Origin of the sequence: Streptomyces sp. NPDC051064, from assembly GCF_044455985.1 — a bacterium.
Taxonomy (GTDB): Bacteria; Actinomycetota; Actinomycetes; order Streptomycetales; family Streptomycetaceae; genus Streptomyces.
In genome coordinates this window covers 113074-224610 of sequence record NZ_JBITFK010000004.1, presented here as the reverse complement: position 1 = coordinate 224610, position 111537 = coordinate 113074, and the positions used below count along the sequence as shown (strand labels likewise).

General features: G+C 70.3%; 102 protein-coding genes, 2 tRNA genes and 2 pseudogenes (2 of these 106 cut by a window edge). 67 read left to right on the top strand and 39 right to left on the bottom strand.

The genetic code is table 11. The features are described from left to right. Both ACIBCU_RS15945 and ACIBCU_RS15940 read right to left on the bottom strand, forming a co-directional pair. On the bottom strand, positions 1-1662 hold the 5' portion of the coding sequence (locus ACIBCU_RS15945; RefSeq protein ID WP_399231879.1) for a hypothetical protein. 39 nt of this gene lie to the left of the window's left edge; the window shows 1662 of its 1701 coding nt (coding positions 1-1662); its start codon is at positions 1660-1662; the stop codon falls past the left edge of the window. Positions 1663-2217: 555 nt separating this feature from the next. Further along, positions 2218-2288: transfer RNA gene (locus ACIBCU_RS15940), tRNA-Gly, on the bottom strand. Positions 2289-2765: 477 nt separating this feature from the next. On the opposite strand from ACIBCU_RS15940, the gene dcd reads away from it, so the two are divergent. After that, positions 2766-3341 carry a dCTP deaminase gene (gene dcd, locus ACIBCU_RS15935; RefSeq protein WP_099173424.1) on the top strand — a complete coding sequence of 192 codons (576 nt, stop codon included), beginning with the start codon at positions 2766-2768 and terminating at the stop codon, positions 3339-3341. Positions 3342-3347: 6 nt separating this feature from the next. Next, a complete protein-coding gene (locus tag ACIBCU_RS15930; RefSeq protein WP_356709419.1) occupies positions 3348-3848 on the top strand; it encodes a phosphoribosyltransferase in 501 nt (166 codons plus the stop codon). 70 nt (positions 3849-3918) lie between these two features. On the opposite strand, the gene ACIBCU_RS15925 is transcribed toward ACIBCU_RS15930, so the two are convergent. The 3 genes from ACIBCU_RS15925 to ACIBCU_RS15915 all read right to left on the bottom strand — a co-directional run bounded on the left by ACIBCU_RS15925 (position 3919) and on the right by ACIBCU_RS15915 (position 8156). After that, a complete protein-coding gene (locus ACIBCU_RS15925; protein WP_362943419.1) occupies positions 3919-4851 on the bottom strand; it encodes a Yip1 family protein in 933 nt (310 codons plus the stop codon). 201 nt (positions 4852-5052) lie between these two features. Next, the gene (locus tag ACIBCU_RS15920; RefSeq protein ID WP_399231876.1) at positions 5053-7320 is read right to left on the bottom strand and encodes a heterodisulfide reductase-related iron-sulfur binding cluster; all 2268 of its coding nucleotides are present in this window, start codon (positions 7318-7320) and stop codon (positions 5053-5055) included. A gap of 92 nt (positions 7321-7412) precedes the next feature. Continuing rightward, positions 7413-8156 carry a sugar transferase gene (locus ACIBCU_RS15915; RefSeq protein ID WP_399231874.1) on the bottom strand — a complete coding sequence of 248 codons (744 nt, stop codon included), beginning with the start codon at positions 8154-8156 and terminating at the stop codon, positions 7413-7415. Between the two features lie 294 nt (positions 8157-8450). Between ACIBCU_RS15915 and dnaK the strand changes: the two genes are divergently transcribed. The 4 genes from dnaK (at position 8451) to ACIBCU_RS15895 (ending at position 12680) form a co-directional block, all read left to right on the top strand. Continuing rightward, positions 8451-10307: a molecular chaperone DnaK gene (gene dnaK, locus ACIBCU_RS15910; RefSeq protein WP_362943499.1), complete on the top strand. Its 1857-nt coding sequence runs from the start codon at positions 8451-8453 to the stop codon at positions 10305-10307. Next, positions 10304-10954, top strand: coding sequence for a nucleotide exchange factor GrpE (gene grpE / locus ACIBCU_RS15905; RefSeq protein WP_362943502.1), 651 nt, complete (start codon positions 10304-10306; stop codon positions 10952-10954). The genes dnaK and grpE overlap by 4 nt, the downstream gene beginning before the upstream one ends. 93 nt (positions 10955-11047) lie before the next feature. Beyond that, positions 11048-12232, top strand: a complete 1185-nt coding sequence (gene dnaJ, locus ACIBCU_RS15900; protein WP_399231871.1) for a molecular chaperone DnaJ — start codon at positions 11048-11050, stop codon at positions 12230-12232. Position 12233: 1 nt separating this feature from the next. Next, the gene (locus ACIBCU_RS15895) at positions 12234-12680 is read left to right on the top strand and encodes a heat shock protein transcriptional repressor HspR (protein WP_362943508.1); all 447 of its coding nucleotides are present in this window, start codon (positions 12234-12236) and stop codon (positions 12678-12680) included. 29 nt (positions 12681-12709) lie between these two features. Here the strand turns inward: ACIBCU_RS15895 and ACIBCU_RS15890 are convergent, their stop codons facing one another. Continuing rightward, entirely contained in the window at positions 12710-13732 is a 1023-nt protein-coding gene (locus ACIBCU_RS15890; protein WP_362943511.1) for a helix-turn-helix transcriptional regulator, read from the bottom strand. A gap of 187 nt (positions 13733-13919) precedes the next feature. Then, positions 13920-14903, bottom strand: a complete 984-nt coding sequence (locus tag ACIBCU_RS15885; protein ID WP_362943514.1) for a helix-turn-helix transcriptional regulator — start codon at positions 14901-14903, stop codon at positions 13920-13922. Positions 14904-15031: 128 nt separating this feature from the next. Here ACIBCU_RS15885 and ACIBCU_RS15880 point away from each other — a divergent pair, with 128 nt between their 5' ends. Both ACIBCU_RS15880 and ACIBCU_RS15875 read left to right on the top strand, forming a co-directional pair. Further along, the gene (locus ACIBCU_RS15880; RefSeq protein WP_362943517.1) at positions 15032-15319 is read left to right on the top strand and encodes a hypothetical protein; all 288 of its coding nucleotides are present in this window, start codon (positions 15032-15034) and stop codon (positions 15317-15319) included. Then, entirely contained in the window at positions 15316-15636 is a 321-nt protein-coding gene (locus ACIBCU_RS15875; protein ID WP_033296620.1) for a (2Fe-2S)-binding protein, read from the top strand. Before ACIBCU_RS15880 ends, ACIBCU_RS15875 begins: the two co-directional genes overlap by 4 nt. Positions 15637-15796: 160 nt before the next feature. On the opposite strand, the gene ACIBCU_RS15870 is transcribed toward ACIBCU_RS15875, so the two are convergent. Further along, positions 15797-16198: a TIGR03618 family F420-dependent PPOX class oxidoreductase gene (locus ACIBCU_RS15870; RefSeq protein ID WP_362927371.1), complete on the bottom strand. Its 402-nt coding sequence runs from the start codon at positions 16196-16198 to the stop codon at positions 15797-15799. A 137-nt stretch (positions 16199-16335) separates the two neighbouring features. Here ACIBCU_RS15870 and clpB point away from each other — a divergent pair, with 137 nt between their 5' ends. The 3 genes from clpB (at position 16336) to ACIBCU_RS15855 (ending at position 21175) form a co-directional block, all read left to right on the top strand. Then, complete coding sequence (gene clpB, locus ACIBCU_RS15865) at positions 16336-18942, top strand: ATP-dependent chaperone ClpB (protein WP_399232316.1); 2607 nt, start codon at positions 16336-16338, stop codon at positions 18940-18942. A 348-nt stretch (positions 18943-19290) separates the two neighbouring features. Continuing rightward, complete coding sequence (locus tag ACIBCU_RS15860; protein WP_393756164.1) at positions 19291-20559, top strand: MFS transporter; 1269 nt, start codon at positions 19291-19293, stop codon at positions 20557-20559. Between the two features lie 70 nt (positions 20560-20629). Further along, the gene (locus ACIBCU_RS15855; protein WP_104787131.1) at positions 20630-21175 is read left to right on the top strand and encodes a YbjN domain-containing protein; all 546 of its coding nucleotides are present in this window, start codon (positions 20630-20632) and stop codon (positions 21173-21175) included. Positions 21176-21253: 78 nt separating this feature from the next. Here the strand turns inward: ACIBCU_RS15855 and ACIBCU_RS15850 are convergent, their stop codons facing one another. Next, a complete protein-coding gene (locus ACIBCU_RS15850; RefSeq protein ID WP_399231866.1) occupies positions 21254-22435 on the bottom strand; it encodes a pyridoxal phosphate-dependent aminotransferase in 1182 nt (393 codons plus the stop codon). Positions 22436-22561: 126 nt separating this feature from the next. On the opposite strand from ACIBCU_RS15850, the gene ACIBCU_RS15845 reads away from it, so the two are divergent. The 15 genes from ACIBCU_RS15845 to ACIBCU_RS15775 all read left to right on the top strand — a co-directional run bounded on the left by ACIBCU_RS15845 (position 22562) and on the right by ACIBCU_RS15775 (position 37596). Further along, complete coding sequence (locus ACIBCU_RS15845) at positions 22562-22846, top strand: hypothetical protein (RefSeq protein WP_399231864.1); 285 nt, start codon at positions 22562-22564, stop codon at positions 22844-22846. Between the two features lie 327 nt (positions 22847-23173). After that, complete coding sequence (locus ACIBCU_RS15840; protein WP_362927367.1) at positions 23174-23695, top strand: DUF2617 family protein; 522 nt, start codon at positions 23174-23176, stop codon at positions 23693-23695. A gap of 119 nt (positions 23696-23814) precedes the next feature. Next, a complete protein-coding gene (locus ACIBCU_RS15835) occupies positions 23815-25416 on the top strand; it encodes a polyamine aminopropyltransferase (protein WP_399231862.1) in 1602 nt (533 codons plus the stop codon). 82 nt (positions 25417-25498) lie between these two features. After that, positions 25499-26377 (top strand): SRPBCC domain-containing protein, encoded by an 879-nt coding sequence (locus tag ACIBCU_RS15830; RefSeq protein WP_399231860.1) that lies wholly within the window; start codon positions 25499-25501, stop codon positions 26375-26377. Positions 26378-26407: 30 nt separating this feature from the next. Further along, positions 26408-27202: an aldose 1-epimerase gene (locus tag ACIBCU_RS15825; protein ID WP_362927364.1), complete on the top strand. Its 795-nt coding sequence runs from the start codon at positions 26408-26410 to the stop codon at positions 27200-27202. Positions 27203-27232: 30 nt separating this feature from the next. Beyond that, a complete protein-coding gene (gene pyrE, locus ACIBCU_RS15820; protein ID WP_356717009.1) occupies positions 27233-27772 on the top strand; it encodes an orotate phosphoribosyltransferase in 540 nt (179 codons plus the stop codon). 167 nt (positions 27773-27939) lie between these two features. Further along, entirely contained in the window at positions 27940-28971 is a 1032-nt protein-coding gene (fbaA, locus tag ACIBCU_RS15815) for a class II fructose-bisphosphate aldolase (protein ID WP_104787119.1), read from the top strand. Between the two features lie 251 nt (positions 28972-29222). Continuing rightward, complete coding sequence (locus ACIBCU_RS15810; RefSeq protein ID WP_399231857.1) at positions 29223-30722, top strand: MFS transporter; 1500 nt, start codon at positions 29223-29225, stop codon at positions 30720-30722. 3 nt (positions 30723-30725) lie between these two features. Beyond that, complete coding sequence (locus ACIBCU_RS15805; RefSeq protein ID WP_033296606.1) at positions 30726-31139, top strand: DUF3151 domain-containing protein; 414 nt, start codon at positions 30726-30728, stop codon at positions 31137-31139. 156 nt (positions 31140-31295) lie between these two features. Beyond that, positions 31296-32144 carry a tryptophan 2,3-dioxygenase family protein gene (locus ACIBCU_RS15800; protein WP_356713915.1) on the top strand — a complete coding sequence of 283 codons (849 nt, stop codon included), beginning with the start codon at positions 31296-31298 and terminating at the stop codon, positions 32142-32144. Next, positions 32137-33333, top strand: coding sequence for a kynureninase (gene kynU, locus ACIBCU_RS15795; protein ID WP_399231854.1), 1197 nt, complete (start codon positions 32137-32139; stop codon positions 33331-33333). Before ACIBCU_RS15800 ends, kynU begins: the two co-directional genes overlap by 8 nt. Before the next feature lie 116 nt (positions 33334-33449). Then, positions 33450-34325: an alpha/beta hydrolase gene (locus ACIBCU_RS15790; protein WP_362927360.1), complete on the top strand. Its 876-nt coding sequence runs from the start codon at positions 33450-33452 to the stop codon at positions 34323-34325. A 74-nt stretch (positions 34326-34399) separates the two neighbouring features. Continuing rightward, entirely contained in the window at positions 34400-35716 is a 1317-nt protein-coding gene (locus ACIBCU_RS15785) for a sensor histidine kinase (RefSeq protein WP_399231852.1), read from the top strand. Then, entirely contained in the window at positions 35713-36381 is a 669-nt protein-coding gene (locus tag ACIBCU_RS15780; protein WP_356713911.1) for a response regulator transcription factor, read from the top strand. The genes ACIBCU_RS15785 and ACIBCU_RS15780 overlap by 4 nt, the downstream gene beginning before the upstream one ends. Positions 36382-36390: 9 nt before the next feature. Next, the gene (locus ACIBCU_RS15775; RefSeq protein ID WP_362927358.1) at positions 36391-37596 is read left to right on the top strand and encodes a cytochrome P450; all 1206 of its coding nucleotides are present in this window, start codon (positions 36391-36393) and stop codon (positions 37594-37596) included. Positions 37597-37818: 222 nt separating this feature from the next. On the opposite strand, the gene ACIBCU_RS15770 is transcribed toward ACIBCU_RS15775, so the two are convergent. Together ACIBCU_RS15770 and ACIBCU_RS15765 are read right to left on the bottom strand one after the other, a co-directional pair. After that, positions 37819-39477, bottom strand: coding sequence for an ABC transporter permease (locus ACIBCU_RS15770; protein WP_399231849.1), 1659 nt, complete (start codon positions 39475-39477; stop codon positions 37819-37821). Beyond that, positions 39474-40406 carry an ABC transporter ATP-binding protein gene (locus ACIBCU_RS15765; protein WP_362927356.1) on the bottom strand — a complete coding sequence of 311 codons (933 nt, stop codon included), beginning with the start codon at positions 40404-40406 and terminating at the stop codon, positions 39474-39476. Before ACIBCU_RS15765 ends, ACIBCU_RS15770 begins: the two co-directional genes overlap by 4 nt. Before the next feature lie 92 nt (positions 40407-40498). Between ACIBCU_RS15765 and ACIBCU_RS15760 the strand changes: the two genes are divergently transcribed. Then, on the top strand, positions 40499-41017 hold the full coding sequence (locus tag ACIBCU_RS15760) for a MarR family transcriptional regulator (RefSeq protein ID WP_362927389.1): 519 nt from the start codon (positions 40499-40501) through the stop codon (positions 41015-41017). 17 nt (positions 41018-41034) lie between these two features. On the opposite strand, the gene ACIBCU_RS15755 is transcribed toward ACIBCU_RS15760, so the two are convergent. Beyond that, a complete protein-coding gene (locus tag ACIBCU_RS15755; protein WP_362927355.1) occupies positions 41035-41871 on the bottom strand; it encodes a diacylglycerol kinase in 837 nt (278 codons plus the stop codon). Positions 41872-42057: 186 nt separating this feature from the next. Here ACIBCU_RS15755 and ACIBCU_RS15750 point away from each other — a divergent pair, with 186 nt between their 5' ends. Further along, on the top strand, positions 42058-43341 hold the full coding sequence (locus ACIBCU_RS15750) for an adenylosuccinate synthase (protein ID WP_356713905.1): 1284 nt from the start codon (positions 42058-42060) through the stop codon (positions 43339-43341). 81 nt (positions 43342-43422) lie between these two features. Here the strand turns inward: ACIBCU_RS15750 and ACIBCU_RS15745 are convergent, their stop codons facing one another. Both ACIBCU_RS15745 and ACIBCU_RS15740 read right to left on the bottom strand, forming a co-directional pair. Further along, on the bottom strand, positions 43423-43959 hold the full coding sequence (locus ACIBCU_RS15745; protein ID WP_399231847.1) for a hypothetical protein: 537 nt from the start codon (positions 43957-43959) through the stop codon (positions 43423-43425). 78 nt (positions 43960-44037) lie between these two features. Next, complete coding sequence (locus ACIBCU_RS15740; RefSeq protein WP_399231845.1) at positions 44038-45576, bottom strand: substrate-binding domain-containing protein; 1539 nt, start codon at positions 45574-45576, stop codon at positions 44038-44040. Positions 45577-45842: 266 nt separating this feature from the next. On the opposite strand from ACIBCU_RS15740, the gene ACIBCU_RS15735 reads away from it, so the two are divergent. Beyond that, positions 45843-46727: a glycoside hydrolase family 19 protein gene (locus ACIBCU_RS15735; RefSeq protein ID WP_362927352.1), complete on the top strand. Its 885-nt coding sequence runs from the start codon at positions 45843-45845 to the stop codon at positions 46725-46727. A gap of 97 nt (positions 46728-46824) precedes the next feature. After that, positions 46825-47319, top strand: coding sequence for a hypothetical protein (locus tag ACIBCU_RS15730; RefSeq protein WP_399231842.1), 495 nt, complete (start codon positions 46825-46827; stop codon positions 47317-47319). A gap of 36 nt (positions 47320-47355) precedes the next feature. Here ACIBCU_RS15730 and dnaN read toward each other — a convergent pair whose 3' ends face one another. Continuing rightward, positions 47356-48474 carry a DNA polymerase III subunit beta gene (gene dnaN, locus ACIBCU_RS15725; RefSeq protein ID WP_399231840.1) on the bottom strand — a complete coding sequence of 373 codons (1119 nt, stop codon included), beginning with the start codon at positions 48472-48474 and terminating at the stop codon, positions 47356-47358. A 365-nt stretch (positions 48475-48839) separates the two neighbouring features. On the opposite strand from dnaN, the gene ACIBCU_RS15720 reads away from it, so the two are divergent. Further along, positions 48840-50297 (top strand): helix-turn-helix domain-containing protein, encoded by a 1458-nt coding sequence (locus tag ACIBCU_RS15720; RefSeq protein WP_399232314.1) that lies wholly within the window; start codon positions 48840-48842, stop codon positions 50295-50297. A 47-nt stretch (positions 50298-50344) separates the two neighbouring features. Here ACIBCU_RS15720 and ACIBCU_RS15715 read toward each other — a convergent pair whose 3' ends face one another. The 3 genes from ACIBCU_RS15715 to ACIBCU_RS15705 all read right to left on the bottom strand — a co-directional run bounded on the left by ACIBCU_RS15715 (position 50345) and on the right by ACIBCU_RS15705 (position 53314). Next, the gene (locus ACIBCU_RS15715; RefSeq protein WP_399231838.1) at positions 50345-52141 is read right to left on the bottom strand and encodes a serine/threonine-protein kinase; all 1797 of its coding nucleotides are present in this window, start codon (positions 52139-52141) and stop codon (positions 50345-50347) included. 76 nt (positions 52142-52217) lie between these two features. Continuing rightward, complete coding sequence (locus tag ACIBCU_RS15710) at positions 52218-52706, bottom strand: MarR family winged helix-turn-helix transcriptional regulator (protein WP_362927347.1); 489 nt, start codon at positions 52704-52706, stop codon at positions 52218-52220. Continuing rightward, positions 52703-53314 carry a DJ-1/PfpI family protein gene (locus ACIBCU_RS15705; protein WP_399231836.1) on the bottom strand — a complete coding sequence of 204 codons (612 nt, stop codon included), beginning with the start codon at positions 53312-53314 and terminating at the stop codon, positions 52703-52705. The genes ACIBCU_RS15710 and ACIBCU_RS15705 overlap by 4 nt, the downstream gene beginning before the upstream one ends. A 193-nt stretch (positions 53315-53507) precedes the next feature. Between ACIBCU_RS15705 and ACIBCU_RS15700 the strand changes: the two genes are divergently transcribed. From ACIBCU_RS15700 to ACIBCU_RS15690, 3 genes are all read left to right on the top strand, one after another. Next, positions 53508-54881: an aspartate aminotransferase family protein gene (locus tag ACIBCU_RS15700; RefSeq protein ID WP_399231834.1), complete on the top strand. Its 1374-nt coding sequence runs from the start codon at positions 53508-53510 to the stop codon at positions 54879-54881. Between the two features lie 98 nt (positions 54882-54979). Next, the gene (locus tag ACIBCU_RS15695; RefSeq protein WP_362927344.1) at positions 54980-55693 is read left to right on the top strand and encodes a GntR family transcriptional regulator; all 714 of its coding nucleotides are present in this window, start codon (positions 54980-54982) and stop codon (positions 55691-55693) included. Positions 55694-55803: 110 nt separating this feature from the next. Beyond that, positions 55804-56454, top strand: coding sequence for a hypothetical protein (locus ACIBCU_RS15690; RefSeq protein ID WP_362927342.1), 651 nt, complete (start codon positions 55804-55806; stop codon positions 56452-56454). A 43-nt stretch (positions 56455-56497) separates the two neighbouring features. Here ACIBCU_RS15690 and ACIBCU_RS15685 read toward each other — a convergent pair whose 3' ends face one another. Further along, the gene (locus tag ACIBCU_RS15685) at positions 56498-57274 is read right to left on the bottom strand and encodes an SLATT domain-containing protein (RefSeq protein WP_362927341.1); all 777 of its coding nucleotides are present in this window, start codon (positions 57272-57274) and stop codon (positions 56498-56500) included. Positions 57275-57635: 361 nt separating this feature from the next. Here ACIBCU_RS15685 and ACIBCU_RS15680 point away from each other — a divergent pair, with 361 nt between their 5' ends. The 7 genes from ACIBCU_RS15680 to ACIBCU_RS15650 all read left to right on the top strand — a co-directional run bounded on the left by ACIBCU_RS15680 (position 57636) and on the right by ACIBCU_RS15650 (position 64240). Continuing rightward, positions 57636-57971, top strand: coding sequence for a YbaB/EbfC family nucleoid-associated protein (locus ACIBCU_RS15680; protein ID WP_356713924.1), 336 nt, complete (start codon positions 57636-57638; stop codon positions 57969-57971). A gap of 60 nt (positions 57972-58031) precedes the next feature. Then, positions 58032-58631: a recombination mediator RecR gene (gene recR, locus ACIBCU_RS15675; RefSeq protein WP_099173476.1), complete on the top strand. Its 600-nt coding sequence runs from the start codon at positions 58032-58034 to the stop codon at positions 58629-58631. 83 nt (positions 58632-58714) lie between these two features. After that, the gene (locus ACIBCU_RS15670) at positions 58715-59374 is read left to right on the top strand and encodes a DUF5063 domain-containing protein (protein WP_362927340.1); all 660 of its coding nucleotides are present in this window, start codon (positions 58715-58717) and stop codon (positions 59372-59374) included. Between the two features lie 219 nt (positions 59375-59593). Continuing rightward, on the top strand, positions 59594-60865 hold the full coding sequence (locus ACIBCU_RS15665; RefSeq protein WP_362927339.1) for an aspartate kinase: 1272 nt from the start codon (positions 59594-59596) through the stop codon (positions 60863-60865). Continuing rightward, the gene (locus tag ACIBCU_RS15660) at positions 60862-61926 is read left to right on the top strand and encodes an aspartate-semialdehyde dehydrogenase (RefSeq protein ID WP_362927338.1); all 1065 of its coding nucleotides are present in this window, start codon (positions 60862-60864) and stop codon (positions 61924-61926) included. The genes ACIBCU_RS15665 and ACIBCU_RS15660 overlap by 4 nt, the downstream gene beginning before the upstream one ends. Positions 61927-62285: 359 nt before the next feature. Beyond that, positions 62286-62861, top strand: coding sequence for a SigE family RNA polymerase sigma factor (locus tag ACIBCU_RS15655; protein WP_362927387.1), 576 nt, complete (start codon positions 62286-62288; stop codon positions 62859-62861). After that, positions 62858-64240, top strand: coding sequence for a hypothetical protein (locus ACIBCU_RS15650; RefSeq protein ID WP_399231828.1), 1383 nt, complete (start codon positions 62858-62860; stop codon positions 64238-64240). Before ACIBCU_RS15655 ends, ACIBCU_RS15650 begins: the two co-directional genes overlap by 4 nt. Before the next feature lie 104 nt (positions 64241-64344). On the opposite strand, the gene ACIBCU_RS15645 is transcribed toward ACIBCU_RS15650, so the two are convergent. Together ACIBCU_RS15645 and ACIBCU_RS15640 are read right to left on the bottom strand one after the other, a co-directional pair. After that, entirely contained in the window at positions 64345-65127 is a 783-nt protein-coding gene (locus ACIBCU_RS15645; RefSeq protein ID WP_399231827.1) for an SURF1 family protein, read from the bottom strand. 62 nt (positions 65128-65189) lie between these two features. Beyond that, on the bottom strand, positions 65190-67031 hold the full coding sequence (locus ACIBCU_RS15640) for a S9 family peptidase (protein ID WP_399231825.1): 1842 nt from the start codon (positions 67029-67031) through the stop codon (positions 65190-65192). 90 nt (positions 67032-67121) lie between these two features. Here ACIBCU_RS15640 and ACIBCU_RS15635 point away from each other — a divergent pair, with 90 nt between their 5' ends. Further along, positions 67122-67958 carry a class I SAM-dependent methyltransferase gene (locus tag ACIBCU_RS15635; protein ID WP_399231822.1) on the top strand — a complete coding sequence of 279 codons (837 nt, stop codon included), beginning with the start codon at positions 67122-67124 and terminating at the stop codon, positions 67956-67958. 51 nt (positions 67959-68009) lie between these two features. Beyond that, a complete protein-coding gene (locus ACIBCU_RS15630) occupies positions 68010-68429 on the top strand; it encodes a nuclear transport factor 2 family protein (RefSeq protein ID WP_399231820.1) in 420 nt (139 codons plus the stop codon). Between the two features lie 97 nt (positions 68430-68526). Here the strand turns inward: ACIBCU_RS15630 and ACIBCU_RS15625 are convergent, their stop codons facing one another. Continuing rightward, the gene (locus ACIBCU_RS15625; protein WP_399231818.1) at positions 68527-69321 is read right to left on the bottom strand and encodes an SGNH/GDSL hydrolase family protein; all 795 of its coding nucleotides are present in this window, start codon (positions 69319-69321) and stop codon (positions 68527-68529) included. Between the two features lie 381 nt (positions 69322-69702). Next, on the bottom strand, positions 69703-71616 hold the full coding sequence (gene htpG / locus ACIBCU_RS15620) for a molecular chaperone HtpG (protein WP_362927331.1): 1914 nt from the start codon (positions 71614-71616) through the stop codon (positions 69703-69705). A gap of 178 nt (positions 71617-71794) precedes the next feature. Here htpG and ACIBCU_RS15615 point away from each other — a divergent pair, with 178 nt between their 5' ends. Continuing rightward, positions 71795-73042: a damage-control phosphatase ARMT1 family protein gene (locus ACIBCU_RS15615; protein WP_399231815.1), complete on the top strand. Its 1248-nt coding sequence runs from the start codon at positions 71795-71797 to the stop codon at positions 73040-73042. Here the strand turns inward: ACIBCU_RS15615 and ACIBCU_RS15610 are convergent. Beyond that, on the bottom strand, positions 73017-73670 hold the full coding sequence (locus ACIBCU_RS15610) for a TetR/AcrR family transcriptional regulator (RefSeq protein WP_399231813.1): 654 nt from the start codon (positions 73668-73670) through the stop codon (positions 73017-73019). The two genes, ACIBCU_RS15615 and ACIBCU_RS15610, sit on opposite strands and share 26 nt — an antisense overlap. A 116-nt stretch (positions 73671-73786) precedes the next feature. On the opposite strand from ACIBCU_RS15610, the gene ACIBCU_RS15605 reads away from it, so the two are divergent. The 3 genes and pseudogenes from ACIBCU_RS15605 to ACIBCU_RS15595 all read left to right on the top strand — a co-directional run bounded on the left by ACIBCU_RS15605 (position 73787) and on the right by ACIBCU_RS15595 (position 75418). Continuing rightward, on the top strand, positions 73787-74347 hold the full coding sequence (locus ACIBCU_RS15605) for an NAD(P)H-dependent oxidoreductase (RefSeq protein WP_362927329.1): 561 nt from the start codon (positions 73787-73789) through the stop codon (positions 74345-74347). A gap of 159 nt (positions 74348-74506) precedes the next feature. Further along, positions 74507-74824: pseudogene (locus ACIBCU_RS15600) on the top strand (4-carboxy-4-hydroxy-2-oxoadipate aldolase/oxaloacetate decarboxylase); the annotation flags it as partial. Between the two features lie 90 nt (positions 74825-74914). Next, positions 74915-75418 carry an MFS transporter gene (locus ACIBCU_RS15595; RefSeq protein ID WP_399232311.1) on the top strand — a complete coding sequence of 168 codons (504 nt, stop codon included), beginning with the start codon at positions 74915-74917 and terminating at the stop codon, positions 75416-75418. An 84-nt stretch (positions 75419-75502) separates the two neighbouring features. Here ACIBCU_RS15595 and ACIBCU_RS15590 read toward each other — a convergent pair. Together ACIBCU_RS15590 and ACIBCU_RS15585 are read right to left on the bottom strand one after the other, a co-directional pair. Beyond that, positions 75503-75576 (bottom strand) — tRNA-Pro (locus tag ACIBCU_RS15590). Positions 75577-75665: 89 nt separating this feature from the next. Continuing rightward, a complete protein-coding gene (locus tag ACIBCU_RS15585) occupies positions 75666-76604 on the bottom strand; it encodes a metallophosphoesterase (protein ID WP_362927279.1) in 939 nt (312 codons plus the stop codon). Positions 76605-76683: 79 nt separating this feature from the next. Between ACIBCU_RS15585 and ACIBCU_RS15580 the strand changes: the two genes are divergently transcribed. Beyond that, the gene (locus tag ACIBCU_RS15580; protein WP_362927278.1) at positions 76684-77148 is read left to right on the top strand and encodes a GatB/YqeY domain-containing protein; all 465 of its coding nucleotides are present in this window, start codon (positions 76684-76686) and stop codon (positions 77146-77148) included. An 82-nt stretch (positions 77149-77230) separates the two neighbouring features. Here ACIBCU_RS15580 and ACIBCU_RS15575 read toward each other — a convergent pair whose 3' ends face one another. Then, positions 77231-79477, bottom strand: coding sequence for a transglycosylase domain-containing protein (locus ACIBCU_RS15575; RefSeq protein WP_399231811.1), 2247 nt, complete (start codon positions 79475-79477; stop codon positions 77231-77233). Positions 79478-79875: 398 nt separating this feature from the next. On the opposite strand from ACIBCU_RS15575, the gene ACIBCU_RS15570 reads away from it, so the two are divergent. Then, positions 79876-80253, top strand: coding sequence for a WhiB family transcriptional regulator (locus ACIBCU_RS15570; protein WP_362927276.1), 378 nt, complete (start codon positions 79876-79878; stop codon positions 80251-80253). 50 nt (positions 80254-80303) lie between these two features. On the opposite strand, the gene ACIBCU_RS15565 is transcribed toward ACIBCU_RS15570, so the two are convergent. Together ACIBCU_RS15565 and ACIBCU_RS15560 are read right to left on the bottom strand one after the other, a co-directional pair. After that, positions 80304-81749, bottom strand: coding sequence for an ArsA-related P-loop ATPase (locus ACIBCU_RS15565; protein ID WP_362927275.1), 1446 nt, complete (start codon positions 81747-81749; stop codon positions 80304-80306). Next, positions 81746-82774: an ArsA family ATPase gene (locus ACIBCU_RS15560; RefSeq protein WP_399231808.1), complete on the bottom strand. Its 1029-nt coding sequence runs from the start codon at positions 82772-82774 to the stop codon at positions 81746-81748. The genes ACIBCU_RS15565 and ACIBCU_RS15560 overlap by 4 nt, the downstream gene beginning before the upstream one ends. Before the next feature lie 71 nt (positions 82775-82845). Between ACIBCU_RS15560 and ACIBCU_RS15555 the strand changes: the two genes are divergently transcribed. From ACIBCU_RS15555 to ACIBCU_RS15540, 4 genes are all read left to right on the top strand, one after another. Further along, positions 82846-83004, top strand: coding sequence for a DUF4177 domain-containing protein (locus tag ACIBCU_RS15555; protein ID WP_019992579.1), 159 nt, complete (start codon positions 82846-82848; stop codon positions 83002-83004). Continuing rightward, positions 83004-83474 (top strand): RidA family protein, encoded by a 471-nt coding sequence (locus ACIBCU_RS15550; protein ID WP_362927273.1) that lies wholly within the window; start codon positions 83004-83006, stop codon positions 83472-83474. Before ACIBCU_RS15555 ends, ACIBCU_RS15550 begins: the two co-directional genes overlap by 1 nt. 117 nt (positions 83475-83591) lie before the next feature. After that, the gene (locus tag ACIBCU_RS15545) at positions 83592-84539 is read left to right on the top strand and encodes an NUDIX hydrolase (protein ID WP_362927272.1); all 948 of its coding nucleotides are present in this window, start codon (positions 83592-83594) and stop codon (positions 84537-84539) included. After that, complete coding sequence (locus ACIBCU_RS15540; protein WP_362927271.1) at positions 84536-85366, top strand: MBL fold metallo-hydrolase; 831 nt, start codon at positions 84536-84538, stop codon at positions 85364-85366. The genes ACIBCU_RS15545 and ACIBCU_RS15540 overlap by 4 nt, the downstream gene beginning before the upstream one ends. Before the next feature lie 76 nt (positions 85367-85442). Here ACIBCU_RS15540 and ACIBCU_RS15535 read toward each other — a convergent pair whose 3' ends face one another. Further along, positions 85443-86117 (bottom strand): Crp/Fnr family transcriptional regulator, encoded by a 675-nt coding sequence (locus ACIBCU_RS15535; RefSeq protein WP_031090867.1) that lies wholly within the window; start codon positions 86115-86117, stop codon positions 85443-85445. 253 nt (positions 86118-86370) lie between these two features. Between ACIBCU_RS15535 and nth the strand changes: the two genes are divergently transcribed. From nth to ACIBCU_RS15520, 3 genes are all read left to right on the top strand, one after another. Beyond that, the gene (gene nth / locus ACIBCU_RS15530; RefSeq protein ID WP_399231804.1) at positions 86371-87213 is read left to right on the top strand and encodes an endonuclease III; all 843 of its coding nucleotides are present in this window, start codon (positions 86371-86373) and stop codon (positions 87211-87213) included. A gap of 74 nt (positions 87214-87287) precedes the next feature. Beyond that, complete coding sequence (locus ACIBCU_RS15525) at positions 87288-88025, top strand: CoA pyrophosphatase (protein ID WP_362927268.1); 738 nt, start codon at positions 87288-87290, stop codon at positions 88023-88025. A gap of 91 nt (positions 88026-88116) precedes the next feature. Then, positions 88117-89322 (top strand): MarP family serine protease, encoded by a 1206-nt coding sequence (locus ACIBCU_RS15520; RefSeq protein WP_362927267.1) that lies wholly within the window; start codon positions 88117-88119, stop codon positions 89320-89322. Between the two features lie 123 nt (positions 89323-89445). Here ACIBCU_RS15520 and ACIBCU_RS15515 read toward each other — a convergent pair whose 3' ends face one another. From ACIBCU_RS15515 to ACIBCU_RS15490, 6 genes are all read right to left on the bottom strand, one after another. Then, positions 89446-89649, bottom strand: coding sequence for a hypothetical protein (locus tag ACIBCU_RS15515; RefSeq protein ID WP_362927266.1), 204 nt, complete (start codon positions 89647-89649; stop codon positions 89446-89448). Between the two features lie 105 nt (positions 89650-89754). Continuing rightward, positions 89755-90732 (bottom strand): alpha/beta hydrolase, encoded by a 978-nt coding sequence (locus ACIBCU_RS15510; protein ID WP_362927265.1) that lies wholly within the window; start codon positions 90730-90732, stop codon positions 89755-89757. Then, positions 90729-91259, bottom strand: a complete 531-nt coding sequence (locus ACIBCU_RS15505; protein WP_362927264.1) for a phage holin family protein — start codon at positions 91257-91259, stop codon at positions 90729-90731. The genes ACIBCU_RS15510 and ACIBCU_RS15505 overlap by 4 nt, the downstream gene beginning before the upstream one ends. Before the next feature lie 39 nt (positions 91260-91298). Beyond that, complete coding sequence (gene nhaA, locus ACIBCU_RS15500; protein ID WP_399231801.1) at positions 91299-92699, bottom strand: Na+/H+ antiporter NhaA; 1401 nt, start codon at positions 92697-92699, stop codon at positions 91299-91301. A gap of 399 nt (positions 92700-93098) precedes the next feature. Continuing rightward, a complete protein-coding gene (acs, locus tag ACIBCU_RS15495) occupies positions 93099-95066 on the bottom strand; it encodes an acetate--CoA ligase (RefSeq protein WP_399231799.1) in 1968 nt (655 codons plus the stop codon). Between the two features lie 185 nt (positions 95067-95251). Then, the gene (locus ACIBCU_RS15490; RefSeq protein WP_399231797.1) at positions 95252-97762 is read right to left on the bottom strand and encodes a SulP family inorganic anion transporter; all 2511 of its coding nucleotides are present in this window, start codon (positions 97760-97762) and stop codon (positions 95252-95254) included. Between the two features lie 299 nt (positions 97763-98061). Between ACIBCU_RS15490 and ACIBCU_RS15485 the strand changes: the two genes are divergently transcribed. Further along, positions 98062-99435: a hypothetical protein gene (locus tag ACIBCU_RS15485; RefSeq protein ID WP_399231795.1), complete on the top strand. Its 1374-nt coding sequence runs from the start codon at positions 98062-98064 to the stop codon at positions 99433-99435. Here the strand turns inward: ACIBCU_RS15485 and ACIBCU_RS15480 are convergent. Next, positions 99423-100418, bottom strand: a complete 996-nt coding sequence (locus ACIBCU_RS15480) for an ATP-binding protein (RefSeq protein ID WP_362927183.1) — start codon at positions 100416-100418, stop codon at positions 99423-99425. The two genes, ACIBCU_RS15485 and ACIBCU_RS15480, sit on opposite strands and share 13 nt — an antisense overlap. Positions 100419-100520: 102 nt before the next feature. Here ACIBCU_RS15480 and ACIBCU_RS15475 point away from each other — a divergent pair, with 102 nt between their 5' ends. Further along, positions 100521-101345 (top strand): oxidoreductase, encoded by an 825-nt coding sequence (locus ACIBCU_RS15475; RefSeq protein ID WP_362927182.1) that lies wholly within the window; start codon positions 100521-100523, stop codon positions 101343-101345. 435 nt (positions 101346-101780) lie between these two features. On the opposite strand, the gene ACIBCU_RS15470 is transcribed toward ACIBCU_RS15475, so the two are convergent. Then, entirely contained in the window at positions 101781-102620 is an 840-nt protein-coding gene (locus ACIBCU_RS15470; protein WP_362927181.1) for an HAD-IB family hydrolase, read from the bottom strand. 499 nt (positions 102621-103119) lie between these two features. Here ACIBCU_RS15470 and ssd point away from each other — a divergent pair, with 499 nt between their 5' ends. The 7 genes and pseudogenes from ssd to ACIBCU_RS15435 form a co-directional block, all read left to right on the top strand. Beyond that, positions 103120-104259 carry a septum site-determining protein Ssd gene (gene ssd, locus ACIBCU_RS15465; RefSeq protein WP_399231792.1) on the top strand — a complete coding sequence of 380 codons (1140 nt, stop codon included), beginning with the start codon at positions 103120-103122 and terminating at the stop codon, positions 104257-104259. Next, positions 104256-105404, top strand: coding sequence for a TadA family conjugal transfer-associated ATPase (locus ACIBCU_RS15460; protein ID WP_362927179.1), 1149 nt, complete (start codon positions 104256-104258; stop codon positions 105402-105404). The genes ssd and ACIBCU_RS15460 overlap by 4 nt, the downstream gene beginning before the upstream one ends. Further along, on the top strand, positions 105401-106267 hold the full coding sequence (locus tag ACIBCU_RS15455) for a type II secretion system F family protein (RefSeq protein ID WP_362927177.1): 867 nt from the start codon (positions 105401-105403) through the stop codon (positions 106265-106267). Before ACIBCU_RS15460 ends, ACIBCU_RS15455 begins: the two co-directional genes overlap by 4 nt. Before the next feature lie 5 nt (positions 106268-106272). Next, the gene (locus ACIBCU_RS15450) at positions 106273-107076 is read left to right on the top strand and encodes a type II secretion system F family protein (protein ID WP_399232309.1); all 804 of its coding nucleotides are present in this window, start codon (positions 106273-106275) and stop codon (positions 107074-107076) included. Between the two features lie 109 nt (positions 107077-107185). Next, positions 107186-107434 carry a DUF4244 domain-containing protein gene (locus ACIBCU_RS15445; RefSeq protein ID WP_399231789.1) on the top strand — a complete coding sequence of 83 codons (249 nt, stop codon included), beginning with the start codon at positions 107186-107188 and terminating at the stop codon, positions 107432-107434. Further along, on the top strand, positions 107421-107801 hold the full coding sequence (locus tag ACIBCU_RS15440; protein ID WP_399231787.1) for a TadE family type IV pilus minor pilin: 381 nt from the start codon (positions 107421-107423) through the stop codon (positions 107799-107801). The genes ACIBCU_RS15445 and ACIBCU_RS15440 overlap by 14 nt, the downstream gene beginning before the upstream one ends. A gap of 65 nt (positions 107802-107866) precedes the next feature. Beyond that, a pseudogene (locus ACIBCU_RS15435) lies at positions 107867-108082 on the top strand (Rv3654c family TadE-like protein); the annotation flags it as partial. 122 nt (positions 108083-108204) lie between these two features. Here the strand turns inward: ACIBCU_RS15435 and ACIBCU_RS15430 are convergent. Beyond that, positions 108205-110718, bottom strand: coding sequence for a DEAD/DEAH box helicase (locus ACIBCU_RS15430; RefSeq protein ID WP_399231785.1), 2514 nt, complete (start codon positions 110716-110718; stop codon positions 108205-108207). 79 nt (positions 110719-110797) lie between these two features. On the opposite strand from ACIBCU_RS15430, the gene ACIBCU_RS15425 reads away from it, so the two are divergent. Both ACIBCU_RS15425 and ACIBCU_RS15420 read left to right on the top strand, forming a co-directional pair. Next, positions 110798-111151, top strand: coding sequence for an STAS domain-containing protein (locus ACIBCU_RS15425; protein ID WP_003967428.1), 354 nt, complete (start codon positions 110798-110800; stop codon positions 111149-111151). A gap of 205 nt (positions 111152-111356) precedes the next feature. Beyond that, positions 111357-111537, top strand: partial view of an ATP-binding protein gene (locus ACIBCU_RS15420; protein ID WP_362927173.1) — the 5' portion only. 269 nt of this gene lie beyond the right edge of the window; the window shows 181 of its 450 coding nt (coding positions 1-181); it begins with the start codon at positions 111357-111359; its stop codon lies off the right edge, out of view.

The window sequence follows — 111537 nt, the reverse complement described above, 5'->3', positions numbered from 1 at the left end:
CACGGGGCCTTGTTGCATGCCGCCGCCCATATTGCCGGTGTTGACCTGGTTGTTGTCGCCGCTGATGAAGTTCTGGGTAATGGCGATGGCCTGACGTTTGAACTCGCCGGTCGCCAGGCCGTGGTCGGCGAGAAAAGCGCTCACCGTGCTGAACATCCGCGATTGCAGGATCGACACGTAGCGCTGCACGTCCTCGGTCTGGTGCATGTCCTCAGTTGTCTCCCGACCGCAGTGCTCTCTCAGACTCACCGGCCGGCCGTCGTCTTTCTCGCGGACAGCGGCAGCGGCCATGGTCACAGCAGTCAGCAGCCCGAGTCCGCGCCCGATGGTCGTGTACACCCGGGACGCGAGCGCCACGGTATCTCCGCATGCATGAAGTGGTGTTTCTGCCAGTTTCCTGGCGAGATCCCAGCCCCTGGCGGGCGTTACGTTGGCCGAGGGAAGCAACGGTGCCAGGACGTGGGGGCGGGTGACGAAGTGCAGCGTGTTGCCTTCCAGGGCTGCATGCGCGAAGACCGTGACGACGATTTGACCGTCCCAGGCGACGACTTGCGCGGCGAGGTATCTCCGGGAGAAGTGACCGGTGGGCGCATCCCGGGCTTCGGTGCACATCTCAGTGGCCTCCGGCCACTCCGACTTATCGCCGACGCCTCCACTGCCCAGGCCCAAGCTCTTCCACCGGCCCTCGGGGATGCCGAGGAACTCGGCCACATCACAATTGGGTAGGGCATGGGTTTCGACGAGAGCTCCTCGAAGCTCCTCCAGTTCGTCGCGCACCTTGTCGAGCAACTCATCCGCCTCGAATTTCTGACTCGCGTCAAGGTCGGACAAGTCGGCTGTAGCCAGGGGCGGGCCGTTTTCTTCGTCCTCACTGGTGCGGGCTGACGTGAGCTGGATACGGGTAGCCCCTTTCGGCCACGAGTCGAGGCCGGCTCCGACGAAGCGATCCACCCTGCCTTCCCTGCGGTACGCGATGCTTTGCCACTGCTCAGTAACCTCGTGCGCCGTGATTCTCTTGCCGGCGAACGGTGCGAAGAAGGGACGCGTGGCGATGCGTTCGCGGCCAAGGCGTAGCGACTGCAGGTAAGCGTGACACGCCCAGCGGTCAAGTAAGTGAAGCGCAGTGACGGCGATCAGCAGACGCGGCGCGACCAGTAACCCTTCCAGGGCGGCCTCGCGCAGCAGCGGGAGATGCGGTTTGGCGAAAGTCCAGAGGGCGAACAGCGCCGCAGCGAAAAGGACGGCCGGTACGAGTGCGTTGAATCCCCAGCGCAGAATCGCCTGGCCCGCCCGCCCGGTGAAGAACTGCCACAGCAACACGGCGGCGACAATCGCTGCCAGTCCTCGTGGATGGGAGCTCCCCAGGTAGACCAGCGTTGCCAACAACAGTGCGCCCCGGAGCCGACGCTGCCGTCGTGCTGCAACGCTGTGCGTGAGCACTGGCGCCAGCCCGAATCCGAAGGACGGTGCCGGCCGCTTGCGCGCGTACAGCACGTTCGTCAGGGCCCACTGCGCGAGGGATTCGCCGGAGCATTCGTCCAGTTCCCGAATTGGCCGTTGGGGCCTCCCCTGCATCTTGTCTTGCCATCGCCCGAGCCAGTCCCGTGCTTGTCCGATCCGATTGACCCGCTCATGTACGGAGCCAGCGATTCCTCGGATCACGGAGTTCGTACTCGGCACCGGATCTCGCTCCGCGTACGTGGTCCGGGCGGGACCCTGCCCCGGTACGTAGGCGATTGGCTTCCCGGTCCCGCTGTCCACTGGGACTCCGGGGACAGCGGCCGGCTCCTGCGGACCTGTGCAGTGCGGGCTTCCGGTGGGTGCCACCGTCCTCCATGACAGCAGCGGCATCTGCCACCTCCCCCCCCGGACGCTTTTTGTGAGGGCCCCACCCTGTGCCACGTGGCATCAGCTTCGCTGGTGAATGACCGCGTCTGGCTCAGAAGCACCTCAGCGTCGGCCGACACGCTACGAATCCTCATCGTCTTGAAAGGCGGGCCGTGGACGTGCTGGCACGCTCAGTCAACACGTACGGCGGGCGGCGTGACTCAAGTCACCGCGCAGCGGGTGTCGGCGACCCTCCTGGTGCAGCTCTCACGCGTCGAGGGCGCTGCTGAAGTACCGGTCTCGTCGGGAGTTGGGGCACGCGGAGGGCACTCGACAAGAGGTCTAGACAACAAGAAAGGCCCCGGTCACTGACCAGGGCCTTCATAAAAGAGCGGGTGACGAGAATCGAACTCGCGCTCTGAGCTTGGGAAGCTCATGTTCTACCATTAAACTACACCCGCGAAGCGCACCGATGATCGGCTGTGCATCGTCCCACACTGTACCCCATCGCAGGCCCCCGGCGTGTTCGCCGTGGGGCCTGCGTGTCGTTCCGGACAGTGGATGCGGGTGCGGGCGGGGGGAGTTGAGGGCGTAGCGTGGGTGGGCGGAGTGCCGCCTGGAGCGGCGTCCCGTTCATCCCCTAATGTGGCGGTCTCGTCCATGGCTGGTTGGGGAAGGGACTTGATGGAGTCGATGGAGCGCACCGTCGTCCGCTGTGCCGAAGGGCACGTTTTTGCTACCTCGTCGTTCCCGATGCAGCAGCTCGGGTCCGGGCGGATCGGGCCCGGGCGGCTCATCCGCTGCCCGCGCTGCGCGCGGTTGCGGCAGGCGGTTCCCGTGGTGTTCGAGGAGCGTTAGCGGGCGGAAGAGGTCTGAGGCAGGCACGCGCGGGGCGGTCCGGTTGGGGTCGGCTCGCGCGTTCTGCGTATCCTCGGTGCGTGCTTCTCTCAGATAAGGACCTCCGGGCCGAGATCGATGCCGGGCGGGTTCGCATTGACCCGTTCGACGCTTCGATGGTGCAGCCCTCGAGCATCGATGTGCGGCTGGACCGCTACTTCCGGGTGTTCGAGAACCACCGCTATCCGCATATCGATCCCGCCGTCGAGCAGGTGGACCTGACCCGTCAGGTCGAGCCGGACGGTGACGAGGCGTTCATCCTGCACCCCGGGGAGTTCGTCCTGGCGTCGACCTACGAGGTCATCTCGCTCCCCGACGACCTGGCGTCGCGGCTGGAGGGGAAGAGTTCGCTGGGCCGGCTGGGGCTGGTGACGCATTCCACGGCCGGCTTCATCGACCCCGGTTTCTCGGGTCATGTGACCCTGGAGCTGTCGAATCTGGCGACGTTGCCGATAAAGCTCTGGCCGGGAATGAAGATCGGACAGCTGTGTATGTTCCGGCTGACGTCGTCCTCTGAATTCCCGTACGGTTCCGAGCGTTACGGATCGCGTTACCAGGGCCAGCGAGGGCCGACCGCCTCGCGTTCTTTCATGAACTTCCATCGGACTCAGGTGTGATACGGCATGGCTGGTGAAGTGCGGGAGAATCTGACGTACGAGGTCTTCGGACACGCCGTACGTGAGCTGGCCCAGGCGGTGGCCGACGACGGCTACGAGCCCGATGTCGTGCTGAGCATCGCGCGGGGCGGGGTCTTCGTCGCGGGTGGTCTGGCGTATGCCCTGGACTGCAAGAACATTCATCTGGTGAACGTCGAGTTCTACACCGGGGTCGGGACCACCCTGGAAATGCCGGTGATGCTGGCGCCCGTGCCGAATGCCATCGACTTCACGCAGAAGAAGGTGCTCATCGCCGACGACGTCGCCGACACCGGAAAGACGCTGAAGCTGGTCCGCGACTTCTGCATCGATCATGTGGCCGAGGTGCGCAGCGCCGTCATCTACGAGAAGCCGCATTCGCTCGTGAAATGCGAGTACGTGTGGAAGAAGACCGATCAGTGGATCAACTTCCCGTGGAGCGTCGAGAAGCCCGTCGTGCGTCGTGAGGGCCAGGTCCTCGACTCCTAGGACCTCCGCCACAGGACAGACACGGGAAGGGCCCCGGTGCATCGCACCGGGGCCCTTCCCGCGCGTCGGATCAGATCGTTCCGAGCTTGATGATCGAGAGCAGCGCGATCAGCTGGATCGCGGAGGCGCCCAGCGCCTTCGGCCACGGCAGGTCGTGCGACTTGCTCACCATCGAGGTGAACAGCGCTCCGGCGGCCAGCCAGGTGATCCACCCGAGGATCTGGACCAGGGAGTTCTCGCCGCCGAGGAACAGGGCGAAGACCAGGCGCGGTGCGTCCGTGATCGACATGATGAGCATCGAGAGGCCCACGGTCGGCTGCCAGGAGCCCGTGCCGCCCAGCTGGCGGGCCAGGGTGTGCGTGACCGCGCCGAGGACCAGTCCGCCGATGACGAAGCCGACGCCCGTGAAGATCACGTACGGGGCGGCCGTGGAGACCTCCGCATGGATCGCCTCGTCGCGGGCCTGGTCGAAGCCGAAGAGCGCGAGCAGGCCGTAGATGAACGTGACGACGATCGCGGTGCCCCAGACGGGGTAGTCGCGCATCTGCCAGAAGGTCGGTCCCGGCCGCATCACGATGCCGCTCAGCAGCTGCTTCCAGTGGAGCCTGGGCCCCGAGGGGTGCGCGGGGGCCTGGCCGGCCTGGTAGGTGTTGCCGTCGCCGTACGGGTCCTCGTTGATGCTGAACGCCTGGGTGTGCCCCGGGGCGTTGGCATACGGGTCCTGCTGCGAGGGCTGCTGGTGCGGGTCGCCGAAGTACTCCGGCTCGCCGTGCCCGCCTGCGTGCCCGTGCCCGTGCCCACCCCCGTGTCCGTTGCCGCCGTGCCCGCCGCCGTACGGGGCGCCCTGGGGGCCTCCGTACGGTGCGCCGTTGCCTCCTGCCGGGGGCCACGACTGCCCGCCGTACGGCGGCGGTGATGCCTGCGCGCCGTACGGCTGTTGCTGCTGCGGGTGTTGTTGCGGTGTGCGGTTGTCCCGGCCGCGTCCGATCCTGAATCCAGCCACACATCGAACGTACCTGGTCCGTGTGGGTGCGGTGTGAGGGCCGGGGGAACACGGGGCCCATTGCGGCCTAGCTGTGACATCCCCTAGGGGAACCCCGGGGGGCCCGCGCCACCCGTGGGCGGGCCGGCAGCACCCCTGGAACGCCGGAGCGGCCGGTCCTGCCCCCGAGGCAGGTCCGGCCGCTTCCGTGGAGGGAGACAGCTACTGGACGGGTTCCGGTTCCGGCTGGTCGGCAGTCTCCGCGTCGCCCGCCGGGTCGGCGGGTGTCTTCACCGATTCGAGGAGCAGCTGGGAGACGTCGACGACCTGGATCGACTCCTTGGCCTTGCCGTCGTTCTTCTTGCCGTTGACCGAGTCGGTCAGCATGACGAGGCAGAACGGGCAGGCGGTGGAGACGATGTCCGGGTTGAGGGAGAGGGCTTCGTCGACACGCTCGTTGTTGATGCGCTTGCCGATCCGCTCCTCCATCCACATCCGGGCACCACCGGCGCCGCAGCAGAAGCCGCGCTCCTTGTGGCGGTGCATCTCCTCGTTCCGCAGGCCCGGCACCTTCGCGATGATCTCGCGCGGGGGCGTGTAGATCTTGTTGTGGCGGCCCAGGTAGCAGGGGTCGTGGTACGTGATCAGACCCTCGACCGGCGTCACCGGGATCAGCTTGCCCTCGTCCACCAGGTGCTGGAGCAGCTGCGTGTGGTGGATGACCTCGTACTCGCCGCCGAGCTGCGGGTACTCGTTCGCGATGGTGTTGAAGCAGTGCGGGCAGGTCGCGACGATCTTCTTCGCCGACTTCGCCTTCTTGGTGGAGTCGTCCTCGTCGTCCTCGCCGAACGCCATGTTCAGCATCGCGACGTTCTCCTGGCCGAGCTGCTGGAACAGCGGCTCGTTGCCCAGGCGGCGGGCGGAGTCACCGGTGCACTTCTCGTCGCCGCCCATGATCGCGAACTTGACGCCCGCGATGTGCAGGAGCTCCGCGAAGGCCTTCGTCGTCTTCTTGGCCCGGTCCTCCAGGGCGCCCGCGCAGCCGACCCAGTACAGGTAGTCGATCTCGCTGAGGTCCTCGACGTCCTTGCCGACGATCGGGACCTCGAAGTCGACCTCCTTGGTCCACTCGACGCGCTGCTTCTTGGCGAGCCCCCAGGGGTTGCCCTTCTTCTCCAGGTTCTTGAGCATCGTGCCCGCCTCGGACGGGAACGCGGACTCGATCATCACCTGGTAGCGGCGCATGTCGACGATGTGGTCGATGTGCTCGATGTCGACCGGGCACTGCTCGACGCAGGCACCGCAGGTGGTGCAGGACCACAGCACGTCGGGGTCGATGACGCCGTTCTCCTCGGCGGTGCCGATGAGGGGGCGCTCGGCCTCCGCGAGTGCGGCGGCGGGGACGTCCTTGAGCTGCTCCTCGGAGGCCTTCTCGTTGCCCTCCATGTCCTTGCCGCCGCCGGCCAGCAGATACGGGGCCTTGGCGTGCGCGTGGTCGCGCAGGGACATGATCAGGAGCTTCGGGGAGAGCGGCTTGCCGGTGTTCCAGGCGGGGCACTGCGACTGGCAGCGACCGCACTCGGTGCACGTGGAGAAGTCGAGGATGCCCTTCCAGGAGAACTGCTCGACCTGGGAGACACCGAAGGTGTCGTCCTCGCCCGGGTCCTCCCAGTCGATCTCCTTGCCGCCGCTGGTCATGGGCTGCAGCGCGCCGAGCGCGACCTCGCCGTCGGCGTTCCGCTTGAACCAGATGTTCGGGAAGCCGAGGAAGCGGTGCCAGGCGACACCCATGTTGGTGTTGAGCGAGACCGTGATCATCCAGATCAGGGAGACGCCGATCTTCACCATCGCGGTGAAGTAGATGAGGTTCTGGAGGGTGCCGAGCGCGAGGCCCTTGAAGGCGAGCACGAGCGGGTACGAGACGAAGTACGCGGCCTCGTAGCCCTCGACGTGGTGGATCGCGCCTTCGAGACCGCGCAGGGTCAGGATCGCCAGGCCGATGACGAGGATGACGTACTCGACGAAGTACGCCTGCCAGGCCTTGGAACCGGCGAAGCGGGACTTGCGGCCGGCCCGCGAGGGCAGGTTCAGCAGTCGGATGGCCATCAGCGTCACGATGCCGAGCACGGTCATGATGCCGATGAACTCGATGTACAGCTCGAACGGCAGCCAGCTGCCGACGATCGGCAGCACCCAGTCGGCCTGGAAGAGCTGTCCGTACGCCTGGAGCAGCGTCGGCGGCAGTGTCAGGAAGCCGATCGCGACGAACCAGTGGGCGAAGCCCACGATCCCCCACCGGTTCATCCGGGTGTGGCCGAGGAATTCCTTGACCAGGGTGATCGTGCGCTGCTTGGGGTTGTCGGTGCGGCTGCCTGCCGGCACCGGCTGTCCGAGACGGACGAACCGGTAGATCTGCGCGACGGCTCGGGCGATGAGCGCAACGCCGACGACAGTCAGCACCAGCGACACGATGATCGCGGCGAGTTGCATTTGGGGGCTCCTCGGGCCTGCGAGGGTGGGATCCAGCGCGTACAAGCGATTACTAAGCAGTAACTTAATCAGTCTGTGCTGACACTATCCACTTATTCCGCCCCGCTGTAGCCGGGAAGGCGGTGATCTGTGTCGCTCAGGTGGGCCTTCCCCGGACGTCGCAGTCCGCGGAGCGCCGCACGCAGGGGGATGCGTACGGATTGCGCCAGGATCGCCAGGTCGAGCCCTGTCCCATGATGCTCTGCGTAGTGCGCGTCCAGGAGGGCGGGTTCGTCCCAGGGCATCCCTGAGCGGGCGCGTACCTGGGCCAGCCCGGTCAGGCCGGGCCGGACGCTCTGCCGCCAGTGACCGGCGGCGGGCCCCAGGAGGGCGGCCTCGTCCGGGGTGAGGGGTGCCGGGCCGACCAGGGAGAGCTCTCCCCTTACGACGTGGGGCAGCCGGGACAGCAGGTCGAGCCGGAGCCGTCGGGTGCGCAGCGAGCGCAGCTCGAACGGGTGGCCGCCCAGGCCCACCCGGGTCTCGCGCTCCAGTACGCCTCCCCCGTCGCGGGGTGGCCGGACGGCCAGGGCCAGCGCGGTGAGGGCGAGTGCGGGAGCCGTCAGGAGCAGCAGCGCCGAGCCGAGTGTCAGGTCCAGGGACCGTTTGGCCGTCATGGCCGACAGGGAGCCGGTGATCCGCCTGGCGGCCCTGGACGTCAGGGCCCCGGTGGCGCGCCGGGCCGTCACGGTTGCGACGGCGATCCCGGGGAAGGGGCCGGTGGCGGGCCGGGGCACCCTGGCCGCAGACGGGGCAGGGTGCCGTCTCCTTCGTTCCGCAGTCTGCTTCGCGTTCCGCATGGCACCTGCCCGGAGTCGATGACGGGACGGTATGACCGTCTCGATGCATTTTGTGACAGAACGATCCCACGGTGCGATGGTGGGTGGGGTGTGTGTGGCGTGCCGCGCATCGCGGTGTCGCGGATCGAGGCGACGGCGGCGGGCTTCTTTCACCACCCGAACGCGGAAAATACCTGCTCAGGGCGGGCCCGAGCACATAAGTTGAGTGTAAGTGGCTCAGGTCCTTTGACTCCGGGGTGGCTGTCATGCATCCTTGAGTCAGATCCACTCAAGTAGTCAGTTGGAGGAATTGAAATGGCACGTGCGGTCGGCATCGACCTGGGCACGACTAACTCCGTCGTCAGCGTTCTCGAAGGCGGCGAGCCCACCGTCATCACCAACGCCGAAGGCGCCAGGACCACGCCGTCCGTCGTCGCCTTCGCGAAGAACGGCGAGGTGCTTGTCGGCGAGGTGGCCAAGCGCCAGGCGGTCACCAACGTCGACAGGACGATCCGTTCGGTCAAGCGCCACATGGGCACTGACTGGAAGATCGAGCTCGACGGCAAGAACTTCAACCCGCAGCAGATGAGCGCCTTCATCCTGCAGAAGCTGAAGCGCGACGCCGAGTCGTACCTGGGCGAGAAGGTCACCGACGCGGTGATCACCGTCCCGGCGTACTTCAACGACTCGGAGCGCCAGGCGACCAAGGAGGCCGGCGAGATCGCGGGCCTGAACGTCCTGCGTATCGTCAACGAGCCGACCGCCGCCGCCCTGGCGTACGGGCTCGACAAGGACGACCAGACGATCCTCGTCTTCGACCTCGGTGGCGGCACCTTCGACGTGTCCCTCCTGGAGATCGGCGACGGCGTCGTCGAGGTGAAGGCCACCAACGGTGACAACCACCTCGGCGGTGACGACTGGGACCAGCGGGTCGTCGACTACCTGGTGAAGCAGTTCGCCAACGGGCACGGCGTGGACCTGTCCAAGGACAAGATGGCTCTCCAGCGTCTCCGCGAGGCCGCGGAGAAGGCGAAGATCGAGCTCTCGTCCTCGACCGAGACCACGATCAACCTGCCCTACATCACGGCGTCCGCCGAGGGCCCGCTGCACCTGGACGAGAAGCTCACGCGCTCGCAGTTCCAGCAGCTGACCGCGGACCTCCTGGACCGCTGCAAGAACCCGTTCCACAACGTCATCAAGGACGCGGGCATCCAGCTCTCCGAGATCGACCACGTCGTTCTCGTCGGTGGCTCGACCCGTATGCCGGCCGTCGCCGAGCTCGTCAAGGAGCTCACGGGCGGCCAGGACGCCAACAAGGGTGTGAACCCGGACGAGGTCGTCGCCATCGGCGCCTCGCTCCAGGCCGGTGTCCTCAAGGGCGAGGTCAAGGACGTCCTGCTCCTCGACGTGACCCCGCTGTCCCTCGGCATCGAGACCAAGGGAGGGATCATGACGAAGCTCATCGAGCGCAACACCACGATCCCGACCAAGCGTTCCGAGATCTTCACGACGGCCGAGGACAACCAGCCGTCCGTGCAGATCCAGGTCTACCAGGGCGAGCGCGAGATCGCGGCGTACAACAAGAAGCTCGGGATGTTCGAGCTCACCGGTCTGCCGCCGGCCCCGCGTGGTGTGCCGCAGATCGAGGTCGCTTTCGACATCGACGCCAACGGCATCATGCACGTCGCTGCCAAGGACCTCGGCACCGGAAAGGAGCAGAAGATGACCGTCACCGGTGGCTCCTCGCTGCCGAAGGACGAGGTCAACCGGATGCGCGAAGAGGCCGAGCAGTACGCCGACGAGGACCACCGCCGTCGCGAGGCCGCCGAGTCGCGCAACCAGGGCGAGCAGCTCGTCTACCAGACGGAGAAGTTCCTCAAGGACAACGAGGACAAGGTCCCCGGCGATGTGAAGACGGAGGTGGAGACCGCGCTCACCGAGCTGAAGGAGAAGCTCAAGGGCGAGGACACCGCCGAGATCCGCACCGCCACCGAGAAGGTCGCGGCCGTCTCCCAGAAGCTGGGCCAGGCGATGTACGCCAACACCCAGTCCGAGGGTGCGACGCCGGGTGCCGAGGCGCCGGGCGACGACCAGGCCAAGGCCGCTGACGACGACGTCGTCGACGCCGAGATCGTGGACGACGAGAAGGACACGAAGGGCGGTGCGGCGTGACCGAGGAGACTCCGGGCTTCGACGAGAAGCCTGACGTCCCCTCCGGCGCCGATGCCGACGACGCCGAGCCGAAGGCCGCCACCCCCTCCGAGGAGGAGGCGGCGGCCCCGGCCGGGGACGTACAGCAGACAGTGGCCCTGACGGCCCAGCTGGACCAGGTCCGTACGGCGCTCAACGAGCGCACGGGCGACCTCCAGCGGCTCCAGGCCGAGTACCAGAACTACCGTCGTCGGGTCGAGCGCGACCGGGTCACGGTCAAGGAGGTCGCTGCGGCGGGTCTCCTGACCGACCTCCTGCCCGTGCTCGACGACATCGGCCGGGCGCGGGAGCACGGCGAGCTCGTCGGCGGCTTCAAGGCCGTGGCCGAGTCGGTGGAGACGGTCGTCGCGAAGATCGGCCTCCAGCAGTTCGGCAAGGAGGGCGAGCCCTTCGACCCGACGATCCACGAGGCCCTGATGCACTCGTACGCGCCGGACGTCACCGAGACGACCTGCGTGGCGATCCTGCAGCCTGGGTACCGCATCGGGGAGCGCACCATCCGCCCCGCGCGGGTGGCCGTGGCCGAGCCGCAGCCGGGCGCCACGCCCGCGGCGGCGAAGGAAGAGAAGGCAGACGACGAGGAGAGCGGTGGCACCGAAGAGGTCTGACATTCCGTCCGACCACAGCGGTGAACACCGACGGGGCGTGCGGTCGGCCACAGGGCCGGCCGCACGGCCGATCGTCCGGAAGGAGGGACGTCGATGAGCACGAAGGACTTCGTCGAGAAGGACTACTACAAGGTTCTCGGCGTCCCCAAGGACGCCACCGACGCCGAGGTCAAGAAGGCGTACCGGAAGCTCGCCCGCGAGTACCACCCGGACGCCAACAAGGGTGACGCCAAGGCCGAGGAGCGCTTCAAGGAGATCTCCGAGGCGAACGACATCCTCGGCGACCCCAAGAAGCGCAAGGAGTACGACGAGGCGCGCGCCCTCTTCGGCAACGGAGGCTTCCGGGCGGGTCCCGGCGGTGCGGGCGGCAACTTCAACTTCGACCTGGGCGACCTCTTCGGGGGCGCCCCGGGCGGTGGCCAGGGCGCCGGCGCCGGCGGTTTCGGCGGTGGCGGACTGGGCGATGTCTTCGGCGGACTGTTCAACCGCGGTGGCGCGGGCACCCGCGTCCAGCCGCGCCGTGGCCAGGACATCGAGTCCGAGGTGACGCTCAGCTTCACCGAGGCGGTCGACGGGGCCACGGTCCCGCTGCGGATGTCCAGCCAGGCCCCCTGCAAGGCGTGTTCGGGCACCGGTGACAAGAACGGCACCCCGAGGGTCTGTCCGACCTGTGTCGGCACCGGGCAGGTGTCGCGAGGCACCGGCGGCGGATTCTCGCTCACCGATCCCTGTGTGGACTGCAAGGGCCGCGGCCTCATCGCCCAGGACCCCTGCGAGGTCTGCAAGGGCAGCGGCCGGGCGAAGTCCGCCCGCACCATGCAGGTCAGGATTCCCGCCGGCGTCCTGGACAACCAGCGGATCCGGCTGCGCGGGAAGGGCAGCCCGGGAGAGCGCGGCGGCCCGGCCGGCGACCTGTACGTCGTCGTCCACGTCGACGCCCACCCGGTGTTCGGCCGCAAGGGCGACAACCTCACGGTCACCGTGCCCGTCACCTTCCCGGAGGCGGCGCTCGGCGGCGAGGTGAAGGTGCCCACCCTCGGCGGGCCTCCCGTCACCCTGAAGCTTCCGGCCGGAACGCCCAACGGACGTACGATGCGGGCCCGGGGCAAGGGCGCGGTCCGCAAGGACGGCACCCGGGGCGACCTCCTGGTCACCGTCGAGGTGTCCGTGCCCACGGACCTCGGCGCGGACGCTCAGGACGCGCTGGAGGCCTACCGGAAGTCGACCGCGGGGGAGGACCCGCGGGCGGAGCTGTTCCAGGCTGCGAAGGGAGCTTGAGATGGACGGCCGTCGACGCAATCCGTACCAGCTGACCGACGAATCACCGGTCTACGTGATCTCGATCGCGGCCCAGCTCTCGGGCCTGCACCCGCAGACACTGCGCCAGTACGACCGCCTCGGCCTGGTCTCGCCCGACCGCACGGCCGGGCGCGGCCGGCGCTACTCGGCCCGTGACATCGAACTGCTGCGTACGGTTCAGCAGCTGTCACAGGACGAGGGCATCAACCTCGCGGGCATCAAGCGCATCATCGAGCTGGAGAACCAGGTCGCCGCGCTCCAGCAGCGCGTCGCCGAGCTCTCGGCGGCGGTGGACGGCGCGGCGGTCGCCATGCAGCAGCGTGAGGCCCAGGTACACGCCTCCTACCGGCGTGATCTGGTGCCGTACCAGGATGTGCAGCAGACGAGCGCCCTGGTGGTCTGGCGGCCGAAGAGGCCGAAGAACTGATCCGGCCGGGAAGGGCCCGCCCCTGAGTCTCACGACTCGGAGGCGGGCCCTTCCCGCGTGGCCGTGGCGTCGTCCACGGCACCGGACCGCACGATGCCGGACCGCACGATGAGGACCCCGAGATGGGTCCGGCTGGTGGCGCCCAGGGTCTGCATCAGCCTGGCGATGTGGGAGCGGCAGGTGCGGACGCTGATGCCCAGCTTGCGGGCCACCGCGTCGTCGACGTGGCCCTCGCTGAGGAGCCGGGCGATGCTCTGCTGCACGGCCGTGACCTGGATCCCAGGGGTGGTCGTGGGGAGCTGCCGGGTGAGCGGGACGGCCTGGGCCCAGAGGACCTCGTAGACCTGGACGAGGTAGCGGACGAGGGCGGGGTGCCGGATCTCCAGCGCCACGTCGTGCTCGGGGCCGGCCGGTATGTAGGCGATGCTGCGGTCGAAGATGATGAGCCGTTCGACGCTCTGCTCCACGGTACGGATCTGGAGGCAGTCGGGCGGTACCTGTGCCACGTACTCCTTGACCCGTGAGTTGTAGCGCGCCGGATGCTGGTAGATGTGCCGCAGGCGGGCTCCTCCCGCGATGGCCGCACGGGCGTTGTCCAGGCCCTGCCGCATGTTGTGCTCCAGCCGATTGCCCCCGGGCTGCGCCGTGAGTACCTCTTCTCGCGCACGGAGGGAGGCTTCCTGGAGAGCGGACACGATCAGCGGTCTCCCCTCGAGCACGGTGATCGCCAGATTGGGGTCCTCGTCCGCGACGGAGGCCAGCGGGGTGAGCGCCCGGCTCAGCGCGGTGCTCAGCTGTATCCGCTCGTCGATCTCGCGGGCGATGGGCTGCAGCAGGTGGGCCAGCGCGGCGGACGGCGGGACGGGGCGCAGCCAGGCGTCGTCGCCCGTGTCGGGGTGTACGAGGGCCATGTCGATCAGGCACGGCGCCGGTGCCAGGGCTGCGCGGGAGACGCCGCCCGCGCGGAGCGCCTCCTCGTACAGCTGGATCGCCGGGGCGCACAGCTCTCTGGGGCCGTGCGAATGTGCCGGGTTTGTCTCAGCAGACTCCATTTGATGACCCCTCACTTCGTGCAGTGCAGAAAGATGACGGTGGCGGAAGCGGCGCCGGCGGGGGAGTGTGGGCAGGCCGGGCCAGGGGGGAACTCGCCCGGCTCGACACGGGCGTGGCTGTGCTCTCTCCTCGGGCGCGGACAGGTCCTCCGGGTTCCGGGGCGGGGGTGGCGTGGGCCTCGCAGGCTCAGGAGTCCTGGTCCAGGATTCCCGAACGTGCGATCAGGTAGCCGAGTTGGGCGCGGCTGGTGCTTCCCAGGGTGGCCGACAGCTTGGCGACGTGGGCACGGCAGGTGCGGACGTTCATGCCGAGACGGCGGGCGATGGAGTCGTCCACGTGGCCTTCGACAAGGAGTTGCGCGATGGAGCGCTGGACCCCGCTGATCCCCTCGGGGGTCGGCTCGTACTTGATCTCCTCCAGAAGCGGTGCGGCCCTGGTCCAGAGCTGCTCGAAGACCTTGGCCAGGTACTCGACCAGGCCGGGGTGCCGTAGCTCCAGGGCGACCATGCGGTCGTCCTGGGCGGGAATGAAGGCGACGGTGCGGTCGAAGACGATCAGACGTTCGATGAGCTCTTCGAGGGTGCGGATCTCCACGTGGTCGCCGGCCATGCGTTCGGCGTAGGCCAGCGTGCTCTGGCTGTGGCGCGCGGTGTGCTGGTACAGGGTGCGGATCCTGATGCCGCGGTCCACGACGGACAGACCGCGCTCCAGCGACCTGCTGAGGATGTCCTCGGGCCTCCCTCCCCCCGGCTGGACGGTGAGGACTTCGGAACGGCACTCCGCGGTCGCGAGATCGAGGGACGCGTTGATCCGGTTGACGCCCTCCAGCACGGTGATGGCGTGGTTGGCGGACGGGCCCTGTGCGCTGATGTCCATGAAGGGCTCGAAGCACTCGGCCAGCGCCAGCGAATGCCTGCGGCGTTCCTGGATTTCGCGTTCTATGGGATGCAGGTGCTGCGCCAGGGCCGCCGACGGTGCGACGGGCCGGAGCCAGTCGGCGGCGTCGGGATCGGGGTGCAGCAGTGCGAACTCGATCAGGCAGGGCGCCGGCTCCACTTCGGCGCGGGCGATGCGTCCGGTGCGCAGCGCTATGGCGTAAAGGCGTGCTCCGTCGTCACATAGTTCGGCAATCCCGTGAGGATGTGTCGGTTTTGTGGTACTTGCGGCCATATCTCCACCCCCCAGGTTCCTGAACTTGCAGGAACATGATGCATCGACGCAGTGGTGTTCGAGTGCCCAGGTGAGACATCGTCTTCAGTGCGGGGGAGAAGAATCCACAAGTGAGGACGAAGCCGACTATGTACAAGCGAATGCTTCGCTCGGCGCTTGCCGCCTCGTTCGTCGCGGCCATGGGTTTGGGGCTGTCGAGCGCAGGCGACATCGGCTGGAGCGGCGAGGCGGCTGCTGCGCCGAGCGACATCGGCTGGAACGTGCAGGCAGCCGCACCGGAGGACATCGGGTGGGTCGCTCCCGCGAGCGGCCAGGGGGACATCGGCTGGGTAGCACCCGCACGTGGGCAGGGGGACATCGGCTGGACCGCCCCGGCCGACATCGGCTGGACCGCTCCGACCGGCACCGCGGCATGACCACTCCACCGGACGACCGCACCTTCCGGCGGGAGATGGCCACGGCATATCGCTCAGGGTGGCATTTCATCGATCTGCTCACGGCACTTACCCGCCAGGGCGATTCGTTGATGGTCACCCTGTTCGGAGAGCCGATTGTCGTCGTGATGGAAACGGATGACGATATCCGCGCCTATCGCTGTCTTCGCCGGCCACGCGGAGCGCCGCAACCGGTTCGCTGTGCCGTGAGGTACGGCATGATTTTCGTAAATCTCGATCAGCGCGACCATGAACTGTTCGAGCAAGAAGCCATTTCCGCCACCCCCCGCAGTGCCTGAACGATTCCCCCGTCGTTCCATATCGTTCCGGCACTTCCCCCACACAGCGGCGCCATCGTGACCTGAACACGATGGCGCCGTTGTGCTGCCCGGAATCAATTCGGCATTTCTAAGAGCTGTCCCGTCATCCCTGGCGGGCGCACGGATTACGGGACAGCCCTCAGGCGTTTCCGAGCGCCCTGTCGACGGCGATCTCGATGACGACCCGCTCCGGGTTGTGCCGCGGGGTGCGCTCGTAGCGTTCCGCGTAGCGGCGTACCGCGTCCTGGACCTCCTCGGGCTCCGTCCGGACCACCGCCCGGCCCTCCAGGGTCGCCCAGCGGCGCCCCTCCATCTGGCAGACCGCGACCCGCGCGCCCCCAGGGCCCGCCGCCCGGACGTGGGCGGCCTTTCTGGTGTTCCCGCCGGTGATGACGCGGGCGAGCCGCGTCTCCGGGTCGTAGGTCACCCCCACGGGCACCACATGCGGTGTGCCGTCCGGGCGGAGCGTGGTCAGGGTGCACACATGGCGTTCCCGCCAGAAGGCGAGGTATCCGGGGCCGGGATTGCGTACGTCAGGCATGGGGTCAGCCTAGAGAGGGGGCATACGGACGAGGAGGGAAGGCGCCGTACCGGCCTTGAGTGGAATAGACTCAACTTTGTACCCGTTGTTCGAGTCATAGTTCCGTGAAGCACCAGCACGAGGAGGAGACAGCGCCCGTGGACGCCGAGCTGACCAACAAGAGCCGGGACGCCCTGAACACGGCCACCACCAGGGCCGTCAAGGACGGTCATCCCGATCTGACCCCCGGGCACCTGCTGCTTGCGCTGCTCGCGGGCGAGGACAACGCGAACATCACCGACCTGCTGGCCGCCGTCGAGGCCGATCAGGTGGCCGTACGCGAGGAAACCGAGCGGCTCCTGGGCTCGCTGCCCAGCGTGACCGGCTCGACCGTCGCCCCGCCGCAGCCGAGCCGCGACATGCTCGCCGTCATCGCCGACGCCGACCAGCGCGCCAAGGAGCTCGGCGACGACTATCTCTCCACCGAGCACCTGCTGATCGCCCTCGCGGCGAAGGGCGGCCGAGCCGGTGAGATCCTCGACAATCAGGGAGCCAGTGCGAAGAAGCTGCTGGACGCATTCGAGAAGAGCAGGGGAGGGCGCCGGGTGACCACTCCCGACCCCGAGGGCCAGTACAAGGCGCTGGAGAAGTTCGGTACGGACTTCACGGCCGCCGCCCGCGAGGGCAAGCTCGACCCGGTCATCGGCCGCGACCAGGAGATCCGCCGCGTCGTGCAGGTGCTGTCGCGCCGTACGAAGAACAACCCGGTGCTCATCGGCGAGCCCGGCGTCGGCAAGACGGCGGTCGTCGAGGGCCTCGCCCAGCGCATCGTCAAGGGCGACGTACCCGAGTCCCTGCGGAACAAGCGGCTCGTCTCCCTGGACCTCGGAGCGATGGTCGCGGGCGCCAAGTACCGCGGCGAGTTCGAGGAACGCCTCAAGACCGTCCTCTCCGAGATCAAGGAGAGCGACGGGCAGATCATCACCTTCATCGACGAGCTGCACACCGTCGTCGGCGCGGGCGCCGGCGGCGACTCCGCGATGGACGCGGGCAACATGCTCAAGCCGATGCTCGCCCGTGGTGAGCTCCGCATGGTCGGCGCCACCACGCTGGACGAATACCGCGAGCGCATCGAGAAGGACCCCGCCCTGGAGCGCCGCTTCCAGCAGGTCATGGTCGCCGAGCCGTCCGTCGAGGACACCATCGCCATCCTGCGTGGCCTCAAGGGCCGCTACGAGGCGCACCACAAGGTCCAGATCGCCGACTCCTCGCTGGTGGCCGCCGCGACGCTCTCGGACCGCTACATCACCTCCCGGTTCCTCCCCGACAAGGCCATCGACCTCGTCGACGAGGCGGCCTCCCGGCTCCGCATGGAGATCGACTCCTCCCCCCTGGAGATCGACGAGCTCCAGCGGTCCGTCGACCGTCTGCACATGGAGGAGCTGGCGCTCAAGAACGAGAGCGACGAGGGCTCCAAGCAGCGTCTGGAGAAGATCCGCCGCGACCTCGCCGACAAGGAGGAGGAGCTGCGCGGCCTCACCGCCCGCTGGGAGAAGGAGAAGCAGGGCCTGAACCGCGTCGGTGAGCTCAAGGAGCGCCTCGACGAGCTGCGCGGCCAGGCCGAACGCGCCCAGCGCGACGGCGACTTCGACACCGCCTCCAAGCTGTTGTACGGAGAGATCCCCGGCCTGGAGCGGGAGCTGGCCGAGGCCGACGAGGCCGAGCAGGAGGCCGCCCAGGACAAGGACACCATGGTCAAGGAGGAGGTCGGCCCGGACGACATCGCCGACGTCGTCGGAGCCTGGACCGGGATCCCGGCCGGACGCCTCCTGGAGGGCGAGACCCAGAAGCTGCTGCGGATGGAGTCGGAGCTGGGCAGGCGGCTGATCGGCCAGACCGAGGCCGTGCGCTCCGTGTCGGACGCCGTACGGCGCACCCGCGCGGGGATCGCCGACCCCGACCGCCCCACCGGCTCGTTCCTCTTCCTCGGCCCGACCGGGGTCGGCAAGACGGAGCTGGCCAAGGCGCTCGCGGACTTCCTGTTCGACGACGAGCGGGCCATGATCCGCATCGACATGAGCGAGTACGGCGAGAAGCACAGCGTCGCCCGTCTCGTCGGGGCCCCGCCCGGCTACGTCGGCTACGAGGAGGGCGGCCAGCTCACGGAGGCGGTCCGCCGCCGCCCGTACAGCGTCGTGCTGCTGGACGAGGTCGAGAAGGCCCACCCCGAGGTCTTCGACATCCTGCTCCAGGTGCTCGACGACGGCCGGCTCACCGACGGCCAGGGCCGGACGGTGGACTTCCGCAACACCATCCTGATCCTCACGTCGAACCTCGGCAGCCAGTTCCTGGTCGATCCCCTGATCGAGCCCGAGGCGAAGAAGGAGCGGGTCCTGGGCGTCGTACGGGCCTCGTTCAAGCCGGAGTTCCTCAACCGGCTCGACGACCTGGTCGTCTTCTCCGCCCTGTCCGGAGACGAGCTGGCTCACATCGCGGGGCTCCAGGTGGCCCGTCTCGCCGGCCGGCTGGCCGACCGGCGGATCCAGCTCGACGTCACCCCGGACGCCCTGGCCTGGCTGGCCGAGGAGGGCAACGACCCGGCGTACGGCGCCCGGCCGCTGCGCCGGCTCATCCAGACCGCGATCGGCGACCGGCTCGCGAAGGAGATTCTGGCGGGCGAGGTCAAGGACGGCGACACGGTCCGGGTGGACCGGGCCGGCGACGGACTGATCGTGGGCACCGCGACCGCGGTGAAGACGCTGTAGGCGGTAGCCGGTGACCTGTGTCCCCGGCCGGAGGACCTCTCGTCCCCGGCCGGGGACACACGTGTGTACGGCCCGTGTCCGCATTGATGTGTGCATCCGGCACGCATCATCGGTGGAACCGCCCACTAAATTGAGCCGAAAATTTCCGTTCCGTGGCTGATTGGGGGGACGCGATACGGGCCGGAACTCGCTTTTTGTACCGCGGCGATACATATCTGTGTGCTCGGGCGGAACCGCCGGGTCGGCTGTTCGGGTGATCGTGTTCCGCGCAATATCAGGACACTTTGGGCCCATTTCCTTTGCGGCGGCGGTGGCCGGTCCGAATTCCGAAGCCGGTAAGGTACGCGCATGACGGAGCGGATACCCGGTGAGCAGAGTGCGGAGCCGAAGGATTGCAAAAGTGACAGCCTCATTCGCCTGAGCGAATTTCGTACGCTGTGGGCGGCTTTTGCTCAGTCGGTGCTGGGTGACCAGCTGGCGCGGGTGGCGCTGTCGCTGCTGGTGTTCGAACGCACCGAGTCGGCCGGCTGGACCGCGGCGACCTACGCCCTGACGAGTCTGCCCGCGCTGCTGTCCGGGGTGCTCCTCACCGGTCTCGCCGACCGCTTCCCCCGGCGCACGGTCATGATCAGCTGCGATCTGGTGCGCGCCGTCCTCGTCGGACTCATGGCCCTGCCCGGTACGCCCTTGCCGCTGCTCGCAGGGCTCCTGGTGCTGGCCCAGCTCGCCGAGGCGCCTTTCGGGGCGTCGCAGGGTGCCCTCATGCCGGCCGTCCTGGGCGAGCGCCTGTACGAGCGGGGCCAGCGGGTCATGCTGATCACCCATCAGGCCGGACAGCTGGTCGGCTTCGCCGTCGGAGGGGTGCTCGTCGTCTGGCTGGGCAGCCATGTCTCCCTCGGGCTGAACGCGGTGACGTTCCTGATCTCCGCGGCCCTGATCAGACTGGGTGTGAAGGCGAGGCCGGTGGACAAGGAAGCCGACGCCCCGCCGAAGCGGATGCACACCCAGGTGGGGAAGGCCGCCGCACTGATCTGGTCGGACCCCCGGCTGCGGTCGCTGGTCGCGCTCGGCTGGCTGGCCGGGTTCATCGTGCTGCCGGAGGGCCTGGCCGCCCCCTTCGCCGAGGAGGCCGGCGCCGGCGCCGCGTCGGTGGGGCTCCTGCTCGCCGCGCATCCCACCGGCATGGTCCTGGGCGCGGCGTTCCTGGGGCGCGCGGGTTTCGACGTGGAGCGGCGCCGCCGACTGCTCGGGCCGCTGGCGGTGGGTGCGAACCTTCCGCTGGTCGTCTACTGGGCGGGCCCCGGTGTGGGCGTGGCCTTGCTGGTCCTGCTGGTGTCGGGTCTCTGTTCCGCCTACCAGATCACCGCGGGTGCGACCTTCGTGCTGCTCACCCCGGCCGATCAGCGCGGTCAGGCACTGGGGCTGGCCAGGTCGGGACTGACCGCCATGCAGGGGATCGGCGTCGCGGCGGGCGGCCTGGCCGCGGAGCTGTCCGGGTCCTCGGCGCAGACGATCGGAGGGGCGGGCCTCGTCGGCACGCTCTGCGCGGTCCTCGTGGCGGTTTCCTGGTCGCGTGCCAGGGGAACGAGCGCGGGGACGATTCCCCTGAGCGCATAGGACCACCGGCCGCGATGGCGGCTAGGGTCGAAGCCAGGAAACCACGTGCGATCCACAGGAGTACCCAGCGATGTCTATCGACCCGTCCTCGATCCCTAACTTCGGGGGCCAGCCCGAACCGCAGACGTCAGGCCCCGAGGGCCCCGTGGTCCCCGACCAGGACCTCGTCAAGCAGCTCCTCGAGCAGATGGAGCTGAAGTTCGTCGTCGACGACGAGGGCGACCTCGCCGCGCCGTGGGAAGACTTCCGGACGTACTTCATGTTCCGCGGGGAGGAGGAGCAGCAGGTCTTCTCCGTCCGGACCTTCTACGACCGCCCCCACGCCCTGGACCAGCGGCCCGTTCTGCTCGACGCGATCGACGACTGGAACCGCCGCACCCTGTGGCCCAAGGTCTACACGCACGCCCACGAGGGCGAGGAGGGCACCGCGGCCTCCGTACGGCTGGTCGGTGAGGCGCAGATGCTCATCGGCACCGGTGTCAGCCTGGAGCACTTCGTGTCGTCGACGGTCAGCTGGGTGCGGGCCTCGATCGAGTTCGACAAGTGGCTCGTGGAGCGTCTCGGCCTGGAGCCCGCCGAGAAGAAGGACGAGGGCGAGGAGCCCACGGAGGCCTGATCCGGCCGGACCGCGGAGGCCCGGTCCGGAGCGCGGCCCACACGGCCGGCGCCCGGACCGGGCCTCTGTCATGGGCGGTCAGGAGGCCCGGAGGCTCTTCAGCCGGGTGACCGCCTCGGTGAGCACGTCCGTGCGCTTGCAGAACGCGAAGCGTACGAAGGGGGCGCCCTGCTCGCGGTGGTCGTAGAAGACCGCGTTCGGCACGGCCACGACCCCGCAGCGTCCCGGGAGCGCCCGGCAGAAGGCGAAGCCGTCGCTCCCGTCGCCGAGCGGGCGGATGTCGGCGGTGACGAAGTACGTTCCGGCGGGCTTGTAGACCTCGAACCCGGCCTCGGCGAGGCCCGTGACGAACAGGTCGCGCTTGGCCCGCAGGCCGGTGCGGAGCCCGTCGAAGTAGCTGTCGGGCAGCCGCAGGGCCTCGGCGACGGCGTACTGGAAGGGGCCGCCGGAGACGTACGTCAGGAACTGCTTGGCGGAGCGGACCGCGGTGACCAGCTCCGGGCTCGCGGTGATCCAGCCGATCTTCCAGCCCGTCAGCGAGAACGTCTTGGCCGCGCTGCTGATGCTGACCGTGCGCTCCCGCATGCCGGGGAAGGACGCGAGGGGGATGTGCTCGCCCTCGAAGACGAGGTGCTCGTAGACCTCGTCGGTGACGACCAGCAGGTCCCGCTCGCACGCGAGTGCGGCGACGGCCGCGAGCTCGTCACGGGTCAGGACGGTGCCGGTCGGGTTGTGCGGGGTGTTGAGCAGGATCAGCCGGGTGCGGGGCGTGACGGCCGCGCGCAGCTCGTCGAGGTCGAGCCGGTAGGCGCCCTCGTGGGGCCTGAGCGTGACGGGGACGCGGGTACCGCCTGCCATGGCGATGCAGGCGGCGTACGAGTCGTAGTACGGCTCCAGCGCGATGACCTCGTCGCCGGGCTCCAGGAGGGCCAGCAGGGAGGCGGCCACCGCTTCCGTGGCGCCCGTGGTGACCAGGACCTCGGCATCGGGGTCGTACTCCAGTCCGTACTGCCGCAGCTGGTGCTCCGCGACCGCGGAGCGCAGCTCGGGGATGCCGGGGCCCGGTGGGTACTGGTTGCCGTGGCCGGCGCGCAGGGCGCGGACGGCGGCCTCGCGGATCTCCTCGGGGCCGTCGGTGTCGGGGAAGCCCTGACCGAGGTTGATCGCCCCGGTCTGTACGGCCAGCGCCGACATCTCCGCGAAGATCGTCGTGCCGAACTCGGTGAGGCGGCGGTTGAGCAGCGGTCGTCCCTGTGTCATGGGCGCCATCCTGTGCCGAAGCTCTGGAGTTGCTCAAGTCTGCTTTGGCCGCGGCGGGGCGCGGGAATCCAACGGTCAGTCGAGAAGCGGGGACCTCGCTTCGGGGGACAGAAGGATGTGAGGTCGATGGAGTTGTTCTTCTTCATCGTGTTCCTGGTGATCGTGGTGGTGGGCATCGCCGCCCTCGCCTCGGGATCAGGTGGCCGCGGGAAGGCGCCGTCGTCGCGCGCCGGGCGCAGTGGGCGCCGCAGCTCGGACAGCGGCTCGGGAGGGGGCTCCGGAGGGAGCTCGGGCAGCTGGTGGGCCGGGGACAGCGGCGGTGGTGACTCCGGCGGGCATTCCTGCGGGGGCAGCAGCAGCTGCGGCGGCGGTGGCGGAGGCTGTGGCGGTGGCGGTGGCGGCGGCGACTGAGACGGGTTCGCCCGTCCCGTACGGGGGGCGGCATGGGTGCGCCTGAGGTGTCCGGTGGGACCGAACTCCCGCCGGACATCTTTTCGTTGGGCACGCGGGAACAGGTGAACCGTCCTGCCCCCTGAGGGATGGAAACCACGGCAAGTTGGGTAAAAACGCTGTGAGTGCGACGTACTTCGTGATTGCATCGATGTAGAGAACATTCAGCCCCCGGACCCCGGTTGGGCGTACCCCAGTTGGGCCGGATCGGGCTCCTCCTCCCCCGCGTGCGCCGGCACGGGGGTGCCTCCTGTCCATGTGTCCCTGTGCGTTTTGCGGAGCCGATCCATGCTCACAACCCTCCAGACCGCCTACTCCGATACCCGAGCCGCCGATCTGGCATGGACGCTCGGGCGGGAACCGCTGCCCGCCCTCGCCGTACTCGACCTCGAACTAGCGGGCGCGAAGGTGCAGTTGAGGTTGCTCGGGGCCTCTCATCAGGTGCTGCTGGAGGAGGAGCGCCGTACGTGCTCCGAGACCGTGGCCTGTCTGCCGGGCAGCAGCACGCCGCTGCCGCTGGGTGTCGCCGAGAGCCTGGGTGACTGGGACTACGAATTCGCGGCGCGCGTCGAGACGCTCTCGGAGGGCTCGTTCGCGGGGCGCGCGCAGGAGTTGCTCGCGCTGGTGACCGACCATCCGCACGGACTGGCGGGGACGTTTCCCGGGAGCCCGTACGCCTTCACCGCGATGCTCGCGCAGCGGACGGAGGGCCAGGTGCGCTGGCGGACCTGGCACGCGTATCCGCAGGAGGGGCAGCTGGTGGTCACCCGGTCGCGGGTGGGGGCGCGGGTGCCGGCAGCGGTGTCGTGAAGGGAGTGCGCGGGCCCGGCCGGTGCGGTGTGCGGCGGGCTCGGCGCGCGTCCGGCGCACGACACTTACACCCGTGTGGGTGACAAACGGCGACCTTCCCGTCACGTAGCGTTCATTTCATGATCGACCAGCAGATGTCGCTGCGAGGGGGCGTGGCGGGGCTTCCCGTGCGGCCGAGGACCGGCCGGTTCCTCGTGCTGGCCGTGGTCTTCATCTGTGCCGCGTGCGGTCTGGTGTACGAGCTGGAACTGGTCGCGCTGGCCTCGTACCTGATCGGTGACTCGGTCACGCAGGCGTCGGTCGTGCTCTCCGTGATGGTGTTCGCGATGGGCATCGGCTCACTGCTCGCGAAACGTTTACGCGGCCGCGCCGCCGTGGGGTTCGGGCTGATCGAGGCCGCGCTGGCGCTCGTCGGCGGCACATCGGCGCTGATCCTGTACGCCTCCTTCGCCTGGTTCGGGGAGTCGCGCTACGCGCTGGTCGGTTTCTCGCTCTCGATCGGGGTCCTGATCGGCGCGGAGATCCCGCTGCTGATGACGCTGATCCAGCGGGTCGACCGGCAGGACGCGGGCGGGGCGGTCGCGGACCTCTTCGCCGCCGACTACGTGGGCGCGCTGGTCGGCGGGCTGGCCTTCCCGTTCCTGCTGCTGCCGATGATGGGCCAGCTGACCGGGGCGCTGTTCACCGGCGCGGTCAACGCGGCGGCGGGCGGGGCGCTGGTGCTGTGGGTGTTCCGGCGGGATCTGGGCACCAGGTCTCGTTGGCTGCTGATCCTGGTCAACTGCGCGGTGATCGCCCTGCTGGCCACGGCCTCCGTCCTGGTCGACGACTTCGAGCGCGCGGCACGGCGCGCGGTGTACGGGGACGAGGTGCGGGTCGCCGTGCAGACCGGCGTACAGGAGATCGTCCTCACGGGGCCGGGGCGGGGCGCCCTCGACCTCTATCTGGACGGCCGGCTCCGGGTCAGCTCCCGGGACGAGCACCGCTACCACGAGGCGCTCGTGCACCCCGCGATGAAGGGCGCCCACCGGCGGGTGCTGATCCTGGGCGGCGGCGACGGGCTGGCAGCCCGCGAGGTGTTGCGCTACCCGGATGTCGCCTCTGTCGTGGTGGTCGAGCTCGATCCGGCCGTCACCCGGTTGGCCCGTACGGACCCGGCGCTCTCCCGGCTGAACGGGCACGCGTACGACGATCCCCGGCTGACGGCGGTCGCCGGGGACGCCTTCACGTGGCTGCGCACCGCACGCGAGCGCTACGACGTGGTGATCTCGGACCTCCCCGACCCGGGGATCACGGCGAGCACGAAGCTCTACGCGGCCGAGTTCTACGGGCTGGTCGCCGGGGCGCTGGAGCCCGGCGGCCGGCTGGTGGTGCACGCGGGACCGCCGGGCAGCAGACCGACGACGTTCTGGACGGTGGAGGCGTCGGTACGGGCGGGCGGGCTCACGACCCGGCCCTACCGCGTCGACGGGCGCCTCACCGGGTTCGCGGCGGGGCCGGACCGGGCCGCGGCGTCCGGGGCGGAGGCACCGCGGGACTGGGGATTCGTGCTGGCCGCCCGGCAGGAGGTGGGCCGGCTCGGGCTGGACCCGGGGGCGCCCGCCCTGCGGACGCTGGGGGAGCGGGAGCTGCTGGCCGGCCGGCACTCGGCGGAGCGGGTGCGGCAGCACGGGGTGCTGCCGTCGACGCTGGTCCACCCGCGGTACTGGGAGGAACCGTGAGCACGGCGGTGCGGTGCGGTCCGCACGGTGTCCGGGGTGGAAGCGCTGACGGGACGGCCGGGGCTGAGTAGGCTCGGTCGGTATGGAGCATGAGGTGTTCGTTCCGGTTCCGGTTCCGGCCTTGCGGCGGACGCTGGGCGATCCCGCCCGCGTCGCGCGCTGCGTGCCGGGACTCCAGCAGGATGCCGACGCGTCGGCGGGGCCGCTGGCGGGCCGGCTGAAATTCCGGGCCGACGGCCACACGATCACGTACCGCGGGGCGCTGACGCTGCGGCCTTCGGACGGGGGTGACTCCTTCTCCGTGACCGGGGAGGGCGCGGAGGCCCGGGGCACGGGCTCGGCGAAGCTCGCACTGACCGTCGGCCTCACGGAGACGGACGGTGGCACGACGATCGGATTCACCGGCACGGTGAGCGGTGACGGCCGCATCGTGGACCTGGACGCGGCCGCGGCGCTCGCCGCGGCCGAGCGGCTGCTGGACCGCTTCACACAGCAGCTGGTGACGGAGACCCTGGCGACGCGGGGCGGGGCGGGGGAGTCCGACGCGCCGTCCGGGGAGCCCGGAGCGGCGTCTGCCGAGGCGACCTCTCCCGAGCCGTCTGCCGAGTCGCCGTCTGCCGAATCGCCGTCTCCCGAGCAGCCGTCTCCCGAGCCGCCTTCCGCGGACAAGGAGTCCGTGTTCGACGCGCCCGTGCCGCCGCCGTCGCTCGACCCGTCCGCGGAGATCGAGTTCACCGTGCCGGACGAGCCGCCCGCCGAGGCCGCGCACGCCCGCCGCACGATGATCGGCCGCAGCACGGAGGAGGTCGACCACGCCCCGCCGCGTGGCCGGTACGCCCCCGTCCCGGCGCCCGAGGCGGGTGCAGCGGGCATCACGCTCCGCTGGGCCGCCCCGGCAGCCGCCCTGGCGATCGCCTCGGCCGTGGTGGTGGGCAGGGCACTGCGGCGCAGGCGGCCGTAGGGAACCGCCCCGCGCCAGTAGTGTCGGGGGGTGAGCAGAGTTGCGAAGAACGCCCGGCTGACCGCCGGCGACGTCGAATTGACCGTTGACCCCGTGAACGGCTGCCGGATCAGCAGCCTGCGGATCGGGGACACCGAACTGCTGCGCCAGGGCGAGCGGTACGGCTGCTTTCCCATGGTGCCGTGGTGCGGCCGCACCGAGAACGGCCTGTTCCGCAACGGTGGTGAGCCGCACCAGTTGCCGCTCAACTCCCCACCGCACGCCATCCACGGAACCGGCCGCGACACCTCCTGGCGGCCGGCCCGGGAGGGCGACACGGAAGCCGCCTTCTTCTACGACCTGGCCGACCCATGGCCGTACGAGGGCCGGGTGACTCAGTCCTTCGAGCTGACCGAGGAATCGCTGACGCTGAGCCTCGGCATCGAGACGTACGGGGACTCCTTCCCGGCGCAGGCCGGGTGGCACCCCTGGTTCCTCCGGAACCTCGGCGGCCAGGACGTGCGGATCGACTTCGACGCTGCCTGGCAGGAGGAGCGCGGCGACAACCACCTGCCGACCGGCCGCCGCATCGATCCTCTCCCCGGGCCGTGGGACGACTGCTTCGGGATGCCCGCGGGCGTCGACGTGAAGCTCACCTGGCCCGAGCAGCTGGAGCTGACGGTCAAGAGCCGGGACGAGTGGGTGGTGATCTACGACGAGCAGGCGGAGGCGGTCTGCGTGGAACCGCAGTCCGGGCCGCCGAACGGGCTCAACACGGCCCCCCGGCTGGTCACCCCGATCGAGCCCCTGGAGATCACGACGACCTGGAGCTGGGCGCGGCTCTGACCCTCCGCGGCAGCGCTTACCCTCGTTGACATGACTGACGTACGCGCTGAGCTGCTCCAGCAGATCAAGGACAAGGCCGTGGTGCACGGCAAAGTGACCCTCTCCTCGGGTCTGGAAGCCGACTGGTACATCGACCTGCGCCGGATCACGCTGGACGGCAAGGCCGCGCCGCTGGTCGGCCAGGTGATGCTCGATGCCACCGCCGAGCTGGACTACGACTGCGTCGGCGGTCTGACGCTGGGCGCCGACCCGGTGGCCACCTCGATGCTGCACGCCTCGGCGGCGCGCGGGAAGAGCCTGGACGCGTTCGTCGTCCGCAAGGCGCAGAAGGCCCACGGGATGCAGCGCCGCATCGAGGGCACGGACGTCAAGGGCCGTCGCTGCCTCGTCGTCGAGGACACCTCGACGACCGGTGGTTCCCCGCTGACCGCGGTCGAGGCCGTGCGTGAGGCGGGCGGCGAGGTCGTGGCCGTCGCCGTGATCGTCGAGCGGGGGGCCGCTCCGGCGATTGCCGAGGCCGGTCTGCCGTACGTCCATGTCTACTCGGTGGCGGACCTCGACCTGGGCTGACCTGGGGCTTTCTTGGGGCGCTCCCCGTTTCACGTGAAACGGGGAGCGGCTACCCGACGGGCAGCGTGGAGCCGAAGCGAGAGTCTGGGAAGATGTGGGCGACGATGACGTCGCCCCCAGGTCAGGGACCAAGCACTGCACACCCGCACATCCCAAGGAGCGGACAGATGCCCATCGCAACCCCCGAGGTCTACGCCGAGATGCTCGACCGGGCGAAGGCAGGCAAGTTCGCCTACCCGGCCATCAACGTGACGTCGACCCAGACCTTGCACGCTGCACTCCGCGGCTTCGCGGAGGCGGAGAGCGACGGCATCGTCCAGATCTCCACCGGTGGTGCCGAATTCCTGGGCGGCCAGTACAACAAGGACATGGTGACGGGCGCCGTAGCCCTGGCCGAGTTCGCGCACATCGTCGCCGCCAAGTACGACATCACGGTCGCGCTGCACACCGACCACTGCCCCAAGGACAAGCTGGACGGTTACGTCCGTCCGCTGCTCGACGTCTCCGCGGAGCGCGTCGCCAAGGGTCTGAACCCGCTGTTCCAGTCGCACATGTGGGACGGCTCGGCCGAGACCCTCGCCGACAACCTGTCCATCGGCCAGGAGCTGCTGGCCAAGGCCGCCGCCGCCAAGATCATCCTTGAGGTCGAGATCACCCCGACCGGTGGCGAGGAGGACGGCGTCACGCACGAGATCAACGACGAGCTGTACACGACCGTCGACGACGCGCTGCGTACGGCCGAGGCGCTCGGCCTGGGCGAGAAGGGCCGCTACCTGCTGGCAGCGTCCTTCGGCAACGTCCACGGCGTCTACAAGCCGGGCAACGTCGTCCTGCGGCCGGAGCTCCTCAAGGATCTTCAGCAGGGTGTCGCCGCCAAGTACGGCAAGCCGGCCGGCAGCCAGCCGTTCGACTTCGTCTTCCACGGCGGTTCGGGCTCCACGGCCGAGGAGATCGCCACCGCGCTGGAGAACGGCGTCGTGAAGATGAACCTCGACACCGACACCCAGTACGCCTTCACCCGTCCGATCGTGGACCACGTGTTCCGCAACTACGACGGTGTGCTGAAGGTCGACGGCGAGGTCGGCAACAAGAAGGTCTACGACCCGCGCAGCTGGGGCAAGTCCGCGGAGGGGGGCATGGCCAAGCGCGTCACCGAGGCCTGCGCCAACCTGCGGTCCTCGGGCACGAAGCTGAAGTAGTCGCTGCGGTACGTCACGGGCGGGCCCGGTCTCCCTTCGGGGGGCCGGGCCCGTGTTGTGCCGCTGCGCGGGGCTTGTCCCCTGCCCGCCCCTTTCCCGGAACCGGGGCTCTGCCCCGGACCCCGCTCCTCAAGCGCCGGAGAGGCTGGGAGGTCGGGCTCTGCCCCGGACCCCGCTCCCAAGCGCCGGAGGGGCTGGGATATCGGGCTCCGTGAATGGCCGAGTGGGCGGGTAGCGGTGATGCTGCTCGTATGACTGACACGGACGGCGCGGACGGCGACGGGATCCGGGTTGCCTCACCCGTGGGCCGGTGGGTCGTCCTGACCACCGTGCTCGGGTCCAGCATGGCTCTGCTCGACTCCACGGTCATCAATGTGGCCCTCCCCCGCATCGGCGAGGACCTCGGCACCGACATGGCCGCCCTGCAGTGGACCGTCAACGCCTACATGCTCACCCTGGCGGGGCTGATCCTGCTCGGGGGTGCGCTCGGGGACCGGTTCGGGCGGCGGCGGGTGTTCGTCCTCGGGGTGGTCTGGTTCGCCGTGGCCTCGCTGCTGTGCGGGATCGCACCGAACGCGGAGGTGCTGGTCGCCTCGCGGGCCTTGCAGGGGGTCGGGGGCGCGCTCCTCACCCCCGGTTCGCTGGCGATCATCCAGGCGAGCTTCCACCCCGACGACCGGGCCCGTGCCGTGGGGCTCTGGTCCGGGCTCGGCGGGGTCGGTGCGGCAGTCGGGCCGTTCCTCGGGGGATGGCTGGTGGACGGGCCGGGGTGGCGGTGGGTGTTCCTGCTCAATCTGCCGCTCGCCGCCGTCTGTGTGCCCGTGGCCCTGCGCCACGTACCGGAGTCCCGGGACCCGGACGCCCACGGCCGGTTCGACGTGCTCGGTGCCGCGCTCGCCGCGCTGTCTCTCGCCCTGGTCACCTATGCGCTGATCGAGGTGCCCGAGCAGGGCGCGTCCGTTACCGTGATCGGCGGGGCACTCGGTGGTGTGGTTCTCGGTGTGGGCTTCGTGCGGTTGGAGCGGCGCCGGGCCGACCCCATGGTGCCGCCGTCGATCTTCGCGTCGCGGCAGTTCACGGCCGTCAACATCGTGACGTTCTGTGTGTACGCGGCCCTGGGCGGGTTCTTCTTCCTGTCCGCGATCCAGCTCCAGGTGGTCGCCGGTTACTCGGCGCTCGGCGCGGGCACCGCGCTCCTGCCCACGACCGTGCTCATGCTGCTCTTCTCCGCGTCGGCGGGCGACCTCGGCCGGCGTATCGGGCCCCGCATCCCGCTCACCGTCGGCCCGCTGCTGGCGGCCGCCGGGATGCTGCTGATGCTGCGGGTCGGCCCCGGCGCCTCCTACCCGCTGGACGTCCTGCCCGCCGTGCTGGTGCTGGGCCTCGGCATGGTCACCCTGGTGGCGCCCCTCACCGCGACCGTCCTGGCCGCCGTGGACACCGGCCGGGCCGGGCTCGCCAGCGGCATCAACAACGCGGCGGCGCGGGCGGCCGGGCTGCTCGCGGTGGCCGCGCTCCCGCTGCTGGCCGGGATGGGCCCGGAGGCGTACCGCGACGCGGGGGAGTTCGCCTCGACGTTCCGGCGGGCCATGCCGATGTGCGCCGGTCTGCTGGTGGCGGGCTCGGTGGTCGCCTGGTGGGCCCTGCGGAAGGCCCCGGAGCCCGGACGTGAGGCGCAGCCCGCGTGCACGATGCACTGCGGCGTCACCGCCCCGCCCTTGGAGCCGCAACCCGGCCCCAGGCACACTTGAACCATGTCCATCCACGAGAACCTTCTCGGGGGCCCTGCCCCGACCCACCTGCCCGACGACCCGGAGCCGCGCGAGCTGCTCGCGAGCGGCACGGCGCCCGCCGATGTCGCGGCGAAGTACCCCACCTCCTCGCTGGCCTGGGCGCAGCTCGCCGACGAGGCGTACGAGGGCGGCCGGGTCGTCGAGTCGTACGCGTACGCGCGTACCGGCTACCACCGCGGCCTCGACGCCCTGCGCCGCGCGGGCTGGAAGGGCCACGGCCCCGTCCCGTTCGAGCACGAGCCGAACCGCGGCTTCCTGCGGGCCCTGCACGCCCTCGCGCGCGCCGCGCAGGCGATCGGTGAGCAGGAGGAGTACGAGCGCTGCTCCTCGTTCCTGCGTGACTCCTCGCAGACCGCCGCCGACATCCTGGGCTGAGACGACGCCTTCCGCCGGGGCCCCGCGGGCAGCAGCCCGCGGGGCCCCGGCGCGTCCCGCGGAAGGCCGTTAGGATGCCGAGCAGGGGACCGGAGCTCCACCACCTCAGAGGAAGGGGCGGACCGCTACCCGGAAGCTCGTGTCGAGGAGACAGAAATGTCGACGATCCACCCCGACCCCGAAGCCACCGGTGCGGACAACCCGCACCTGGACTTCGCGGGAACGACTCCGTACGAGGACTATGTCCAGGCGGATGTCCTGACCCACCTCCAGCACCTGCGCTCGGACGATCCCGGCGAGATGGTCTTCCTGGTCACCACCCAGGTCATGGAGCTGTGGTTCACGGTCATCGTCCATGAGTGGGAGACGGCGGCGCACGCCCTGCGCGAGGACCGCATACCGGTCGCCCGTGACGCCCTGAAGCGTTCGCTGCGGGAGCTGGAGGCGCTGAACGCCTCCTGGAAGCCGCTCGCCGGCCTCACCCCCGCCCAGTTCAACTCCTACCGCGGGTCCCTCGGCGAGGGGTCCGGCTTCCAGTCGGCGATGTACCGCCGGATGGAATTCCTGCTGGGCGACAAGTCCGCCTCCATGCTCGTGCCGCACCGGGGCGCGCCCCGGGTCCACGCCGAGCTGGAGAAGGCACTCCACGAACCCGGTCTGTACGACGAGACGCTCGCCCTGCTCGCCCGGCGCGGATACGCCGTGCCGCAGTCGGTGCTGGAGCGGGACCTCTCGCAGAAGTACGAGCCGTCCCCCGCGGTCGAGGCCGTCTGGGCGGAGATCTACGCGGACGCTGACCAGAACGCCGAGCTCGTGCGGCTCGGTGAGGTGCTGACCGATGTCGGCGAGCTGGTGTGGCGCTGGCGCAACGACCATCTGACCGCCACCCGGCGGGCGATGGGTTCGAAGACCGGAACCGGCGGATCGGCCGGGGTCGCCTGGCTGGAGAAGCGGGCCACCAAGAGCGTGTTCCCCGAGCTGTGGACGGCGCGTAGCCATGTCTGACTTCAAGGAGCGTGCCGAGGCGCTCGACGCCGCCGACGGACTGGCCGCCCTGCGCGAGCTGTTCACCCTCGACGACACCGTCTACCTCGACGGCAACTCGCTGGGGGCGCTGCCCCGCCACGTCCCCGCGCGGATGCAGGACGTCATCGCCCGTGAGTGGGGCTCGCTGCGCATCCGCTCCTGGGACGAGAGCGGCTGGTGGACCGCCCCCGAGCGGATCGGCGACCGGATCGCCCCGCTGCTCGGGGCGGCCGCAGGACAGATCGTGGTGGGCGACTCCACCAGCGTGAACGTCTTCAAGGCGGTCGTCGCGGCGACCCGCCTCGCGGGCGAGGGCCGCGACGAGATCCTCGTCGACGCGACGACCTTCCCCACCGACGGGTACATCGCCGCTTCGGCGGCCCGGATGACGGGCCACCGCGTCGTCCCGGTCGCGCCGTCCGACGTACCGGCCGCGCTCGGCACCCGTACGGCGGCGGTCCTCCTCAACCACGTCGACTACCGCACGGGCCGGCTCCACGACCTGCCCGGCCTCACCGCAGCCGTCCACGAGGCGGGCGCCGCCGCCGTGTGGGACCTGTGCCACAGCGCGGGCGCCCTCCCCGTGGATCTCGACGCGCACGGCGTCGACCTGGCCGTCGGCTGCACGTACAAGTACCTCAACGGCGGCCCCGGTTCGCCGGCCTACCTGTACGTCGCCGAACGTCATCAGGCGGCGTTCGACTCGCCCCTGCCCGGGTGGACCTCGCACGCCGACCCGTTCGCGATGACTCCCGGCTACGCCCCCGCGGACGGTTCCGTACGGGGCCGGGTCGGCACCCCGGACATCCTGTCCATGCTGGCCCTGGAGGCTTCGCTGGACGTGTGGGAGGGCGTCGCGGTCGAGGCCGTGCGGGCCAAGTCCCTGGCGCTGACGGACTTCTTCCTGGAGTGCGTCGCCGCCTACGTCCCCGAGGGCCGGGTCACCCCGGTCACCCCGGCCGCCCACGCGGAACGCGGCAGCCAGGTCTCGCTGCGGTGCGAGAACGCGGACGAGACGGAAGCGGTGATGCGCGCGCTCATCGGGCGCGGCGTGGTGGGCGATCTGCGCCGACCGGACGTCCTGCGCTTCGGATTCACCCCGTTGTACGTCGGTTTCGGCGACGCGGAGCGGGCGGCGCGGATCCTCGCCGAAGTGCTGGCGGTCTGAACCCTCCGCCGCCGTGCGGGTCCGCACCCCGGGCCCGTACGGCGGCGGTTCGTCGTACTGGTACCGTCCCCGCAGGTCAGTCCAGTTGGGCACGGGCCCAGGACGGTTGGAGCAGCATGTCGGATTCTGCCGCGCGTGATCGTGACGCCGCCGAGACCGAGTCGGCGTTCGCCCATCCGGTGGTCGCCCCCGACGGGTCCGCGGCCTACGGGAGCCACCCCGACCAGGTGATCGACTTCTTCGCACCGCGGGACGGCCGGGCCGGGGCGCCGCTCGTGGTCCTGCTGCACGGCGGGGCCTGGCGGGCGCCGTACGACCGGCAGCACGTGTCGCCGTTCGCGGACTTCCTCGCGCGGCGCGGCTTCGCGGTGGCCAGCGTGGAGTACAGGCGCGGCGGCGAGATCCCCCGGCAGGGCTCGGCGGGCCCGGTCGCGGGGCGCTGGCCCGAGACCTTCGACGACGTGGCCGCGGCTATGGACGCCCTGCCGGCGCTGGCGGCCCGGGAGCTGCCGACGGCGGATCCGCGCAAGACCGTGGTCACCGGGCACTCGGCCGGCGGGCAGCTCGCCCTGTGGGCGGCTGCCCGGCACGTGCTCCCCGAGGGTTCGCCGTGGCGGCTGCCCGCCGCGCCGCCGCTGCGAGGTGTGGTCGCGCTGGCGCCGATCGGGGACTTCGCGAGTGCGGTGGAGCTTGATGTCTGCTCGGGTGCGCTGCACCAGCTCCTGGGCGGTGTGGACGACTTCGAGGCGCGGAGCGCGCACGTGGATCCGGCCCTGCTGCTGCCGACGGGGATCGCGACCGCCGTGGTCCAGGGCGTGGACGACATCACCGTGCCGCAGGCCGTGACGGAGGCGTTCGTGGACGCCGCGGCGAAGGCCGGGGAGGTGGTGGGACTGACGCTGCTGGACGGGACGGGGCACTTCCCGCTGATCGATCCGTCGGCGGACGCCTGCGCCGTGGTGGCCGAGGAGATCGCCCAGCTGGCCTGGTAGTACTTGCGACGGACGGCGAAGGATCCGCATCACTGCTGACGACCGGGGCCCGGGGCCGCGCCTACCGTGTGAGCGTGACTGAGAAGAAGACACGAAGCCCGGAGCACCGGGTGGCCGCCGGGGCGATAGAAGGCCTGCGGCAGGACCTGTTCCAGAACGTGCTCGACTACCGCCCGCTGAGCCCGCTGGGCACGGACGGGCCGGTGATCCGGCGCCTGCCGAGGACCTTGCAGAACGGCGTCGTCTGGTTCCCGCACGGGGTGGTGGGCCTGGTCGCGCTGATCTCGCTGATGGAGGGCGTCTTCTCGGCGAACACCTACTCGCCGTTCGGGATAGCCACGGTCATCACCGCTTTCCTGCCGGCCGCGGCGCTGATGATGACGCTGGTCCGTCCCGTCCTCGCGTTCTGGGTGTCGATCGCGATCACCCCCCTGGTGGGGGCGGCGGGCAACGGGGACTGGCCGTGGGGGGCGAGCGCCTTCGCCTGCCACCTCGGTGTGCTGGTCGTCGTCGCGGCGAGGACCCGGCCGCGCACCGCCGCCGGGATGTGGCTGATCACGCTGTTCGTCGGGGCGGTCCTGGGCAACTTCGCCCAGCCCTACTCCTCCAGCACCCAGCCCATGGCCGTCGTCTCGGCGCTGGCCCTGCTCCTCGTCGCGTTGGTGCAGGTACGCCGAGAGGCCCAACGGGAGGTGACCGTGCAGCGCACCGTCACCGCCGTGGAGCGCGACCGGCGCACGCTCCTGGAGGAGCGCACCACCATCGCCCGTGAGCTGCACGACGTCGTCGCCCACCACATGTCCGTCGTCGCGATCCAGGCCGAGGCCGCCCCGTACCGGGTGGAGAATCCGCCGCCCGAGCTGGAGCAGGCGTTCGTGACCATCCGGGAGAACGCCGTCGCCGCACTCACCGAGCTGCGCCGCGTCCTGGGCGTCGTACGGGCGGAGGACTACGAGGCGCCGGACGCCCCGCAGCCCACGCTCGCCGAGCTCGACCGGCTGCTGGACAACGTCCGGGAGACGGGCCTGGAGACGGAGAAGACCGTCACCGGCGCGGTGCGGGAGCTTCCGCAGGGCGTCGAGCTGTCGGCGTACCGGATCGTCCAGGAGGCACTGAGCAACACGCTCCGGCACGCGCCGGGCGCCACCGCCAAGGTGGAGATCGGCTATGTGCTCGGCGGGCTCGGGGTGCGCATCGTCAACGGCCCCGCACGGGGGCTGGTCAAGCCGTCGCCGGGTGCAGGGCACGGCATCACGGGGATGCGGGAGCGGGTCGCGATGCTGAACGGGGAGATGACCGCGGGGGCGTCCGGGGACGGCGGCTACGAGGTCGCCGTGTTCCTGCCCGTACCGACGCAGCGCTCCGGCGCGGAGGACGGTGAGGGCGCGTGACCGAGTCGCCCATCCGGGTCCTGATCGTCGACGACCAGATGATGGTCCGCGAGGGCTTCTCCGTGCTGCTCAACGCCATGCCGGGCATCGAGGTCGTCGGCGAGGCCGTCGACGGGCGGCAGGCCGTCTCGCAGGTCGCCGCGCTACGGCCCGACGTGGTCCTGATGGACATCCGGATGCCCGAGCTCAACGGCATCGAGGCGACCCGGGAGATCGTCGCCGCCGACGCGGACGCCAAGGTGCTCGTCCTGACCACCTTCGACCTCGACGAGTACGTCTATCAGGCCCTCCGGGCCGGCGCCTCCGGCTTCCTCCTGAAGGACGCCTCGGCGCGGCAGCTCGCCGAGGGCGTACGGGTGGTGGCGTCGGGCGAGGCGCTGCTCGCTCCGACGGTGACCCGGCGGCTGATCACCGAGTTCTCGAAGATCGCCGAGGCGCCGAGACCGCCCGCCATGTCCAGGATCGGTGACCTCACCGAGCGGGAGACGGAGGTGCTCGTGCTGATCGCCCAGGGGCTGTCCAACCTGGAGATCGCCTCGCACCTGGTGGTCGCCGAGTCGACCATCAAGACGCATGTGAGCCGCATCCTGGTGAAGCTGGGGCTGCGGGACCGTACCCAGGCGGCCGTGTTCGCGTACGAGGCGAGGCTGGTCACGCCCGGATAGCGTCTGCTCATGCACGTGTCCTTCGACCCCTGGTCCCCGGCGTTCGTCGCCGACCCGTACCCCGCCTACGCCGCGCTGCGCGCCACCGGCCGGGCGCACTACTTCGAGCCGACGCGGCAGTGGCTCGTCCCGCACTACTCCGATGTGTCCGGGCTGCTGCGCGACCGGCGGCTGGGGCGGACCTATCTGCACCGGTTCGGCCACGACGAGTTCGGCGTCACCGCCCCGCCCGCCGAGCACGAACCGTTCCACACGCTCAACGGGCACGGGATCCTCGATCTGGAGGCCCCCGACCACACCCGGATCCGGCGGCTGGTCGCCAAGGCGTTCACGCCCCGGCGGGTCGAGGCCCTCGCCCCGACCGTGGAGCGGCTGGCCGCCGGGCTCGTCGACGACTTCGTCGGGGCGGGCGGCGGCGATCTGCTGAGCGCGGTCGCCGAGCCGCTGCCGGTGGCCGTCATCGGCGAGATGCTCGGGGTCCCGGATGCCGACCGGCACCTGCTGCGGCCCTGGTCGGCCGCGATCTGCGGGATGTTCGAGCTGAACCCGCCGGAGGAGACCGCGCGGGCCGCCGTGCAGGCGTCGGTCGAGTTCTCCGGCTATCTGCACGAACTGATCGCCGCGCGGCGCGCGGACCCGGGGACCGATCTGATCTCCGGGCTCATCGCCGCCCACGACGACGAGGACCGGCTGACCGAGCAGGAGATCGTCTCCACCTGCGTGCTGCTGCTCAACGCCGGTCACGAGGCGACCGTCAACGCCACCGCCAACAGCTGGTGGATGCTCTTCCGGCACCCCGAGCAACTGGCCTCCCTGCGCGGCGACCACAGTCTGCTGCCGACGGCGGTGGAGGAACTGCTGCGCTACGACACCCCGGTGCCCATGTTCGCGCGGTGGGTCCTGGACGACATCGAGGTGGACGGCACCGTCATCCCGCGCGGTTCGCAGGTCGCGCTGCTCTTCGCGTCGGCCAACCGTGACCCTGAGCGCTTCGCGGACGCGGAGACGCTGGACCTTTCCCGGCGGGACAACCCGCACATCTCCTTCGGCGCGGGCATCCACTACTGCCTGGGCGCCCCGCTGGCCCGCCTCGAACTGGCCGCTTCGTTCGGCGAGTTGCTGCGCAAGGCCCCCGGTATGCGACTGACCGCGGAGCCGGAGTGGAAGCCCGGCTACGTCATCCGGGGGCTCCGGGAGCTACTGGTCGAAATCTGAGGAGAGCGCGCCGGAGAGCCGTACGTGATCCGGGTGGTGCGGGTTCGCCCAGGTGTGGAGGCCCCACGTGGCCGGTGCCCATGTGCAGCCCTGTACGCAGTGACGAGCCCCAGACGTACAGGGCGGTCGCCGCCCCGAGCGCCGCCGTCGCACACCCGCCGTACCCTGCCGCGTCACGTAGCTCCATGCGCGTCCGGACGTGCGCGCACCACGGCCGGTTCCCTACGTGGTCTGCAGGTCCCGCCGCCGGAAGCCTTCCAGCCCGAGCAGGATCAGGGCGGCGGCGATCAGCGTGAGTACGGCCATGGGCGTCCAGCTCATGGGGGCCGCGGGCAGCTGGGGCACATGGCCGAAGGGCGACACGTTGTTCATCCAGTGCGGGAACCGGAGCAGTTGGCCCAGGTAGCCGACCACGAAGGCGTACACCGGTACGGCCCAGGCCGCCGAAGCCGCCCGGGGCAGCCAGCCGAAGAGGACGGCCGTGACTCCGACCGTGACCCAGAGCGCCGGAGCGTACGCCAGCGCGGCCCCCACCAGCTTCAGGAGCAGCCCGGAGTCGCCGGCCGACGCCGCCCCCGCGACGCCGATGCCGAGCCCCGCGAGGAGCAGCACGATCGTGCCGCCCGCCAGTGCGACGGCGAGGTGGCTGCCCGCCCAGCGGGCGCGGGACAGACCGGTCGCGAGCAGGGGTTCCACCCGGCCCGCGTTCTCCTCGGACCTCGGCCGCAGGGCGGCCATCACCACGTACACGGCTGCGACGACGGCGAGGACCACCATGACCATCGCGGCGAAGGACTCGGCCATGGTCGTGCCACCGATGTCCTTGAGCGCCTCCTGGAGCTGGTCGATGTTCTTCAGCATGCCGTCCGCGTCTCCGAGGATCGACCCGTACATCACGCCCATCAGGAACAGCCCGGCGCCGAAGCCGGCGAGCACGGAGCGGTGCAGCCGCAGTGCGAAGCCCAGCGGCCGGGTCAGGGACGTGGACGCGACCGGGCTGCCGAGCCGCGCGGCACGCAGCCCGGCTCCCACGTCCCGCCGGGTGGACAGAACGAATCCGGCGCCGGAACACAGGACGGCGAGTGCCGCGCAGAGCAGCAGCGGCCACCAGCGGTCGTCCACGTACGGGTAGGTGCGCTGGACCCAGCCGATGGGGGAGAGCCAGGAGAGCGCGTCGTTGCCGCCCGCGTCACCGGCGGCCCGCAGGACGTAGGCGAGGCCGATGACCGCCATGGCCATGCCGGAGGCGCCCCGGGTGTGCGCGGTGATCTGGACGGTGACCGCCGCCACACCCGCGAAGACGACGCCCACGGCCGCGTGCGAGAAGCCGTAGAGCAGGGAGCCGCCGGTGTCGATGGAGTCGATGCCCATCGAGCCGAGACCGACGGCCAGCAGCAGCGCGAGCGCGAGGTTGGCGAGCACCGCGACGGACAGGGCGGCGGCCAGGTGCGCGTGCCGGCCGACGACGGTGGAGCGGACCAGCTCGGCGCGGTTGGTCTCCTCCTCGTCACGGGTGTGGCGGGTGATGGTCAGGACGCTCATGAGGCCGACGAGTACGGCCATGAAGCCGAGCATCTGGTGGCCCGTCATCGAGCCGAAGGTGTAGTCGTCGAGATAGTGCTCAGGCCCTGTCATGGCCAGTCCGGCCGGGCTCTCCATGGTGGTGACGACGGAGGCGCGGTCCGCCGGGTCGGCGTACAGCGCCGTGTACTTGCTCGCTGTGGAGACCGTGCCGACGAAGAGGGCGAGGATCCAGACGGGCAGCCGGACGCGGTCCCTGCGCAGGTTGAACCGGATCAGGGTGCGGGTGCCGGCCAGGGCGCCGCCGCTGTGCGTGAGCGACCGGGCCGGTGCGGGTGCCCGGGTGGTGGTGGCGGTCATCGGCTGCCTCCGTCGGGGTGGCCGCCCACGGCGAGCTCGTCGCCGTAGTGGCGCAGCATGAGCTCCTCGAGGGTCGGCGGATGGCTGATCAGGCTGCGTACGCCGCATTCGGCGAGCCTGCTCACGGCGTCGGCGAGGTGGCCGCCGTCCACGGCGAACCGCACCCGGCTTCCCGCCCCGTCGTCGCCGACCTCCACGGAGTGCACCCCGGGCAGGCCGTCGAGCCCGGTGGCGGGCCGGTCCGTCTCGGCCTCGACCGTCGTACGCGTCAGATGCCGCAGCTCGCTCAGCGACCCGGACTGCACGGCCTTGCCCAGCCGGACGATGCTGATCCGGTCGGCCAGTTTCTCCACCTGGGCCAGGATGTGGCTGGAGAGCAGCACGGTCCTGCCCGCGGCCTTCGCCTGCAGGATCACGTCCTGGAAGACCACCTCCATCAGGGGGTCGAGGCCGGAGGTCGGCTCGTCCAGGAGCAGCAGCTCCGCGTCGGAGGCCAGCGCGGCGACGATGGCCACCTTCTGGCGGTTGCCCTTCGAGTAGGCGCGGCCCTTCTTCGTCGGGTCGAGGTCGAAGCGCTCGATCAGCTCGTCGCGGCGCCGCTTGTCGGCCCCGCCGCGCAGACGCGAGAGCAGGTCGATGGCCTCGCCGCCCGTGAGGCCCGGCCACAGCTCCACGTCGCCGGGCACGTAGGCCAGGCGCCGGTGCAGCTCCACGGCGTCGTGCCACGGATCCTTCCCGAGCAGCTGGGCGGCGCCCGTATCGGCCCGGAGCAGGCCCAGCAGGACCCGGATGGTGGTGGACTTCCCGGCGCCGTTGGGTCCGAGGAAGCCGTGGACCTCGCCGGCTTCGACGGTGAGGTCGAGGCCGTCCAGTGCGCGTGTCCGTCCGAACGACTTGTGCAGTCCGGACACCGTGATTGCCTTCGTCATGTTTCTGAAAGTACGTTGACTTCACAAAGTTGTGAAGTTAAGGAAGCGTATAAAGTTGGGGCGTGATCGGAGCAGAGGAGGCGGCGGAGGCCATGGCCAGCGGGACCGGGGAACCCGGGAGCACGGCGGAGAGCGCGGGCGCCGGACGGGACGAGGGCGCCGTGTCCCGCTTCGTCGAGCGCTTCGCGGCCGAGATGAACGAGGCGGGGATGCAGCGGATGGCCGCGCGCGTCTTCGCGGCGCTCCTCGCGGACGACGACGCCTCCATGACCTCGGCGGACCTCGGGCGGCAGCTGCAGATCAGCCCGGCCGCCGTGTCGGGTGCGATCAACTACCTCACCCAGGTCAGCATGGTGGGCCGCGAGCGGGACCCCGGCTCACGCCGCGACCGCTACCGCCTGCACGACGAGATCTGGTACGCCACCTTCGCCAACCGTGACCAGGTGCTGACCCGCTGGGAGCGCACGCTGAAGGACGGTGCGCGCTCCCTCGGCGAGGACACCCCGGCGGGAGCGCGCCTCGCGGAGACGGCGGAGTTCTTCGAGTTCATGCAGACGGAGCTGGTCGGCGTCCTGGACCGTTGGCGCGAGAGCCGCAAGACCTCGGGCTGAGGCCCTGGGCCGAGGTCTCAGGCGCCCGCCGCGGGAAGCACCAGCCCCCAGGCGCCCGCCCGTACGGTCCATGTGCGGGTCCTGACGGGACCCGCGACCTGTATGTCCGCCCGGTAGCGGAAGTCGGGCCCGGAGACCGTGACCGCCTTGGCCTCCGCCGTGTGGGCCGTGCCGGAGGCCGTGCGGATCACCACGTCGGCAAGACCTCCGTCGCCCTGGGCGGTCACCGAGACGCCCTCGACCGGCCGGTCCAGGTCGTTCAGCAGGACCCCGTCCGCCTCGACCCTCAGCCGGTGGGAGCGGGAGGGGCCCGACGACGAGGGCGGGGCGGGGCGGACCAGCGAGGCCACCAGGGTGCGGCAGGTGTCCCACACCGTGTGGGGCGGGCCAGGTGAGGGCCAGGCCGCGGGGATGCGCAGCTCGCCGAGGACGACCCCGTCGCTGTCGTCGACGAGCAGGTCCAGCCGGCGCACGGCCCCGTCGAGCGCGGTACGCGCCGCCGCGACCGCGCCCCGGGGCACGCCGAGCGCGTGGGCGAGTTCCAGCGTGTGCGCCGCGCCGACCGGGATCAGGGAGAGCGCGCTGTCGGCCAGCTCCCGCTCCCGGTGGAGCTGGGACACCGCCCGCAGCAGCGCGTGGTCGTCGCCGACGACGACCGGGCGCCTGGAACCCCGCCGGTGCAGGGCCCTGGCGAACTCGTCGGGGCCGTCCGCGAAGCAGATCTTGGCGTGCGCGCCGGCGCTCAGCACATCCTTCGCGATGCGCACGGACTCGCCGTCGTAGCGGCGGGCAAGGGGGTCGATGAGCACGAGTAGCTGGTGGTCGCCGTCGCCGGGGGGCTCTGCAGCCGACACCTCGGTCCTTCCTCGGGTAGCATCTTGGTGCAAGAGCCCCTTGCGCTATTGCGCCAGGGGCTTCGTCTATTCCGGGGCACCCGGTTCGACGGCTCAGGCTTTGCCGTACATCGTCGTGCGGCAGGTACGACCTTTACGTACGCCCCCTGACCTTGGACATGCCCCGCCCGGAAGGGGTGTACGCCTGTGCCCGCACTTGTGCTGCTCGGTGCTCAGTGGGGTGACGAGGGCAAGGGGAAGGCCACCGACCTCCTCGGTGGATCCGTTGACTATGTGGTGCGTTACCAGGGCGGCAACAATGCCGGCCACACGGTTGTCGTAGGCGACCAGAAGTACGCACTGCATCTCCTCCCCTCCGGAATCCTTTCGCCGGGGTGTACCCCGGTCATCGGTAACGGTGTCGTCGTCGACCCGGCGGTCCTGCTCTCCGAGCTGAGCGGTCTGAACGAGCGAGGCGTCGACACGTCCAAGCTCCTGATCAGTGGCAACGCTCATTTGATCACTCCGTACAACGTCACCGTCGACAAGGTGACGGAACGCTTCCTCGGTAAGCGCAAGATCGGCACGACCGGGCGCGGTATCGGCCCGACGTACGCCGACAAGATCAACCGCGTGGGCATCCGCGTCCAGGACCTCTACGACGAGTCGATCCTGGAGCAGAAGGTCGAAGCGGCGCTGGAGCAGAAGAACCAGCTCCTCGCCAAGGTCTTCAACCGGCGCGCGATCGAGGCCGACAAGATCGTCGAGGAGATGCTCCAGTACGCGGAGCAGATCAAGCCGTACGTCGCCGACACGACGCTGATCCTGAACGACGCCATCGACGAGGGCAAGGTCGTCCTCTTCGAGGGCGGCCAGGGCACTCTGCTGGACGTCGACCACGGCACGTACCCCTTCGTCACCTCGTCGAACCCGACCGCGGGCGGCGCCTGCACCGGTTCCGGCGTGGGCCCGACGAAGATCAGCCGGGTCATCGGCATCCTCAAGGCCTACACCACCCGCGTCGGTGCCGGCCCCTTCCCGACCGAACTTCTCGACGAGGACGGCGAGGCGCTGCGCCGGATCGGCGGCGAGCGCGGTGTCACCACCGGCCGTGACCGTCGCTGCGGCTGGTTCGACGCCCCGATCGCGCGGTACGCGACCCGGGTCAACGGCCTCACCGACTTCTTCCTCACCAAGCTGGACGTGCTGACCGGCTGGGAGCAGATCCCGGTGTGCGTGGCGTACGAGATCGACGGCAAGCGCGTCGAGGAGCTCCCGTACAGCCAGACCGACTTCCACCACGCGAAGCCGGTCTACGAGATGCTGCCGGGCTGGTCCGAGGACATCACGAAGGCCAAGACCTTCGGCGACCTGCCGAAGAACGCGCAGGCCTACGTGAAGGCGCTGGAGGAGATGTCAGGCGCCCCGATCTCGGCGATCGGTGTCGGCCCCGGCCGTACCGAGACCATCGAGATCAACTCCTTCCTGTAGGAGATCTCTCGGCGCGACGGCCGGACCTTCCCCCGTGGAAGGTCCGGCCGTCGCTGTCGCCAGGGGCGGTGCGGGCGCCCGTCAGGGGAGCTGCCGGAGGAACGCGAACACGAACAGCGCCCCGGCGGCGGAGCAGACGAGCACCGCCGGCAGCACCCAGCCGGGCCTGTGCTCCCCGCGCAGGGGCGCCGTCAGCCGCTCCTGCAGCCGGGCGACGCCGTGGAGCGCGGAGACCGTGGCGACGGCGCAGGGGGCGGCGACGGCGAAGTGCGCGAGCCAGGCTCCCGCCCTGCCCGGGCCGCCCCAGGAGTGGTCGTAGGGGCCCTGGTCCACGAATCCGTAGAACGGCCCGCGGGCCACGGCCATCAGGAGCACGGCGGCCAGGACCAGGGAGAGCGCGCCCAGCAGCACGGTCGCCACGGCGTGGCCGGCCGCTCGTGCGGCTCCCGGACGCGGTGCGCCGGGCCCCGCGTCAGCCCGTAGCAGGGAGCGCGCGGACCCGCCGCGGCCCGCGGCTGCCGCGGCGAGCGCTGCCACCCCGCGGGGCAGCAGGGTGACCGAGGCCCAGGTGCTGAGCGCGATGCGGCGTGCGGTGAGGGGCATCCGTCGGGTGTTCATGGGCGCGGATGCTAGGAGCGGGTCCGGCGGCGCCGCCAGATACCAGGGTGCTGTCCCCGCCCCCTACCCCGGTACGGCTCAGCCCTCCCCGCAGAGCCGCATCCCCTTCGGGGTCGCGCAGGGCAGGTGGCCGTTGGTGCGCATGATCTCCTCGCCGTAGTTGTCGAGGTAGTTCAGGAAGCCGGCCACCAGGGATTCCGCGGGCGGTGATCCGTAGGTGTACGCGTACTCGATCTCCTGGTACGGATAGCCGCCGGCACCGATCGTGTCGACGGACGGGGTGGTGCCGTCGATGGCCGTCCGGTGGGCCCCGTCGGGCACTTCGCCGTTCCGCAGTTCGGTGTAGCCGATCGCGCCGTCCAGCTCGGCGACTTCGGACAGGACCTGCTCCGTGCCGTCGAGTTCGCACCGCATGACCGGGGCGTCGGCGTAGTCCTTGGTGGTGCAGTCGCGCGAGGAGGTGGCGAGCTCGTTGGTGTTCAGGACGCGGCGCTGGAAGACCTCGCGGGTACCGGAGTTGGCGTCCCGGCTGACGAGGCGGATCTCCAGGTCGGGGCCTGTCTCGACGATCTCGTTCCAGTTGCGGATCTCGCCACGGTAGATCCCTCTGATCTGGTCGAGGGACAGGTCCTTCACCGGCACCGTGTCGTTGACCACGAGGGAGAACAGCGAGATAGCGACAGGCTTCCCGTGCAGCTTGGTGAGAGCGGCGGGCCTGGGGCCGTCGGACAGGGCGATCATGGCGGGCGAACCGGCCGGTCCGGCCTTCGCACCCAGGGCGTCGAGCTTCCGCACCCCGGCGTTGCTGCCATGGATGTCGAGGCGGATCTCGGCGCCCTCGCACTCGTCCTCGTACTTCCCCTCCAGCTCCTCCAGGACCGGCTCGAAAGCGGTGGAGCCGGCGACCGTGAGGGTGCCCACGGCGCAGTCCATCGGGGGAGGGGAGTCGTCCCGTACGACGATGATGCCGGCGAGGGCGGTGACACAGGCGGTGAGGGCCACGGTGATGAGCCTGGCTCCCCGGCCGAAGATCGGGGGCTTTTCGTCGGGGCGGGCCGCCTTGTTCCGCTCCACCTTTCCGTCCCGGATGCTCCCGGTGACGGTGATCGGGCCGCCCACGTTCGAACCCGTGAGGAGGACCAGGAGCTTGAAGTGCTCGTTGCGGTTGAGCGGGACGCGCGGCAGCCAGATCAGGGAGCCGCTGTGCTGGACGGCGTCGTCCGGCGTGAAGGTGTCCATCAGGTGGTCGGCGCCCGGCGCGTGGGTCACGGCGATACCGCGTACGGTGCGGCCCGAGAATTCGACGGTGAGGCCCGGGTGCACGGCGCGCTGGGGGTAGTCGTCCTCGCCGATCGACTGCGAGCCGTCGTTCTCGATGCGCAGCAGGACCAGGGTGGCGTCGGCCATGCCCGGGGTCTCGTTGAAGAGGCCGACCCGCACATTGACCCTGCCCTGACTGACTCCGCTGCCTATCGGGGTGTCCATCTGCACGCGGTAGCCGATGCGCTTGCGGCGCGGGACACGGCGCTCGTACCAGAGCACACCCGCCGAGGTCAGGATGCCCAGCAGTGCGGTGAGGACGGCGACGACGTTCTCGGGGGTGAACAACGAATCCATGTTGCTCGCGCTCCCTCGTGGGTGCGGTGTGCCGGACGGCGTCACCGTAAGGCCGGGGGCCGTGGGGCAGGGGAGCCTCCGGATTCCTTCCGGTGAAGTTCGTCTTCTGTTCAACAAGATTGTGGTGGGGCGGAGTTGAGAGGCTCGACCCGATGGGCGAGTTCTGGTCTAGACCTTGACAGGTCCAGACCATCGGCGCTTGAGTGGCCCCAACCCCCCATGGCGGCGCTCGCTCAGCGCGGGCGCCGCGCCGAAGGAGTGATCACGTGGGCAAACGTGTCATGAGCCTGATCGCCGCGCTGGGCGCGGTCGTCGCGACGTTCGTCTTCCTCCCCGCCTCCACGGCATCGGCCGCCGCCTGCGCTCCGGCCTGGAGTGCCTCCTCCGTCTACACGGGCGGTGGAGCGGCCTCCTACGGCGGGCACAACTGGTCCGCGAAGTGGTGGACCCAGAACGAGCGGCCCGGCACGGCCGACGTCTGGGCCGACCAGGGAAGTTGTGGGTCCGGCGGCACGGAGGAGCCGAACCCCACGGGCTTCGTCGTGAGCGAGTCCCAGTTCAACCAGATGTTCCCGAACCGGAACTCCTTCTACACCTACAGCGGCCTCACCGCGGCCCTGAGCGCCTACCCCGGCTTCGCCAACACCGGCAGCGACACGGTCAAGAAGCAGGAGGCGGCGGCGTTCCTCGCCAACGTCAGCCACGAGACCGGTGGCCTGGTGCACATCGTGGAGCAGAACACCGCGAACTACCCGCACTACTGTGACACCAGCCAGTCCTACGGCTGCCCGGCCGGCCAGGCCGCCTACTACGGCCGTGGCCCGATCCAGCTCAGCTGGAACTTCAACTACAAGGCCGCCGGTGACGCGCTCGGCATCGACCTGCTCGGCAACCCCTGGCAGGTGGAGCAGAACGCGGCCGTCGCCTGGAAGACCGGTCTCTGGTACTGGAACACCCAGTCCGGCCCCGGCACCATGACCCCGCACAACGCCATCGTCAACGGTGCCGGCTTCGGCGAGACGATCCGCTCGATCAACGGCAGCATCGAGTGCAACGGCGGCAACCCCGCCCAGGTGCAGAGCCGCATCGACAAGTACCAGGCGTTCGTCCAGATCCTCGGCACCACGCCCGGCTCGAACCTGAGCTGCTGAACCCGGCCCCACCCCGGGGAGTGGGGGCGTGTCCGGCAGCGGCCGGGCACGCCCCCGATTCGTGCTCCGGGTCCGGTGGTTGGCAGGATCACCGGCCATGGACAAGGACAGCGACGCCACCCCTCCCACGACCACCGAGGGCCGGCTCGCCCTGATCGACAGCGTTCTCGCCCTGCCGTACCCCGCGGGGGAGGAGAGCGAGGACGACGGCGTGCGCAGCAGCGGGCCCGGACACCACCTGCTGATCCTGCGGGCGAGCCAGGACTTCTGGGACGACCGGTCGCCCGAGCTCGTCGAACCCGCCGAGCAGGAGATCGAGGACGAATTCAGCGTCCTGGCGACCGCGCTGAGCGGGCGGTGGGGCGAGCCGGAGACCGTCGACCTCTGGCCGTATCTGGAGGGGGACGAGGACGGCGTGCGCCGCGCCGTTCCCGAGCCGATGGGGCAGCTCTGCAATCTGGCGGGCAGCATGCAGGTCTGGCGTGTGCCCGGTGGCACGCGGTGGCTCGGCCTCTCCGTGGGGCAGGCCGATCCGGAATTCCCCATCTGGCTGCTGGCCGCCGTGGGGGAGACGTCGGCCCTCCCGGCGTGAGCGACCGCCCGCCGGTCGTCGCAGCCGCCTACCGCGTCAGAGCAGCGGCGGTTTCACGGACATCAGCAGGTGCTGGTGCGTGGCCGCCCCGGTGCCCTCCCCTCCGGTGATCATGGCGCGCTGTCCCGGCCCCATCAGCTCCATCCGGACGGTCGCGTCCTCGAAGGAGGACAGGGCGTCCATCAGATACGCGGGGTTGAAGGCCACCGTCATCTCCGTGTCGCCGGGCGAGGCCGTCGGCAGCCGCTGCGAGGCCACGTCGTCCTCGAACCCCGCCTGCAGCAGCACCGAGCCCTCCGGTCCGGCGGAGAAGGACATCTGGAGCGGGCTGCCCTCGTCCGCGACCACGGAGACCCGCTTGACTGCCTCCACCAGGCGGGCCCGGTCCAGCACCACGACCGCGGGGTCCGTCAGCGCGAACAACTTGTCGTGGCGCGGCAGTCTGCCGTCCAGCAGACGCACCGTCGTACGCGTCCCGGCGTGCTCGAACCCGACCGACCCCCCGTCCACGGCGACATCGACCTGCCCGGACCTGCCGAGCGACCGGGCGATCTCGGCCAGCCGGCGGGCCGACACCACGACATCGGCCGTCACGTCGGGCACCGTCGCCTTGAACGGCAGGGTGCGCACCGCGAAGCGGTACCGGTCCGTCGCCGCCAGCGTCATCGTGGAGCCGTCGAGCCCGAGGCGGATCCCGGTGAGCGTCGGCAGGGTGTCGTCCCGCCCCGAGGCCACCGCGACCTGCGCGACCGCCGAGGCGAACTCCCCGGCGTCCACCGCCCCGCGCACCTCCGGCAGGGACGGCAGGGCGGGGTAGTCGTCGAGGGGCAGGACCGAGAGGCCGAAGCGGGAGCCGTCTCCCGTGACCGTGAGGCGAGAACCCTCAACGGCGCACTCCACGGGCCCCTCGGGCAGCACCTTGCAGATGTCGAGCAGCCGCCGCCCCATGACCAGCACCTTCCCCGGACGGACCGTGTGCGCCTCCGTCTCGACGCGCGCGGAGGCCTCGAAGTCCAGTCCGGACACGAGGAGTCGGCCGACGTCCGCTTCCAGGAGGAGCCCGCCGAGGACGGGAACGGGGGAACGGGCGGGCAGCACTCGCGCCGCCCGGGAGACGGCATCGGTCAACACGCCACGTTCCATGCGGAATTCCATAGCAGGGGCCCTCTCCGGCGTACGACACGGTCGAGAACCACGCTAGGCGGCACCACTGACAGTCGCCGCGGACCGACGACAGCGACCACCCCCGTGAGCCGCTGCCGCCGTACCTTCCGGACGTCCCCCGACGTCCTCAGGCCCCCGGATCCGGGACGTCCTGACGTCCCCCGACGTCCCCCGAACGTCCCGGAACACGCTGGGGACTTTAGGTGGGCGGGACGGTGTGCGGGGAGATTCAAATCGCACTGTGTGGCCTCCGACGGGTATCAAACCGCACAGCCGGACCGGTACTCTGCACTCCGGTTTCGGGGAGGAACGGAGGACGCGTGCGTGCGCGTGAACGGGCCGACGACATACTGCTGATGTACCGGCTGGCGCGGACCGGCGGGTCGCCGGAGCTGCTGCGCAGGCTGGCCCAGCGGGCCGAGGGCTGGGCCGGGATCCTGGACGGGGGCGGCACGGTGCTCCAGGCCGTCGCCGGGAACGTCCGGTGGCCCGGACACGAGGCCGCCGGACTCGCCGCCCGGGCGGCGCGGGAACTGACGGCCCGGAGCGCCGGCTCGTACGCCCTCGACACCGACGAGTGCTCCGCGCTGCTGCTTCCCCTCGACCGGACACCCGAAACCGACGGCGCGGTCCTCGCTCTCGTGGCGCCCAAACCGCTGCCCGGCGGACTGACCACGCTCATGGCCGACGCGGTGATGCCGCTGGCGCTGTCCTGGGCGTCGGAGAGCGTCGAACGCAAACGGCGGCGGGTGGACCTCGCGGAGTCCCGGGGCCGCGAGGCCGTGCTGCATCTGCTGATGACGGGCCAGCTCTCCATCGCCCACCAGGTGGCGGGCGCCCTGCGGCCGAAGCTCCCCGATCCCGTACGCGTCTGCGTCGTCGAATGCTCCGGCGGACTGCGGGACGAGGTGGCACGGATCTGTACGGACGTCTCCGGCGGCCGTACCTGGATCGTGCGCTGCCCGGTCTACGCCCGGCATCTGATCCTGATCGTGCCGGCGGACGAGGAAGCGGAGGCGGAGGGGCCGGAGAGCGGGCGCACACTCGGGCTGGCCGTCGCCGGGCTCGTGGACGACTGCGTCGTGGGCGTCAGCGAGGAAGTGCGGCTGCCCGACACGGCGACCGCCTATCAGCAGGCCTTCCACGCCCTCGCCGTCGCCCGTGGGCTTCCCGGACGCCACGCCAGATTCGGCGCCGCCCCGGGGCCCGCGCTGGTGGCCGGCGCCGCCGGTGCGCGGTGGGCCGACGCCCTGCTCGCCCCCCTCCTCGCCCATCTGCCGCGCCGTTCGCAGGACCCGGGCAGTCAGGAGCTGTCGGCGACCGTCGCGTCCTGGCTGGCCTTCTCCTCCCATGCCACCCAGCACCTGAAGATCCACCGCAACACCCTGGCCGCCCGCCTCAAGCTCGTCGGCGAACTCCTCGGCCTGGACCTGAACCGGGTGTCGGACCAGGCCGCCGTCGACCTGGCGCTGCGGATCAGGGCCACTCCGGCCCTGCACCGCTCCGGCCCCGCGGGACCCGCGGCGGCCGAGGACCTCGACGCGGTCCTGGGCGCCCCGGGAGTCCAGGACTGGGCCGTCCAGCAGCTGCGGATTCTCGCCCGGGCCGGACCCATGGCCGAGGAGACGCTGCGGACGTGGCTGCGCTGCGAGGCCCAACTGAGCCCGACCGCCGCCGAACTGGGTATCTCCGTGCCCGGTGCGCGCAAACGCCTCACCCGGCTCGAGGAGTCGCTGTGCCGGTCGCTGCTCCAGACACCCAGCGCGCGGTACGACCTGTGGCTCGCGTTCCGGGCGGTCGACCTCGCGGCGTGAGCCGGACGGTGCTCCTCGCGGCGTGAGCCGGAGCGGTCCCGGACCGCTCAGCCTGTTTTCGTGTACGTCAGGCTCTGGCCGGTGGCGGTGATCTCGCGGCGCAGGGAGCCGTCGGGCAGCAGCGTCAGGACGGTGGGCTCCCCAGGGGTGCACGACGACTGCGGTTCGCCCTCGGCGACCCGGGAGGGGCCGATGCGGACCGGCCCGCCGGAGGAGGGCTCGCTCGCCAGGTCGGCCTGGAACACGCAGCGGTAGGAGCCACCGGTGTCGAGCGGGCCCTCGGCGGTGAGGGACAGGACCGTGTCTCCCACTTCGCCCTGCCGCACGACGAGTCGGCGGGTGGACGCTCCCACGCCGCCCTCGACGGTCCCGGACCAGGTGCCCAGGAATCCGGCCGGGACGGTGCCGTCGTCGCCGGTGCCGTCCTCGCCCGTGCCGTCGGAGTTCGTCTCGTCGGAGTTCGTGCCGTCCGGGCTGCTGCCGCCCGCTGCGGAGCCGTCGGCGGAAGGGGAGACGCTGCCGGTCGGGGACGCCGTGGGGTCGCCGTCCCCGCTCCGCATGAAGGCGTAGACCCCCCAGCCCGCCCCCACCGCGACGATCAGGGCGACGGCCACCAGCAGCAGGGTGGAGCCCGCCCTGCGGCGCTCGGGTGCGGGCGGGACGAAGCCGCCCGGCGGGCCGTACGGGGGTGTGGGCCCGTATCCGTAGGCGGGGGCGGGCTGTTGCGGGTAGCCGTACGACGCCCGCTGCGGCACCGGGACGGGCGGCCCGACCGCCGTGGGAAGCCCGTGCGTGGCGCCGGGAGGCCGTACCGGCGGGGGCGGAGCGGGCGTGGTGGGGGCGGCGGGCGGCACGGGCGCCGGCGGCACGGGCGCGGGCGGCGCCGCTCGCGGGCCCTCCGCGGGGCCCTCCTCCGGGTCCTCGGAGTCCAGCAGCTCCACGGCGTGCCGGCCCAGCTGGGCGATCAGCGCGCCCGGAAGCCACGGCTCCGCCGTGTCCGTGTCGCCGAGCCGCTCCCGGACGCTGTCCGTGGAGGGCCGCGCGGCCGGGTCTTTCGCCAGGCAGTCCCGGATGAGCTCGACCAGGTCGACGGGTACGCCGGTGAGGTCGGGATCCTCCTGCGCGATCCGGAACATCAGCGCGTGGACCCCGCTGTCCGCCACACCGAACGGCAGTCGGCCGGTGACGGCGTACGCCAGCACGGAGCCGAGGCAGAACACATCGCACGCGGGCGTCACGCGCTCGCCCCGCACCTGCTCGGGCGACATGAATCCGGGGGAGCCGATCATCGCGCCGGTGCGGGTCAGGCCGCCGTCACCGACGGTCTCCAGGGCCCGGGCGATCCCGAAGTCGATGACCCGGGGGCCGTCGATCGTCATCAGGACGTTGGACGGCTTCAGGTCACGGTGGATCAGCCCGGCCCGGTGGATGTCCTGGAGGGCGCCTGCGAGCCCGGCGCCCAGGATGCGGACGGAGCGCTCGGGGAGCGGACCGTACGCCCCTGATTCGGCCACCGGGGCGCCGGGAAGGCCCGAGACGATGCGGTGGAGCGAGGGACCCGCGACGTAACCGGTGGCCACCCACGGCACCGCTGCGTCCACTCCGGCGTCGAGCACCGGCGCGGTCCAGGAACCGCCGACCCGCCGGGCGGCCTGTACCTCCGCCCGGAAACGGTCGCGGAAGTGCTGCAGTTCGGCGAGCTCGGGGCGGACCAGTTTGATGGCGACGGTGCGGCCCCGGTCCGAACGGGCCAGGAACACCTGACCCATGCCGCCGGCGCCGAGGCGCCCCAACAGCCGGTAGCTGCCGATGCGTTGCGGATCGCCGGAGCCCAGCTTCTCCATGGTGCGCTTCCTCCCCCGTACGGCCGTGGCGGACCGTAGGTCGAGAATAGCGGCGCGGGTGCCCGGGGACCGCCCTTCAGCCCCCGGTGGATTCCCTCTGCTGTCCGGCCGGGGACGACAGGGTGTCCAGGGCGTCCGAGAGCCGCTCCAGCACCTGGACGGTCCGCGCGAACTCCTCCTCGCCCAACGCCTCGGCCAGCCGCGCCGCGAACTCCGTGTGGGCGGGGGTGATCCGGCTCACCGCCGTCCGGCCCTCCTCGGTGGGCCGGAGCAGCTTGGCCCTCCGGTGGGCCGGGTTCGCGACGTATTCGGCGAGGCCCCGGTCGACCAGCAGGTCGGCGATCCGCTGCACGCTCTGCCGGGTGATCCCCATCGCGCGGGCGATGCCCGACACGGGAAGCGGCTCGGCCAGGACCGCGCCGAGGACCTGCCACCGGGCCGCCGTGAGCCCGGCGGGCCCGGCCAGCTCCTCGGCGACGGCCAGGAACCGGCCGTTGAGCCGGAACACCCCGATCGCGGTGCGACTGAGCAGGGAGGGGGTGTCGGTGTCCGCCGTACCGCTCATCCGTTCAGCTCCTCGTAGGCGCTCGCGTCCGAGTCGTGGAAGAGCCGGTACCAGGCGTCCAGCTTCTTCGGTCCGAACACCCCGAGCAGCTCGAAGATCTCGCGGGCGAAGGCGACCGGCTCGGTCGGCCCCGCCGTGACGAGAGCGCCGCGCGACGTCCCGCCGGCGTCCGTCACCGCGTCGGCCTCCACGTAGTGCGCGCCGCCCGCGTATCCCGTGGCGGCGAGATAGAAGGAGACGGCGCTCGTGTGGGAGCGGTCGTCGAGCAGCCCCTCGCGGGCCAGCCCCGCGGTCGCCCCGCAGATGGCCGCCACGGGCACACCGGCGTCCAGGAAGTCCCGTGCCGCGCGGGCGAAGGGGGCGAGCGTGTCGCCGGTGTCCCAGAGTGAGGCGCCGGTGAGGATCAGCAACTCGCTGTCGCCGGGCGCCAGGTCGGCGAGTGCCAGGTCGGGCCTGATGCGCATCCCACCCATGGTGGTGACGGGCGCGGTGGTGAGGCCGACGGTCCGCACGGTGTGGCCGTGGTCGGTGAGCTGGGCCGTGGCGAAGCCCGGCTCCCAGTCGGCGAAGGTGTCGTAGACGGCCAGGTGGACGCTCGTGCCGGTCATGGTGACCTCCGTCGGGGGACTGGCGGGAACCTCGCGTATTCGAGCCCTATGACAGAAGGCTGTCATAACGACAGCATGCTGTCAAATTGCTGGCCGGTTGCGGCCGTGAACCCGACACCCTGCCGAGCCGTGCGGCCCACGCCATACACAGTGGCCATGGAGGACGCCCCGCGCCGCCGCATACGCTCGCCGTATGAGCACCGATGCCCCTCGCGCCCCGTACATCGACTCCGCAGCGGGCGCGGCCGTGAAGGCCGCCGACCGCGCGCACGTGTTCCACTCCTGGTCCGCCCAGGGCCTGATCGACCCGCTCGCCGTCGCCGGCGCCGAGGGGGCGTACTTCTGGGACTACGACGGCAACCGCTACCTGGACTTCACCAGCGGTCTCGTCTTCACCAACATCGGCTACCAGCACCCCACCGTCGTCGCGGCGATCCAGGAACAGGCGGGCAGGCTCGCCACCTTCGCCCCCGCCTTCGCTGTCGAGGCGCGTTCGGAGGCGGCACGCCTCATCGCCGAGCGCACCCCCGGCGACCTGGACAAGATCTTCTTCACCAACGGCGGCGCCGAAGCCGTCGAGAACGCCGTCCGCATGGCCCGGCTGCACACCGGGCGCCACAAGGTGCTCTCCGCCTTCCGCTCGTACCACGGCGCCACCGCCACGGCGATCAACCTCACCGGCGACCCGCGCCGCTGGGCGTCCGACACCGGTTCGGCGGGGGTCGTCCGTTTCTGGGCGCCGTTCCTCTACCGGTCCCCGTTCTACGCGCAGACCGAGGCCGAGGAGTGTGCCCGCGCGCTCCAGCACCTCGAGGACACGCTCGCCTTCGAGGGCCCGGCGACCGTCGCGGCCGTCGTCCTGGAGACGATCCCCGGCACGGCGGGCATCATGACGCCGCCGCCCGGCTATCTCGCGGGCGTCCGCGAGATCTGCGACCGGCACGGGATCGTGTTCGTGCTGGACGAGGTGATGGCCGGTTTCGGGCGCACCGGGAAGTGGTTCGCCGCGGACCACGACGGCGTCGTACCGGACCTGATGACGTTCGCGAAGGGCGTCAACTCCGGTTACGTGCCGCTCGGCGGCGTCGCGATCAGCGCCGAGATCGCCGCCACCTTCGAGACCCGGCCCTACCCCGGCGGGCTCACCTACTCCGGCCACCCGCTGGCCTGCGCCGCGGCCGTCGCGACGATCGGCGTGATGGAGGACGAGAAGGTCGTCGAGAGCGCGGCACACCTCGGTGAGCACGTGCTCGGCCCCGGTCTGCGCGAGCTCGCCGAACGCCATCCGTCCGTCGGCGAGGTGCGGGGACTGGGCGCCTTCTGGGCGCTCGAGCTGGTCCGCGACAGGGAGACCCGCGAGCCCCTGGTCCCGTACAACGCGACCGGTGAGGCCAACGCCCCGATGGCGGCCTTCGGCGCGGCCTGCAAGAAGCACGGTCTCTGGCCCTTCATCAACATGAACCGCACCCACGTCGTCCCCGCGTGCAACATCACCGAGGCCGAGGCGAAGGAGGGCCTCGCGGCCCTGGACGCGGCCCTCTCGGTCGCCGACGAGCACACGCTGTAGAGCAGGCGCGTGCGCGGTGTGAGCGGCCCGGACGTGGCGCAGTCCCCCGTCCGGCGGTCGGTCTAAGGTGACCCAAGCCGAGAACGGGAGGGGGCGCCATGGGGGCGAGCGGAGGTGTGACCCGCAGTACGCTGCGGCAGCAGATCGCCGACGCACTGCGTGACGAGGTGCTCGCCGGGCGTCTGCGGCCGCGGGTGGAGTTCACCGTCAAGCAGATCGCCGAGCAGTACGGGGTGTCCGCGACGCCCGTCCGGGAAGCGCTCTTCGATCTCTCCGCGCAGGGACTCCTCGAATCCGACCAGCACCGCGGCTTCCGCGTCCGCGAGTTCTCCGTCGCCGACTACCGGGCGATGGTGGAGGCGCGCGCGCTGGTCATAGACGGAGTGTTCCGGCGGATCTTCGACGGCTCCGGTTCGGCGCCCGCCGTGATCGGCGCGCACCGGGCCGCTCTCGTCTCCGTACGCCGCCGGGGCGAGGAGGCGGCACGGGCGGCGCGCAGCGGCGACCTCGACATCCTCATCGGCTACGACCTGCGGTTCTGGCGGGAGCTCGGTGCCGTCATCGGCAACGCCTACATCAACGACTTCCTGCAACGCCTGCGGATGCAGGCCTGGGCCTTCGCGGTCCCCTACCTGCGCGGGGACGGCGACGTGAGCGACTGGCTGTGGAACGGCCACCAGGAGCTGGTGGAGGCGATCACCGCCGCCGACGGGCCGGCCGTACGCGCGGTGCTGGACGGCTACTACACCCACGGGCTGGACTGGGCGGACCGGCTTGCCGCCGACGACCCCCCGCACCCGGGCCACACCTGAGCGCGTGCCGCTCCGACGCGGACCGCGGCCGGCCCGCACCCTGTGCGCGGGGTCGCGGCCGCATTACGCTGTCCCGACCATCGCACGAACCCGTTGGAGAGCGAGACTTCGTGGCCTGTGACCTGTGGCTGGTCCCCCTCGTCGATGTGCTGTGCCACAGCCCCGACAATCCGTTCGCCGAAGAGATCGCCGTCTACGACAAGGCGTTGACCGAGGCGGGGCTGCCGCCCGTGCCGGTCTACGCCTACATGCCAGGACTCACCGGGGACGTCGCCCCGGTCGCGGGCTTCGACTACGACGCCCTGCACTTCCTGCGCCGCGCCTACCTGCTCCAGCTGAGCGGCCTCGCCGTCACGCCCGTCGACGAACTGGGCGGGGACTACGAGCAGTTGCTGGAGATGTTCGAGCAGAGCGCACAGGAGTCCCACCTGGTCTGGCACTACGACCACGCGGGAGCGTATGTCCCGGTGGACTTCCCCCGGCCGCTCGCCGACGACCAGCTCCTGGAGGGTGGCGGCCCGCTGGGCTCCTCCCACGGTCTGCTGCGCGAGCTGGAGTTCGTGGCCCCGTCCATCGGCATCGACCCGGCCAACCCGCCGGCCGCCCCCCTTCCGCCCGCCGGTCCCACCTCGCTTGAGGAGCCGGCCGCTCCCGTCCCGTACGACGAGAACCCGTTCGCCCGGGAGCGGCACGTCTGGCTGGGTCTGCACGCGGCGGCCACCCGCAGCCTCGCGCAGGGCTCGATGATCATCTTCAGCTGACCGGCGCCGGCCGCCCTGCCTCCTCGGCGGGGCGGCTCCGGCTTCAGCGGGGCGGCTCCGGCGGCCGCTGGCGCGGCATGTTCGGCCGGACCGCCGCAGGCATGGTGAGCCGGCCGGGTGCGAACCCCGGCTCGGGGCGGCCGCCGGGCCCGCCCGTCACGAGCGACTGCATGCCCATGGGCGCGGGCCCGGCCCGGAACTCCACCATCCAGTCCGCCGTCTCCATGCGGACGAGCTCGGTGACGTCCTCGGAGAAGCGCCGCAGCACTCCCAGGCACCGCTCTGCGGCCTCGCTGGCGGTCCCCTCCGTCGGCCCGAGCACCTCGCGGACGCACTCGGAGGACCAGTCGAACTGGAGCACCTGCAGGCGCCGCTGCACGGCCTGTGCCGTCGCGAGGTTCCTTATCCAGCCGGAGGTCAGGCCGAAGTACCGGTCGCACGCCATGCACGCGGCGCCCAGCAGCAGCGACAGATAGCCCCAGCCGGCCGACCCGTGCAGCTCCCCGGTCAGATCGAGCAGCGGGAGGGCCGCGCCCGCGACCACCCCGGCCGCCGTGCCGAGCCGGAGCAGCCTGGCCGTGCGCCGCTTGCGGACCCGGTCACGCAGATACCAGTCGGCGGTCTCCATGGCACCGGCCTCGACCCACCGGTAGAGCTCGTCGAGCCGCTCGGCGGGTTCACCCCAGTCGCCGAGGGGGAAGGCGCGGCCGGTCAGGTCCCGGGGGCTCGAACCGGACCGTTCGGTTCCGGTGCCTGCACCGGATCCCGCGCCGGACTCCTTGCGGGGCGGCCCCTCGGGCTGCATCTCCGGCTGACTCACCGCGGCACTCCTCTGCACTCTGCGTTCGGCGCGTATCGACGCGGATCGGCACGGTTCTCGGTCACGGAGGGGGTCGGTGTCCGGCATATGACCGGGGCCCCACCCGTGTAACTCTGCGTTACCTTCACTATGCGTATGGGTACGGATACGCATGCTCTTCCTACCGCCGAATGGTGGGCCGCGGGGTCGAAATCGCGGGATTCCCGCCTGGGCATGGCCTCTGGTCAGGTATAGGAGCACGGCAGGCACTTTTCAGAACTCACCCGAAAGAGTTGGTCCCCGGCGGGTGGGGCGCGGCGTCGGGCGAACACGTAGGCTCGGCATACCGAAACAATCCGTCGTCGAAGTGCCAGGAGTGACCGTGATTCCCGGTGGTGGCCAGCCCAACATGCAGCAGCTGCTCCAGCAGGCCCAGAAGATGCAGCAGGATCTTGCCGAGGCCCAGGAGGAGCTGGCCAGGACCGAGGTCGACGGACAGGCGGGCGGTGGTCTCGTGAAGGCCACCGTGACCGGGTCCGGCGAGCTCCGCGCCCTGGTGATCGATCCCGGAGCGGTGGACCCGGAGGACACCGAGACGCTCGCCGACCTCGTGGTCGCGGCGGTCCAGGCGGCGAACGAGAACGCCCAGCAGCTCCAGCAGCAGAAGCTGGGCCCGCTGGCCCAGGGCCTGGGTGGCATGCCGGGTCTCCCGTTCTGACCCTGTAGCTACCCACCCGTACCGGATACGGTACGAGCAGGAAAAAGGAGAGGCGTTCCGTTGTACGAAGGCGTGGTTCAGGAGCTGATCGACGAGCTGGGCAGGCTGCCGGGCGTCGGTCCCAAGAGCGCGCAGCGGATCGCCTTCCACATCCTGCAGGCCGAGCCCACCGACGTACGCCGTCTGGCCCATGCCCTCCTCGAGGTCAAGGACAAGGTCCGCTTCTGCGAGATCTGCGGCAACGTCGCGCAGCAGGAGCAGTGCGGCATCTGCCGCGACGCGCGCCGTGACCGCTCGGTCATCTGCGTGGTCGAGGAGCCCAAGGACGTCGTGGCGATCGAGCGGACCCGTGAGTTCCGGGGCCGCTACCACGTGCTCGGCGGCGCGATCAGCCCGATCGAGGGCGTCGGCCCCGACGATCTGCGCATCAGGGAGCTGCTGGCCCGGCTCGCGGACGGCTCCATCACGGAGCTGATCCTGGCGACCGACCCCAACCTGGAGGGCGAGGCCACCGCGACGTACCTCGCCCGGATGGTCAAGCCGATGGGCCTGCGGGTCACACGGCTGGCCAGCGGGCTGCCCGTGGGCGGCGACCTGGAGTACGCGGACGAGGTCACCCTCGGCCGTGCCTTCGAGGGGAGGCGGCTGCTCGATGTGTGACCCGGCATCTGACTGCGGCTTTATGTGCGGCGGCGCTATGTTCTACCCACCGTTCGCGACCGTGCCCACGGGAGGTCCCCTCGATGTCTGACGCCACGCTGAACTCCGTCACGCAAAATCCGGACGACTTCGCCGTCCAGATCGCGGACCAGATCAAGACCTTCATCGTCGCGGTCACCGAGGTGTCCAAGGCCGAGGAGCCCGAGGAGGCCGTCCCGGTCCTGCTCCTCCAGGTCTCCCAGCTCCTGCTGGCCGGCGGGAGACTCGGCGCGTACGAGGACATCCTCCCGGACGAGCGCTACGAGCCGGACCTGGGCGCCGAGCCGGACGCCGACGGGCTGCGTGAGCGCTTCGCGGAGCTCCTGGAGCCCATCGACGTCTACTCCGAGGTCTTCGACCCGTACGAGCCCCGCAAGGCGCCCGTACCCCACCGCATCTCCGACGACCTGGCCGACCTGGTCACGGACCTCGGCCACGGGCTCGCGCACTACGAGGCGGACCGCACGGCGGAGGCCATGTGGTGGTGGCAGTTCTCGTACTTCTCCAACTGGGGCTCCACCGCGTCCTCGGCCCTGCGCGCGCTCCAGTCGCTGATCGCCCACATCCGGCTGAACCAGCCGCTCCAGGAGCTCGACGGCCTGGACATCGACCAGGACCCGGGCGACGGGGACCTGGCCGAGGAGGCGGGGCGTGTGATGGCCGAGGAGATCGCGGGGCCGCTGGGCCTGCGGCCGGTCCTGTAACGGTCCTCCGTGGCTTGTGCGACGGCTGAGCCTGTTGTGTCCTGGGACACAAAGAGGCGTGCGGACCGGGGCAGTGGGCAACAGCCCGGTACGAGCAGTTCGGAGCGACATGCCGTTCCGGGTGGTGGGCGGGACATCTCACCATCCGGTACCGACGGGTTGATTCCGGACTGCTCGTTAAACTGAGCCGACCGCACCATTATTGAGCGAGGAGCGCACGTGGGCCTTGTCGTGCAGAAGTACGGAGGCTCCTCCGTAGCCGATGCCGAAGGCATCAAGCGTGTCGCCAAGCGAGTCGTGGACGCCAAGAAGAACGGCAACCAGGTGGTTGTCGTGGTGTCCGCGATGGGCGACACGACGGACGAGTTGATCGATCTCGCCGAGCAGGTATCCCCGATGCCTGCCGGGCGTGAGTTCGACATGCTGCTGACCGCCGGAGAGCGGATCTCCATGGCCCTCCTGGCGATGGCGATCAAAAACCTGGGCCACGAGGCCCAGTCGTTCACGGGCAGCCAGGCCGGTGTCATCACCGACTCGGTCCACAACAAGGCGCGCATCATCGATGTCACGCCCGGCCGCATCCGGACCTCGATCGACGAGGGCAACATCGCCATCGTCGCCGGGTTCCAGGGTGTCAGCCAGGAGGGCAAGAACATCACGACCCTCGGTCGCGGTGGCTCCGACACGACCGCTGTCGCGCTGGCCGCCGCGCTGGACGCCGAGGTCTGTGAGATCTACACCGATGTGGACGGTGTCTTCACCGCCGACCCCCGGGTCGTGAAGAAGGCCCAGAAGATCGACTGGATCTCCTTCGAGGACATGCTGGAGCTGGCGGCCTCCGGCTCCAAGGTGCTGCTGCACCGCTGCGTCGAGTACGCCCGCCGTTACAACATCCCGATCCACGTCCGCTCGTCCTTCTCCGGACTGCGCGGCACCTGGGTCAGCAACGAGCCGCAAGGGGACCAGCAGGTGGAGCACGCCATCATCTCCGGAGTCGCCCACGACGTCTCCGAGGCCAAGGTCACGGTCGTCGGGGTTCCCGACAAGCCGGGCGAGGCCGCAGCGATCTTCCGCGCCATCGCGGACGCGGAGATCAACATGGACATGGTGGTGCAGAACGTCTCCGCCGCCTCGACCGGTCTCACGGACATCACGTTCACCCTGCCCAAGACCGAGGGCCGCAAGGCCATCGACGCCCTGGAGCGCAGCCGCGCCGGCATTGGCTTCGAGTCCCTGCGCTACGACGACCAGATCGCCAAGATCTCCCTCGTCGGCGCGGGTATGAAGACCAACCCCGGTGTCACCGCGGGCTTCTTCGAGGCGCTGTCCGACGTCGGTGTGAACATCGAGCTGATCTCGACGTCCGAGATCCGCATCTCGGTGGTCACCCGTGTCGACGACGTCAACGAGGCCGTGCGCGCCGTGCACACCGCCTTCGGACTCGACAGCGACTCCGACGAGGCCGTCGTCTACGGGGGCACCGGCCGATGACGGGACGCCGTCCTTCGCTCGCGGTCGTCGGCGCGACCGGTGCGATCGGCGGTGTCATGCTCCAGATCCTCTCGCAGCACGAGGACGTCTGGGGCGAGGTCAGACTGATCGCCTCTCCGCGTGCGGCCGGCACCAAGCTGGTCGTACGCGGTGAGGAGACCGAGGTCCTCGCGCTCGCCGAGGACGTGTTCGACGGCGTGGACGTCGCCCTGTTCCTGGTGCCGGACGAGGTGTCCGCGCAGTGGGGGCCGGTCGCCGCCGCCAAGGGCGCGGTGGTCGTGGACGACTCGGCCGCCTTCCGCCTGGACGACGACGTTCCCCTCGTCGTACCCGAGATCAACCCCCATGCCGCGCGGATGCGACCGCGCGGCATCGTCGCGTCGCCGAACTGCACGACGCTGTCGCTGATCGTCGCGGTCGGCGCGCTGCACGCCGAATTCGGGCTGCGGGAGCTGATCGTCTCGTCCTACCAGGCGGTGAGCGGCGAGGGCCGGGACGGAGTCGCCGTGCTCCGCGAGCAGCTGGCCCTGGTGGCGGGTACGGAGCTGGGCACCCGCCCCGGTGACGTACGGCGGGCCCTGGGCGACGGTGAGAAGAGCCCCTTCGCCGCCCCGGTGGCGCTGAACGTGGTGCCCTGGGCCGGGACCGACGCCGGGGACGGCTGGTCGTCCGAGGAGCTGGCGATGCGCGAGGAGTGCCGGAAGGTCCTGGGGCTGCCGGACCTCAAGGTCACGGCGACCTGTGTGTACGTGCCCGTCGTCGCGACGCACTCCATGTCCGTGCACGCCCGCTTCGAGAACGAGGTGTCGGTGGCCCGGGCGCACGAGGTCCTGGCGACCGCGCCCGGGGTGGTGCTCTTCGACAGCCCGGCGGCCGGTGACTTCCCCACGCCGTCCGATGTCGTGGGCACCGACCCGACCTGGGTGGGCCGGGTGCGGCAGTCGATGGACGATCCGCACGCCGTCGAGATGTTCATCTGCGGCGATAATCTCCGAAAAGGCGCGGCTCTCAACGTGGCCCAGATCGCCGAATCGGTGGCCGGTGAATTTTCTCGTACCTGATCGAACCTGTTTTGTAGGATCTGTGTGCGCCCTATGAGTAACTTGCAGGTCTGAACCTCTTGAGCTGGGGCGTTGTCATATCCGACGATGATCTCCTCGCCCTCCGCAACCGCTAGGCGGGCGCTGCGCGTCTCTGTCGTCACTTCTTGCGTGGCTGGATGCGTTTTCGGGGCATTTGGGGAAGAGCAGGTACGAATGAGGGCATGTCGCACAGCATCGAACGCGGTGCCGTACGCGTACAACCCTGACGGGGGGAAGCGTGTCCAACTGGCGTGGCAGAGGTTCTCGACATCACAGTGGTGGGCCCGTTGCGAGGCGCTTCGGTGCGTCCGCTCCGGAGGCCCCGCGCAGCCGGCGGTATGCCGGTGATCGCGCCCATGCCCGCCGCGCGCTCCGCCCGGCTGCCTTCGCAGCGCGAGGGCGCTGAGGAGACGGTGGCGGCAGGAACGACGGTCGACCATCTCACCGAGACCTATCGCGCCCACTACCGCTCGCTGCTGGGCCTCGCGGCGCTCCTGCTGGACGACACCGCGTCCTGCGAGGACGTCGTGCAGGAGGCGTTCATCCGGGTGCACTCGGCGCGGAACCGGGTGCGCGATCCGGAGAAGACGCTGGCGTACCTGCGCCAGACGGTGGTCAACCTGTCGCGCTCCGCGCTGCGTCGGCGCATCCTCGGGCTGAAGCTCCTCTCCAAGCCGATGCCCGACATGGCGAGCGCGGAGGAGGGCGCGTACGACCAGCTGGAGCGGGACGCGCTGATCAAGGCGATGAAGGGACTGCAGCGCCGCCAGCGCGAGGTGCTGGTGCTGCGCTACTTCTCGGACATGACGGAGGCTCAGGTCGCCGAGACGCTCGGGATATCGCTCGGTTCGGTGAAGGCGTACGGTTCCCGGGGCATTGCGGCACTGCGCGTGGTGATGGAGGCGCAGGCATGAGCAGGCCCGAGCACAGGCACGACGATGACCGGACTGGAAACGGAATTGTGAACCACGGGCCGGAAAACATCCCGAACGCCGATCCGGAGCAGGACGGTGAACGGACGCAGGACGCGGTCGACGGCGCGGAAGCCGCCTCAGGGACCGCCGCCCCGGAAGCGGAAGCGGGCGCGGACGATCATGGCCCGGACGGTCATGGCTCGGACGGTCATGGCGGCTCGGACGTTCACGGCGGCTCGGACGACCGTGACGCGGGTAGCCGTGACGCCGGAGCCGGCGATGGCGGCACGCTGACCGAACTCTTCGGCGGCGGGGGCGGCCAGGGCGGCGGTGTCGGTGGCGGCTTCGGCGGCCTGGCCGGAGGTGCCGACGGTGAGGGCATGGACGAGGTCGCGCTGCGCCGCATGCTGCGGGGCGCCGTCCAGGGCCTGGAGCCCTCCGACGGCACCCTCGACCATCTGCACCGCGCGGTGCCCGCCCGGCGCGCCAGGCGGCGGCAGGGCGTGGTGGGCGCTGCGGCAGCGGCGCTGCTGATCGGTACAGCGGTTCCCGCGTTCGTCCACGTGGCGAATTCGGAGGGCTCGGCCACCGCCAGCCCCGCCATCGCCGGCCACGGCGAGCAGGCGCAGGGAGGCAGCGGCGAGGACGCGGGCGCCGAGGCCGACGGCGGGAAAACGGCGGGCCCCGAGAACCGCCGGAGCGAGGGCGCCGAGGGCGAGAACGGTAGCTCCGCGGTTCCGTCGCGGGGATCGGACCCGGGCGCGGAGAGCAGCGGGGCCGAGGGCCTGGAAGACCCCCCGGGTTCCGATGTGGCCGCTGCCGCGGCCTGCTCCCCCGACCAGCTCGGTGTGGCTTCCGCCGACGCGGGCTCGGCCCGCGCGGACGGCACGGTGTACGGGACCTTCAGGATCGCGAACGTCTCCGGCGACTCCTGCTCGGTGACCACCAACGGCACCGTCGGCTTCCAGGCGGTGGGCGCCGCCGACCCGTTGAAGATCACCGTGGTGCAGCACACCGCAGGCGACCCGGCGGCCGGGCTGCCCGATCCCTCGCTCGAGCCGGGGGCCGTACTCCTGAAGCCGGCGATGGCGTACGAGGTGCGCTTCGCGTGGGTGCCGTCGGACACCTGCCCGACCACGGGTGGTTCGCCCAGCCCGACGCCCACGGACGGCGGCGGAGGCGGCGGCGAGGGCACGACGGGGAGCGACACCGGTACGACGGACGCGGCGGCGCAGTTCGGCAGCGCGGACGAGGGACCGGCGGACGGCAGCATCGCGGTCACCCACACCCCGGAGGCGGGTGCGCCTACGGCGGAGACCACCATCGCCAACGCGTGCGCCGGCACGATCTACCGCACGGGCGTACTGGACGCGTCCTAGGGCCGTCGTTCGGACCCGCCAGGAATTCCCGGGTTCCGGCGGGCCCCTGCCCGCTGCTGTCGCCGAAGCCGCCGCTGCGGTCCTGCCGTTCCCGCCGGACCTCGTCAGTCGGCGTCGGCCGCGAGCCCCAGACGGATGTCGCGCGCGGCCTCCGCCTCGCGGCGCATCAGCCGGAACCACATGAAGAGCACGAAGCCGGCGAAGACGAACCACTCGCCGGTGTAGCCGAGGTTCTGGAAGGCCTTCAGATCGAGCCCGCTGCCCTGCGCCGCCGCCGCGGGGACGGGCTCCATGCCGCCATCACCCGCGTCACCCGCCTCCGGCCCGGGCAGCGTCACCCACGCGTCGTAGACGTCGTACGGCACGAGGTTCACGAGGGACGCCGCGCTGATCATGCCGAGCTGGCCCTCGGGGAGCCCGCCGCTGAGGTCGACACCGGTGGTGCCGCTGTTCTCGGAGGCCTGCAGATCGCCCGTCACCGTGACCTCGCCGGTCGGCGCCTCGGGCACCTGCGTGCTGCCGGGGCTGCCCGCCAGCCAGCCCCGCACCACGGGGAGCGCTTTGCCGCTGTCGGTGCGCAGCAGATCCAGCACGTAGAAGCCGTTACGGTCGTCCAGCCTGCGGCCGGGGACCAGGAACTGATCGGCGTACGTCCCCTTCGCCACAGCGGGGCGGCCGGACGTGTCCGTGCTGACGGGGAGCAGTTCGTCGAGCGGCGCCGGGGAACGGGTGCCCGGATCGGGGCGTTCCTCGGCCTCCTCGTGCGACTGCACACGGTCCTCGAAACGGCCGAGCTGCCATGTGCCCATGAAGACGCAGAACGGGATGGCCAGCACGACGAAGAGGTTGATCCCCCACCACCGCGGGGTCAGCAGGAACCGGTACACCCCTCCAAGGTACGGTTCCCCGCTCCGGGCCCCCGGAGCGGGGTGCACCATTTATCCGGACCTTATGCGGTCGGCTTCCTTCCCTCCTGTCCCTGTCCGAGGTGGCGGAGGGCGAAGTCCAGCTCCAGCCGCACCTGCTTGATCCACTCCTCCACGACGAGCGAGCCGTGCCCCGCGTCGTAGCGGTACACCTCGTGGACCGCGCCGCGGGCCGCGAGGCGGTCCACGTAGTTCTCCACCTGGCGGATCGGGCACCGCGGGTCGTTGACGCCGGCTGAGATGTAGACCGGGGCGCGCACGGCGTCCACATAGGTCAGCGGGGACGAGGCCTCGAAGCGCTCCGGCACCTCCTCCGGGGTGCCGCCCAGCAGGGTGCGGTCCATCGCCTTCAGCGCTTCCATCTCGTCGTGATAGGCGGTGACGTAGTCGGCGACCGGGACAGCGGCCAGCCCGAGGGCCCAGGCATCCGGCTGCGTACCCAGCCCGAGAAGCGTCAGATAGCCGCCCCACGACCCACCGGCCAGCACCAGCCGCTCCGGGTCCGCCAGCCCCGACTTCACCGCCCAGTCCCGGACGGCCTCGACATCCTCCAGCTCGATCAGCCCGACCCGGTGCTTGAGCGCGTCCGTCCACGCCCGCCCGTACCCCGTCGACCCGCGGTAGTTGACCCGCACCACCGCGAAGCCGTGGTCCACCCACGCGGCGGGGCCCGACGCGAAGGCGTCGCTGTCGTGCCAGGTGGGCCCGCCGTGTATCTCGAAGACCGTGGGGAACGGACCGTCACCGGCCGGGGTCTGCACCAGGGCGTGGATCCGGCCTCCGGGGCCCTCCACCCAGGCGTCCCGCACCGGCACCGATGCCGGAGCTTTCGCGCCCGGCGGGTCGAGGACGACGGAGCCGGTCGTGGACCGCACCGCGGGCGGCTGCGCGGCCGAGGACCAGAGATACTCCACCGTGCCGTCCGGGCGGGCCGTGGCGCCCGACACCGTCCCGGAGGGTGTCTCGACCCGCACCGGCCCCGCGGCGCCCGGCTCGAACCGCCACAGCTCGCTGCGGGCCTCGAAGCTGTGCTCGATCAGCAGCGCGGATCCGTCCGGATACCACTCGGCGCCCGCGTCGCCGGGCAGGTCGACCGGCAGGTCCGTCTGCGTGCCCGCGACCGGGTCCCAGATCATCGGCTCCCACCGCCCACGCCGCTGGTGCCCGACCAGCAGCCGGGTGTCACCTGCCACCGGGGCGAAGCCCAGCACCGACAGGCCGAGCTCCTTCGTGCCGCCCTCGGTGTCGTCCAGCTCCGCGACCGTCGAACCGTCGGGGCGCACCACTCGCAGCGCCGAGTGCATCGCGTCGCCGTGCTCCGTGTGCTCCAGGGCGATCAGCGTCCCGTCGTGGGAGAGGTCACCGACCCCCGCGGACTCCCGGTGCCGGTAGATCTCGACCGGCTCCGTCCCGGCGCGCACCAGATGAACGGTCGTCCCCTCCTCGTCGGTCGAGCGGCCGACCACCGCCGTGCCGTCGCGGCCGATCGCGAGCCCGGCCGGGTAGGAGGGTTCGAGGCCGGGCGTGGCCTCCTCGTCCGCGCCGCCGTCGAAGGGCTGCCGCATCCACACGCCGAACTCGTCGCCGTCGGTGTCGGCGAACCACCAGACGGCCAGACCGTCCGGCGTCAGCACACCGTCGGTCGTCCCGTTGGGCCGGTCCGTGACCTGGCGCTGCTTCCCGGTCGCCCGGTCCCACGCGTACAGCTCGTACGTGCCGGTGGCGTTGGAGACGAAGAGCGCGCGGTCGGGGGCGTCCTCGGCCCAGTCGGGCAGGGACACCCGCGCAGCGCGGAACCGCTGCTCCCACTGCGGCGGCTCCTGCTCCCGCTCCGGTACGGACGCGTCGTTCTGTGTGTCGCTCATGACCCCATCCAACCCGATGTGACCACGAAGCCGGGCGGCCTGTGGATAACCGCTCGCAGGCACCCCCAGCCTGTGGGTAACTTTCACGGCATGTACGCACCGACGCCCGACGACTGGCACGAGGCCAACCGCGCACGCTGGGACGAGCGCGTGGCCATCCACGCGGCCAGTGACTACTACGACCTGGACGCGTTCCGGGCAGGCAAGGACGCGCTGCGCGGCTTCGAGCTCGCGGAGGTCGGTGACGTGGCCGGCCGGACCCTCCTGCACCTGCAGTGCCACATCGGCCTCGACACCCTCTCGTGGGCGCGCCACGGCGCCGCCCAGGTCGTCGGCCTCGACTTCTCCGAACCCGCCGTCGAGACCGCCCGCGACCTGGCCCGTTCGCTGGGTCTGACGCCGGAGCGGGCCACGTTCGTCGCGTCCGACGTGTACGACGCCGCGCAGGCCGTGCCGGACTCTGCGTACGACATCGTCTACACCGGGCTCGGCGCCCTGAACTGGCTTCCGGACGTGGACCGTTGGGCGGAGGTCGTGGCCTCGCTCGTCGCGCCCGGCGGATTCCTCTACCTGGCGGAGTTCCATCCGCTGACCGACTGTCTCGACGACGACACCGGCTCGACGATCGCGTACGACTACTTCAGCCGCGATCCCTGGGTGGACGAGTCGCCGGGCACGTACGCCGACTTCGATGCCGCCACCGTCCACAACCGCAGCGTCGAGTGGCAGCACCCTGTCGGCGAGGTCGTCTCGGCGCTGGCTGCGGCCGGGCTGCGGATCGAGTTCCTGCACGAACACGATGCCTCGCTCTTCGCCCGCTACCCGGCGCTGGTGCGGCATGCCGACGGCTACTACCGCTTCCCGGCCGACCGTCCGCGCATCCCGATGATGTACTCGGTCAAGGCGTCCCGGCCGGTCAGCGGCTGACCGGGGCCGCGCCGCGGCCGATTGTCAGTGGCGGGGTCCACACTCGGGAACATGACCGATATGGCTGACAGTCCGGGCGCGGCGTGGGGCACGGCCGAGGTGCGAGCCGCCGTGGAGGCGTACTGGGCCGCGGCGGATGCCCGCGACTGGGGCGCGTTCGCCGACACCCTCGCCGACGACGTGGTGTACGAACTGCCGCAGAGCCGCGAGCGCATCCTCGGCAAGGAGCGCTACGTCCGGTTCAACCAGGAGTATCCGGGGGACTGGCACGTCCGGATCGAGCGGATAGTGGCCGACGGGGAGGGCCGGCAGGCCGCTGTCCGGACGCTCGTCACCGTCGGGCCGGAGGAGACGCATGCCATCCACTTCTTCACGTTCGACGCGGACGGCAGGATCTCCGGGGTGACGGACTTCTGGCCCGAGCCCTACGAGCCCCCGGCGAGCCGGGCGCACCTGGTCGAGCGGTACTGAGCCCGGAGCGCGCCGAAGCGGGGGACCGCCCGCCGTGCGGCGCGACCTCCGGCGGCGGACCCGCCCGGCGTGTGCCGGGCGGGCCCTCTTTCACGCGTTACGCCACGGAGTCGAAGGCCGGAAGGTAGCCGTTCGACTGCCCGATGGCCTTGGGGTGGTACGAGTTGGTGACCGGGATGGACACGCTGTGGATCCACGCGTCACCCGAGCAGAGTTCGTGCCCGGTGAATTCGTCCACCACGCTCGAATACGTGAACCCCGCGTCGGCCGCCCGCTTGGCGAGCACCCCGTTCAGGACGTCCGACGCGTTGTTGATGGCCCCGCGCTCTGTCTCCGTGAGGCCGGCGATGCAGGTGCCCGACAGCTTGTAGAAGCGCGGGTAGCCCAGGACCACCACTTGGGCCTGCGGCGCCCGTGAACGGATGCCCGCGTAGAGGGAGTCGAGCCTGCCTGGCAGCACGTTCTCCATCTCGGAGACCGCGGTGTTCACCCGGGCCACGCAGGTGGCCTCGCTCTGCAGCACGCAGGTCTGCATGACGTCCGCGAACCCGACGTCGTTGCCGCCGGCAGTGAGGCTGACCAGCGTGGTCGACGAGCTCAGCGCGCCCAGCTGGCCGCTGGACACGGAGGCCGTCGTCGCACCCGAGCAGGCGACGAACGTGAACGACGACGGGGCGTTCGCGTTCTTCCAGAGATAGGGGTACGCGTTGGTGCTGCGTTTGCAGTCACCGCTCTCGGAGGTGTAGCTCCCGGCGCCGACGCCGGAGGAGTAGGAGTCACCGAGAGCGACGTAGTTGTCGCCTGCGGCGGATGCCGGTTGCGCGAGGCCGAGTGCGGCCACGGCCGCGATCGCGAGGGTGGTGAGGGACGCCCGGAAGGTTCGTACTGACATGGCTGCCAGCCCTTCGAAATGTGGGGGACGAGTGGGGAGTTCGTGGGGCGTGCACGTTTGTAGCAGCTCCCGGTACTCGGCGGTAATGGCTGCGGGGAAAGTCGTCTGATATGCCCGAAGGATCGTTCGGTCGTCGATGCTCCGCGCGTAGATAAACCTTCAACAGGCCCCCGAATGGGTGAAGTTGTGGATCTCTCCGACACCCGGGACGACTCGTGTGAGTCACCTTCGGGGGAGCGCAGCCGCTCGGACGGCAGCCGCCTCGCGCCGCCGCCCCGCCTTCACAACCGCCCACCGCACCACATCCGTCGCCCGCACCACATACGACTGCGGCCGCCAGGAATCCTGGCGGCCGCAGTGGGTCGGGAGGCGGTTCGTGGACTAGAGCGTGCGCTCCAGACGGTCCGCCATCAGCCTGCTGAAGCGCGAGGGGTCACTCAGCTCGCCGCCGTCCGAGAGGAGCGCGAGCCCGTGGACCAGCTCGGCCGTCTCGGCCAGTTCGGTGCGGGTGCCCTCCTCGCCGCTCTGCTCGGCGTACGCCTTCTTGAGCCCGCTGATCAGCGCGTGCGAGGGGTTGAGTTCGAGGATGCGCTTGATCTGCGGCACCTCCTGGCCCATGGCGCGGTACATGTTCTCCAGCGCCGGGGTGACATCGTGGGTGTCCGAGACGATGCAGGCCGGCGAGACGGTGAGGCGCGAGGAGAGACGTACCTCCTTCACGGTGTCACCGAGCTGCTCGGTCATCCAGGTCAGCAGACCGGCGTAGTCCTGCTGCTGCTTCTCACGCTCGGCCTCGACCTCCTTCTTCTCCTCGTCGGTGTCGAGGTCGACCTCGCCCTTGGAGATGGACTGGAGCGGCTTGCCGTCGAACTCGGGGACGGACTGGACCCAGACCTCGTCGACAGGTTCGGTCAGCAGCAGGACCTCGAAGCCCTTGGCGCGGAAGGCCTCCATGTGCGGCGAGCTCTCCATGGCCGCGCGGGACTCGCCCGTCATGTAGTAGATCTGCTCCTGGCCCTCCTTCATCCGCTCCACGTACGAGCGCAGGGTGGTCAGCCCCTCCTCGTCCTGGGTCGAGGCGAACGAGGAGATCTCCAGGATCGCGTCGCGGTTCTCGAAGTCCTGGAACAGTCCCTCCTTGAGGACCCGGCCGAACTCCTTCCAGAACGTCTCGTACTTCTCCGGGGCGTTGGACCTCATGTCCTTGACCGTCGAGAGCACCTTCTTGACCAGACGGCGCCGCATCATCTCGATCTGGCGGTCCTGCTGAAGGATCTCGCGCGACACATTGAGCGAAAGGTCCTGTGCGTCGACCACGCCCTTCACGAAGCGGAGATACGTCGGCATGAGCGCTTCGCAGTCATCCATGATGAACACGCGCTTCACATAGAGCTGAACTCCACGCTTGTGGTCCTGCATGAACAGGTCCTGCGGTGCGTGGGACGGCAGGAAGAGCAGAGCCTGGTATTCGAAGGTTCCCTCCGCCTGCATGCGGATGGTTTCGAGCGGATCGGTCCAGTCGTGACTGATGTGCTTGTACAGCTCGCTGTACTCCTCATCGGTCACGGAATCCTTCGACCGGGCCCACAGGGCCTTCATCGAGTTGACCGTCTCGGCCTCGGGCTCCGCTCCCTCCTCGCCCGCCACCGCCGCCATGCGGATGGGCCAGGTGATGAAGTCCGAGTAGCGCTTGACGATTTCCCTGAGCTTCCAGGGCGAGGTGTAGTCGAAGAGCTTGTCCTCGGCGTCCTCGGGCTTGAGCCTCAGCGTGACCGAGGTGCCCTGCGGTGCGTCGTCGACGGACTCGACGGTGTAGGTGCCCTCGCCGCTGGACTGCCAGCGCGTGCCCGTGTCCTCGCCCGCGCGCCGGGTCACCAGGGTGACCTCGTCGGCCACCATGAAGCTCGAATAGAACCCGACACCGAACTGTCCGATGAGCTCCTCGGAGGCGGTGGCGTCCTTGGCTTCCTTCAGTTCCTGGAGGAACTTCGCCGTACCGGAATTCGCGATCGTCCCGATCAGTTGCACGACCTCGTCGTGCGACATTCCGATGCCGTTGTCACGCACGGTCAGTGTGCGCGTCTCCTGGTCGGCCTCGACGGCGATATGCAGGTCGGAGGTGTCCGCCTGGAGCGTGTCGTCGCGGAGAGTCTCCAGCCGCAGCTTGTCCAGCGCGTCCGAACAATTGGAAATGAGCTCACGCAGGAATACATCCTTGTTCGAGTAAATCGAATGGATCATCATCTGCAGGAGCTGGCGAGCTTCTACCTGAAACTCGAATGTCTCGGCCGGCATGGGTACGGGTTCCCTTTCCTGGGGTAAGTCATCTGAGCCGTTCCATATCGTAACCAGGCCCTGGGCGCGTCATGTGCCGGTTCCGCCACGGGCGTTGACCGCCGGTCGCCGGGGCGGACGGTGGACACGCGTACCCGTCGTGGGAGGAGCGGCTTCCCTCAGCAGGCAGACTGGGCGCATGGGCGATACGCGAGCGACTTCCCGGGCCGCGGGAGACCTCGGCCTCCCTCCTGTGATCACGTGCCGGGAGCCGGGCAGTTTCGCCCGGGGCGTCATGGCCGAGCGCCATCCGGCCCTGATCGGACAGGTGCGCGAAGCCTTCCCGTACGGCCCCCGGCAGCACCGCGCCCTGGACACCCTGCTCCACGAGATCGTCCACGGGGTCGTCGAACCGCTCGGTCCCGGCAGCCCGGACCGTGAGCTCTGGCTGGGGTGGGGGCGGGAGCACTTCGGGCGTCCGTGGTTCGACGCCCCGTTCCTCTGGGGCGAGAGCTATTTCTACCGCAGGCTCCTGGGAGCCGTCGGCTACTTCGACGAGGGCCCTTGGCAGGGCGTCGACCCCTTCGCCTCCTTCAAGCGCGCGGAACTGCGCGGTTCCACGGTCGAGGAGGAACTCCGCTCGCTGGACGACCTCGCCGGTGCCCCCGCCGCAGAGCGGGCGGCAGCTCTGCTCCAGGCCTCGCTCTGGGGCAACCGTGCCGATCTCGGCTTCCGTGGCCCGGCCGGCGAATCCACCCCCGGCGAGGCCGATCCCGGTCTGGTCGTCGACGACAGTGCGGCGCTGTGGTCGCTCCTGCCCGCCGGATCATCCCCGGCGACCGTCGCCGTCATCGCGGACAACACCGGGCGCGAGCTGATCCCCGACCTCGTCCTCATCGACCACCTTCTCGAACACGGACACGCCGACCGGGTGATGCTCCATGTGAAGCCCGGCCCGTATTACGTCTCCGACGCCATGACGGCCGACGTCGTCGACTGCCTGCGCCGGCTGAACAGCGCCCCCGGTGAGGCGGGAGCGATCGGCGTCCGGGTCTGGGCGGCCATGGGGGCCGGCCGGCTCGAGGTGCGTACCCACCCGTTCTTCTGCGCCCCGTTTCCGTACGAGCGGATGCCCGGGGATCTCCGGGCGGAGCTCGGCGCCGCCACGCTGACGATCCTCAAGGGCGACCTCAACTACCGGCGGCTGGTGGGCGACCGGCTGTGGCCGGCGACCACGCCGTTCGCCGACCTCACGGCGTACTTCCCGAGTGCCGTCGCCGCGCTGCGTACGCTGAAGTCCGACGTCGTCGTGGGCCTGGATCCGCGGACCCTGGAGGGCCTGGACCGGTCCGGCCGGGAGTGGCGTACGAGCGGCACGCACGCCCTGGTCCAGGTGCGGTCGCGGCCCGGTGGGGCCGCCCTCAGTGCGCCACCCCGTAACGGCTGAGGAGGTCGTGCCAGCCCTGCTCCAACCGCTCGATGCCGATGCCGCGTTCGCATGTCAGATGGTGGACGAGGGGCGTGTCGATCGACCCGAGCAACGTGTGCGCGAGCAGTTCGGGCTCGCCCGCCGCGTGCGCCTGGCGGAGCAGCAGGGTGACGTGGCTGAGCCTCAGCCGATGCGCGGGGACCTCGTAGGTGCGCAGGGGATCGGTGCGGGAGGCCAGGATCAACTCGTGGTGATCGCGTTCATGGCGCATCAGGGCAGGTCCGAAGGCGTGCAGCCGCTCGGCAGCGGGGGCGTCCGGGCCCACGGGGGGCGGCCCGGAGAGGAAGGCGGCCTGCAGCAGGGCCTCGCGGTGGTCCAGGAGCGCGATGAGCAGGCCGGTGCGGTCCTTGAAGCGCCGGAAGACCGTGCCCTTGCCGACTCCGGCGGCTGCCGCGACCGATTCCATGGTGAGGTTCGCCGCCCCGCAGTGAGCCAGGAGACGTGAGGCGGCGTCCAGCAGGAGCGCACGGTTGCGCGCCGCGTCCGCCCGCAGCATCTCGGGTTCGCCGACGGCGGCGAGCGTGAGATTCGTCCGGGCCTTGGCGGTGTCGGGCGGCCCGGGCGGCGGGGGGAGGGGAGCGGTCATGGCTTCAGGGTAGCCCCGGACGGACGGAAGTGGACCGCGGTCCGTTTAGATGGTACAACTTTAAACGGACCATGGTCCGCTTACTTCTGCAGTCTCCGTCTCCCGGGAGCTTCCCCATGTCTGTACGCATCCTCGCCCTCGTCGGCAGCCTCCGCGCCGGCTCCCACAACCGCCAGCTCGCCGAGGCGGCCGTCAAGCACGCGCCCGAGGGTGCCGAGGTCGAGCTGTACGAGGGTCTCGTCGAGGTCCCCTTCTACAACGAGGACATCGACGTCGAGGGCAGCGTTCCGGCTGCCGCCGCCCGGCTGCGCGAGGCCGCCGGCCGGTCCGACGCGTTCCTCCTGTTCTCGCCCGAGTACAACGGCACCATGCCCGCCGTCCTGAAGAACGCCATCGACTGGCTGTCCCGCCCGTACGGCGCCGGTGCCATGACCGGCAAGCCGGTCGCCGTGGTCGGCACCGCCTTCGGCCAGTTCGGCGGCGTGTGGGCCCAGGACGAGGCCCGCAAGGCGGCCGGCCTCGCGGGCGGAGCGGTCCTGGCGGACGCCAAGCTCTCCATCCCCGGCTCCGTGACCCGCTTCGCCGAGCTCCACCCGGCGGACGACGCCGAGGTCGTCACCTCGCTGACCGAGGTGCTCCGCCAGGTCACCGAAGGTGCCACGGCGGCTGCCGCCTGATCCGCCTCCGACGGCGGTGCGCCGCGGATGCCGCACCGCCGTCCCCGTGCCGCCCGGCATGACTCCCGTGGGCCCGGTCCCCTCTCGTGGTGAGAGGGGACCGGGCCCACGGGCCGTTGCGGGGGTGTTCGAGACGGCGCGGATCACGGAGCTGCCGGCATGAGCGGCTTCGTCGTCACCGGACCGCCGAGGGCGGACGCGCGGGACATCGAGGCGCTTGCACCGTACGGCGTCGCCACCGTGAGCGAGGCGATGGGCCGAACCGGTCTGCTCGGCCCCGAACTGCGCCCCGTGCATCAGGGTGTACGGATCGTGGGCAGCGCGGTCACCGTGCTCAGCTGGCCCGGCGACAACCTCGTGATCCATGCGGCGGTGGAGCAGTGCGGCGAGGGCGACGTCCTCGTCGTCACCACCACATCCCCGTCCACCGACCGCATGTTCGGAGAGCTGTTCGCCACCGCGCTCCAGAGGCGCGGGCACTCGCCGAGCGGTACGGCGTCGGGGCACCCCCCCACCCAGGACAGGAAGCGCCAGGCCGGCACCGACCGGTGAAGCGCGGTCGCCGCGCTGTTCCGCGGCGGCCTGTGGGCGCTCGGCTTCGTCATCGTCATCAACCTCGGCGGCATCGTCGGGAGGCTCGTCGGCGGCAGGCTCACCGACCGGTTCGGCGGTCCGAGCATCGGCGCTGTCTGGTTCGGCGCCACCGCCGTCGGCGCCTACCTGCTGAGCGTCCACATGCCGCTGGCCGGCATCTACGTCGTGGTGTTCCTGACCGGCCTGTTCCCCTTCAGCGCCCAGCCGATGATCTACGCGACGGCGGCCGCCCGCTCGGGCGACGACAACCGCGCCACCGCGGTCGGCTGGATCTCCGGCATGGGCCGCTTCGGCGCGGTCTTCGGTCCCTGGCTCGGCGGCCAGCTCCTCGCCACCGGCTCGACCACCACGGGCTTCACCGTCTTCGCGGCCGTGGGTGACTTCTCGCTGATCTTCATCGGCCCGACCGGCCTGCCGTCCCTGAAGCGCTCCACGGACAGCGACGCCGCCCGCCCGGCGGCGGCCGCGGCGAGCTGAACCACCGGTCCGCCTGGCCTCCGGACACGACAAAGGCCAGGTCCTGAGTTTAAGGACCTGGCCTTTGACCTGGTGTTTCAGCTGTCGGGGTGGCGGGATTTGAACCCACGACCTCTTCGTCCCGAACGAAGCGCGCTGCCAAGCTGCGCTACACCCCGATGTCCACCGATTGTCCCGGCGACATCGATTACTTTAGCCCACCCGCGCCCGGAGGCGAAATCCGGTTTTTGTGCCCCGGGCGGGAGCCTCAGTCTCGGGGCGTCAGCGTCAGCAGGGTCGCTTCGGGCGGGCACGCGAAGCGGACCGGGGTGTAGCGGTTCGTGCCGCAGCCCGCGGAGACGTGGAGGTAGGCGCGCCGCTCGCCGACCGTGTGGCCGGAGAGGCCCTTCACCCGGTCCGTGTCCAGGTCGCAGTTGGTGACGAGTGCACCGTAGAAGGGGATGCAGAGCTGGCCGCCATGGGTGTGGCCGGCCAGGATCAGGGGGTAGCCGTCCGCCGTGAAGGCGTCCAGGGAGCGCAGGTACGGGGCGTGCACGACGCCGATCGAGAGGTCCGCGCCCGTCTCGGGGCCGCCGGCGACCTCGGCGTAACGGTCCCGCTTGATGTGGGGGTCGTCCAGGCCGGTGAACGCGATCTCGAGCCCGTCGGCCTTGATCCGGCCCCGGGTGTTGGAGAGATTGAGCCAGCCCGCCTCGTCGAAGGCGTCCCGCATCGGCTCCCACGGGTTGTGGACGGCGCCGACCGCCGGTGCGTTCCCGTTGAGCCCGTGCTTGCCCTGCGTCTTCTCCAGGAGGTAGCGGACGGGGTTACGGAGCTTCGGGCCGTAGTAGTCGTTGGAACCGAAGACGTAGACCCCGGGGAACTCCATCAGCGGGCCGAGCGCGTCGAGCAGCTCCGGTACGGCTTCCGGGTCGGAGAGGTTGTCGCCGGTGTTGACGACGAAGTCCGGGCGGAGGCCCGCCAGCGACTGCAGCCAGGCGCGCTTCTTGCGCTGGCCGCTCACCATGTGGATGTCGGAGACCTGGAGCACGCGCAACGGGCGTGCCCCGTGCGGGAGTACGGGAATCGTGATCCGGCGGAGGCGGAACGAGCGTGCCTCGAATCCGGCCGCGTATACGAGGCCGGCGGCACCGACTGCTGCGCCGACTGCCGTTACTTTCAGGGGTACTCCGTAGCGTGCGCGCATGGGGCCATCGTCGCAGAAACGGCGCGGCGGGACGAAAACAGGCGGGCGGCAGGTGCCCCGTACCTGTCACAATCGCCGCATGACCACGCTCAAGTCCAAGCTCAAGGAAGACCTCACCACGGCCATGAAGGCGCGTGACGAGCTCACCTCGTCCACCCTCCGGCTCACCCTGACCGCGATCACCAAGGAAGAGGTCAGCGGCAAGACGTCGCGCGAGCTCTCCGACGACGAGGTGCAGAAGGTGATCGCCAAGGAGGCGAAGAAGCGCCGGGAGGCGGCCGAGGCCTTCGCGCAGGGCGGCCGGACGGAGCAGGCCGAGCGGGAGAAGGCCGAGGGCGAGCTGCTCGACGCCTACCTGCCGAAGCAGCTCTCCGACGACGAGCTGGACGTGATCGTCGCGCAGGCCGTCCAGGAGGCGAGGAGCGCCGGCGCCGAGGGGCCCCGGGCCATGGGCGCCGTCATGAAGATCGTCAACCCGAAGGTGGCCGGGCTCGCCGACGGCGGCCGGGTCGCCGCAACGGTGAAGAAGCTGCTCGCGGGCTGAGAGGCCGACACGTGAGAGGAGGGGCGCCCCCGGCTCGGGGGCGCCCCTCCTCTCTCCTCACGTCGTCGTGCGATCCGGGCGGTCAGGGACCGTTGCCGCCGCGCCCGCCGCGCCCACCGCCGTCGTTCCCGCCGATGATGCCGGGCGGCAGGGTGATGCCGCCGATGGGGTCGGCGCCGGGCTTGTCGCTGTCGCCCCCGTTGCCGCCGCCGTTGGCCTCGCCGCGGCCGTTGTCCTTCTCCTTCTCCTTCTCCTTGGCGCGGGGCACCGAGATCGGGTTGAAGGACGGGGTCTCCGACGCGTCCAGCGCGCCGGTCATCGCGGTCTTCCAGATGGGACCGGGAAGGCAGCCACCGCAGACCTTGTCGTAGTACTGGCCGCCGATGGTGATGTCGTACATCGGTACCTTCTTGCCGACGTCCGCACCCACCCACACGGCCGTGGACAGGTTCGGCGTGTAGCCGACGAACCAGGCGTCCACGCGGTCGTTGGTGGTACCCGTCTTGCCCGCGTTGTCGCGGTCCGTCAGGCCGGCCTGGGTGCCGGTGCCGTCCTCGACGACTCCCTTGAGCATCTGGTTGATGGTGTCGGCCGTCTTCTCGCTCATCGCCTGCGAGCACGAGGACTTGGGTACGTCGACCTTCTTGCCGTTGGCGTCCGTGATGGCTTCGATGGCGACCGGCGTGCAGAAGGTGCCGCGATTGGCGAACGCCGCGTACGTGGCGGCCATGCCGAGCGGGGTGCTCTCCGTGCCGCCCAGCGTGATCGACGGGTTGTTGTCCGAGACGGGCTTGCCGTCACCGCGCTCGTAGCCGAGCTTCTTCGCCATGGTGACCGTCTCGCACAGGCCGGCCTGCTGCTCCAGTTTGGCGAAGTAGGTGTTGATCGACTTGCCGAGCGCGCTCGTCATGTCGAACGCGCCCTTCTCGGACTCCATCTCATTCTGGAGGTCCCAGTTCCCGCTCCCGACAGACGCTCCCGCGCAGTTCCGGTAGGAGTCCATCGGCACCGAGATCTTCCAGTCGGAGGTGTGGCTCTGCGCCGGGCTGATGCCCTTCTCCAGGGCGGCGGCGGCGGTGATCGGCTTGAAGGTCGAGCCGACCTGGAAGCCGTAGGTGCTGCCGCCCATCTTGTTGCTGACGCCGAGGTTGAGGACCGTCTCGTTCTTCTTCTGGTCCAGGCCGTACGGCCTGGACTGGCCCATCGAGAGGATCTTGCCGGTACCGGGTTCGACCTGCACCACCGAGGCGGCGACCTTGTCGTCCTTGTAGACCTTCGAGGTCGCGGCCTCGTCGGCCGCCTTCTGCGCGCGCGGCGAGAGTGTGGTCCTGATGGTCAGGCCGCCGAGGTTCCAGAGCTTGGCGCGCTCCTCGTCGGTCTTCCCGAAGGCCGGGTCGGTCAGGATCGTCTTGCGTACGTAGTCGCAGAAGAACCCGGCGCCGCTCACGGCGGTGATGCAGCCGTTGTTCGGCTTGCTGACCTTCAGCTCGAGAGGGCTGGCGATGGCCTTCTCGGCCTCGGCCTTCGAGATGCTGCCGACGGCGGCCATGCGCTGCAGCACGGTGTTGCGCCGCTTGGTCGCCTCCTCCGTGTCGTTGACCGGGTCGTAGCGGGTCGGCGACTGGACGAGGCCCGCCAGCATCGCGGCCTCTTCCACCTTCAGGTCCTTGGCGTGCTTGGAGAAGTAGCGCTGGGAAGCCGCCTCGACCCCGTAGGCCTGCTGCCCGAAGAAGGTGATGTTGAGGTAGTTCTCCAGGATCTTCTTCTTGCCGAGCTCTTCCTCGACCTGGATCGCGTACTTCAGCTCCCGGACCTTGCGGCCCAGAGTCTGCTGCGTGGCCTCGGCGACCTTGTCCGGGTCGTCGCCGGCCTCCTCGACGAAGACGTTCTTCACGTACTGCTGGGTGAGCGTCGAGGCGCCCTGTGCGGTGCCGCCCTCCTGCACGTTGCGGTTCATCGCGCGCAGGATGCCCTTGAGGTCCACCGCGCCGTGCTCGTAGAAGCGCGAGTCCTCGATCGCGATGATCGCGTCCTGCATGTACGGCGAGATGTCCTTGAGCGGGACGACGGTGCGGTCACGCGAGTACACCGTGGCGATCGCGCCGCCCTCGTTGTCCAGGATCGTGGTCCGCTGGCTCAGCGGTGGAGTCTTGAGGTTCGAAGGGATCTCGTCGAATCCCTCGACCGTCCCCTTGGCGGCGAGCCCGAGTGCGCCGGCGGCCGGCAGTGCGATGCCGGCCAGCACAGCTCCGGAGAGCGCGGCGACACCGAGGAACTTGGCGGCCTGCTGGGTCGTCGTCAGACCCCCGCCTGAGCGCTTCTTTGGCATGGGGGCAGCCTACGTTCTCATTCGCCGGACACGCGTATAGGCCTTGGCCTAAGCTGCTCTCAACTGTCACAGCAGTCCGGTTTTGCATCAACCCCCTTGCGTGCCCCTCAGCGGAATTCAGCCACCTGTCGAGACGTTCCCGAATTCGTCTCATGTGTCACTCAATGTCCGTTGCGACTTGGGGTTTCTGTCCCGATTCTTTCGGGAAGGTCGCGCATGTCCTCCCGTCACTCCCCTGGGTGATCTGCCGCGTACGCATAGTCCGTTCGGACCATTCAAGATTGGGCCCGAAGGGGGTGTTGTGCTCTCCCCACCTTCCGTAACGTCCTCAACTGGCAGCGGTGAATATGCCGCTACCGCCGTGGGGGAGCCTCGATTCGGGAGAGGACGGCGCCGGCATGGGCTGGGTAACCGACTGGAGTGCGCAGGCAGCCTGCCGCACTACCGATCCGGATGAATTGTTCGTACAAGGGGCAGCGCAGAACAGGGCCAAGGCGGTGTGCACCGGTTGCCCGGTGCGGACCGAGTGCCTGGCCGATGCGCTGGACAATCGCGTCGAGTTCGGCGTGTGGGGCGGAATGACGGAGCGGGAGCGCCGTGCGCTGCTGCGCCGAAGGCCCACCGTCACGTCCTGGCGCCGCCTGCTGGAGACCGCACGCAGTGAGTACGAGCGGTCCACGGGCATGCTGCCGGCAGCGGTGGGTCTGGAGGACGACCTGCACGACGACGGTCTGCACGAGGACGAACTGCACGAGACGTTCGCCGCCGTGGGGTAAGTGCGGGCAGTGCCGCACGGGCTGCCCCCGGGGCACGCCCGGTGGCGGTCCTAGGCAGCTCCGGCCGGAGCGGAACCGGTCGCGAGCAGTTCCCCGATGGCCCTGAGGCCTGAGAGGTCGTGTACGTCACCGGGCAGCGCGGCCACCTCGGCCACCGGCACCTCGGGGTGAAGCGTGGTGAAGTGGTCCCGGGTGTGCTGCTCGCGTGCGACGACGTGCATCCGCTCCGCGTGCAGCCGCAACAGACCCGCGGTCAGCTGCTCGATGGAGACTTCGACGGATACGGCGTCCGTGGCGGATGTGCTGTGCCTGTCCGCTTCCGTGTGCGCGGCTGGCCCGGACGGGTCAGGCGACTTCCGGCCACGGGCGCCCGGCTCGGGCTCAGGGGTGCGCTTCGTCCGGTCGTGCTGGGGCGGCTCCTGCTGTGACGGCTCGTGTGGGGCGTGCTCGTTGCTGCGCTCGGGGGAGAGCGGCTCCGGGGCTTCGGGAGAGGCGGCGGACACAGGGTCCACGTCACCAAGGCCAGCCTTCCCGGCCGTCTGATCCACAATGCCGACGCCTTCAAGATTTTCTGCGGCTGCCAGCGCCTGCTCCGAGGAGAGCCGCGCGGCCTCGCTTCCGTGCACCCGGTTGAGGACCAGGCCGGCCAGCGGCATCTCCTCCGCGGCCAGCCGTTCCACGAAGTACGCGGCCTCGCGCAGTGCGTCCCGTTCCGGCGTCGCCACCACGAGGAACGCGGTGCCGGGCGCCTGGAGCAGCTTGTACGTCGCGTCGGCCCGGGTACGGAATCCGCCGAACATGGAGTCCATCGCGGCGACGAAGGTCTGTACGTCGCGGAGGAACTGTCCGCCGAGCAGCTTGCCGAGCGTCCCCGTCATCATCGACATCCCGACGTTGAGGAACTTCATCCCGGCACGCCCGCCGATCTTCGCGGGGGCGATCAGCAGCCGGATGAACTTCCCGTCAAGGAAGGAGCCGAGACGTTTCGGCGCGTCCAGGAAGTCCAGCGCGGAACGGGACGGCGGGGTGTCGACGATGATCAGGTCCCACTCGTCGCGCGCCCGCAGCTGGCCGAGCTTCTCCATCGCCATGTACTCCTGCGTGCCCGCGAACCCGGCCGACAGGGACTGGTAGAAGGGGTTCTCCAGGATCGCGCGCGCCCGCTCGGTATCCGTGTGCGCCTCGACGGTCTCGTCGAAGGTGCGCTTCATGTCGAGCATCATGGCGTGCAGCTCGCCCTCGCCCTCGATGTCCTCGACCCGGCGAGGGATGTTGTCCAGCTGGTCGATGCCCATCGACTGGGCGAGCCGCCGGGCCGGGTCGATGGTGAGGACGACGACCTTGCGCCCGCGCTCGGCCGCCCGTACGCCGAGAGCCGCCGCGGTGGTGGTCTTGCCCACGCCCCCGGAACCGCAGCAGACGACGATACGGATATCCGGGTCGTCCAGGAGCGCGTCGGTCTCCAGCCCCGGTGCGACGTCCGTGCCCAGCGTCATGACCCCACCCCTTCTCCGGTTCCGCGTCCGCCCCGGGCCCTCTGTCCCGCCGCGTCCGCGGTCTCGTCGCCCACACCCTGCTTGCGGAACTCCGCCGCCAGCTCGTGCAGCGCGTTCGGGCTCACTCCCTCGCCCATCAGCGGGAGCTCCGCCATGGGCAGTCCCAGCCCGGCCAGCACCGCGCGCTGTTCACGCTCCAGGCCGACGCGCTGGGCGTGCTCGGCGGCCTGCGCGACGAGCGGTCGTACCAGCCCGGCGGAACCTGTCACGCCGGCCCGGGTGAGCGTCTTCGCGATCTCCTTGCGACGGCCTCCCGAGGCCGTACGCAGCGCGTCCTCGTCCAGCAGGTGGGGCCGCACCATGTTCACGACGACCCGGCCCACGGGCAGTTCGGCGGCGCGCAGTTCGGCGATGCCGTCCGCTGTCTCCTGGACCGGCATCTCCTCGAGGAGCGTCACCAGGTGGACCGCCGTCTCGGGGGACTTCAGGACCCGCATCACGGCCTGCGCCTGATTGTGTATGGGGCCGATCCGCGCCAGCCCGGCCACCTCGTCGTTCACGTTGAGGAAGCGCGTGATGCGGCCGGTGGGGGGCGCGTCCATGATCACGTAGTCGTAGACGAACCTGCCCTGCTTGTCCTTGCGCCGTACGGCCTCGCAGGCCTTGCCCGTCAGCAGGACGTCGCGGACCCCCGGGGCGATGGTGGTGGCGAAGTCGATCGCGCCGAGCTTCTTCAGGGCCCGGCCCGCGCTGCCCAGTTTGTAGAACATCTGGAGGTAGTCCAGGAGTGCGCGCTCGGCGTCGATCGCCAGTGCGTGGACCTCCCCGCCGCCGGGCGCCACGGCGATCCTGCGTTCGTCGTAGGGGAGTGGCTCGGACTCGAAGAGCTGGGCGATGCCCTGCCTGCCCTCGACCTCCACGAGGAGAGTGCGCCTGCCCTCGGTCGCGAGGGCGAGCGCGAGTGCGGCGGCGACCGTGGTCTTACCGGTCCCGCCCTTGCCGCTGACGACCTGGAACCTGCTCACGTCTTCGAGCCTAACCAGTCGGCAGGCAGGCTACGCACGAGGCCGCCTGTGCCAGGCATTACAGTCGGCTCATGACCAAGTGGGAATACGCGACCGTGCCCCTTCTCGTGCACGCGACCAAGCAGATTCTGGACACCTGGGGCGAGGACGGCTGGGAGCTGGTCCAGGTCGTTCCCGGCCCGAACAACCCCGAGCAGCTCGTGGCCTACCTGAAGCGGGAGAAGCCGTAGTGGCGGGCGTCGTCGAGGCGAAGCTCGCCGAACTCGGCCTGGCGCTCCCGGACGTCGTACCGCCGCTGGCCTCCTACCAGCCGGCCGTGCAGTCGGGGGTGTACGTCTACACCTCCGGCCAGCTCCCGATGGTGGGCGGCACACTCGCGGTGACCGGCAAGGTCGGCGCCGAGGTGACGCCGGACGAGGCCAAGGAACTGGCCAAGACCTGCGCGCTGAACGCCCTCGCGGCGGTGAAGTCGGTCGCCGGCGACCTGGACCGGATCGCCCGGGTCGTGAAGGTCGTGGGCTTCGTCGCCTCCGCCACCGACTTCACCGGGCAGCCGGGGGTCGTCAACGGTGCGAGCGAGCTCCTGGGCGCGGTCCTGGGCGACAAGGGCGTGCACGCCCGCAGCGCCGTCGGCGTCGCGGTGCTGCCGCTGGACGCACCGGTCGAGGTCGAAGTCCAGGTCGAGCTCGTCGACGCCTGATCCCGTACTTCCATGATCCCGTCCGGTCCTGAGACCGGGCGGGATCTGTGTGTAAGGGGCAGACACCGATGTCCGGGGGCCCTCGAACATCGGCGCGGTTCCGGATAGCCTCCGGCCATGTCCAACGGTCAGTGGTACCCACCGGAATGGCCCGCCCGGATCCGGGCCCTCGCCAGCGGCGAGCTGACAGCCGTGACCCCCAGGCGTGCGGCCACGGTGATGCTGCTCCGGGACGACACGTCGGGGCCGGGCGCCATCGGTCCCGCCGTGCACATGCTGCGTCGGCGGACCTCCATGGCCTTTGCCGGCGGTGCGTACGCCTATCCGGGTGGCGGGGTCGACCCGCGCGACGACGACCACCTCGTGCGCTGGGCGGGACCGTCCCTGGACACCTGGGCCGCCCGCCTGGGTGTCGGCACGGCCGCAGAGGCGCAGGCGGTCGTCTGCGCCGCGGTCCGTGAGACGTACGAGGAAGCGGGCGTCCTGCTGGCCGGGCCGACCGCCGACACCGTCGTGAGCGACACCACGGGCGCCGACTGGGAGGCCGACCGTGAGGCCCTCGTCGCCCGGGAGCTGTCCTTCGCGGGGTTCCTGGACCGCCGGGGCCTGGTGCTGCGCTCCGACCTGCTGGCCGCGTGGGCGCGCTGGATCACCCCGGCCTTCGAGCCGCGCCGCTACGACACCTGGTTCTTCGTGGCAGCCCTCCCGGAGGGCCAGCGCACCCGGAACGCCTCCACCGAGGCCGACCGGACGGTGTGGATCCGGCCCGGTGACGCCGCCGACGGCTACGACAAGGGTGAAATGCTGATGATGCCGCCCACCGTGGCCACCCTGCGGGCGCTGAGGCCGTACGGGACGGCCGCGGAGGCGGTGAAGGCAGCGGATTCCCAGAACCTCGCCCCCGTGCTGGCAGAGGCCCGTATGGAGGGCGACGAGCTGGTGCTGAGCTGGCCGGGCCACGACGAGTTCACCAAACACGTCCCGACGGCAGGCGGAACCGCTTCCCCCTCAGCCGCCGAGGGCGCGGATCCCACCACCGGCACCACGGACGGGGCCACCTCGTGAGCGACGCGGCCGCACTGCCCGGACAGCCCCGCGGCGGGGTGCTCTCCGGGCCCGCCACCACCCGTACGGTCAACGTCCTGGCTCCCAACGCCTCCGCGATGACCCTGGACGGCACGAACACCTGGGTCGTCGCCGAACCGGACTCGGACCTGGCGGTGGTGATCGACCCGGGGCCGCTCGACGACGTACATCTGCGGACCGTCATCGACACCGTGGAGCGGACGGGCAGGCGCGTCGGTCTCACCCTGCTCACGCACGGGCACCCTGACCACGCCGAGGGCGCAGCCCGGTTCGCCGAGCTCACCCGTACGAAGGTGCGCGCCCTGGACGCGGCGCTGCGGCTGGGCGACGAGGGGCTCGCGGCAGGTGACGTGATCACCACGGGAGGGCTGGAACTCCGGGTCGTCCCCACGCCTGGACACACCGCGGACTCGCTCTCCTTCCACCTGCCGGCCGACCGGGCCGTGCTGACGGGCGACACGATTCTCGGGCGCGGCACCACCGTCGTCGCGCACCCGGACGGGCGGCTCGGGGACTACCTGGACACCCTGCGGCGGCTGCGCTCGCTGACCGTCGACGACGGGGTGCACACGGTGCTCCCGGGGCACGGACCGGTGCTGGAGGACGCGCAGGGCGTCGTCGAGTTCTATCTCGCCCACCGGGCACACCGCCTGGCCCAGGTGGAGACGGCCGTGGAGGCGGGACACCGGACGCCGGCCGAGGTCGTGGCGGCGGTGTACGCGGATGTGGACCGGTCCCTCTGGCCGGCGGCGGAGCTGTCGGTGCGGGCCCAACTGGAGTACCTGACCGAGCACGGCCTGATCTGACCCGGAGCGGCCCTGGGAGGCACGCGAAAGGCCCCACCGGCGGTGGGGCCTTTTCGGCGAGCGTGCGGGGCGGGCGTCAGCGGGACCGCTTCGCCAGCCGCTCCACGTCCAGCAGGATCACGGCGCGCGCCTCGAGCCGCAGCCAGCCGCGGCCCGCGAAGTCCGCGAGCGCCTTGTTGACCGTCTCGCGGGAGGCGCCGACCAGCTGGGCCAGCTCTTCCTGCGTCAGGTCGTGCACGACGTGGATGCCCTCCTCCGACTGCACGCCGAAGCGGCGCGACAGATCGAGGAGCGCACGGGCGACTCGGCCCGGCACGTCGGAGAAGACCAGGTCGGACATCTGGTCGTTGGTCTTGCGCAGGCGGCGGGCGACGGCGCGCAGCAGCGCGGTGGCCACCTCGGGGCGGGCGTTCAGCCAGGGCTGGAGGTCTCCGTGGCCGAGGCCGAGGAGCTTGACCTCGGTGAGCGCGCTCGCGGTCGCGGTGCGCGGGCCGGGGTCGAACAGCGACAGCTCCCCGATCAGCTCGCCGGGGCCGAGGACGGCCAGCATGTTCTCCCGCCCGTCGGGAGAGGTGCGGTGGAGCTTCACCTTGCCCTCGGTGACCACGTACAGGCGGTCACCCGGGTCGCCCTCGTGGAACAGCGCGTCACCACGTGCGAGGGTCACCTCACTCATCGAGGCGCGGAGCTCCGCGGCCTGCTCGTCATCGAGCGCCGCGAAAAGCGGGGCGCGCCGCAGAACGTCGTCCACGAGTTCTCTCCTTGTCGGCCTGTTCAGGGAAGCGTCGTTTCCATGATGCCGGACGGTAAAACAGTGCGATCGATCACAAACCAGTTTGACGCACGGGCGTGCCGGACCCTACGGCAGGGGGCCGATTGGGCGTGGATACGCGGTGACCGGGGCGGATGTCAGCCCCTGGCTCTAGGCTGGCCGGGTGTCCGGAACGCCGGTGAGAGCGTAGGCCAAGGGGGCTGATGGGGTGTCGGGAGACAGGAATTCCGCTGTGGGCGAACAGGCTGCACGAGGTACGAAAAAAGCTGCAAATCGCCCGACGGGAGCAGCGTCGGGCAAGTCCGCGAAGCCTGAGTCGCATCTCGCGATGGTCCGCCGTGCCCGCCGGATCAACCGCGAGCTCGCCGAGGTCTACCCGTATGCCCACCCCGAGCTGGACTTCCGCAATCCGTTCGAACTCCTGGTGGCCACGGTTCTCTCCGCGCAGACCACCGACCTGAGGGTCAACCAGACCACCCCGGCCCTCTTCGCCGCCTATCCGACGCCCGAGGACATGGCCGCCGCCGTTCCCGAGAAGCTGGAGGAGATCATCCGGCCGACCGGTTTCTTCCGGGCGAAGGCGCGCTCCCTCATGGGCCTGTCGGCCGCTCTCAGGGACGACTTCGGCGGCGAGGTCCCCGGCCGGCTGGCGGATCTCGTGAAGCTGCCAGGCGTCGGGCGCAAGACGGCCAACGTCGTCCTCGGCAACGCGTTCGGTGTGCCCGGCATCACGGTGGACACCCACTTCGGCCGGCTGGTCCGCCGCTGGAAGTGGACCGAGCAGGAGGACCCGGAGAAGGTCGAGGCCGAGATCGCCGCGATCTTCCCGAAGAGCGAGTGGACGATGCTCTCGCACCGCGTGGTCTTCCACGGCCGCCGCATCTGCCACTCCCGCAAGCCCGCCTGCGGCGCCTGCCCGATCGCCGCCCTCTGCCCTGCCTACGGGGAGGGCGAGACCGACCCCGAGAAGGCGAAGAAGCTGCTGAAGTACGAGATGGGCGGCTACCCGGGTCAGCGCCTCAGCCCGCCCCCGGACTATCCGGGCAGCCCCGCACCGCCGCTGGGAGCCGGGTGAGCGGCCGACCTGCCCAGGCGGGTCCGTGCGGAACGAAATGGCAGACGACAGGCGTTGGAACGACGGGGGTGCCCATGACGCACGCACAGAGGACACGGGCCGCAGCCGACGCGGCCACCACCGGGACGAGCGCGCCCCAGGACAGCGCGCTCACCGTCACCACCGACGGCCTGCCCGGCTGGCTGGAGCCCGTGGCCCGGGCGGCGCGTACGGTGCGGGCCAACCAGCTCAGCCGCTTTCTGCCGCCTGAGAGCGGCGCCGGGCGCCAGTCCGCCGTACTGATCCTCTTCGGCGAGGGTGAGCGTGGTCCGGAGCTGCTCCTGATGGAGCGTTCCGGTTCCCTGCGCTCCCACGCCGGCCAGCCGTCCTTCCCCGGGGGCTCCCTCGACCCCGAGGACGGCGACCACACCACCACCGGGCCGCTCAGGGCCGCGCTGAGGGAGGCCGAGGAGGAGACCGGACTCGATCCGAGCGGCGTCCAGCTCTTCGGCGTGCTGCCCCGGCTCTACATCCCGGTGAGCGGCTTCGTCGTCACACCCGTCCTCGGCTGGTGGCGGACGCCGAGTCCGGTCGGAGCCGTCGATCCGGCCGAGACCGCCCGTGTCTTCACCGCCCCCGTGGCGGATCTCACGGATCCCGCCAACCGTGCGACAGCCGTCCACCCCAGCGGCCACGAAGGCCCCGCATTTCTGGTCGAATCCGCCCTGGTATGGGGATTCACAGCCGGAGTGATCGACAGGATTGTGCACTACGCGGGGTGGGAACGCCCCTGGGACAGGACCAGGCAGGTGCCGCTCGACTGGCGCGCATGACAGGCTGACTCCCCTGCTGCGCTGTTCCGGGCCTGGCCCGGACCCCGTCGAACCGGACGGGCCAGGTGACGAATCTGCGAGGCTATAGACGGTGAACGTGCTGGACATCCTGCTGCTCGTCGGCGCCGTGTGGTTCGCGGTCATCGGCTACCGCCAGGGTTTCGTCGTCGGCATCCTGTCCGTGATCGGCTTTCTGGGCGGCGGACTCGTGGCCGTCTACCTGCTGCCGGTCATCTGGGACCAGGCGACCGACGGGTCGGAGGTCTCCTCCACCGCCGCCATCGTCGCGGTAGTGATCGTGATCGTGTGCGCATCGGTGGGCCAGGCTTTCACCACCCACCTCGGCAACCGGCTCCGCCGGTACATCACCTGGTCGCCCGCAAGGGCCCTGGACGCCACGGGCGGCTCCCTCGTCAACGTGGTGGCCATGCTCCTGGTGGCCTGGCTGATCGGCTCGGCGCTGGCCGGCACGTCACTGCCGACGCTGGGCAAGGAGGTCCGTAATTCCTCGGTCCTGCTCGGGGTCTCCCGGGTGATGCCCGATCAGGCCTCCAACTGGTTCACGGACTTCTCGTCCGTCCTCGCGCAGAACGGCTTCCCGCAGGTCTTCAGCCCGTTCGCCAACGAGCCCATCACCGCGGTCGAACCGCCGGACCCCGCGCTGGCAGGAAGCCCTGTCGCCGCCCGCGCGAAGAAGTCCATCGTCAAGGTCGTCGGCATGGCCCCGGGCTGCGGCAAGGTCCTCGAAGGGACCGGTTTCGTGTTCTCCGACCGCCGTGTGATGACCAACGCCCACGTGGTAGGCGGCGTCGACGAACCGACCGTCCAGATCGGTGGCGAAGGCCGGCTGTACGACGCCAAGGTCGTCCTCTACGACTGGCAGCGGGACATCGCCGTACTGGACGTCCCGGACCTGGACGCCGAGCCGCTGCGCTTCACCGACACCGACAAGGACGCGGGGAGCGGTGACAGCGCCATCGTCGCCGGCTTCCCGGAGAACGGCGCCTACGACGTGCGCTCGGCGCGCATCCGGGGCCGTATCGACGCCAACGGCCCGGACATCTACCACCGGGGCACCGTGCAGCGCGACGTGTACTCGCTGTTCGCGACCGTCCGCCAGGGCAACTCCGGTGGCCCGCTGCTCACTCCGGACGGGAAGGTGTACGGAGTGGTGTTCGCGAAGTCGCTCGACGACCCGGACACGGGTTACGCGCTGACGGCCGATGAGATCCGCGAGGACATCGAGCTCGGCAGGTCCACGGCCCAGCAGGTCGACAGCCAGGGCTGCGCGCTCTGAGCCGTCCGTAGGCGGACACCGGGAACCCCGGACCACCTGGCCCTGCAGTACGAGGTCACGTACGGTCCCCGGCCCTCAACGGGGCGGGGACCGTACGTGGCGTGCTGTCGAACGGCTACCGCGTCATCCGCGGGGATGGCGCAGGCGCGCCGAGACCCAGCGGGCCCGGCGATGCAGAATGCGCGGAATGCCCAGCCGGAGATCATGGAAATCGCTCACATCGTGCACCCGGCTCAGGGAGCCGCCCCCCTCGTGAATGCTCGGACCAGCAGGAGCGGTCGAGCGGCGGTTGCGTGCTACGTCATTGAAGTCGCGCGTCCAGCCCATACCCCGACGTCTGCCCGTGACCCAAGGTCCGTAATCGTGCGCGAGTCAGCCAATTGGCTTATGCGGCAGGCAATTGGCTGTTCGTCGGACAGCTGTGCCCGTCGACTACCGGTCGGGCTCAGGGTCCTTGAGCCAGTTGATGAGTTCGGCCGAGAAGCCCACCGGATCCTCTTCGTGGGGGAAGTGCCCCAGACCGTCGAAAAGGCGCCACCGGTACGGCGCCTCGACGTACTCGCCGGACCCCGCGGAACTACGGGTCCGGATCGCCGGGTCGAGCGAGCCGTGGAGATGCAGGGTGGGTACACGCACGGGGCGCTTCATCCGCCGGTTGAACTGGACGCCGTCCGGACGGGCCAGTGAGCGGACCATCCAGCGGTACGGCTCGATCGAGCAGTGGGCCGTCGAGGGGATGCACATCGCGCGCCGGTAGACGTCCGTGGTCAGGTCGTCGGGGAAGTCGGGGGTGCGCGGCCCCGACCAGTCGCGGATCAGCCGGGCCACCAAGGCCGCGTCGTCCGCCACGAGCTGACGCTCCGGCACCCATGGACGTTGGAAGCCCCACACATGCGAACCGGCGCGGGACTGAGCGAAGTCCGAGAGCATCGAGGAACGCCAGCGGCGCGGATGCGGCATAGACGACACCACGAGCCGACGGACCAGCTTCGGCCGCATCACAGCCGCCGTCCAGGCGAGGTAGCCGCCCATGTCGTGTCCCACGAGCGCCGCATCCGGCTCGCCGAGGGAGCGGATCACGCCGGTGACGTCGAGAGCCAGGTTCGCGGGGTCGTAGCCCCGGGGCGTACGGTCGCTGCCGCCGACCCCGCGGAGGTCCATCGCGACCGCGCGGTATCCGGCGTCGGCCAGGGCGGTCAGCTGGTGGCGCCAGGTCCACCAGAACTGCGGGAAGCCGTGCAGCAGCAGCACCAGCGGCCCGTCGCCGAGCTCGGCGATATGGAAGCGCGCGCCGTTGGCGGCCACATCACGGTGGGTCCAGGGCCCATCGAGGCGGACAGGGCTGCCGGAACCGGCAGTCGGCCCCAGCGGCCCCACCGGACCGGATGCGCTGAAATCGGGGTCGGTCATGTGGACGAGCGTGTCACAGAGACCGCCTTCTCCTGGACAGGACGGTTCTCGATGGCCCTGTCCGCGAGTGTGCTGCCCGGTGCCTGCTCGATCGCACGCGCGTCGGCGGCGGGGCGGGGGTGGGGCTTCACGCCCTGCAGGACCGCAGCGGTCTGCTTGGCGGACGCGATGGACTTCTCCGGCGGCTTGACCTTCTTGAACTTGGCGAGCCCGAAGAGGGCGAGCAGGATCCCCAGCAGGATGAACGCACCGCCGACGATCAGGAACGACCAGGCGAGCCCGAGCCCGAGATTGTGGATGCCGTAGGCCGCGGCGAAGCTCAGCACGGGGATCGCGAAAAGGATCAGCACACCCGTGACGATGAAAGCCACGCTGCCGATCGCGCCGCGCTTGACGTCCTGACGCATCTCGGCCTTGGCCAGTGCGATCTCGTCGTGCACCAACGCGGACATCTCAGCGGTCGCCGAAGCGAACAGCTGTCCGAGACTACGATCGGTGCTGCCCGCGTAGTTGCCGGGGTCGCTCATCCCTGACTCCCTCTCTTCTTCCGTACATCCGATGTCAGATCATGCCGGACTGTCCGGCCTGCTGCTCGCTGCGCCCGCCCGTTCGGCAAGGCGACGGTGCTCGGCAGCCTTCCTCTCGTAGATCGCGGCCATGCGCAGGTGGTACTCGGGGTCGTCCTGCTCGTAGACGTCGGGCACCCCCGATTCGTCCGCATCGATCTCCTCGGCCTCGTACAGCGCCCTGTATCTGCGTACCCGCAGTTTGAGCAGTACACCGGAGAGTACGGCGGCAATCAGGGAACCGATGAGCACCGCTGCCTTCACGTCGTTGATCATGTCCTCGTCGCCGGTGAAGGCGAGCTCCCCGATGAGCAGCGAAACGGTGAAGCCGATACCGGCCAGCGTGGCTACGGCGAAGACATCTGCCCAGGCGAGGTCCTTGTTCAGCTGGGCCTTCGTGAAGCGGGTGATGAGCCATGTGCCGCCGAAGATGCCCACGGTCTTGCCGATGACCAGACCGAGAACCACGCCGAGCGTCTCGGGCCGGGTGAAGACACCGGCCAGGGCATCGCCCTTGAGGGTGACACCGGCCGAGAAGAGAGCGAAGAGCGGAACCGCGACGCCGGCCGACAGAGGGCGCACCAGATGCTCGATGTGTTCGCCCGGGGAGTGCGTCTCTCCCTCGCGCCTGGTGCAGCGCAGCATGAGACCCATGGCCACGCCGGCGATCGTCGCGTGGACGCCGCTGTTGTACATCAGTCCCCAGATGACCAGGGCGAGCGGCAGATAGACGTACCAGCCTCGCACCCCGGCGCGCAGCAGGACGTAGAAGACGAGCAGACCCGCGAAGGCGCCGCCGAGTGCCAGGAAGTCGAGGTCCTCGGTGAAGAAGACCGCGATGATGAGGATGGCGAAGAGGTCGTCGACGACGGCGAGCGTCAGCAGGAAGGCGCGTAGCGCCGACGGCAGCGAGGTGCCGATGACCGCGAGGACGGCGAGCGCGAACGCGATGTCGGTGGCGGTGGGGACGGCCCAGCCGTCGAGGGACCCTCCACCGAGTACGGCGGTCAGTGTGTAGACCACGGCGGGTACGGCCATGCCGCAGAGCGCCGCCGCGACGGGCAGGGCCGCGGCCCGGGGGTCGCGGAGTTCGCCGGCGACCAGCTCCCGCTTGAGCTCGACCCCCGCGACGAAGAAGAAGATCGCGAGCAGTCCATCGGCCGCCCAGTGCGACACCGAGAGGTGGAGCCCCAGCGCTTCGGGACCGAAGTGGAAATGGCTGACGGACGCGTACGTGGAGCCGAAGGTGTTGGCCCAGATCAGCGCGGCTACGGCCGCGACCAGCAGGATGACGCCACCGACCGTCTCGGTGCGCAGGGCCTCCGCGACGTAATTGCGCTCGGGGAGGGAAAGCCGGCCGAGCAGAGTGCGGCGGCCGGAAGGGGGGACGGGCGGGGCCACGAGGAAGACCTCCGGGTCGGGTTACGGCAGTGGTGGCATGGCGGATACACATGCCGACCAGACTTCCCGGCGCCCCTGTGGAGATTTTCTTGTGCTGTTGTCGCGTGCTCGCCGCGCTCGGCGTTCGTGCCTGCTCACCGGCGGGCACGTGATCATGCTGACGCGCTTCGCCGACGAAATCACCACTCTACCTGGGCCATCGGAAACCTATCCGGATGTGGTGTGCCCCGTGCGACGGCGCGCACCGGCAGCCGTACGTCTCTGACCTGTCCCCGGCAGCCGGAAGGGGCACCCGGGTGGTTCCGGGTGCCCCTCGGGGCGTGCGAACGGATCCGTTCCAGGCTCAGGTCTGTGAGGACCTGGCCTGCCTCGACCCGCCTCCGTCTGCTCCGGCCCGGTCTAGTCCTCGGACGAGGCGGAAGGCAGCTGGGTCTGGATGAGCGCCATGACGGAGGAATCCGTGAGCGTGGTGACATCGCCCAGCTCGCGGTTCTCGGCGACGTCACGCAACAGACGACGCATGATCTTGCCGGAACGGGTCTTCGGCAGTTCCGCCACCGGCAGGACGCGCTTGGGCTTGGCGATCGGCCCGAGCGTGGTGCCGACGTGATTACGCAGCTCGGCGACCAGCTCCTCCGAGGCGGTGGCCGTCCCACGCAGGATCACGAAGGCGACGATGGCCTGACCGGTCGTCTCGTCGTTGGCGCCGACCACGGCGGCCTCGGCGACTGAGGGGTGCGACACGAGGGCCGACTCGACCTCGGTGGTCGAGATGTTGTGGCCCGACACGAGCATGACGTCGTCGACCCGGCCCAGCAGCCAGACATCGCCGTCCTCGTCCTTCTTGGCACCGTCGCCCGCGAAGTACTTGCCCTCGAAGCGCGACCAGTAGGTGTCGAGGAAGCGCTGGTCGTCCCCCCAGATGGTGCGGAGCATCGACGGCCACGGCTCGGTGAGGACGAGATAGCCGCCTCCGCCGTTCGGCACCTCATGGGCCTCGTCGTCGACGACGGTGGCGGAGATGCCGGGCAGGGCCCGCTGGGCCGAACCGGGCTTCGTCGCCGTGACCCCGGGAAGCGGCGAGATCATCATGGCGCCGGTCTCGGTCTGCCACCAGGTGTCCACGATCGGGCAGGTATCGGCGCCGATGTGCTTGCGGTACCAGATCCATGCCTCGGGGTTGATCGGCTCACCGACCGAACCGAGCACACGCAGCGACGACAGATCGAACTTGGCGGGGATGTCGTCCCCCCACTTCATGAACGTCCGGATCGCCGTCGGCGCGGTGTAGAGAATCGTCACGCCGTACTTCTGGACGATCTCCCAGAAGCGCCCCTGATGGGGGGTGTCGGGCGTGCCCTCGTACATGACCTGGGTCGCGCCGTTGGCCAGCGGTCCGTAGACGATGTACGAGTGTCCGGTGACCCAGCCGATGTCGGCGGTGCACCAGTACACGTCCGTCTCCGGCTTGAGGTCGAAGACCGCGTGGTGGGTGTAGGCCGTCTGGGTCAGGTACCCCCCGGACGTGTGCAGGATGCCCTTCGGCTTACCCGTGGTTCCCGAGGTGTAGAGGATGAAGAGCGGCTGCTCCGCGTCGAAGGCCTCGGGCGTGTGCTCGGCGGACTGCCGGCCGGTGATCTCGTGCCACCAGATGTCCCGGTCCTCTGACCATGCGGTGTCCTGCCCGGTGCGCCGGACCACGAGGACATGCTCGACGCTGTCGATGCGGGAGACGGCGTCGTCCACAGCGGGCTTGAGCGCAGAGGGCTTGCCGCGGCGGTAGCCGCCGTCGGCGGTGATGACGACCTTGGCGTCGGCGTCCTGGATGCGGGCGGCGATGGCGTCCGCGGAGAAGCCACCGAAGACCACCGAATGCGCTGCGCCGATACGGGCACAGGCCAGCATCGCCACAGCGGCTTCCGGGATCATCGGCAGGTAGACGGCGACCCGGTCGCCCTTGCCGACACCGAGCTCTGTGAGCGCGTTGGCGGCGCGGGAGACTTCGTCCTTCAGCTCCGCGTAGGTGATCGCGCGGCTGTCGCCGGGCTCGCCCTCGAAGTGGATCGCGACCCGGTCGCCGTTGCCCGCCTCGACATGACGGTCCACGCAGTTGTACGCGACGTTGAGTTTGCCGTCCGCGAACCACTTCGCGAAGGGCGGATTGCTCCAGTCGAGCGTCTCGGTCGGCTCCGTGGCCCAGGTCAGGCGGCGGGCCTGCTCGGCCCAGAAGCCCAGCCTGTCCGCCTCGGCCTGCTCGTACGCCTCCACTGTCACGTTGGCGTTCGCAGCCAGATCGGCAGGCGGTGTGAACCGCCGCTCCTCCTTGAGCAGATTGGCCAGGCTTTCGTTGCTCACGACATCTCCCATTCCCAGGGTGTCCGTTGTGTCCCGGGGGACAGCTCATCAGGCTGCGGGCCAGGTGACAAGTGTCTACCGGAAATTGGTTTAGACCTGTGTCTCCTGTAGGGAGTCACACGTCCCGCTTTCGCAAGCAGCGCTGTGCGGTGCGAAAGCGGGACCACAAGGTCTCACGGACCGGGTGTGTGAGTGGTTCAGGGGCCGACGGCGGCACCGGGAGCCGGGTGCGGTGAGTCGATGCCGTCCTCGGCGCCCCACACCGCGCCCGGGGCGACCCGAACAAAGACCTCGTCGGGCCCGGTGCCGGAACTGGCGCCCTCGGTCAGCAGATAAGCCTGCGCCTCACCGACATGAAAGTACATGCCGTGCAGCTGCAGGGTCCCCGCCGCCAGTCGGCGGGCCACCGATTCGTGCGCACGCAGGTGCTCCAACTGCTGCACCACATTGGTCAGGCAGAGCTGCTCCACCGCATCGGTGGGCAGGCGTCCGGCGATGCGAGCCCAGGAGTGGTGACGGGAGCGCATGCGCTCCAGGCTCGGCAGACCGTGCCGCAGCCAGCGCCACAGCGGTGTGCGGGGCGTTTTCGGCGCGGCTCCCAACAGGGCCTGCATCGCCCCGCATCCGGAGTGGCCGCAGATGGTGATGGACTCGACCTCCAGTACATCCACCGCATACTCGATGGCGGCGGCGACGGAGTCGTCGTTGCTCTCGGCGTCCCCTGCGCCCGGCGGCGGCACCAGATTGCCGACGTTCCGCACGGTGAAGAGGTCCCCTGGGCCGCTCGCGGTGATCATGCTGGTGACCAGACGGGAGTCGGCACAGGTGAGGAACAGCTGCGAAGGCCGCTGACCCTCTGCGGCCAGCCGGGCCAGCTCCTCACGGACCAGCGGGGCGGTGGTGCGCTGGAATGAACTGAGGCCGCTGAGCAGCCGATGGGCGCCGTGCCGGCGACCCGAGGGGCCTTGTGGAGCCGTGGGAGGAGCAGCGTTCGAGACGACGTGCGAGTCAGGGGCCGCGGTCGTCGGTGCGGTGTCCTGCACGCTGTCGTGGCAGTGATGGTTGCGCCACGGCGTCCATGGGCGGCAGCAGGAATGGGCGGCCGACGCAGGCTCGGCGATCCGGCCCCCCGAGCGCCCGGTGAACTCGATCCGGCCGCCCAGCGCGGTCTGCGCCGCATACCAGTCCTGGATCGTCTCGTACGCCGCGTGGTCCATGAAGAAGCCGTCCAACTCGACCACTGCGTCGACCCCTTGCGGCAGCTTTCCGAGCACGCGGCTGAGCCGGGGGACGGCCAGAAAGGTCAGCTGGCCGCGAGCGGACACCAGATAGCGGCCGTCCTGCTCGGTCACGGTGATCCTCGTGCGTGCCAGCCGGTGCAGGGCGACGGCCACCGCCACGACGATGCCGATCGCCACCCCTTCGAGCACCCCGGCCAGAATCACGCCGCTGATCGTGGCGCCGTACACCAGGAACTCCCGGTGTCTGTGGACCTTGCGGATGTGGGCGAAGCTGACCATCTGGATGCCGACGACCATGACCAGCGCGGCGAGGGCGGCCAGGGGGATCCACTCCAGGGCTGTGACCAGCAGCACGGCCGCCAGCAGCACCCAGACGCCGTGCAGCACGGTGGAGGCGCGGCTCGTCGCGCCCGCTCGCACGTTCGCGGAGCTGCGCACAGCGCCGCCCGATACGGCCAGCCCGCCGGCGAGCCCTGATACCGCGTTGGCGACACCCTGGGCCCGCAATTCCCGGTCGAGGTCCGATCGTTTGACAGGAGCGTGCGGCGTCGACCCGTCCTTGGTCGCGGTTGTCGAGCGGTCTGCGGCCAGCTTGTCCACGGAGACAGCGGCCAGCAGGGATTCGAGGCTGGCGACGAGCGTGACGGTGAACACGGCTGTCGCCAGTGCCGCCACCGGGCCCTGCGGAAGTTCGGGCAGTGCGTGCGAGTGCCATGACGGGAGGTCCACCCTGGCGATGCCGGGTGCTGCCGCGGCGGCGACAGCCGTCGAGATGACCACGGCGGCGAGCGCGGCAGGAATTTTGCGGAGTGCCGCTCCGATCTGCCCGGGCATACGCGGCCACGCGACGAGAAGCACGACCGTCAGGGCTCCGACAAGGGGCCCGGCCGGCTCGAAGTGCGCCAGGTGGGAGGGGAGCGACAGGACGTTGTCGAGGGCGGAGCTCCGAGGTACCTCGCCGAACACGATGTGGAGCTGGGCGAGAGCGATGGCCACGCCGATACCGGCGAGTGTGCCGTGCACGATGGCCGGGCTGACGGCGAGGGCGTTGCGGGCCGCCCTTAGCGAACCCAGCAGGATCTGCAGGAGTCCGGCGCCGACGGTGATCGCGCACGTGGTGCGCCAGCCGTAGATCTGGATCAACTCTGCTGTGACTACGGTCAGTCCGGCGGACGGGCCACTGACCTGGAGCGGTGTGCCGCCCAGCAGTCCGGCGACGATGCCGCCGATGGCCGCCGAAACCAGTCCGGCGGCGAGCGGGGCGTCCATGGCGACGGCGAGACCGAGCGACATGGGAACGGCGATCAGGAAGACAGTGATCGATGCGGACAGATCCGCACCCGAGACGCGGAAGCGTCCGTGGCGGGGCGGAGGCGGCGGACTGTGTGGACGCTTGAATCCCGAAGCCCGGGAAGGGCGCGAACTGCGGGATGAGTGGTCGTTGCGAGTGGGGACGCAGGCAGACATGTTCCCGTCTCCTCCGGGGCAGCGCGGTCGCGGTATGTGAATGACGGCGGCCGTAGGTCACGGCGTGCAGCGGTGGGGTACAACGGCGGGATTTCTCAACTCTCCGTAAATGAATCGTAATGGAGAGTAAAGAAACGTGTCCATGCTTTCGAGCAAATAGCCCAGTCAGTCACTCTTCCCAGTGAATAAGCAGCTTTTCATCCGGCTTGTCGTACTGATTCCGGCGGAGCTGTGTGTGAGGTTGACCGCGCCGTGTCGGCACTTCAACGCACGAATCCTGCAAGGAAGAGGGTGGACGGATGATGGCCGCCACGAAGCGGATCGCCCTGGGCGCCGTGGTCACGGCGCTGATCACCGGCTTGGCCGGCTGCTCGGACCCAGGTACGGGGGCAGCCGGTTCCGCGCCCGGAACCGGGAAGCGGTCCGCCCCCGGCGCGGATGAGAACTCTCCGGCAGCGGCGCCGAAGGGTGCGGTCAAGCTCATCGGCGACGGTTCCACCGCCTTTACGGGAGCCCAGCCGAAACTCCCGGTCGCCAAGCGTCTCAAGCCCGGCCAGAAGCCCCCTCAGTTCGTGGTGTTCTCGTGGGACGGTGCGGGCGAGGACAGCCAGAAACTGTTTTCGCATTTCCGCTCGGTCGCGAAGAAGTACGACGCCAAGATGACGTACTTCCTCAGTGGCGTGTACCTCCTGCCGGAGAAGAAGAAGGAGCTCTACGACCCCCCGCAGCATTCGGCGGGCCGTTCCGACATCGGGTTCAACGACGCGGAGGGTATCCGCAACACGCTGACGGAACTGCGAGCCGCGTGGCTGGAGGGCAACGAGATCGGCACGCACTTCAACGGGCACTTCTGCGGCCCGGACGGAGGTGTCGGCACCTGGTCGGTCGACGAGTGGAAGAGCGAGATCAGCCAGGCGAAGTCGTTCGTGAAGAGCTGGAAGACCAACGCCCCGGACCTCAAGGGCGAAGCGCCGCTGCCCTTCGACTACGACAAGGAGCTGATCGGCGCTCGCACCCCCTGCCTGGAGGGGCAGAAGAACATGGTCGCGGCCGCGCGGACCATGGGGTTCCGCTATGACTCCAGCGGCATCGGGAATCAGGTCTGGCCTGCGAAGAAGGACGGGCTCTGGGACCTCCCTCTGCAGCTCGTCCCCGTGCCGGGCCGTGCGTTCGAGACGCTCTCGATGGACTACAACTTCATGTTCAACCAGTCCGGTACGACGCAGGGCGACCCGGACAAGCACGAGTACTGGGGCAACCAGATGCGGGACGGTCTGCTTCAGGCGTTCGACCGTGCCTACAGCGGGAACCGAGCTCCTCTGATCATCGGCAACCACTTCGAATCCTGGAACGGCGGCACTTACATGCGTGCGGTCGAGGAGACGATCAAGACGGTGTGCACCAAGCAGGACGTGCAATGCGTTTCCTTCCGTCAGCTCGCCGACTGGCTGGACGCGCAGGATCCGGCGACGCTCGCCAGACTCGGGACGCTGAAGGTGGGCCAGGCGCCCAAGCCCGGCTGGACCGCGTTCCTCGCGGGGACGGTTCCGGGTAAGCCCGCAGGCAGCCCCGTGCCTGCCAGGCCGGCGGATCAGCCGGCAGGCAAGGGGGCCGACGGGAGCGCGGAACAGGGATCGCCCTCCGGTGCCGCTCCGTCCGGTCAGGCCGGCTGAGCGGCGCCCGTCTCCGCGCGGTGCTCCTGCAGGACGAAGGCGGGGTCGACCTGGGCAGCCAGGTCGGCGCCCGTCTTCTCGTTGCCCCAGCTCTCCGCGTTCTTCAGATGGAAGTGCACCATCTGCTGCGTGTAGCGCTCCCAGTCGCGCAGTCCGTACGAGTCCTCCGCGGCGTTCTGCAGGGCCTGCAGTGCCATCCGGTTGTCTGCCTCCAGCAGTTCGAACGGGGCCGGCCGGCCCTTTTCCATCGTCCGGACCCAGTCGGACTGGCCGACGCCGACCAGCAGGTCGTCACCGACCTCGGCGCGCAGGAAGTCGAGGTCGTCCTCCCCCTGCACCTTGTTGCCCACCACCTTCAGTGCGACACCGAAGTCACGCGCGTACTCCTTGTACTGGCGGTAGACGGAGACGCCCTTCCGGGTCGGTTCGGCGACCAGGAAGGTCATGTCGAAGCGGGTGAACATTCCCGACGCGAACGAATCCGACCCTGCCGTCATGTCGACCACCACGTATTCGTCGGGGCCGTCGACCAGGTGGTTGAGGCAGAGCTCGACCGCCCCGACCTTGGAGTGGTAGCAGGCGACGCCGAGATCGGACTCGTCGAACGGGCCGGTGGCCATCAGCCGGATGTCCCCGTCGTCGAGACGGACTGTGCGGGCGCAGGCGTCGTAGACCGGATTGTCCTCGCAGACGCGCAGGAGCCGGGACCCCTCCCCGGGCGGTGTCGTCTTGATCATCGTTGCGGCGGATGCGATGCGGGGGTTGCTCCCGCGGAGGTAGTCCTTGATGAGGGGCAGCTGGGCGCCCATGGCCGGCAGGGCGGCGGCTTCCTTCTCGTCCAGGCCGAGGGCGGCCCCGAGGTGTTGGTTGATGTCGGCGTCCACCGCGACGACTTGGGCTTCATTGGCAGCGAGGTGGCGGATGAAGAGCGAGGACAGCGTGGTCTTGCCGCTGCCGCCCTTCCCCACGAAAGCGATCTTCATGTTCACCTAGGGTAGCGGTGTCATCGCTCACTGCTGTCATCCTTCGTGAAGAAGGCCACTCCTGGGCGGTATCCGTGGCGGGGGCGCGTAGCCTCGCTACTTATGAGTACGACTTCCCCTGACCCGCTTGCCGCCCTGGGTGACCTGCCGGGGGTCTCCGACGCGGTGGACTCCGTACGCAAGGCCGTGGACCGGGTCTACGGGCACCGGGTCATGCGGCGCCGCAGTAACGAGGTGACCGCGGAGGCGGCCCTACGCGGAGCTCGCGGTTCGGCGGCGCTCTCGGGAGCCGACTGGAATCTCGAGGAGGTGCGCCGGCGCACGGACTTCAGCGGTGAGGACGAGGCCCGCACCATCGGTGCGGCGTTGAGGCTCACGGCGGAGGCGGGGCAACTGCTCTCGATCTGGCGGCAGTCACCGCTCCGTGTGCTTGCCCGTCTGCATCTGGTGGCTGCGGGTGGCGCGACTCCGGACGAGGCGGTCGGCAGGCCGCGACTGGCGGGCGAGGCGGTCGACGAGCCGTTGATCGAAGCGCCCGTGCCGGGTGCGGACGAGGTGTCCGGGCGTCTCGAAGGGCTGTCGCAGCTGATCATCGCCGGTGGCTCGGCGCCTGCACTCGTGACGGCCTCGGTGGTCCATGGCGAACTGCTCGCGCTGCGTCCCTTCGGGTCACACAACGGCTTGGTCGCCCGGACCGCCGAGCGGATCGTGCTGATCGGCAGCGGGCTCGATCCCAAGTCGATCTGTCCTGCCGAAGTCGGTCATGCGGAGCAGGGGCGCGCGGCTTACGTGGCTGCGTTCGAGGGGTATCTGTCGGGCAGGCCCGAGGGTATGGCCGCCTGGATCGCTCACTGCGGACGCTCGGTGGAGCTGGGTGTCAGGGAGTCCACTGCTGTGTGCGAAGCGCTGCAGCGCGGCGCGGCCTGAGTCGCGTGGCCCGCGCGGCTGATCGCACGGTCGGTACGGCCGGGTGCCGGGGGGGCTCCGCGTGTGCGGGCCCCGGAAAGGGTTGCGGCGGTACCGGTTCCGGTACCGCCGCTGGCACGTCCGCCCAGTTACCAAGCGTCCTCGTTATATGCCCATCAGGTCGGGTTCTTTGCCCGTCACCTGGTGCGGCTGGCCCGTAATCGACGGGTCGACGTCGCGTGGGTGCTCGGCTTTCGTGCTCGGTCCGTGGGGCCTTCTGCGTAAAAAAGGTGATCCTCTCGGATGTCCCTGGTCTCGCGGGCCGTTGAATCCTTTGTACTCCAGGACAAGGGGGAGCGGAAGTCCTGGCCGTTTTTCTTTACTTTTACGTTCAAATGTAGGCGGGTCGGACCTCGGGGGTGGAGGGCTGCTCCCGCCGCCCTCGAAGGCCCGCTGTCAGATGGTGATCGCGGCGGCGCGGCGACGATTGGCGTACCAGACGAGCCCCGCGGTCACCGCGGCCGCGCCCAGTGCCGCTGCCGCCATGAGTGCCGGCCGCGGGGGCATCGAGAACGCGGGCAGGCGCTGCTTGAGCCGGACCGGACGGTCGAAGACGAGAATCGGCCACTCCCGGAGCGCGGCTTCGCGCCGCAAGGCCCGGTCCGGGTTGACGGCATGCGGGTACCCCACGGACTCCAGCATGGGTACGTCGGTGGCGGAGTCGCTGTACGCGTAGCAGCGCGACAGGTCGTACCCTTCCGATTCGGCGAGCGTCCTGATCGCCTCGGCCTTGGTCGGCCCGTAGGCGTAGTACTCGACCTCGCCGGTGAAGCAGCCGTCATCGCCCACGACCATCCGGGTCGCCACGACCCGGTCGGCACCGAGCAGTTCTCCGATAGGCTCGACGACTTCGGCGCCGGAGGTCGAAACGATGACCACATCACGCCCAGCGGTGTGATGCTCCTCGATGAGGGTCGCGGCCTCGTCGTAGATGATCGGGTCGATCAGGTCGTGCAGGGTTTCGGCGACCAGATCCTTGACCTGCTGGACGTTCCACCCCTTGCAGAGCGCAGAGAGATATTCGCGCATCCGCTCCATCTGGTCGTGATCGGCACCCCCGGCAAGGAACACGAACTGTGCGTACGCGGTGCGCAGTACGGCACGACGGTTGATCAGCCCGCCTTGGTAGAAGGACTTGCTGAAGGTCAGTGTCGATGACTTCGCAATGACCGTCTTGTCCAGGTCAAAGAAGGCTGCTGTACGCGGCGAGAAGCAGTTTTCCACAAAGGTGAGCATAGGGGCCCGCCATTCGGCGTAAAATCCGGCAGGTGGGTTTGCCTGAGAAGGGCCTCGGGTACACCATGGAAGTCACGGATCGTTCGCGACCGTGCTAACCCGGTCCGACTCCTCCCCCCCCGAGTCGGCCGTGGGGACGACCCCCGCTCTCCCCCCCGGCGGGGGTCGTCGCATGTCCGGATGCGTTTCTAGGCCAGGAACCCAGGCCCTTCCTCTCTTGTCGCCGGTGTCGACCGCCCCGTCGTGCGAGTCCACTCGATCATGACTCGTCACCGTGCGTAGTGGAAGGGCTGCGCTGCGAAAGTCCCCTGTACGAGCTACCGAGATATTCACAACGCTTGAGTTGTCCACAGTTTTTGAGCAAGATCCACATGATTTTCCGCGCCGTTGCATGTTGATTCCACCCGCGAAGTCCGTGGGTTCCGGAATCGCGCGTCTCGGAAGCGTTCGAGATCGCCGCGAAACCGCACTGGAGGAGACAGTGAGAGGGGCGGAGATCGTGGCTGGTTCCTTCGCGGGCGAAGGCCCGTCGAGTGCCGAAGGGCGGCGGGACGGACCGCTGATCCTCACCGAGGACCCGGATTTGCTGGACGATCTGCTCAGGCTGTGCGCGGCGGCCGGGGCGATGCCGGAAGTGCAGCACGGCCCTCCGGGCGGGAGAGGCGGCTGGGACCGGGCGCCGATGGTCCTGGTCGGCGATGACGCGGCGCGTGGATGCCGTGGGATGCCTCGCAGGCCCGGCGTGATGCTCGTCGGACGGGACCAGGAGGATCCCGACGTGTGGCGCCACGCGGTGGAGATCGGCGCCGAATACGTGCTGAGACTGCCCGCTTCCGAAGGCTGGCTCGTCGACCAGATCGCCAATGCGGTGGAGGGCGTGGGCAGGCCTGCGCTCACCGTAGGAGTGATGGGGGGCCGGGGCGGCTCCGGCGCGTCCACGCTGGCCTGCGCACTTGCCGTGACAGCCGCGAGGTCGGGCCGGCGGACGATGCTGATCGACGGCGACCCCTTGGGTGGCGGGATCGACGTCCTGCTCGGCGGTGAGGCATCCGAGGGCTTGCGGTGGCCGGATTTCGCCCGTTCGAAAGGGAGGCTGGGCGGCGGCGCGCTGGAGGAGTCACTGCCGGCGTTGCACGGGTTGCGGGTGCTCAGCTGGGGCCGGGACGACGAGGTGATCGTTCCGCCACAGGCCATGCGCTCCGTGCTCGCCGCCGCTCGCCGGGTGGGTGGAGTGGTGGTCGTGGATCTGCCGCGCAGGTTCGACGAGAGTGTGACAGAGGCGCTGGCGCAGCTCGACGTGGGGCTGCTGGTCGTGCCCGGGGAGTTGCGAGCGGTCGCGGCGGCGCAGCGCGTGGCGGCTGTGGCCCGCACGGTCCTGGAAGACCTGCGGGTCATTGCGCGGGGGCCCTACACGGCAGGCCTGGACGAGCAGTGGGTGGCGCGGGCGCTGGACCTGCCGCTCGTCGGTGACCTGCCTACGGAGCCGGCGCTGTCTTCGGCTCAGGACAGCGGTGTGCCCCCGGGCGGAAATTCCCGCGGCCCACTGGCCCGCTTCTGCGCGGCCTTCTGGGATCTGGCGGATGTCCCGGTTCGTCCGGACGCCGTCCCGGCCCGGTCTCGCGGGGGAGTGGCGTCATGACGGACGCACTGCTCGAGGCCGTACGTCAACGACTGGCCCGCAGCGGTGTGGCGCCCACGCCGGCGGGGGTGGCTGCCGCGCTGAGGGAGCAGGGCCGTCTGCTCGGTGACGCGGAAGTGCTCGGTGCGGCCGAGGAGCTGCGGGGAGAGCTGGTCGGCACAGGAGTGCTGGAGCGGCTCCTGGCAGACCCGGCGGTGACCGATGTGCTGGTGTCCGCTCCGGACCGGGTGTGGGTGGACCGCGGCGGCGGACTCGAGCTGACCCGGGTCGTCTTCCAGGATGCGGCGGCTGTCCGGAGGCTGGCTCAGAGGCTCGCCGCAGTGGCGGGGCGACGGCTGGACGACGCCCGGCCCTGGGTGGACGCGCGGCTGCCGGACGGGACGCGGATGCACGCTGTCCTGCCGCCGGTGTCCGTCGGATCGACGTGCCTCTCGCTGCGTGTGGTGCGACCCCGCGCCTTCACCCTGGCGGAGCTCGTGGCGGCGGGGACGGTCCCGCCCGGCGGAGACCGGCTGCTGAGAGCTCTGGTGGAGGCCCGGGTCTCGTATCTGATCAGCGGAGGGACGGGCGCGGGCAAGACGACTCTGCTGTCGAGTCTGCTGGGTGCGGTCGGTGAGCGGGAGCGCATCGTGCTGGCAGAGGATTCGGCGGAGCTGCGCCCGGATCACCCGCATGTGGTCCGGCTGGAGTCACGGCCCGCCAATCAGGAAGGTGCCGGGCGGGTGACGCTACGGGACCTGGTACGCCAGGCGTTGCGTATGCGTCCTGACCGGCTGGTGGTGGGAGAGGTCCGGGGCGCCGAGGTGACGGAGCTTCTGGCAGCCCTCAACACCGGGCACGAAGGCGGTTGTGGCACGGTGCACGCCAATGCGGCCGAGCACGTTCCGGCGCGTCTGGAGGCTCTTGGGACGGCTGCCGGTCTCGACCGGGCCGCCCTGCACAGCCAGTTGGCGGCAGCGCTGTCCGTGGTCGTCCACCTCGTACGCGACAGGGGCGGGCGGCGGCGTGTGGCCGAAGTACATGTGCTCGAGCGGGATTCCGCAGGCCTGGTCGTCACTGTGCCCGCGCTGCGCTGGGGTGCCGACGGGTTCGAGCCGGGGCTGGGCTGGGAGAGGCTCGGGGCGCTGATCGGAGACAAGCCATGACCTCGGTGGGATCCGAAGTGCTGATGCGGGTGCCGACGTGGTCGTTGGCCGGTTGCGCGGGGCTGGCGGCCGCTCTGGCCGTGGCCCGGGACCCAGGGGCGCGGCGCGCCCGGATGCTGACAGCTCGGCGGGAGGAGCCTTGGGGGCCGGCGGCGTGGGCCACGGCCCGCGCGATCCTCGCCGGGCGGAGTGAATTGCTGTGCGCCCCTGTAGCGGCTCTTCTCGCTGTGCTGGGTGAATCGGTGCTTCCCCTGCTCGCGGGCGCTGTGGCTGTACCGCTCGTGCGGCGCTGGCTGTGTCGGCGGGCACGGCGGCGGGAACGTGAGGAGGCGGCCGACGCGGTGACGTCGCTCTGCGGGGCGGTGGTCGGCGAGCTGCGGGCCGGGCACGAGCCCGGGCAGGCGTTGCTCGCCGCCGCGCGGAACGCCGGTGCACTGGGCGCCGCCGAGCCCGCCGTGCTGGCCGCCGCGCGGTTCGGTGGCGATGTGCCGGGAGCGCTGCGGCAGGCGGCGGCGGGGCCCGGTCTCGACGGGCTCGCGGGTATGGCCGCGTGCTGGCGGGTGGCGGTGGACGGCGGAGCAGGTCTGGCGGCCGGTCTGGCGCGCCTGGAGAGCGCACTGCGGGGCGAGAGACGGCGGCGGGAGGAGCTGCGGGCACAGCTGGCGGGCGCCTGGTCGACGGTTGTGGTCCTGGCGTTGCTGCCGGTGGTGGGTCTGGGGCTGGGGGCGGCACTCGGAGCGGATCCGCTGGAGGTTCTGCTGCACAGCCCGGCCGGACTCGTCTGCCTGGCGACGGGTGGGCTGCTGGAGGCGGCGGGGCTGTTCTGGGCCTCGCGGATCGTGCGGACCGGGGAGGCGGCGTGAGTGGGATCTCCGGTGCGGGGGACGCGTTGGGGGCTGCCGGGGCGGTGGGAACGGCGTTCGGCACAACCGCGTGTCTCGCCTTCGCGTTCACAGGCCGGCGGCATGAGCGGGCTATACGCAGACGGGGGGCGGTGCTGGCCAAGTGCTGCGCGAGCGGCCCGGGGCCGAGGCGGATGGACCTGCGGGCGCCCGGGTGGAGCCGTGCTCGGCGGTGGACGGTGTTCGTGGCCGTCTGGGCAGGCGTCTGGATCCTTGTCGGCGGAGTGACAGGGAGCGGGGCCGGTCTTGCGGTGGCGTACGCAGTTCGGCGGTGGCGGCGCTCCGTCAGGGGGCGTGGGGTCGCCGGCCGGGACGCGGAGGCTGCTCTGATCTCAAGGCAGCTGCCGATCACCGCTGATCTGTTGGCGTCCTGCCTCTCGGCGGGCGCCGGGCCGCGGGAGGCGGCGGAGGCGGTCGGGGAATCCATCGGGGGCCCGGTCGGTGAGCGGCTGGCCCGCACAGCGGCCGAGATCCTGCTCGGAGGTGAACCTGCGGACGCATGGGGCCGGTTAGGGGAGCTGCCCGGTGCCGCGCCGCTGGCCCGCTGCCTTGAGCGCGCCGCGTCGACGGGGGCGCCGGCCGCGGAGCCGGTTTCCAGGCTGGCCGATGAGATGCGCGCCGAGCGGGCCAGTGCGGCTGTGGCGCGTGCCCAGCGGGCCGGTGTGCTGATCACCGCACCGGTGGGGCTCTGCTTCCTGCCCGCCTTTCTGGCCGTGGGTGTGGCGCCGGTGGTGATCGGGCTGGCGACCGGCCTCTTGCACCGCGGCTGAGCGGGAACAGCCGCTTCTCCCGGATGCCCGCATCGAGGGGAGTGGCCTGACTCCCGCTTGCTCGTAGTACCGGACCGAAGTTCTTAACGAAACAACGTTGCTTGTGCACATGGGGGTTGAGATGAACAGGAAAGCCGTGGAGTGGTCTTTGAGGACGCTGCGTCGTGCGTGGGAGGCCAGGTTCGGCACGCGTGCCCGGCCCCGAGGCCTCGACAGGGGGATGACGACGTCCGAGTACGCGGTGGGGACCATTGCCGCCTGCGCGTTCGCGGCGGTGCTCTACAAGGTGGTTACCAGCGGGGCGGTGCTGTCGGCCTTGCAGTCGCTGATCAAGGACGCTCTCGATGCGAAGTTCTGAGGAGCTGTGGAGACCCCGGAGCGGTGACCGCGGAGGGGTGACGGCAGAGGCAGCCATGGTCCTTCCCGTGCTGGTGGCCTTCGTTTTCGCCCTCGTCTGGGCGCTGGTTGCCGCGTCGGACCAGATCCGCTGTGTGGACGCCGCGCGTGCCGGAGCGCGGGCCGCTGCCCGGTCGGAGCCGGAGGACTCGGTGCGGTCCGCGGCTCAGGAGGCGGCGCCGGGCCGGGCCCGGGTCGCGGTGGAGCGGACCGGAGGGCTGTGGCGGGTCCGGGTGGAGGCACCGACGCCGGGGCCTGGACCACTGGGCCTGACGCTGAGCGCTGAGGCGGTCGCGTTGGCCGAGGACACGGTCGGGGCGAAGCCGTGAGGAGGACGAGGGCTGCCCCTCGGGCACGGGACCGGGGGCTGGCGACGGTCTGGACGGCCGTCACGATGGCGACGCTCTGCGTGGTGTTCGCGACGGTGCTCGCTCTCGGACAGGCCGTCTCCGCCCGTCACAAAGCCGGCGGTGCGGCGGATCTGGCTGCGCTCGCCGCGGCCGACCAGGCGTTGCGGGGTGCGGAGACGGCGTGCGGGGCCGCCCGAGAGGTCGCCCTGGCCCAAGGGACGGAGATCGTGCGCTGTGCGGTCCAGGGCGAGATCGCCGACGTGACCGCCCGGGCGCGCTTCGGCCCGTACGCACCTGAGGTCAGGTCGAGGGCGGGTCCTTCGGGGCCGTCGCTGCCCCCGGCTGCGCCGTCCGTCCGAGTGGCCGGGGAACGCGCGTGGCCTCATCCAGCGGCGCTCTCGGGCCGGGGGCCCTCCGAGCTCTCCGCCGGATCGGCTTCCGCGGGCTCGGACGGCGCGGTCCTGAGCAGTTCGGTCAGGAGGCGTACGGCGCCCCGTTTATGCAGTGGCTCGTTGCCGTTGCCGCATTTGGGGGACTGGATACAGGACGGGCAGCCCGCCTCGCACTCGCAGGACGCGATGGCCTGGCGCGTTGCCGTGAGCCACGTACGGGCCGTGTGGAAGGCGCGCTCCGCGAAGCCGGCACCGCCCGGGTGGCCGTCATAGACGAACACCGTGGGAAGGAGCGTGTCGGGGTGCAGCGGAACGGAGACACCGCCGATGTCCCAGCGGTCGCAGGTGGCGAAGAGCGGCAGCATCCCGATGGAGGCGTGTTCGGCGGCGTGCAGGGCACCCCCGAGGATCTCCGGGGTGATCCGGGCGGCATCGAGCTGGTCCTCGGTGACCGTCCACCACACGGCACGGGTGCGCAGCGTGCGGGGCGGCAGGTCGAGTTTGGTCTCGCCCAGGACCTCCCCGGTGATCAGCTTGCGGCGAAGGAAGGAGACGACCTGGTTGGTGACCTCGACGGAGCCGAAGCAGAGACGCCCGTCGCCCCAAGGGATCTCGGTGTCCGTCTCCAGCACGGCGATCGCGGTCGTGTCCCGGGCGTTGGTCGAATACGGAGGAACGGCTTCCTCCACCAGGGCCACAGAATCCTCCAGGTCCAGCGTGCGGACGAGATAGGTCCGGCCCTGGTGGAGATGGACGGCACCCTCGTGGACGGCGGTGTGCGCCGCTGATTCGTCGACGGTGCCCAGCAGCCGGCCGGTGCCCTCCTCGACGATCTGGACCGGACGGCCGCCCCCGCCGCGGATGTCGGTGAGGTCGGCGGCGCGTTCACGGCGGGTCCAGTGCCAGCCCGTCGTCCGTCTGCGCAGCAGTTTCGCCGCCTCCAGCTGCGGCAGGAGCTCGGGTGCCGCAGGGCCGAAGAGCTCGATGTCGGACTCCGTGAGGGGGAGTTCCGCGGCCGCAGCGCACAGGTGGGGAGCAAGGACGTACGGGTTGTCCGGGTCCAGGACGGTCGACTCCACGGGCTGCTGGAACAACGCCTCGGGGTGGTGGACGAGGAAGGTGTCCAGCGGGTCGTCCCGGGCCACGAGGACGGCGAGGGCGCCCTGCCCCGAGCGCCCGGCGCGGCCGGCCTGCTGCCAGAGGGAGGCACGGGTGCCCGGGTAGCCGGCGATGACCACGGCGTCCAGGCCCGAGACGTCGATGCCGAGCTCCAGGGCGGTCGTGGCGGCCAGGCCGAGGAGTTCTCCCGAGTGCAGCGCTCGTTCCAGGGCTCGGCGTTCCTCGGGCAGGTAACCGCCGCGGTAGGCGGCGACTCGCCCGGGCAGCGAGCGGTCCACCTCGGCGAGCCGCTCCTTGGCGATGAGGGAGATGAGCTCGGCGCCGCGCCGGGAGCGTACGAAGGCGACCGAGCGCACGCCCTGGAGGGTCAGGTCGGTCAGGAGGTCGGCGGTCTCGGCCGTGGCGGTACGGCGTACGGGTGCCCCCTTCTCGCCGTGCAGATCGGTCAGCGGAGGCTCCCAGAGGGCGAAGACCAGCTCTCCCCGGGGCGAGGCGTCGTCGGCGACCTCCTTGACGGGCAGGCCCGTGAGACGGCCGGCGGCGACCGAGGGCTGCGCTGCGGTGGCGGAGGCGAGGAGGAAGACGGGTTCGGATCCGTAGCGGGCGCAGAGACGGCGGAGACGGCGGAGCACCTGGGCGACGTGGGAGCCGAAGACGCCCCGGTAGGTGTGGCACTCGTCGATGACGACGAAGCGGAGGGAGCGGAGGAAGGAGGCCCAGCGGGGGTGGGACGGGAGGATGCCCCGGTGCAGCATGTCGGGATTGGTGAGGACGTAATTGGCGTACTGGCGCACCCATTCGCGTTCTTCGACCGGCGTGTCCCCGTCGTAGACCGCCGGCCGGATCGCGGAGCCGAGGGGCTCCGCGAGCGCCTTCACCGCGCGGCGCTGGTCGGCGGCCAGAGCCTTGGTGGGGGCGAGGTACAGAGCGGTGGTGCCGCGGCCGTTCGGAGCATGGGAGCCGTCGAGGAGGGTACTCAGCACCGGAGCGAGGTAGGCGAGCGATTTGCCGGATGCCGTCCCTGTGGCGATCACCACGGACTCGCCGTCCATGGCGTGCTCTGCCGCGGCGGCCTGGTGCGTCCACGGATGGTCGATTCCGGCCCGCCCGATTGCCGAGACCACTTCCGGCCGGATGCGATCAGGCCAGAGGGCATGGGTTCCCGCACGTGGGGGCAAGTGCTCCGTATGAGTGATGCGCGCTGCCCGGCCCGCCGCTGCGGCGAGCCGGTCGAGAACCACCGTGGGAGAGGGGCGCGAGCCCGCGTTCTCGGGTGGTCGACTGGGGCGGTGATTCTTGGCCATCGGCACCGAGTGTGTCACTGGCGTGACGGACAATGGTCCCAAGGCGTCGTGCATGGCTGCTGGTAAGTGATTGAATGCCATCGCGGCTGGCGATCCGTCCCCTGGCCTCCGTCGGGGAGACCGAGGGGCGACCGCTCGATAGCAAGGTGCTGGAGGATCCGTGGACCTGTCCCTGTCGACTCGCAATGTGTCCGGGCCTGGTGGCGACCGTACGGTCGTCGAGGTCGGTGGCGAGATTGATGTGTATACCGCGCCCAAGCTGCGCGAGCAGTTGGTCGAGTTGGTGAATGACGGCAGCTACCACTTGGTTGTCGACATGGAAGGCGTCGACTTCCTCGACTCCACCGGCCTCGGCGTGCTCGTGGGCGGCTTGAAGCGTGTCCGGGCCCATGAGGGCTCGCTGCGCCTGGTGTGCAACCAGGAGCGCATTCTCAAGATTTTCCGGATCACAGGTCTGACCAAGGTGTTTCCCATCCACACCACGGTCGACGAGGCTGTCGCGGCTACCGACTGACCGTCGGTGCAGGTCGGCAGCTCCAAGGCCGGCAGGCACGCTGTGACAGACCGGCAGGCGGCAGCAGACGGGCCGCCACGAGCAGGCGGTCGACCATGTGGTCGGCTGCCGGCTTCGTCGGTCCCCGGAGGAGAATGAGAGCAGGGGTACCGGGCGCCACGCCCGGGCCCCTGAGATGCACGCCCGTACGTTCGAGGGGGATGGCATGCCAACCGTTGAACTCCGCTTCAGCGCTCAGCCCGAACACGTCAGGACGGCCCGCCTCGTGGCAGCCGCCGTGGCGCGCCGGGCAGGTGTCGACGAGGCGGTGCTCGACGAGGTCAGGCTCGCGGTCGGCGAGGCGTGCAGTCGCGCCGTAGGGCTGCATCGGAGCCATGACATCGCCG

What these genes read in the sequence shown, in the direction of transcription:
- ACIBCU_RS15930 (WP_356709419.1), top strand. Translation starts at nt 3,348, where the DNA reads ATGGCTGGTGAAGTGCGGGAGAATCTGACGTACGAGGTCTTCGGACAC.
- ACIBCU_RS15920 (WP_399231876.1), bottom strand. Translation starts at nt 7,320, where the DNA reads ATGCAACTCGCCGCGATCATCGTGTCGCTGGTGCTGACTGTCGTCGGC.
- ACIBCU_RS15915 (WP_399231874.1), bottom strand. Translation starts at nt 8,156, where the DNA reads ATGCGGAACGCGAAGCAGACTGCGGAACGAAGGAGACGGCACCCTGCC.
- dnaK (WP_362943499.1), top strand. Translation starts at nt 8,451, where the DNA reads ATGGCACGTGCGGTCGGCATCGACCTGGGCACGACTAACTCCGTCGTC.
- dnaJ (WP_399231871.1), top strand. Translation starts at nt 11,048, where the DNA reads ATGAGCACGAAGGACTTCGTCGAGAAGGACTACTACAAGGTTCTCGGC.
- ACIBCU_RS15895 (WP_362943508.1), top strand. Translation starts at nt 12,234, where the DNA reads ATGGACGGCCGTCGACGCAATCCGTACCAGCTGACCGACGAATCACCG.
- ACIBCU_RS15890 (WP_362943511.1), bottom strand. Translation starts at nt 13,732, where the DNA reads ATGGAGTCTGCTGAGACAAACCCGGCACATTCGCACGGCCCCAGAGAG.
- ACIBCU_RS15885 (WP_362943514.1), bottom strand. Translation starts at nt 14,903, where the DNA reads ATGGCCGCAAGTACCACAAAACCGACACATCCTCACGGGATTGCCGAA.
- ACIBCU_RS15880 (WP_362943517.1), top strand. Translation starts at nt 15,032, where the DNA reads ATGTACAAGCGAATGCTTCGCTCGGCGCTTGCCGCCTCGTTCGTCGCG.
- ACIBCU_RS15875 (WP_033296620.1), top strand. Translation starts at nt 15,316, where the DNA reads ATGACCACTCCACCGGACGACCGCACCTTCCGGCGGGAGATGGCCACG.
- ACIBCU_RS15870 (WP_362927371.1), bottom strand. Translation starts at nt 16,198, where the DNA reads ATGCCTGACGTACGCAATCCCGGCCCCGGATACCTCGCCTTCTGGCGG.
- ACIBCU_RS15860 (WP_393756164.1), top strand. Translation starts at nt 19,291, where the DNA reads ATGACGGAGCGGATACCCGGTGAGCAGAGTGCGGAGCCGAAGGATTGC.
- ACIBCU_RS15855 (WP_104787131.1), top strand. Translation starts at nt 20,630, where the DNA reads ATGTCTATCGACCCGTCCTCGATCCCTAACTTCGGGGGCCAGCCCGAA.
- ACIBCU_RS15850 (WP_399231866.1), bottom strand. Translation starts at nt 22,435, where the DNA reads ATGACACAGGGACGACCGCTGCTCAACCGCCGCCTCACCGAGTTCGGC.
- ACIBCU_RS15845 (WP_399231864.1), top strand. Translation starts at nt 22,562, where the DNA reads ATGGAGTTGTTCTTCTTCATCGTGTTCCTGGTGATCGTGGTGGTGGGC.
- ACIBCU_RS15840 (WP_362927367.1), top strand. Translation starts at nt 23,174, where the DNA reads ATGCTCACAACCCTCCAGACCGCCTACTCCGATACCCGAGCCGCCGAT.
- ACIBCU_RS15835 (WP_399231862.1), top strand. Translation starts at nt 23,815, where the DNA reads ATGATCGACCAGCAGATGTCGCTGCGAGGGGGCGTGGCGGGGCTTCCC.
- ACIBCU_RS15830 (WP_399231860.1), top strand. Translation starts at nt 25,499, where the DNA reads ATGGAGCATGAGGTGTTCGTTCCGGTTCCGGTTCCGGCCTTGCGGCGG.
- pyrE (WP_356717009.1), top strand. Translation starts at nt 27,233, where the DNA reads ATGACTGACGTACGCGCTGAGCTGCTCCAGCAGATCAAGGACAAGGCC.
- fbaA (WP_104787119.1), top strand. Translation starts at nt 27,940, where the DNA reads ATGCCCATCGCAACCCCCGAGGTCTACGCCGAGATGCTCGACCGGGCG.
- ACIBCU_RS15810 (WP_399231857.1), top strand. Translation starts at nt 29,223, where the DNA reads ATGACTGACACGGACGGCGCGGACGGCGACGGGATCCGGGTTGCCTCA.
- ACIBCU_RS15805 (WP_033296606.1), top strand. Translation starts at nt 30,726, where the DNA reads ATGTCCATCCACGAGAACCTTCTCGGGGGCCCTGCCCCGACCCACCTG.
- ACIBCU_RS15800 (WP_356713915.1), top strand. Translation starts at nt 31,296, where the DNA reads ATGTCGACGATCCACCCCGACCCCGAAGCCACCGGTGCGGACAACCCG.
- kynU (WP_399231854.1), top strand. Translation starts at nt 32,137, where the DNA reads ATGTCTGACTTCAAGGAGCGTGCCGAGGCGCTCGACGCCGCCGACGGA.
- ACIBCU_RS15790 (WP_362927360.1), top strand. Translation starts at nt 33,450, where the DNA reads ATGTCGGATTCTGCCGCGCGTGATCGTGACGCCGCCGAGACCGAGTCG.
- ACIBCU_RS15775 (WP_362927358.1), top strand. Translation starts at nt 36,391, where the DNA reads ATGCACGTGTCCTTCGACCCCTGGTCCCCGGCGTTCGTCGCCGACCCG.
- ACIBCU_RS15770 (WP_399231849.1), bottom strand. Translation starts at nt 39,477, where the DNA reads ATGACCGCCACCACCACCCGGGCACCCGCACCGGCCCGGTCGCTCACG.
- ACIBCU_RS15765 (WP_362927356.1), bottom strand. Translation starts at nt 40,406, where the DNA reads ATGACGAAGGCAATCACGGTGTCCGGACTGCACAAGTCGTTCGGACGG.
- ACIBCU_RS15760 (WP_362927389.1), top strand. Translation starts at nt 40,499, where the DNA reads ATGGCCAGCGGGACCGGGGAACCCGGGAGCACGGCGGAGAGCGCGGGC.
- ACIBCU_RS15745 (WP_399231847.1), bottom strand. Translation starts at nt 43,959, where the DNA reads ATGAACACCCGACGGATGCCCCTCACCGCACGCCGCATCGCGCTCAGC.
- ACIBCU_RS15740 (WP_399231845.1), bottom strand. Translation starts at nt 45,576, where the DNA reads ATGGATTCGTTGTTCACCCCCGAGAACGTCGTCGCCGTCCTCACCGCA.
- ACIBCU_RS15730 (WP_399231842.1), top strand. Translation starts at nt 46,825, where the DNA reads ATGGACAAGGACAGCGACGCCACCCCTCCCACGACCACCGAGGGCCGG.
- dnaN (WP_399231840.1), bottom strand. Translation starts at nt 48,474, where the DNA reads ATGGAATTCCGCATGGAACGTGGCGTGTTGACCGATGCCGTCTCCCGG.
- ACIBCU_RS15720 (WP_399232314.1), top strand. Translation starts at nt 48,840, where the DNA reads ATGTACCGGCTGGCGCGGACCGGCGGGTCGCCGGAGCTGCTGCGCAGG.
- ACIBCU_RS15715 (WP_399231838.1), bottom strand. Translation starts at nt 52,141, where the DNA reads ATGGAGAAGCTGGGCTCCGGCGATCCGCAACGCATCGGCAGCTACCGG.
- ACIBCU_RS15710 (WP_362927347.1), bottom strand. Translation starts at nt 52,706, where the DNA reads ATGAGCGGTACGGCGGACACCGACACCCCCTCCCTGCTCAGTCGCACC.
- ACIBCU_RS15705 (WP_399231836.1), bottom strand. Translation starts at nt 53,314, where the DNA reads ATGACCGGCACGAGCGTCCACCTGGCCGTCTACGACACCTTCGCCGAC.
- ACIBCU_RS15700 (WP_399231834.1), top strand. Translation starts at nt 53,508, where the DNA reads ATGAGCACCGATGCCCCTCGCGCCCCGTACATCGACTCCGCAGCGGGC.
- ACIBCU_RS15695 (WP_362927344.1), top strand. Translation starts at nt 54,980, where the DNA reads ATGGGGGCGAGCGGAGGTGTGACCCGCAGTACGCTGCGGCAGCAGATC.
- ACIBCU_RS15670 (WP_362927340.1), top strand. Translation starts at nt 58,715, where the DNA reads ATGTCTGACGCCACGCTGAACTCCGTCACGCAAAATCCGGACGACTTC.
- ACIBCU_RS15660 (WP_362927338.1), top strand. Translation starts at nt 60,862, where the DNA reads ATGACGGGACGCCGTCCTTCGCTCGCGGTCGTCGGCGCGACCGGTGCG.
- ACIBCU_RS15655 (WP_362927387.1), top strand. Translation starts at nt 62,286, where the DNA reads ATGCCGGTGATCGCGCCCATGCCCGCCGCGCGCTCCGCCCGGCTGCCT.
- ACIBCU_RS15650 (WP_399231828.1), top strand. Translation starts at nt 62,858, where the DNA reads ATGAGCAGGCCCGAGCACAGGCACGACGATGACCGGACTGGAAACGGA.
- ACIBCU_RS15640 (WP_399231825.1), bottom strand. Translation starts at nt 67,031, where the DNA reads ATGAGCGACACACAGAACGACGCGTCCGTACCGGAGCGGGAGCAGGAG.
- ACIBCU_RS15635 (WP_399231822.1), top strand. Translation starts at nt 67,122, where the DNA reads ATGTACGCACCGACGCCCGACGACTGGCACGAGGCCAACCGCGCACGC.
- ACIBCU_RS15630 (WP_399231820.1), top strand. Translation starts at nt 68,010, where the DNA reads ATGACCGATATGGCTGACAGTCCGGGCGCGGCGTGGGGCACGGCCGAG.
- ACIBCU_RS15625 (WP_399231818.1), bottom strand. Translation starts at nt 69,321, where the DNA reads ATGTCAGTACGAACCTTCCGGGCGTCCCTCACCACCCTCGCGATCGCG.
- htpG (WP_362927331.1), bottom strand. Translation starts at nt 71,616, where the DNA reads ATGCCGGCCGAGACATTCGAGTTTCAGGTAGAAGCTCGCCAGCTCCTG.
- ACIBCU_RS15615 (WP_399231815.1), top strand. Translation starts at nt 71,795, where the DNA reads ATGGGCGATACGCGAGCGACTTCCCGGGCCGCGGGAGACCTCGGCCTC.
- ACIBCU_RS15610 (WP_399231813.1), bottom strand. Translation starts at nt 73,670, where the DNA reads ATGACCGCTCCCCTCCCCCCGCCGCCCGGGCCGCCCGACACCGCCAAG.
- ACIBCU_RS15605 (WP_362927329.1), top strand. Translation starts at nt 73,787, where the DNA reads ATGTCTGTACGCATCCTCGCCCTCGTCGGCAGCCTCCGCGCCGGCTCC.
- ACIBCU_RS15585 (WP_362927279.1), bottom strand. Translation starts at nt 76,604, where the DNA reads ATGCGCGCACGCTACGGAGTACCCCTGAAAGTAACGGCAGTCGGCGCA.
- ACIBCU_RS15580 (WP_362927278.1), top strand. Translation starts at nt 76,684, where the DNA reads ATGACCACGCTCAAGTCCAAGCTCAAGGAAGACCTCACCACGGCCATG.
- ACIBCU_RS15575 (WP_399231811.1), bottom strand. Translation starts at nt 79,477, where the DNA reads ATGCCAAAGAAGCGCTCAGGCGGGGGTCTGACGACGACCCAGCAGGCC.
- ACIBCU_RS15570 (WP_362927276.1), top strand. Translation starts at nt 79,876, where the DNA reads ATGGGCTGGGTAACCGACTGGAGTGCGCAGGCAGCCTGCCGCACTACC.
- ACIBCU_RS15565 (WP_362927275.1), bottom strand. Translation starts at nt 81,749, where the DNA reads ATGACGCTGGGCACGGACGTCGCACCGGGGCTGGAGACCGACGCGCTC.
- ACIBCU_RS15555 (WP_019992579.1), top strand. Translation starts at nt 82,846, where the DNA reads ATGACCAAGTGGGAATACGCGACCGTGCCCCTTCTCGTGCACGCGACC.
- ACIBCU_RS15545 (WP_362927272.1), top strand. Translation starts at nt 83,592, where the DNA reads ATGTCCAACGGTCAGTGGTACCCACCGGAATGGCCCGCCCGGATCCGG.
- ACIBCU_RS15525 (WP_362927268.1), top strand. Translation starts at nt 87,288, where the DNA reads ATGACGCACGCACAGAGGACACGGGCCGCAGCCGACGCGGCCACCACC.
- ACIBCU_RS15515 (WP_362927266.1), bottom strand. Translation starts at nt 89,649, where the DNA reads ATGGGCTGGACGCGCGACTTCAATGACGTAGCACGCAACCGCCGCTCG.
- ACIBCU_RS15510 (WP_362927265.1), bottom strand. Translation starts at nt 90,732, where the DNA reads ATGACCGACCCCGATTTCAGCGCATCCGGTCCGGTGGGGCCGCTGGGG.
- ACIBCU_RS15505 (WP_362927264.1), bottom strand. Translation starts at nt 91,259, where the DNA reads ATGAGCGACCCCGGCAACTACGCGGGCAGCACCGATCGTAGTCTCGGA.
- acs (WP_399231799.1), bottom strand. Translation starts at nt 95,066, where the DNA reads ATGGGAGATGTCGTGAGCAACGAAAGCCTGGCCAATCTGCTCAAGGAG.
- ACIBCU_RS15490 (WP_399231797.1), bottom strand. Translation starts at nt 97,762, where the DNA reads ATGTCTGCCTGCGTCCCCACTCGCAACGACCACTCATCCCGCAGTTCG.
- ACIBCU_RS15485 (WP_399231795.1), top strand. Translation starts at nt 98,062, where the DNA reads ATGATGGCCGCCACGAAGCGGATCGCCCTGGGCGCCGTGGTCACGGCG.
- ACIBCU_RS15480 (WP_362927183.1), bottom strand. Translation starts at nt 100,418, where the DNA reads ATGAAGATCGCTTTCGTGGGGAAGGGCGGCAGCGGCAAGACCACGCTG.
- ACIBCU_RS15475 (WP_362927182.1), top strand. Translation starts at nt 100,521, where the DNA reads ATGAGTACGACTTCCCCTGACCCGCTTGCCGCCCTGGGTGACCTGCCG.
- ACIBCU_RS15470 (WP_362927181.1), bottom strand. Translation starts at nt 102,620, where the DNA reads ATGCTCACCTTTGTGGAAAACTGCTTCTCGCCGCGTACAGCAGCCTTC.
- ACIBCU_RS15460 (WP_362927179.1), top strand. Translation starts at nt 104,256, where the DNA reads ATGACGGACGCACTGCTCGAGGCCGTACGTCAACGACTGGCCCGCAGC.
- ACIBCU_RS15455 (WP_362927177.1), top strand. Translation starts at nt 105,401, where the DNA reads ATGACCTCGGTGGGATCCGAAGTGCTGATGCGGGTGCCGACGTGGTCG.
- ACIBCU_RS15445 (WP_399231789.1), top strand. Translation starts at nt 107,186, where the DNA reads ATGGGGGTTGAGATGAACAGGAAAGCCGTGGAGTGGTCTTTGAGGACG.
- ACIBCU_RS15440 (WP_399231787.1), top strand. Translation starts at nt 107,421, where the DNA reads ATGCGAAGTTCTGAGGAGCTGTGGAGACCCCGGAGCGGTGACCGCGGA.
- ACIBCU_RS15430 (WP_399231785.1), bottom strand. Translation starts at nt 110,718, where the DNA reads ATGGCATTCAATCACTTACCAGCAGCCATGCACGACGCCTTGGGACCA.